114 protein-coding genes, 4 tRNA genes and 24 pseudogenes (1 of these 142 running past the window's edge) are annotated in these 113,437 nt (G+C 49.8%); 85 read left to right on the top strand and 57 right to left on the bottom strand.

The features are described from left to right. Window positions 1-16: 16 nt before the first annotated feature. The 5 genes and pseudogenes from rnhA to hpt all read left to right on the top strand — a co-directional run bounded on the left by rnhA (window position 17) and on the right by hpt (window position 3,105). On the top strand, window positions 17-481 hold the full coding sequence (rnhA, locus tag ACQGXV_RS03055; protein ID WP_440864842.1) for a ribonuclease HI: 465 nt from the start codon (window positions 17-19) through the stop codon (window positions 479-481). A 283-nt stretch (window positions 482-764) separates the two neighbouring features. Further along, a pseudogene (locus tag ACQGXV_RS03050) lies at window positions 765-1,223 on the top strand (hypothetical protein); the annotation flags it as partial. 82 nt (window positions 1,224-1,305) lie between these two features. Further along, window positions 1,306-1,644: a helix-turn-helix domain-containing protein gene (locus ACQGXV_RS03045; protein WP_440864841.1), complete on the top strand. Its 339-nt coding sequence runs from the start codon at window positions 1,306-1,308 to the stop codon at window positions 1,642-1,644. A gap of 180 nt (window positions 1,645-1,824) precedes the next feature. After that, window positions 1,825-2,403 (top strand): transposase family protein, encoded by a 579-nt coding sequence (locus ACQGXV_RS03040; protein WP_440863592.1) that lies wholly within the window; start codon window positions 1,825-1,827, stop codon window positions 2,401-2,403. 165 nt (window positions 2,404-2,568) lie between these two features. After that, window positions 2,569-3,105 (top strand): hypoxanthine phosphoribosyltransferase, encoded by a 537-nt coding sequence (gene hpt / locus ACQGXV_RS03035; protein ID WP_440864840.1) that lies wholly within the window; start codon window positions 2,569-2,571, stop codon window positions 3,103-3,105. Between the two features lie 44 nt (window positions 3,106-3,149). Here hpt and can read toward each other — a convergent pair whose 3' ends face one another. Next, window positions 3,150-3,791 (bottom strand): carbonate dehydratase, encoded by a 642-nt coding sequence (gene can, locus ACQGXV_RS03030; protein WP_440864839.1) that lies wholly within the window; start codon window positions 3,789-3,791, stop codon window positions 3,150-3,152. A gap of 114 nt (window positions 3,792-3,905) precedes the next feature. On the opposite strand from can, the gene ACQGXV_RS03025 reads away from it, so the two are divergent. Then, complete coding sequence (locus ACQGXV_RS03025) at window positions 3,906-4,859, top strand: ABC transporter ATP-binding protein (protein WP_440864838.1); 954 nt, start codon at window positions 3,906-3,908, stop codon at window positions 4,857-4,859. Next, window positions 4,856-5,626: an ABC transporter permease gene (locus tag ACQGXV_RS03020; RefSeq protein ID WP_440864837.1), complete on the top strand. Its 771-nt coding sequence runs from the start codon at window positions 4,856-4,858 to the stop codon at window positions 5,624-5,626. The genes ACQGXV_RS03025 and ACQGXV_RS03020 overlap by 4 nt, the downstream gene beginning before the upstream one ends. A 33-nt stretch (window positions 5,627-5,659) precedes the next feature. On the opposite strand, the gene panD is transcribed toward ACQGXV_RS03020, so the two are convergent. The 9 genes from panD to thpR form a co-directional block, all read right to left on the bottom strand. Beyond that, complete coding sequence (gene panD / locus ACQGXV_RS03015) at window positions 5,660-6,040, bottom strand: aspartate 1-decarboxylase (RefSeq protein ID WP_222157838.1); 381 nt, start codon at window positions 6,038-6,040, stop codon at window positions 5,660-5,662. Window positions 6,041-6,074: 34 nt separating this feature from the next. Continuing rightward, complete coding sequence (gene panC / locus ACQGXV_RS03010; RefSeq protein WP_440864836.1) at window positions 6,075-6,929, bottom strand: pantoate--beta-alanine ligase; 855 nt, start codon at window positions 6,927-6,929, stop codon at window positions 6,075-6,077. 291 nt (window positions 6,930-7,220) lie between these two features. Further along, window positions 7,221-8,015 (bottom strand): 3-methyl-2-oxobutanoate hydroxymethyltransferase, encoded by a 795-nt coding sequence (gene panB, locus ACQGXV_RS03005; RefSeq protein ID WP_440864835.1) that lies wholly within the window; start codon window positions 8,013-8,015, stop codon window positions 7,221-7,223. Window positions 8,016-8,128: 113 nt separating this feature from the next. Beyond that, a complete protein-coding gene (gene folK, locus ACQGXV_RS03000) occupies window positions 8,129-8,620 on the bottom strand; it encodes a 2-amino-4-hydroxy-6-hydroxymethyldihydropteridine diphosphokinase (protein WP_440864834.1) in 492 nt (163 codons plus the stop codon). Next, on the bottom strand, window positions 8,617-10,020 hold the full coding sequence (gene pcnB / locus ACQGXV_RS02995; protein ID WP_222161130.1) for a polynucleotide adenylyltransferase PcnB: 1,404 nt from the start codon (window positions 10,018-10,020) through the stop codon (window positions 8,617-8,619). Before pcnB ends, folK begins: the two co-directional genes overlap by 4 nt. Window positions 10,021-10,302: 282 nt before the next feature. Continuing rightward, window positions 10,303-11,181 carry a tRNA glutamyl-Q(34) synthetase GluQRS gene (gluQRS, locus tag ACQGXV_RS02990; RefSeq protein ID WP_440864833.1) on the bottom strand — a complete coding sequence of 293 codons (879 nt, stop codon included), beginning with the start codon at window positions 11,179-11,181 and terminating at the stop codon, window positions 10,303-10,305. A gap of 80 nt (window positions 11,182-11,261) precedes the next feature. Beyond that, entirely contained in the window at window positions 11,262-11,717 is a 456-nt protein-coding gene (gene dksA / locus ACQGXV_RS02985) for an RNA polymerase-binding protein DksA (protein WP_196905643.1), read from the bottom strand. Between the two features lie 180 nt (window positions 11,718-11,897). Further along, complete coding sequence (gene sfsA / locus ACQGXV_RS02980; protein ID WP_440864832.1) at window positions 11,898-12,629, bottom strand: DNA/RNA nuclease SfsA; 732 nt, start codon at window positions 12,627-12,629, stop codon at window positions 11,898-11,900. 4 nt (window positions 12,630-12,633) lie between these two features. Further along, complete coding sequence (thpR, locus tag ACQGXV_RS02975) at window positions 12,634-13,176, bottom strand: RNA 2',3'-cyclic phosphodiesterase (protein ID WP_440864831.1); 543 nt, start codon at window positions 13,174-13,176, stop codon at window positions 12,634-12,636. Between the two features lie 69 nt (window positions 13,177-13,245). Here thpR and ACQGXV_RS02970 point away from each other — a divergent pair, with 69 nt between their 5' ends. The 10 genes and pseudogenes from ACQGXV_RS02970 to ACQGXV_RS02925 all read left to right on the top strand — a co-directional run bounded on the left by ACQGXV_RS02970 (window position 13,246) and on the right by ACQGXV_RS02925 (window position 23,327). Continuing rightward, window positions 13,246-13,404: a helix-turn-helix domain-containing protein gene (locus ACQGXV_RS02970; RefSeq protein ID WP_440864830.1), complete on the top strand. Its 159-nt coding sequence runs from the start codon at window positions 13,246-13,248 to the stop codon at window positions 13,402-13,404. 132 nt (window positions 13,405-13,536) lie between these two features. After that, complete coding sequence (locus ACQGXV_RS02965) at window positions 13,537-13,809, top strand: IS630 transposase-related protein (protein ID WP_440867192.1); 273 nt, start codon at window positions 13,537-13,539, stop codon at window positions 13,807-13,809. Further along, window positions 13,733-14,266 (top strand): IS630 family transposase, encoded by a 534-nt coding sequence (locus tag ACQGXV_RS02960; protein ID WP_440867179.1) that lies wholly within the window; start codon window positions 13,733-13,735, stop codon window positions 14,264-14,266. Before ACQGXV_RS02965 ends, ACQGXV_RS02960 begins: the two co-directional genes overlap by 77 nt. 168 nt (window positions 14,267-14,434) lie before the next feature. Continuing rightward, complete coding sequence (hrpB, locus tag ACQGXV_RS02955; protein WP_440864829.1) at window positions 14,435-16,897, top strand: ATP-dependent helicase HrpB; 2,463 nt, start codon at window positions 14,435-14,437, stop codon at window positions 16,895-16,897. Between the two features lie 135 nt (window positions 16,898-17,032). Further along, window positions 17,033-19,519, top strand: coding sequence for a bifunctional glycosyl transferase/transpeptidase (gene mrcB / locus ACQGXV_RS02950; RefSeq protein WP_440864828.1), 2,487 nt, complete (start codon window positions 17,033-17,035; stop codon window positions 19,517-19,519). A 17-nt stretch (window positions 19,520-19,536) separates the two neighbouring features. Beyond that, window positions 19,537-20,070, top strand: coding sequence for a Fe(3+)-hydroxamate ABC transporter substrate-binding protein FhuD (fhuD, locus tag ACQGXV_RS02945; RefSeq protein WP_440864827.1), 534 nt, complete (start codon window positions 19,537-19,539; stop codon window positions 20,068-20,070). Further along, window positions 20,054-21,972 (top strand): annotated as a pseudogene (gene fhuB, locus ACQGXV_RS02940) (Fe(3+)-hydroxamate ABC transporter permease FhuB). The gene fhuD and the pseudogene fhuB overlap by 17 nt, the downstream one beginning before the upstream one ends. 211 nt (window positions 21,973-22,183) lie before the next feature. Next, on the top strand, window positions 22,184-22,618 hold the full coding sequence (locus ACQGXV_RS02935) for a hypothetical protein (RefSeq protein ID WP_440864826.1): 435 nt from the start codon (window positions 22,184-22,186) through the stop codon (window positions 22,616-22,618). Then, window positions 22,619-22,984 carry an IS630 transposase-related protein gene (locus tag ACQGXV_RS02930; RefSeq protein WP_440862584.1) on the top strand — a complete coding sequence of 122 codons (366 nt, stop codon included), beginning with the start codon at window positions 22,619-22,621 and terminating at the stop codon, window positions 22,982-22,984. Next, window positions 22,908-23,327: a transposase gene (locus tag ACQGXV_RS02925; protein ID WP_440867190.1), complete on the top strand. Its 420-nt coding sequence runs from the start codon at window positions 22,908-22,910 to the stop codon at window positions 23,325-23,327. Before ACQGXV_RS02930 ends, ACQGXV_RS02925 begins: the two co-directional genes overlap by 77 nt. Before the next feature lie 150 nt (window positions 23,328-23,477). Here ACQGXV_RS02925 and ACQGXV_RS02920 read toward each other — a convergent pair whose 3' ends face one another. Together ACQGXV_RS02920 and ACQGXV_RS02915 are read right to left on the bottom strand one after the other, a co-directional pair. Continuing rightward, complete coding sequence (locus ACQGXV_RS02920) at window positions 23,478-24,089, bottom strand: IS630 family transposase (protein WP_440867188.1); 612 nt, start codon at window positions 24,087-24,089, stop codon at window positions 23,478-23,480. After that, window positions 24,013-24,378, bottom strand: coding sequence for an IS630 transposase-related protein (locus tag ACQGXV_RS02915; protein WP_440862584.1), 366 nt, complete (start codon window positions 24,376-24,378; stop codon window positions 24,013-24,015). Before ACQGXV_RS02915 ends, ACQGXV_RS02920 begins: the two co-directional genes overlap by 77 nt. A gap of 268 nt (window positions 24,379-24,646) precedes the next feature. Between ACQGXV_RS02915 and ACQGXV_RS02910 the strand changes: the two genes are divergently transcribed. The 5 genes from ACQGXV_RS02910 to ACQGXV_RS02890 all read left to right on the top strand — a co-directional run bounded on the left by ACQGXV_RS02910 (window position 24,647) and on the right by ACQGXV_RS02890 (window position 28,871). Continuing rightward, window positions 24,647-25,186 (top strand): IS630 family transposase, encoded by a 540-nt coding sequence (locus ACQGXV_RS02910; protein WP_440864825.1) that lies wholly within the window; start codon window positions 24,647-24,649, stop codon window positions 25,184-25,186. A gap of 247 nt (window positions 25,187-25,433) precedes the next feature. Then, the gene (locus ACQGXV_RS02905; RefSeq protein ID WP_440864824.1) at window positions 25,434-25,721 is read left to right on the top strand and encodes a hypothetical protein; all 288 of its coding nucleotides are present in this window, start codon (window positions 25,434-25,436) and stop codon (window positions 25,719-25,721) included. Window positions 25,722-26,645: 924 nt separating this feature from the next. Then, window positions 26,646-27,581, top strand: coding sequence for a Tar ligand binding domain-containing protein (locus ACQGXV_RS02900; protein ID WP_440864823.1), 936 nt, complete (start codon window positions 26,646-26,648; stop codon window positions 27,579-27,581). A gap of 467 nt (window positions 27,582-28,048) precedes the next feature. After that, window positions 28,049-28,414, top strand: a complete 366-nt coding sequence (locus ACQGXV_RS02895) for an IS630 transposase-related protein (protein ID WP_440862584.1) — start codon at window positions 28,049-28,051, stop codon at window positions 28,412-28,414. After that, window positions 28,338-28,871 (top strand): IS630 family transposase, encoded by a 534-nt coding sequence (locus ACQGXV_RS02890; RefSeq protein ID WP_440867179.1) that lies wholly within the window; start codon window positions 28,338-28,340, stop codon window positions 28,869-28,871. The genes ACQGXV_RS02895 and ACQGXV_RS02890 overlap by 77 nt, the downstream gene beginning before the upstream one ends. 21 nt (window positions 28,872-28,892) lie before the next feature. Here the strand turns inward: ACQGXV_RS02890 and ACQGXV_RS02885 are convergent. The 3 genes and pseudogenes from ACQGXV_RS02885 to ACQGXV_RS02875 all read right to left on the bottom strand — a co-directional run. Beyond that, window positions 28,893-29,360: pseudogene (locus tag ACQGXV_RS02885) on the bottom strand (ATP-binding protein); the annotation flags it as partial. Beyond that, window positions 29,357-30,404, bottom strand: a pseudogene (istA, locus tag ACQGXV_RS02880) (IS21 family transposase); the annotation flags it as partial. The pseudogenes ACQGXV_RS02885 and istA, both read right to left, overlap by 4 nt. Window positions 30,405-30,578: 174 nt before the next feature. Beyond that, entirely contained in the window at window positions 30,579-30,677 is a 99-nt protein-coding gene (locus ACQGXV_RS02875) for a helix-turn-helix domain-containing protein (RefSeq protein ID WP_440864822.1), read from the bottom strand. 87 nt (window positions 30,678-30,764) lie between these two features. On the opposite strand from ACQGXV_RS02875, the pseudogene ACQGXV_RS02870 reads away from it, so the two are divergent. Beyond that, a pseudogene (locus ACQGXV_RS02870) lies at window positions 30,765-31,179 on the top strand (helix-turn-helix domain-containing protein); the annotation flags it as partial. Between the two features lie 37 nt (window positions 31,180-31,216). On the opposite strand, the gene ACQGXV_RS02865 reads toward ACQGXV_RS02870, so the two are convergent. The 3 genes from ACQGXV_RS02865 to ACQGXV_RS02855 all read right to left on the bottom strand — a co-directional run bounded on the left by ACQGXV_RS02865 (window position 31,217) and on the right by ACQGXV_RS02855 (window position 32,678). After that, a complete protein-coding gene (locus tag ACQGXV_RS02865) occupies window positions 31,217-31,405 on the bottom strand; it encodes a hypothetical protein (RefSeq protein ID WP_440864821.1) in 189 nt (62 codons plus the stop codon). Further along, on the bottom strand, window positions 31,368-31,670 hold the full coding sequence (locus ACQGXV_RS02860) for a transposase family protein (RefSeq protein WP_440867186.1): 303 nt from the start codon (window positions 31,668-31,670) through the stop codon (window positions 31,368-31,370). Before ACQGXV_RS02860 ends, ACQGXV_RS02865 begins: the two co-directional genes overlap by 38 nt. Window positions 31,671-31,754: 84 nt before the next feature. After that, the gene (locus tag ACQGXV_RS02855) at window positions 31,755-32,678 is read right to left on the bottom strand and encodes an IS5 family transposase (protein ID WP_440864820.1); all 924 of its coding nucleotides are present in this window, start codon (window positions 32,676-32,678) and stop codon (window positions 31,755-31,757) included. Here ACQGXV_RS02855 and ACQGXV_RS02850 point away from each other — a divergent pair. Next, the gene (locus ACQGXV_RS02850) at window positions 32,672-32,797 is read left to right on the top strand and encodes a hypothetical protein (protein ID WP_440863967.1); all 126 of its coding nucleotides are present in this window, start codon (window positions 32,672-32,674) and stop codon (window positions 32,795-32,797) included. The genes ACQGXV_RS02855 and ACQGXV_RS02850 overlap by 7 nt on opposite strands. On the opposite strand, the gene ACQGXV_RS02845 is transcribed toward ACQGXV_RS02850, so the two are convergent. Continuing rightward, a complete protein-coding gene (locus tag ACQGXV_RS02845; RefSeq protein WP_440864819.1) occupies window positions 32,761-33,369 on the bottom strand; it encodes a transposase family protein in 609 nt (202 codons plus the stop codon). The two genes, ACQGXV_RS02850 and ACQGXV_RS02845, sit on opposite strands and share 37 nt — an antisense overlap. Before the next feature lie 210 nt (window positions 33,370-33,579). Between ACQGXV_RS02845 and ACQGXV_RS02840 the strand changes: the two genes are divergently transcribed. The 5 genes from ACQGXV_RS02840 to ACQGXV_RS02820 all read left to right on the top strand — a co-directional run bounded on the left by ACQGXV_RS02840 (window position 33,580) and on the right by ACQGXV_RS02820 (window position 38,680). Beyond that, window positions 33,580-34,503, top strand: a complete 924-nt coding sequence (locus tag ACQGXV_RS02840) for an IS5 family transposase (RefSeq protein WP_440864818.1) — start codon at window positions 33,580-33,582, stop codon at window positions 34,501-34,503. A gap of 379 nt (window positions 34,504-34,882) precedes the next feature. Then, window positions 34,883-35,893, top strand: coding sequence for a sulfate ABC transporter substrate-binding protein (locus ACQGXV_RS02835; protein WP_440867184.1), 1,011 nt, complete (start codon window positions 34,883-34,885; stop codon window positions 35,891-35,893). Window positions 35,894-35,990: 97 nt separating this feature from the next. Further along, complete coding sequence (gene cysT, locus ACQGXV_RS02830) at window positions 35,991-36,803, top strand: sulfate ABC transporter permease subunit CysT (protein WP_440864817.1); 813 nt, start codon at window positions 35,991-35,993, stop codon at window positions 36,801-36,803. Window positions 36,804-36,813: 10 nt separating this feature from the next. After that, complete coding sequence (cysW, locus tag ACQGXV_RS02825) at window positions 36,814-37,707, top strand: sulfate ABC transporter permease subunit CysW (RefSeq protein ID WP_440864816.1); 894 nt, start codon at window positions 36,814-36,816, stop codon at window positions 37,705-37,707. Beyond that, window positions 37,688-38,680 carry a sulfate/molybdate ABC transporter ATP-binding protein gene (locus ACQGXV_RS02820; RefSeq protein ID WP_440864815.1) on the top strand — a complete coding sequence of 331 codons (993 nt, stop codon included), beginning with the start codon at window positions 37,688-37,690 and terminating at the stop codon, window positions 38,678-38,680. The genes cysW and ACQGXV_RS02820 overlap by 20 nt, the downstream gene beginning before the upstream one ends. 93 nt (window positions 38,681-38,773) lie before the next feature. Here the strand turns inward: ACQGXV_RS02820 and ACQGXV_RS02815 are convergent, their stop codons facing one another. From ACQGXV_RS02815 to ACQGXV_RS02800, 4 genes are all read right to left on the bottom strand, one after another. Then, entirely contained in the window at window positions 38,774-39,208 is a 435-nt protein-coding gene (locus ACQGXV_RS02815; protein WP_440864814.1) for a DoxX family protein, read from the bottom strand. Between the two features lie 323 nt (window positions 39,209-39,531). Continuing rightward, a tRNA-Lys gene (locus ACQGXV_RS02810) sits at window positions 39,532-39,607 on the bottom strand. 7 nt (window positions 39,608-39,614) lie between these two features. Further along, window positions 39,615-39,690, bottom strand: a tRNA-Val gene (locus tag ACQGXV_RS02805). A 103-nt stretch (window positions 39,691-39,793) separates the two neighbouring features. After that, a tRNA-Val gene (locus ACQGXV_RS02800) sits at window positions 39,794-39,869 on the bottom strand. Window positions 39,870-40,137: 268 nt separating this feature from the next. Between ACQGXV_RS02800 and gltX the strand changes: the two genes are divergently transcribed. Beyond that, complete coding sequence (gene gltX, locus ACQGXV_RS02795) at window positions 40,138-41,553, top strand: glutamate--tRNA ligase (RefSeq protein WP_440864813.1); 1,416 nt, start codon at window positions 40,138-40,140, stop codon at window positions 41,551-41,553. A gap of 101 nt (window positions 41,554-41,654) precedes the next feature. Here the strand turns inward: gltX and ACQGXV_RS02790 are convergent. The 4 genes and pseudogenes from ACQGXV_RS02790 to ACQGXV_RS02775 all read right to left on the bottom strand — a co-directional run. Further along, window positions 41,655-42,095 (bottom strand): annotated as a pseudogene (locus tag ACQGXV_RS02790) (transposase); the annotation flags it as partial. 15 nt (window positions 42,096-42,110) lie between these two features. Beyond that, the gene (locus tag ACQGXV_RS02785; RefSeq protein ID WP_440864812.1) at window positions 42,111-42,590 is read right to left on the bottom strand and encodes an IS630 transposase-related protein; all 480 of its coding nucleotides are present in this window, start codon (window positions 42,588-42,590) and stop codon (window positions 42,111-42,113) included. 53 nt (window positions 42,591-42,643) lie between these two features. Next, the gene (locus ACQGXV_RS02780; protein ID WP_440862939.1) at window positions 42,644-43,543 is read right to left on the bottom strand and encodes a transposase family protein; all 900 of its coding nucleotides are present in this window, start codon (window positions 43,541-43,543) and stop codon (window positions 42,644-42,646) included. 87 nt (window positions 43,544-43,630) lie between these two features. Next, window positions 43,631-43,816, bottom strand: a complete 186-nt coding sequence (locus ACQGXV_RS02775; RefSeq protein ID WP_440864811.1) for a hypothetical protein — start codon at window positions 43,814-43,816, stop codon at window positions 43,631-43,633. A gap of 309 nt (window positions 43,817-44,125) precedes the next feature. Here ACQGXV_RS02775 and ACQGXV_RS02770 point away from each other — a divergent pair, with 309 nt between their 5' ends. Then, window positions 44,126-44,305: a hypothetical protein gene (locus ACQGXV_RS02770; protein ID WP_440862896.1), complete on the top strand. Its 180-nt coding sequence runs from the start codon at window positions 44,126-44,128 to the stop codon at window positions 44,303-44,305. Between the two features lie 27 nt (window positions 44,306-44,332). Here ACQGXV_RS02770 and ACQGXV_RS02765 read toward each other — a convergent pair whose 3' ends face one another. Both ACQGXV_RS02765 and ACQGXV_RS02760 read right to left on the bottom strand, forming a co-directional pair. Continuing rightward, entirely contained in the window at window positions 44,333-44,773 is a 441-nt protein-coding gene (locus ACQGXV_RS02765; RefSeq protein ID WP_440867182.1) for a transposase, read from the bottom strand. A gap of 126 nt (window positions 44,774-44,899) precedes the next feature. Next, a pseudogene (locus ACQGXV_RS02760) lies at window positions 44,900-45,730 on the bottom strand (IS256 family transposase); the annotation flags it as partial. A 72-nt stretch (window positions 45,731-45,802) separates the two neighbouring features. On the opposite strand from ACQGXV_RS02760, the gene ACQGXV_RS02755 reads away from it, so the two are divergent. Further along, a complete protein-coding gene (locus tag ACQGXV_RS02755; protein ID WP_440867180.1) occupies window positions 45,803-46,528 on the top strand; it encodes a transposase family protein in 726 nt (241 codons plus the stop codon). A 37-nt stretch (window positions 46,529-46,565) separates the two neighbouring features. On the opposite strand, the gene ACQGXV_RS02750 is transcribed toward ACQGXV_RS02755, so the two are convergent. Next, window positions 46,566-46,976 (bottom strand): hypothetical protein, encoded by a 411-nt coding sequence (locus ACQGXV_RS02750; RefSeq protein WP_440864810.1) that lies wholly within the window; start codon window positions 46,974-46,976, stop codon window positions 46,566-46,568. A gap of 390 nt (window positions 46,977-47,366) precedes the next feature. Here ACQGXV_RS02750 and ACQGXV_RS02745 point away from each other — a divergent pair. Then, window positions 47,367-47,442, top strand: a tRNA-Ala gene (locus ACQGXV_RS02745). Window positions 47,443-47,571: 129 nt separating this feature from the next. Here ACQGXV_RS02745 and ung read toward each other — a convergent pair. From ung to ACQGXV_RS02725, 4 genes are all read right to left on the bottom strand, one after another. Beyond that, window positions 47,572-48,267, bottom strand: coding sequence for a uracil-DNA glycosylase (gene ung / locus ACQGXV_RS02740; RefSeq protein ID WP_440864809.1), 696 nt, complete (start codon window positions 48,265-48,267; stop codon window positions 47,572-47,574). Window positions 48,268-48,680: 413 nt separating this feature from the next. Next, window positions 48,681-49,214: an IS630 family transposase gene (locus ACQGXV_RS02735; protein WP_440862665.1), complete on the bottom strand. Its 534-nt coding sequence runs from the start codon at window positions 49,212-49,214 to the stop codon at window positions 48,681-48,683. Continuing rightward, window positions 49,138-49,449, bottom strand: coding sequence for an IS630 transposase-related protein (locus tag ACQGXV_RS02730; protein ID WP_440864808.1), 312 nt, complete (start codon window positions 49,447-49,449; stop codon window positions 49,138-49,140). Before ACQGXV_RS02730 ends, ACQGXV_RS02735 begins: the two co-directional genes overlap by 77 nt. A 120-nt stretch (window positions 49,450-49,569) precedes the next feature. Continuing rightward, window positions 49,570-49,701, bottom strand: coding sequence for an IS630 transposase-related protein (locus ACQGXV_RS02725; RefSeq protein WP_440864257.1), 132 nt, complete (start codon window positions 49,699-49,701; stop codon window positions 49,570-49,572). Window positions 49,702-49,737: 36 nt separating this feature from the next. On the opposite strand from ACQGXV_RS02725, the pseudogene ACQGXV_RS02720 reads away from it, so the two are divergent. Together ACQGXV_RS02720 and ACQGXV_RS02715 are read left to right on the top strand one after the other, a co-directional pair. Continuing rightward, a pseudogene (locus ACQGXV_RS02720) lies at window positions 49,738-50,565 on the top strand (IS256 family transposase); the annotation flags it as partial. 177 nt (window positions 50,566-50,742) lie between these two features. Further along, on the top strand, window positions 50,743-50,865 hold the full coding sequence (locus ACQGXV_RS02715; protein ID WP_440864807.1) for a hypothetical protein: 123 nt from the start codon (window positions 50,743-50,745) through the stop codon (window positions 50,863-50,865). Between the two features lie 27 nt (window positions 50,866-50,892). On the opposite strand, the gene srmB is transcribed toward ACQGXV_RS02715, so the two are convergent. Continuing rightward, on the bottom strand, window positions 50,893-52,233 hold the full coding sequence (gene srmB, locus ACQGXV_RS02710) for an ATP-dependent RNA helicase SrmB (RefSeq protein ID WP_440864806.1): 1,341 nt from the start codon (window positions 52,231-52,233) through the stop codon (window positions 50,893-50,895). A 300-nt stretch (window positions 52,234-52,533) separates the two neighbouring features. Between srmB and ACQGXV_RS02705 the strand changes: the two are divergent. The 11 genes and pseudogenes from ACQGXV_RS02705 to ACQGXV_RS02655 form a co-directional block, all read left to right on the top strand. Next, window positions 52,534-53,049 (top strand): annotated as a pseudogene (locus tag ACQGXV_RS02705) (tRNA1(Val) (adenine(37)-N6)-methyltransferase); the annotation flags it as partial. A 35-nt stretch (window positions 53,050-53,084) separates the two neighbouring features. Next, window positions 53,085-53,450, top strand: coding sequence for an IS630 transposase-related protein (locus ACQGXV_RS02700; protein ID WP_440862584.1), 366 nt, complete (start codon window positions 53,085-53,087; stop codon window positions 53,448-53,450). Then, window positions 53,374-53,907: an IS630 family transposase gene (locus tag ACQGXV_RS02695; protein WP_440867179.1), complete on the top strand. Its 534-nt coding sequence runs from the start codon at window positions 53,374-53,376 to the stop codon at window positions 53,905-53,907. The genes ACQGXV_RS02700 and ACQGXV_RS02695 overlap by 77 nt, the downstream gene beginning before the upstream one ends. Window positions 53,908-54,020: 113 nt before the next feature. Next, window positions 54,021-54,920 carry a transposase family protein gene (locus ACQGXV_RS02690; RefSeq protein ID WP_440864721.1) on the top strand — a complete coding sequence of 300 codons (900 nt, stop codon included), beginning with the start codon at window positions 54,021-54,023 and terminating at the stop codon, window positions 54,918-54,920. A 601-nt stretch (window positions 54,921-55,521) separates the two neighbouring features. Then, window positions 55,522-56,097, top strand: a complete 576-nt coding sequence (gene rpoE, locus ACQGXV_RS02685) for an RNA polymerase sigma factor RpoE (protein ID WP_440864805.1) — start codon at window positions 55,522-55,524, stop codon at window positions 56,095-56,097. A 50-nt stretch (window positions 56,098-56,147) separates the two neighbouring features. Further along, window positions 56,148-56,768 (top strand): anti-sigma-E factor RseA, encoded by a 621-nt coding sequence (gene rseA, locus ACQGXV_RS02680; RefSeq protein WP_440864804.1) that lies wholly within the window; start codon window positions 56,148-56,150, stop codon window positions 56,766-56,768. Further along, window positions 56,768-57,745, top strand: coding sequence for a sigma-E factor regulatory protein RseB (gene rseB / locus ACQGXV_RS02675; protein ID WP_440864803.1), 978 nt, complete (start codon window positions 56,768-56,770; stop codon window positions 57,743-57,745). Before rseA ends, rseB begins: the two co-directional genes overlap by 1 nt. A gap of 24 nt (window positions 57,746-57,769) precedes the next feature. Beyond that, window positions 57,770-58,228 (top strand): SoxR-reducing system protein RseC, encoded by a 459-nt coding sequence (gene rseC / locus ACQGXV_RS02670; RefSeq protein WP_440864802.1) that lies wholly within the window; start codon window positions 57,770-57,772, stop codon window positions 58,226-58,228. Window positions 58,229-58,766: 538 nt separating this feature from the next. After that, window positions 58,767-59,309, top strand: a pseudogene (locus ACQGXV_RS02665) (tyrosine-type recombinase/integrase); the annotation flags it as partial. 42 nt (window positions 59,310-59,351) lie between these two features. Next, a pseudogene (locus tag ACQGXV_RS02660) lies at window positions 59,352-59,651 on the top strand (IS630 transposase-related protein); the annotation flags it as partial. 89 nt (window positions 59,652-59,740) lie between these two features. Further along, window positions 59,741-60,268, top strand: coding sequence for an IS630 family transposase (locus tag ACQGXV_RS02655; protein WP_440863070.1), 528 nt, complete (start codon window positions 59,741-59,743; stop codon window positions 60,266-60,268). Window positions 60,269-60,274: 6 nt separating this feature from the next. Here ACQGXV_RS02655 and ACQGXV_RS02650 read toward each other — a convergent pair whose 3' ends face one another. Next, a complete protein-coding gene (locus ACQGXV_RS02650; RefSeq protein ID WP_440864801.1) occupies window positions 60,275-60,571 on the bottom strand; it encodes a hypothetical protein in 297 nt (98 codons plus the stop codon). Between the two features lie 207 nt (window positions 60,572-60,778). Here ACQGXV_RS02650 and ACQGXV_RS02645 point away from each other — a divergent pair, with 207 nt between their 5' ends. The 4 genes and pseudogenes from ACQGXV_RS02645 to ACQGXV_RS02630 all read left to right on the top strand — a co-directional run bounded on the left by ACQGXV_RS02645 (window position 60,779) and on the right by ACQGXV_RS02630 (window position 63,193). Next, on the top strand, window positions 60,779-61,570 hold the full coding sequence (locus tag ACQGXV_RS02645; RefSeq protein WP_440864800.1) for a transposase family protein: 792 nt from the start codon (window positions 60,779-60,781) through the stop codon (window positions 61,568-61,570). 50 nt (window positions 61,571-61,620) lie between these two features. Then, a pseudogene (locus ACQGXV_RS02640) lies at window positions 61,621-62,625 on the top strand (IS256 family transposase); the annotation flags it as partial. A 186-nt stretch (window positions 62,626-62,811) separates the two neighbouring features. After that, a pseudogene (locus tag ACQGXV_RS02635) lies at window positions 62,812-63,030 on the top strand (transposase); the annotation flags it as partial. Then, window positions 63,008-63,193, top strand: a complete 186-nt coding sequence (locus ACQGXV_RS02630) for a hypothetical protein (protein WP_440864799.1) — start codon at window positions 63,008-63,010, stop codon at window positions 63,191-63,193. The pseudogene ACQGXV_RS02635 and the gene ACQGXV_RS02630, both read left to right, overlap by 23 nt. An 80-nt stretch (window positions 63,194-63,273) precedes the next feature. On the opposite strand, the pseudogene ACQGXV_RS02625 reads toward ACQGXV_RS02630, so the two are convergent. Together ACQGXV_RS02625 and ACQGXV_RS02620 are read right to left on the bottom strand one after the other, a co-directional pair. Beyond that, window positions 63,274-64,069 (bottom strand): annotated as a pseudogene (locus ACQGXV_RS02625) (IS3 family transposase); the annotation flags it as partial. 197 nt (window positions 64,070-64,266) lie between these two features. Beyond that, window positions 64,267-64,566 carry a transposase gene (locus tag ACQGXV_RS02620; protein ID WP_440864798.1) on the bottom strand — a complete coding sequence of 100 codons (300 nt, stop codon included), beginning with the start codon at window positions 64,564-64,566 and terminating at the stop codon, window positions 64,267-64,269. A gap of 83 nt (window positions 64,567-64,649) precedes the next feature. On the opposite strand from ACQGXV_RS02620, the gene ACQGXV_RS02615 reads away from it, so the two are divergent. The 8 genes from ACQGXV_RS02615 to acpS all read left to right on the top strand — a co-directional run bounded on the left by ACQGXV_RS02615 (window position 64,650) and on the right by acpS (window position 72,425). Next, a protein-coding gene (locus ACQGXV_RS02615; RefSeq protein WP_440867178.1) for an IS5 family transposase occupies window positions 64,650-65,494 on the top strand; the annotation gives its coding sequence in 2 pieces (ribosomal slippage) (window positions 64,650-64,995 and window positions 64,995-65,494; 846 coding nt in all). Window positions 65,495-65,758: 264 nt separating this feature from the next. Continuing rightward, a complete protein-coding gene (gene lepA / locus ACQGXV_RS02610) occupies window positions 65,759-67,558 on the top strand; it encodes a translation elongation factor 4 (RefSeq protein WP_440864797.1) in 1,800 nt (599 codons plus the stop codon). A gap of 16 nt (window positions 67,559-67,574) precedes the next feature. Continuing rightward, complete coding sequence (lepB, locus tag ACQGXV_RS02605) at window positions 67,575-68,582, top strand: signal peptidase I (RefSeq protein WP_440864796.1); 1,008 nt, start codon at window positions 67,575-67,577, stop codon at window positions 68,580-68,582. Window positions 68,583-68,828: 246 nt separating this feature from the next. Beyond that, complete coding sequence (rnc, locus tag ACQGXV_RS02600; protein ID WP_440867177.1) at window positions 68,829-69,509, top strand: ribonuclease III; 681 nt, start codon at window positions 68,829-68,831, stop codon at window positions 69,507-69,509. Continuing rightward, window positions 69,506-70,411 (top strand): GTPase Era, encoded by a 906-nt coding sequence (gene era / locus ACQGXV_RS02595; RefSeq protein WP_440864795.1) that lies wholly within the window; start codon window positions 69,506-69,508, stop codon window positions 70,409-70,411. The genes rnc and era overlap by 4 nt, the downstream gene beginning before the upstream one ends. An 11-nt stretch (window positions 70,412-70,422) precedes the next feature. Next, on the top strand, window positions 70,423-71,160 hold the full coding sequence (recO, locus tag ACQGXV_RS02590; RefSeq protein WP_440864794.1) for a DNA repair protein RecO: 738 nt from the start codon (window positions 70,423-70,425) through the stop codon (window positions 71,158-71,160). Window positions 71,161-71,274: 114 nt separating this feature from the next. Further along, complete coding sequence (gene pdxJ / locus ACQGXV_RS02585; RefSeq protein ID WP_440864793.1) at window positions 71,275-72,006, top strand: pyridoxine 5'-phosphate synthase; 732 nt, start codon at window positions 71,275-71,277, stop codon at window positions 72,004-72,006. Next, complete coding sequence (gene acpS, locus ACQGXV_RS02580) at window positions 72,006-72,425, top strand: holo-ACP synthase (RefSeq protein ID WP_440864792.1); 420 nt, start codon at window positions 72,006-72,008, stop codon at window positions 72,423-72,425. Before pdxJ ends, acpS begins: the two co-directional genes overlap by 1 nt. On the opposite strand, the pseudogene ACQGXV_RS02575 reads toward acpS, so the two are convergent. Continuing rightward, a pseudogene (locus ACQGXV_RS02575) lies at window positions 72,400-72,660 on the bottom strand (YfhL family 4Fe-4S dicluster ferredoxin). The gene acpS and the pseudogene ACQGXV_RS02575 overlap by 26 nt on opposite strands. 186 nt (window positions 72,661-72,846) lie before the next feature. On the opposite strand from ACQGXV_RS02575, the pseudogene pdeH reads away from it, so the two are divergent. Both pdeH and ACQGXV_RS02565 read left to right on the top strand, forming a co-directional pair. Beyond that, a pseudogene (pdeH, locus tag ACQGXV_RS02570) lies at window positions 72,847-73,522 on the top strand (cyclic-guanylate-specific phosphodiesterase); the annotation flags it as partial. Between the two features lie 1,121 nt (window positions 73,523-74,643). Then, window positions 74,644-75,018 (top strand): transposase, encoded by a 375-nt coding sequence (locus tag ACQGXV_RS02565; protein WP_440864791.1) that lies wholly within the window; start codon window positions 74,644-74,646, stop codon window positions 75,016-75,018. A 6-nt stretch (window positions 75,019-75,024) separates the two neighbouring features. Here ACQGXV_RS02565 and ACQGXV_RS02560 read toward each other — a convergent pair whose 3' ends face one another. Both ACQGXV_RS02560 and ACQGXV_RS02555 read right to left on the bottom strand, forming a co-directional pair. Continuing rightward, complete coding sequence (locus ACQGXV_RS02560; RefSeq protein ID WP_440862665.1) at window positions 75,025-75,558, bottom strand: IS630 family transposase; 534 nt, start codon at window positions 75,556-75,558, stop codon at window positions 75,025-75,027. Next, the gene (locus tag ACQGXV_RS02555; RefSeq protein WP_440862584.1) at window positions 75,482-75,847 is read right to left on the bottom strand and encodes an IS630 transposase-related protein; all 366 of its coding nucleotides are present in this window, start codon (window positions 75,845-75,847) and stop codon (window positions 75,482-75,484) included. Before ACQGXV_RS02555 ends, ACQGXV_RS02560 begins: the two co-directional genes overlap by 77 nt. A gap of 41 nt (window positions 75,848-75,888) precedes the next feature. On the opposite strand from ACQGXV_RS02555, the gene ACQGXV_RS02550 reads away from it, so the two are divergent. After that, window positions 75,889-76,752, top strand: coding sequence for an IS3 family transposase (locus tag ACQGXV_RS02550; RefSeq protein ID WP_440864790.1), 864 nt, complete (start codon window positions 75,889-75,891; stop codon window positions 76,750-76,752). A 1-nt stretch (window position 76,753) separates the two neighbouring features. On the opposite strand, the gene ACQGXV_RS02545 is transcribed toward ACQGXV_RS02550, so the two are convergent. Next, a complete protein-coding gene (locus ACQGXV_RS02545) occupies window positions 76,754-77,350 on the bottom strand; it encodes an EAL domain-containing protein (protein ID WP_440864789.1) in 597 nt (198 codons plus the stop codon). A 471-nt stretch (window positions 77,351-77,821) separates the two neighbouring features. On the opposite strand from ACQGXV_RS02545, the gene ACQGXV_RS02540 reads away from it, so the two are divergent. The 4 genes from ACQGXV_RS02540 (at window position 77,822) to ACQGXV_RS02525 (ending at window position 81,006) form a co-directional block, all read left to right on the top strand. Next, a complete protein-coding gene (locus ACQGXV_RS02540) occupies window positions 77,822-78,184 on the top strand; it encodes a helix-turn-helix domain-containing protein (protein ID WP_440864788.1) in 363 nt (120 codons plus the stop codon). 9 nt (window positions 78,185-78,193) lie between these two features. Then, window positions 78,194-79,117, top strand: coding sequence for an IS5 family transposase (locus ACQGXV_RS02535; protein ID WP_440864787.1), 924 nt, complete (start codon window positions 78,194-78,196; stop codon window positions 79,115-79,117). 69 nt (window positions 79,118-79,186) lie between these two features. Continuing rightward, a complete protein-coding gene (locus tag ACQGXV_RS02530) occupies window positions 79,187-79,759 on the top strand; it encodes a transposase family protein (RefSeq protein ID WP_440864786.1) in 573 nt (190 codons plus the stop codon). A gap of 35 nt (window positions 79,760-79,794) precedes the next feature. After that, window positions 79,795-81,006, top strand: coding sequence for an IS256 family transposase (locus ACQGXV_RS02525; RefSeq protein ID WP_440864785.1), 1,212 nt, complete (start codon window positions 79,795-79,797; stop codon window positions 81,004-81,006). Between the two features lie 153 nt (window positions 81,007-81,159). On the opposite strand, the pseudogene ACQGXV_RS02520 reads toward ACQGXV_RS02525, so the two are convergent. From ACQGXV_RS02520 to ACQGXV_RS02510, 3 genes and pseudogenes are all read right to left on the bottom strand, one after another. Next, a pseudogene (locus ACQGXV_RS02520) lies at window positions 81,160-82,071 on the bottom strand (LapD/MoxY N-terminal periplasmic domain-containing protein); the annotation flags it as partial. 310 nt (window positions 82,072-82,381) lie between these two features. Beyond that, window positions 82,382-83,305, bottom strand: coding sequence for an IS5 family transposase (locus ACQGXV_RS02515; RefSeq protein WP_440862815.1), 924 nt, complete (start codon window positions 83,303-83,305; stop codon window positions 82,382-82,384). Window positions 83,306-83,382: 77 nt separating this feature from the next. Next, window positions 83,383-83,920 (bottom strand): annotated as a pseudogene (locus ACQGXV_RS02510) (transglutaminase-like cysteine peptidase); the annotation flags it as partial. A 334-nt stretch (window positions 83,921-84,254) separates the two neighbouring features. Between ACQGXV_RS02510 and ACQGXV_RS02505 the strand changes: the two are divergent. The 3 genes from ACQGXV_RS02505 to ACQGXV_RS02495 are packed head-to-tail and all read left to right on the top strand — an operon-like array spanning window position 84,255 to window position 85,060. Continuing rightward, complete coding sequence (locus tag ACQGXV_RS02505; RefSeq protein ID WP_440862584.1) at window positions 84,255-84,620, top strand: IS630 transposase-related protein; 366 nt, start codon at window positions 84,255-84,257, stop codon at window positions 84,618-84,620. After that, window positions 84,544-84,987, top strand: a complete 444-nt coding sequence (locus ACQGXV_RS02500; protein ID WP_440867176.1) for a transposase — start codon at window positions 84,544-84,546, stop codon at window positions 84,985-84,987. Before ACQGXV_RS02505 ends, ACQGXV_RS02500 begins: the two co-directional genes overlap by 77 nt. After that, window positions 84,938-85,060 (top strand): hypothetical protein, encoded by a 123-nt coding sequence (locus ACQGXV_RS02495; protein WP_440864784.1) that lies wholly within the window; start codon window positions 84,938-84,940, stop codon window positions 85,058-85,060. Before ACQGXV_RS02500 ends, ACQGXV_RS02495 begins: the two co-directional genes overlap by 50 nt. On the opposite strand, the gene ACQGXV_RS02490 is transcribed toward ACQGXV_RS02495, so the two are convergent. Then, window positions 85,057-85,236, bottom strand: coding sequence for a hypothetical protein (locus ACQGXV_RS02490; protein WP_440864783.1), 180 nt, complete (start codon window positions 85,234-85,236; stop codon window positions 85,057-85,059). The two genes, ACQGXV_RS02495 and ACQGXV_RS02490, sit on opposite strands and share 4 nt — an antisense overlap. Window positions 85,237-85,275: 39 nt before the next feature. Here ACQGXV_RS02490 and murQ point away from each other — a divergent pair, with 39 nt between their 5' ends. The 3 genes from murQ (at window position 85,276) to tadA (ending at window position 87,495) form a co-directional block, all read left to right on the top strand. Beyond that, window positions 85,276-86,169: an N-acetylmuramic acid 6-phosphate etherase gene (murQ, locus tag ACQGXV_RS02485; protein WP_440864782.1), complete on the top strand. Its 894-nt coding sequence runs from the start codon at window positions 85,276-85,278 to the stop codon at window positions 86,167-86,169. Between the two features lie 75 nt (window positions 86,170-86,244). Then, window positions 86,245-86,883 carry a phosphatidylglycerophosphatase C gene (gene yfhb, locus ACQGXV_RS02480; protein WP_440864781.1) on the top strand — a complete coding sequence of 213 codons (639 nt, stop codon included), beginning with the start codon at window positions 86,245-86,247 and terminating at the stop codon, window positions 86,881-86,883. Between the two features lie 93 nt (window positions 86,884-86,976). Next, window positions 86,977-87,495, top strand: coding sequence for a tRNA adenosine(34) deaminase TadA (tadA, locus tag ACQGXV_RS02475; RefSeq protein ID WP_440864780.1), 519 nt, complete (start codon window positions 86,977-86,979; stop codon window positions 87,493-87,495). 4 nt (window positions 87,496-87,499) lie between these two features. Here tadA and ACQGXV_RS02470 read toward each other — a convergent pair. Further along, a pseudogene (locus ACQGXV_RS02470) lies at window positions 87,500-88,015 on the bottom strand (transglycosylase SLT domain-containing protein); the annotation flags it as partial. 209 nt (window positions 88,016-88,224) lie between these two features. Here ACQGXV_RS02470 and ACQGXV_RS02465 point away from each other — a divergent pair. Beyond that, window positions 88,225-89,124, top strand: a complete 900-nt coding sequence (locus ACQGXV_RS02465) for a transposase family protein (protein ID WP_440862689.1) — start codon at window positions 88,225-88,227, stop codon at window positions 89,122-89,124. Between the two features lie 168 nt (window positions 89,125-89,292). Here the strand turns inward: ACQGXV_RS02465 and ACQGXV_RS02460 are convergent. From ACQGXV_RS02460 to ACQGXV_RS02440, 5 genes and pseudogenes are all read right to left on the bottom strand, one after another. Beyond that, window positions 89,293-89,481: pseudogene (locus ACQGXV_RS02460) on the bottom strand (IS5/IS1182 family transposase); the annotation flags it as partial. 188 nt (window positions 89,482-89,669) lie between these two features. Beyond that, window positions 89,670-90,203, bottom strand: coding sequence for an IS630 family transposase (locus tag ACQGXV_RS02455; protein WP_440862665.1), 534 nt, complete (start codon window positions 90,201-90,203; stop codon window positions 89,670-89,672). Next, entirely contained in the window at window positions 90,127-90,492 is a 366-nt protein-coding gene (locus ACQGXV_RS02450) for an IS630 transposase-related protein (protein WP_440864667.1), read from the bottom strand. Before ACQGXV_RS02450 ends, ACQGXV_RS02455 begins: the two co-directional genes overlap by 77 nt. A gap of 34 nt (window positions 90,493-90,526) precedes the next feature. Continuing rightward, window positions 90,527-91,192 (bottom strand): annotated as a pseudogene (locus ACQGXV_RS02445) (IS5 family transposase); the annotation flags it as partial. A 355-nt stretch (window positions 91,193-91,547) separates the two neighbouring features. Further along, window positions 91,548-92,319, bottom strand: a pseudogene (locus ACQGXV_RS02440) (transporter substrate-binding domain-containing protein); the annotation flags it as partial. Between the two features lie 298 nt (window positions 92,320-92,617). Here ACQGXV_RS02440 and purL point away from each other — a divergent pair. After that, window positions 92,618-96,502 carry a phosphoribosylformylglycinamidine synthase gene (gene purL, locus ACQGXV_RS02435; RefSeq protein WP_440867175.1) on the top strand — a complete coding sequence of 1,295 codons (3,885 nt, stop codon included), beginning with the start codon at window positions 92,618-92,620 and terminating at the stop codon, window positions 96,500-96,502. Window positions 96,503-96,687: 185 nt separating this feature from the next. Here the strand turns inward: purL and ACQGXV_RS02430 are convergent, their stop codons facing one another. Together ACQGXV_RS02430 and ACQGXV_RS02425 are read right to left on the bottom strand one after the other, a co-directional pair. Further along, window positions 96,688-96,951 (bottom strand): hypothetical protein, encoded by a 264-nt coding sequence (locus ACQGXV_RS02430; RefSeq protein WP_440867850.1) that lies wholly within the window; start codon window positions 96,949-96,951, stop codon window positions 96,688-96,690. Between the two features lie 43 nt (window positions 96,952-96,994). Then, window positions 96,995-98,160, bottom strand: a protein-coding gene (locus ACQGXV_RS02425; protein WP_440864779.1) for an IS3 family transposase whose coding sequence is annotated in 2 segments (ribosomal slippage) — window positions 96,995-97,917 and window positions 97,917-98,160 — 1,167 coding nt in all. Because the reading frame shifts where the segments join, the coding sequence is not laid out codon by codon here. Window positions 98,161-98,404: 244 nt separating this feature from the next. Between ACQGXV_RS02425 and ACQGXV_RS02420 the strand changes: the two genes are divergently transcribed. From ACQGXV_RS02420 to glnB, 10 genes are all read left to right on the top strand, one after another. Further along, on the top strand, window positions 98,405-98,770 hold the full coding sequence (locus tag ACQGXV_RS02420) for an IS630 transposase-related protein (RefSeq protein WP_440862584.1): 366 nt from the start codon (window positions 98,405-98,407) through the stop codon (window positions 98,768-98,770). Next, the gene (locus ACQGXV_RS02415) at window positions 98,694-99,227 is read left to right on the top strand and encodes an IS630 family transposase (protein WP_440867174.1); all 534 of its coding nucleotides are present in this window, start codon (window positions 98,694-98,696) and stop codon (window positions 99,225-99,227) included. The genes ACQGXV_RS02420 and ACQGXV_RS02415 overlap by 77 nt, the downstream gene beginning before the upstream one ends. After that, window positions 99,227-100,692, top strand: a protein-coding gene (locus tag ACQGXV_RS02410) for an IS3 family transposase (protein WP_440867173.1) whose coding sequence is annotated in 2 segments (ribosomal slippage) — window positions 99,227-99,617 and window positions 99,617-100,692 — 1,467 coding nt in all. Because the reading frame shifts where the segments join, the coding sequence is not laid out codon by codon here. Before ACQGXV_RS02415 ends, ACQGXV_RS02410 begins: the two co-directional genes overlap by 1 nt. Before the next feature lie 281 nt (window positions 100,693-100,973). Continuing rightward, window positions 100,974-101,339, top strand: a complete 366-nt coding sequence (locus ACQGXV_RS02405) for an IS630 transposase-related protein (RefSeq protein ID WP_440862584.1) — start codon at window positions 100,974-100,976, stop codon at window positions 101,337-101,339. Further along, on the top strand, window positions 101,263-101,796 hold the full coding sequence (locus tag ACQGXV_RS02400; RefSeq protein ID WP_440862665.1) for an IS630 family transposase: 534 nt from the start codon (window positions 101,263-101,265) through the stop codon (window positions 101,794-101,796). The genes ACQGXV_RS02405 and ACQGXV_RS02400 overlap by 77 nt, the downstream gene beginning before the upstream one ends. Before the next feature lie 15 nt (window positions 101,797-101,811). Beyond that, window positions 101,812-102,015, top strand: coding sequence for a hypothetical protein (locus ACQGXV_RS02395; RefSeq protein WP_440864778.1), 204 nt, complete (start codon window positions 101,812-101,814; stop codon window positions 102,013-102,015). Between the two features lie 400 nt (window positions 102,016-102,415). Further along, window positions 102,416-103,846 (top strand): sensor histidine kinase, encoded by a 1,431-nt coding sequence (locus ACQGXV_RS02390; RefSeq protein ID WP_440864777.1) that lies wholly within the window; start codon window positions 102,416-102,418, stop codon window positions 103,844-103,846. A gap of 42 nt (window positions 103,847-103,888) precedes the next feature. Beyond that, complete coding sequence (gene qseG, locus ACQGXV_RS02385) at window positions 103,889-104,557, top strand: two-component system QseEF-associated lipoprotein QseG (protein WP_440864776.1); 669 nt, start codon at window positions 103,889-103,891, stop codon at window positions 104,555-104,557. A gap of 14 nt (window positions 104,558-104,571) precedes the next feature. Further along, on the top strand, window positions 104,572-105,909 hold the full coding sequence (gene glrR / locus ACQGXV_RS02380) for a two-component system response regulator GlrR (protein WP_440864775.1): 1,338 nt from the start codon (window positions 104,572-104,574) through the stop codon (window positions 105,907-105,909). Between the two features lie 103 nt (window positions 105,910-106,012). Beyond that, a complete protein-coding gene (glnB, locus tag ACQGXV_RS02375; protein WP_195315181.1) occupies window positions 106,013-106,351 on the top strand; it encodes a nitrogen regulatory protein P-II in 339 nt (112 codons plus the stop codon). Between the two features lie 46 nt (window positions 106,352-106,397). On the opposite strand, the pseudogene ACQGXV_RS02370 reads toward glnB, so the two are convergent. From ACQGXV_RS02370 to hmpA, 3 genes and pseudogenes are all read right to left on the bottom strand, one after another. Next, window positions 106,398-107,557, bottom strand: a pseudogene (locus ACQGXV_RS02370) (pectinesterase family protein). Between the two features lie 137 nt (window positions 107,558-107,694). Further along, window positions 107,695-109,332 (bottom strand): pectin acetylesterase PaeY, encoded by a 1,638-nt coding sequence (paeY, locus tag ACQGXV_RS02365; protein ID WP_440867172.1) that lies wholly within the window; start codon window positions 109,330-109,332, stop codon window positions 107,695-107,697. Between the two features lie 332 nt (window positions 109,333-109,664). Continuing rightward, window positions 109,665-110,949 (bottom strand): annotated as a pseudogene (gene hmpA, locus ACQGXV_RS02360) (NO-inducible flavohemoprotein). Window positions 110,950-111,274: 325 nt separating this feature from the next. Here hmpA and glyA point away from each other — a divergent pair. Continuing rightward, complete coding sequence (gene glyA, locus ACQGXV_RS02355; RefSeq protein WP_440864774.1) at window positions 111,275-112,528, top strand: serine hydroxymethyltransferase; 1,254 nt, start codon at window positions 111,275-111,277, stop codon at window positions 112,526-112,528. 268 nt (window positions 112,529-112,796) lie between these two features. Beyond that, window positions 112,797-113,437 carry the 5' portion of an IS30 family transposase gene (locus ACQGXV_RS02350; RefSeq protein WP_440864745.1) on the top strand. The gene runs 334 nt beyond the window's last position, so 641 of the gene's 975 nt are visible here — the first part of the coding sequence; the start codon lies at window positions 112,797-112,799; its stop codon lies beyond the right edge, outside the window.

Below are 113,437 nucleotides of genomic sequence, written 5' to 3'. Positions count from 1 at the left end.
GCAGAGTCTACCAGAGATGACAAAGCAGGTAGAAATTTTCACCGATGGTTCTTGTCTGGGAAATCCCGGCCCAGGTGGTTATGGCGTTGTGCTGCGCTACAAGCAGCACGAAAAAACCATGAGCGCAGGGTATCACCTGACGACCAATAATCGCATGGAGTTAATGGCGGCGATCGCTGCGTTGGAAGCATTGACCACGCCGTGTACGGTGGTACTGAGTACCGATAGCCAATATGTGCGGCAGGGTATCACGCGCTGGATCCACAATTGGAAACTTAAAGGCTGGAAAACCGCCGATAAAAAACCAGTTAAGAATATCGATCTCTGGCAGCGCCTGGATACCGCCATTCAGCGACACACGATGCGTTGGGAGTGGGTCAAGGGCCACGCGGGTCATCCAGAGAACGAGAAATGTGATGAACTGGCACGCCAGGCGGCTTCGCACCCGACGCAGGACGATAACGGGTATCAGCCGGAATAACCTGCTTAGAATGGCCGGTATCCTTTACGATAACTCTTGGTTGCCCCCACGGTGTCAGCGCCAGTGATATAAGTCCCTAATTCACCATTTGATTTGTCCGCTCCACCCAACATGTTGTTTCCTTATGGTTCCTACACCGAAAAGGATATCAACATGCTGAGCAGAGAGGACTTTTTCATGATATAGCCAAGCGACATTATTTTGATAACAGCCAGCTATGCTTCTTTGCCGCATATCAGGGCATAGGATGTAATCATTTTTAAGTCGGTTGGCTATAAAGCAAATGCGCCATCAGGGGGCTTACATTGTCGATATTGCCACCCAAATCGGTTGTTCCGAGCGCACCTTCAGCCGGTATCTGCGTTATCCATCTCCGCCGGCCCGTAAGGCCCGGCTGCGAATGGAAAAACTCCGCCCTTTCATGGAGTACATCGATATGCGTCTGACCGAAAACGTCTGGAACGCCGAAGTGATATTCCATGAAATCAGAAAGATGGGCTATCCCGGCGGACGCTCCACGCTTCGGGCTTACATCCAGCCCAAACGTAAAATGCGGCCGGGTAAAAAGACCGTGCGCTTCGAAACCCAGCCAGGTTACCAGTTACAGCATGACTGGGGAGAAATCGAGGCGGAGGTGTCTGGTGAACGCTGCAAAATCAACTTCGCCGTGAACACGCTGGGTTACTCGCGTCGCCTCCACGTCTTTGCGGCACCGAGCCAGGATGCGGAGCATACCTATAAACTAGTTGCTGAATAGAGACTTGCATTTTTTGTCAGGCTATTGAGAATAAAAAGAGGTTTAACTTAGAGAATAAAGGTTTGAAATGATCAACAAAGAGCGGTTGTTACGAGATAATCGTTTATGTAAAGCAATCATTGGATTATCAGTCGAAGAATTGAAAAATTTAGCCGCTGAATTTTCAGCTTGTTATTTGATTTATCGGAAAAAGAATCGAAAAGATCACGAGCGGCAGATGGGTGCAGGGCAGAAAGGATTTATCCCAACCCCATTAGATAAACTGCTTTTTATTTTATTGTATTTAAAATGTTATCCGACCTATGATTTGCAAGGACTTCTTTTTGGTTTAGATAGAACACGGGTATGTCGCTGGGTAAAAATATTATTGCCGGTTTTAGAGATGACCTTGGGGCGGCTTTGTTGAATAATTTAAGATACTGATTTATATAAGCATTATAAAATTTCAACGACTAATTTTTCCTCTCGGAATGCTTTTTATTGTGCTAACTATTTGATTTGTCGTTCTAACAAAATACATTCTCTGTAAATGCATTCTAACTAAAGAAGATGTAAATCAAACGGTTAAATTATTCAACAAAGCCCCTTGGGGCGAGAATGTGTTTTGCCCGCTCGTCAAATTCGCTCTGCTGAGGAATTTTTTCGCGCCTTTCCTGGAGTTAAAGACGTCTTTATTGATGGGACAGAGCGACCTGTCCAAAAGCCTAAGAATCTGCGTCGGCGAAAAAAAATGTATTCGGGAAAGAAAAGACAGACCACTCGAAAAGGGCTTATTATGACTGACGAAACAAGGCAAATTGGATTTATCCCCATGAGCAAAAATGGGCGCCGTCACGATAAACGCTTACTCGATAAAGTCGATATAATTCGCCATATTCCTCCTGAGGTAACCATCTGGGCAGATACCGGTTTTCAAGGTATAGATAAACAGCATCCTAATACACAAATCCCAAAAAAAGGAACTCGAAAAAGACCTTTATCGCCTGAACAAAAACAAGAAAATAAAATAATCTCGGGCATCCGTATTACAGTTGAACACGCCATCGCGGGTATCAAGCGCCTCGGTTGCATGACCCAAATTTTACGGAATCGTAGACCCTTTATTGATGATACCTTCTTACTCCTTAGCGCCGGTCTTTGGAATTTCCATCTCAGAACAGCGTAAAATTTACTTCAATCACCGAAACACCCTTATTTCACTATTAAGCAACACGCTTATTGAGAACCCTGCCCTGTGGCGTTATACTGCGCGCCTCAAAGAGACCGTGAACAGGCTGCGAAAAAGCTGCGTAGCTCTTGGTGTCGCCCTTTTTTAAAACGAGTGATGTGTATGATGAAACATGCTGTGGACGTCATGATTGCCGAAGCGGACGTTCGCGCGCGCGTGAGAGCATTGGGTCAGGAAATCAGCCAGCACTATCGTGGCAGCGACAGCGATCTGGTGTTAGTCGGGCTGCTGCGCGGTTCGTTTATTTTCATGGCCGATTTATGCCGTGCCATCGATGTTTCCCACGAAGTGGACTTTATGACGGCGTCCAGCTACGGCAGCGGGACCAGCTCTACGCGAGACGTCAAGATCCTCAAAGATCTGGATGGAGACATCCGTGGTAAACATGTGTTGATCGTGGAAGACATTATCGATTCCGGTAACACCCTGAGCAAAGTACGCGAAATTCTGCGTCTGCGTGAGCCTGCGTCGCTGGCCATCTGTACGCTGTTGGATAAGCCGGAGCGTCGGGAAGTGGACGTGGAAGTTGAGTGGGTCGGTTTTTCTATTCCTGACGAATTTGTGTTGGGATACGGCATCGACTACGCGCAGCATTATCGTCATTTGCCCTATATCGGCAAGGTGATTCCGCAGGAATAAGTTGTCGCGGCAAATCGAGGGGCACATAAGGTGCCCCTGTAATATCAGATCAGGGAAGAGATGGCGCGGCGATAGCGCTGTTCCAGCGTTTCGCGGCTGGTTGCGGTCACTTCCAGATCGCTTAACAAACCGTCCTTGATGCCATAAACCCAACCGTGGATCGTGACCTTTTGGCCGCGTTTCCAGGCGGATTGCATGATGGTGGAGTGGCCCAAGTTGTAGACTTGTTCTACTACATTGATTTCACACAGTTTGTTAAAGCGTTCTTCGGGCGGCAATTCTCCCAGCAGCGAGCTATGCTTGTACCACAAATCACGGATGTGCAGCAGCCAGTTGTTGATAAGCCCCAATTCAGGGTTTTCTACCGCCGCCTGCACGCCGCCGCAACCGTAATGCCCGCATATGATGATGTGTTCGACTTCGAGCACTTCAACGGCATATTGCACTACGGAAAGGCAGTTTAAATCGGTGTGGATAACCAGGTTTGCCACATTGCGGTGAACGAACAGTTCGCCGGGTGCAAGGCTGGTCAGGCTTTCCGCGGGTACGCGACTGTCAGAGCAGCCAATCCAAAAAAAACGGGGTTTTTGTGCCAACGCCAGACGTTCAAAGTAACCCGGATCTTCTTCAACCATGGTGTTGGACCAACGCTGGTTGTTGGCGATGAGCGTTTCAATATCTTTCATGAAAGTAAATGGCCTGTGACAAAAAAAGGGCAGTGAAAGGTAATATAAGGCAAGCGTGAATGTTTTAAAATCGAAACTGAGTCACTCATTGATAATAGGGCTAGTTAACTTGTTATGACATATGCACTGGAACTGGAGAAACTGACCAAAACGTACCCTGGGGGCGTCAAGGCAGTGCGCGGTATCGATCTGCGCGTGGAGGCTGGGGATTTTTATGCGCTGCTGGGATCGAACGGCGCAGGGAAATCGACCACGATTGGTATCATCAGCTCACTGGTAAACAAATCTTCCGGTAAGGTGCGCGTTTTCGGCTACGATTTGGAGCGCGACATCGTTAACGCCAAGCGCCAACTCGGGCTGGTGCCTCAAGAGTTTAACTTCAACCCGTTTGAAACGGTGCTGCAAATCGTTACCCATCAGGCGGGGTACTATGGCGTGTCGCGTCAGGACGCCCTGCAACGGGCGGAGAAATACCTCAAGCAGCTCGATCTGTGGGAAAAGCGTCAGGAAAAGGCACGCATGCTCTCCGGCGGGATGAAGCGCCGTTTGATGATTGCACGTGCCCTGATGCATGAACCCAAACTGCTGATTCTCGATGAGCCGACCGCCGGGGTGGATATCGAACTGCGTCGTTCCATGTGGGGTTTCCTCAAGGCGCTGAACGCGCAGGGCACCACCATCATTCTCACCACGCACTACCTGGAAGAAGCGGAAATGCTGTGCCGCAATATCGGCATTATTCAGCATGGCGAATTGGTGGAAAACACCTCGATGAAGGCATTACTTGCGAATGTGCAATCGGAAACCTTTATTCTCGATCTCGCGCCGAAAAGCCCGCTGCCCAAGCTGGAGGGGTATGCCCACCGCCTGACCGATACCTCAACGCTGGAAGTGGACGTAATGCGTGAACAGGGACTCAATGGTGTTTTCAGCCAATTAAGCACGCAAGGGATCCAAATTTTGAGTATGAGTAACAAGGCGAACCGTCTGGAAGAGCTGTTCGTCTCCATGGTGAACGGTGAAAAGATGAAGCATGTGAAGACCAGCGGGGAGGCGAAAAAAGCATGACGCAGTTATATTGGGTCGCCTTGAAAAGTATCTGGACCAAAGAGATCAACCGCTTCAGTCGTATCTGGATACAAACGCTGGTGCCGCCAGTGATCACCATGACGCTCTATTTCATTATCTTCGGTAGCCTGATTGGCTCCCGTATTGGCGAAATGCACGGTTTCGATTACATGCAGTTTATCGTGCCTGGGCTCATCATGATGTCGGTGATCACCAATGCCTATGCCAACGTCGCAGCATCTTTCTTCAGTGCCAAATTCCAGCGCAATATTGAAGAACTGCTGGTGGCGCCCGTTCCGACACACATCATTATTGCCGGTTACGTGGGGGGCGGGGTAGCCCGTGGCGTATGTGTCGGCGTGCTGGTCACGGCGGTGTCGCTGTTTTTTGTTCCGCTGCATGTGCATGCCTGGTGGGTGGTGGTGGTGACGCTGTTGCTGACCGCGGTACTGTTCTCGCTGGCCGGATTGCTCAATGCGGTATTTGCCAAAACCTTTGATGACATCAGCCTTATTCCGACGTTTGTGCTAACGCCGTTAACCTACCTTGGCGGCGTGTTTTATTCGTTGACGCTGCTGCCGCCATTTTGGCAAGCGGTGTCCAAGCTCAACCCCGTGGTGTACATGATAAGCGGCTTACGCTTTGGTTTTCTCGGTATTCAGGATGTACCGCTAGCCTTCACCATGACGGTGTTGTCGGTGTTTATTCTGGTATTTTATGTGCTGGCGTGGTGGCTGATTGAAAGCGGACGTGGTCTGCGGAGTTGATAAAAAAAACGGGGCCTACTGGCCCCGTAGCTTTTAGGCGACCTGAACCGGAATCGCCTTCGCCTGGCGCGACATCAGATTATCGCCGGAGAAATAGGCGACTTTCGGGTGGTGCGTGCGTGCTTCTTCGTCTGACATCTGTACATAGGAGCAGATAATCAGTTTGTCACCAACGCAGGCGCAGCGTGCCGCCGCCCCGTTGACAGAAATAATGCGTGATCCTCTTTCTGCCGCAATGGCATAGGTAGAGAAACGCGCTCCGTTATCCACGTTGTAGATATCGATGGCTTCGTATTCCAGAATGCCCGCTGCATCCATGAAATCCTGATCGATGGCGCAGGAGCCTTCATAGTGGAGATCTGCCTGGGTGACTTTTACCCGGTGCAGCTTACCTTGTAGCATGGTGCGTATCACTGTCGGTTACCTCAGTTAATGTCTGTCATGCCAGTCAATCGACCAGAACGACCTGCTGATTATCAATCAAGCGGGCCTTACCCAGCCAGGCTGCCATCAATAACACCGCCCGCGTGCTGGCTACGGTCAGTTCTTGCAGCGTATCCGCATCACGAATGTAGAGCTCATCGGGCGTGAACCCGGCTTCGCGTAACTCTTCTGCGGCACGGGTGACTATCTCCTCAAGCTGACGATCGCCGTTGCTGAGTTGATCAACCATCTGATCCATGATGCGTTTTAGCGCGGGCGCCGACTGGCGCTCTTCCGGACTAAGATAACCGTTGCGCGAACTCAGTGCCAGCCCGTCCGGTGCGCGAACAATCGGCACACCGACGATATCAATGTCGTAGCCCATGTCGCGTACCATTTGGCGAATCAGCGCTAGCTGCTGGTAATCCTTTTCACCAAAGCAGGCGATATCGGGTTGTACCATGTTAAACAGCTTGCTGACAATGGTTGCCACACCGCGAAAATGGCCCGGACGGCTGGCGCCTTCCAGCATGGCAGACAGCCCCGGTACCTCGACAAACGTTTGCTGGCCCAGCCCATGCGGATAGACCGCCTCTGGCGAAGGTGCAAACACCAGATCCACGTTACGGCGGGTTAACTTTTCGCAATCCTCTTGCAAGGTGCGTGGATAACGTTTCAGATCGTCGGGTTTATCGAACTGCATCGGGTTGACGAAAATGGAGACAATAACGATATCGGCGCGTGCCCGCGCCTCGTCTACCAGCGTCATGTGTCCGTCATGCAGATTGCCCATGGTGGGCACCAATGCAATGCGTTTCCCCTCTTGACGCCAGCGGCGAATCTCACGGCGTAATAGCAAAGGGGTTTCAAGAATCAACACGGTCTTGCTCCTTTGTACCCGTCATCCTTCACGTTGCAGATGCGTTGGCTGCGCTCACTCATCCGAATCACTTACCTGAGTAAGCGCATCGGGATAAATGAATCTCATCCCTGAGATTTACCCTGCGGGCGAGCGCAGGCGCTGTTCAAATCTGTTCCAGACAGATTTGTCCTTCACTTGCCGCCTTCCTGCAACTCGAATTATTTAGGGCAATGTTCATTATGTTTGCAATATCTGCTGTGGTAGTGACTACCTGTGGCCAACCGCTCGGCAGGTAGCGAAAACGTTAATTTAACGGAACGAATGTTCCTCGGCAGGGTAAAGTCCCTGCTCAACTTCCTGCACATAAAGACGCGCGGCGGCGGGGATGTCGGCGCTTTGTGCCAAAAAGTTTTTGGCAAATTTGGGCGTGTTCTCGCCGGTGATGCCGAACGCATCGTGCATCACCAGAATTTGACCATCGGTGACGTTACCTGCGCCAATGCCGATAACCGGGATCGACAATGCCTCGGTGACACGCTGGGCCAGCGGCACGGGCACGCATTCCAACACCAAAAGTTGGGCTCCCGCCGCCTCCAGCGCTAACGCGTCATCCAGCAATTGCGCCGCCGCAGCCTCATCGCGTCCCTGAACTTTGTAGCCGCCGAAAATATTCACCGATTGCGGTGTTAATCCCAGATGGCCACATACCGGCACCGCGCGCTCGGTCAGCATCTTCACCGTGGGAGAAATCCATTGGCCGCCTTCCAGTTTTACCATGTTGGCACCGGCGCGCATCACTTCCGCCGCGTTAGTAAATGTTTGCTCTGGCGTGGTATAAGCCATAAACGGCAGGTCGGCAAGCAGTAGACATAGAGGGGCACCGCGCCGTACGCAGCGGGTGTGATAGGCAATGTCACTGACAGTGACTGGCAGCGTGGAATCATGGCCTTGTAACGTCATGCCCAGCGCATCCCCTACCAGCATCACTCGAATGCCATTGTCGTAGAATAAGCGGGCAAAACTGGCGTCATAAGCGGTAATGGTCGCGAATTTAAGCTTCTCCTGCTTACACTTGCGTAGGTAGGTCAGGGTTGTCGGTTTCATTGGCAGCCTCCCAGAATCGAAAAAGTCAGGAGAGCATCTTAAAGGAAGCCTGCCTTAAGGCATAGTCCCTTAAGGCATAGTCGTTGAAGGGGGGAAATGCGACGTAAGGGATATCAGTCTTGCGCATCCCACAGCGTCATACCATTGCGTGGCACGGCAGACAGGCGCAATGCCAGTGCTTCACCGTCAGGAAAGTGCAAATCCGGGGCGATATCGGCCAGCGGGTACAACATGAATTCCCGGTTTTTCATGTCGTAGTGAGGCACGGTTAAACGCGGGGTGTGCAGGGTTTCATTGCCATACAGCAGAATATCCAGATCTAGCGTGCGCTGCCCCCAGCGGTGCGCTTTGCGTTCGCGGCCATGCTGCTGCTCAATGGCTTGGGTGTGATCGAGCAGAATTTCCGGCGCGAGCGTGGTGTCCAATGTCACCACGGCATTGAGATAGTCGGGCTGATCTTGCGGACCCAACGGACGGCTGCGATAAAACGGTGAGCAGCACAGCACGCGGGTGTGTGGCACCGTATCCAGCGCCGCCAGCGCGGAGTTAACCTGCTGTAGCGGATGCGCCATGTTGCTACCCAGCGCCAGATAAACGCGTGTCACGAGGTTCTTTCTCGGCGCGGCGCACTCGGCTTACGGCGTCGGGAATGGCGATGAGGCGTAGGGCCATCGTCCAGCGTGCTGAGCATGGCTTGCTGGCGCGGCAGCGTGGCGACCTGAAATTCTCCCCACCATTGAGAGAGACGTTGCAACTCTGGCTGACGCTCTATTTCGGCGCGCAGGCTCAACAAATCGTAGGCAGCACGGAATTTCGGGTGCTCCATCAGCTTGTAGGCGCGTTTGCCCTGACGGCGCGACAGGCGCAACTGCAACTGCCAGATATCACGCACTAACGAGGTGATGCGTTTAGGAATGGCAAGGGAGCGGCACTGTTCGTCCAGAATATCGTTCATGGCCAGTGCGAAGGAGTCGAAGTAGGTTAATCCACTTTCTTGCGCCAGTTTCTGTGCATGCTCGATCAACGGATACCACAGCATGGCGGCAAACAAAAATGCCGGGTTAACGCGCATGTCATTTTGCAGCCGCTGGTCGGTGTTCTTTAACACCAGCGCCACCATTTTTTCCAGATGGCTATCGCTGTTAGGCGTAAAATGGCGGCTGATCAGTGGGAACAGCGGCTGAAACAGTTGGTATTCGCACAGCAAACGGTACGTCGGGTAACCGTAACCCGCTTGCAACAGCTTCAACGATTCCTCAAACAAGCGTGCGGCGGGGATATCGTGCAGCAATGTCGCCAGACGCGGAATCGGCTCGGCAGTTTCCGGGCTGATGGTCATGTTCAGTTTGGCGGCGAAACGCACGGCGCGCAGCATGCGTACCGGATCTTCCCGATAGCGGGTTTCCGGATCGCCAATCAACCGGATCACCCCTTGGCGCAGATCGTTCAACCCGCCGGTGTAATCACGCACGCTGAAGTCGGCGACGCTGTAATAGAGGCTATTAATGGAGAAATCGCGACGTTGCGCATCTTCTTCAATGCTGCCGAAAATATTATCACGTAACAGCATGCCGCTCTGGGCTTGCTGAGAGGTGGTTTTTAGCTGCTGCTCCTGATGCTGCTCGTGATGACCGCGAAAGGTCGCGACTTCAATCACTTCAGGACCAAACATCACGTGAGCGAGACGGAAGCGGCGGCCAACCAAGCGGCAATTGCGAAATAATTTACGCACCTGCTCCGGCGTCGCATTGGTGGTGATATCGAAATCTTTTGGCTTTTTCCCCAGCAGCAGATCTCTGACGCCGCCGCCAACCAGATAGGCTTCATAGCCTGATTTGTTCAGGCGATAGAGTACCTTCAGCGCATTTTCGCTGATATCACTGCGCGAAAGGGTATGCTGGTCGCGCGGAATCACGGTCATGGCCTGACGCACGGGCTCCGCGGTGGCCACGTCATTGTCGCGGCTGAGTACCTTGCGACAGAAATTAGCGACTCGGGTAAAGATGGTACACCTCGATAGTGATGAAAAAATAACGGTACAACAAAAAATAGCGGCTAATCATAGCTCACCGCGCCACCTTTGAGAATGCCGATGTTGCCTCAGCCACATCGGATGCTCCGATTAACGGGATATCTCCGCCATACTTCATGCCGCAGGTGCGTTGGCGACGCTCATTATTCGGCCCATCCCAGGACATCACCTCTTATGAGGCCGCCGCACGCGGCATTCAAATCTGCTTCCGGCCGATTTGTCACGGGTTTGCCGCCTTCCTGCCACTCGACGAATTTAGGCTATAGACGCAAGTGACAAATGGTTAACGGCCCACTGTAAAAGGAGCGGTAACGCCATATCCTGCCAATGCGCCGGCACCGGTTGATTCAGAAAGCGCAGCGCGCTTAACAGTACCGGACGCGGATCGCCATCCGGTAGTGCAGGCGCGTGGTTCTGCTTGGAAAGCTTATTTCCCTGCGCGTTGAGCGCCAGCGGTAAATGGATGTAATCCGGCACCGGATAGCCTAGCTGTTGATAGAGTGCGATCTGCCGGACTGTGGGGGCGATCAGATCTGCGCCGCGCACAATTTCCGTTACCCCTTGATCGTGGTCATCCACCACAACGGCAAGATTATAGGCGAATAATCCATCGCGGCGGTGAATGATAAAATCTTCCTGCGCCAGCGCCGGGTCGGCATACAGCTCTCCGCGCAGCCTGTCGTGAAAGTGCAATACCGGGTTGTCTTGGCGCAAACGCAGCGCAGCGCGGGCGGAGCCCAATTGGCGCGTACGGCAATGGCCATCATACTGTCCGCCCAGTGAATGAATGCGTTGGCGTGTGCAATCGCAGTAGTAGCACTGATGGCGGGCTTTCAGTGCGGCCAGCACTTCCAGATAACGCGCATGCCGTTGGGACTGATAAAGCACTGAGCCATCCCATTGCAAACCGTAGTGTTCCAACTGTGAAAGAATGCGGCTTGCCGCACCAGCAACTTCGCGTGGCGGATCGATGTCTTCAATGCGCACCAGCCAACGGCCGCCATGGGCGCGTGCCTGTAGATAGCTGCCTAATGCAGCGATCAGAGAACCAAAATGAAGATCGCCGGAAGGCGATGGGGCAAAACGGCCGGTATAACGATGGGTATCAGGCATAGGGGTGAACAAGGCCTGCATGTCACTCCCGCATTCGGTGCCGGGAGATGACGCTATGGCAAAAACGTAAAGCGGAACAGCTTTTCCGCCCTACTGTGAGATTATCCCGCCATCTGTTTTTCGCGGATTTCCGCCAGTGTTTTGCAGTCAATGCATAAATCGGCGGTAGGACGCGCTTCCAGGCGACGGATACCAATTTCAACACCACAAGAATCACAGTAGCCGAAGTCCTCGTCTTCGATTTTCTGTAGTGTTTTGGAAATCTTTTTGATCAGCTTGCGTTCTCGATCACGGTTACGCAGTTCTAGACTGAACTCTTCTTCCTGTGCGGCGCGATCGACCGGATCAGGGAAGTTGGCTGCTTCATCGCGCATATGGGAAACGGTGCGATCCACTTCATCCCTGAGTTGATTGCGCCATGCTTCAAGAATACGCTTGAAATGAGCCAATTGGGCGTCGTTCATGTACTCTTCGCCCGGCTTTTCCTGGTACGGCTCCACTCCGGCAATTGCGAGAATGCTCAGAGAAGATGTCTTACGGTTTTGCTCTTCTTGCATGTTGCTTCTCCTACATAACACGACACGCACTATCGATCCCTAAGGGGGGAGAAAAACAGGCCGCTGTAAATAGCAGATGGAAATGGGGTTGGCAATAATTCCTGTCACAGGCCTGATAAGGTGCCAGGAACCTCGTCGTCACATCCGATAATAAACAACAGGTAAAGACACCTACCGTCTTTATCGCGTTACGGTTAACGGCAACGGGTACGTGAGCGTAATACCGTCAGGGCATAATGTGGTGCCATAGCAAAAAATTTCAACCCCCTTTTGCCGCGCTTCGCAAAATAATTCTGCATAGCGGGCATCGATGTGGTGTGCAGGCGCAACCTCGGCGATACCAGAGTGCAGAACTGCGAAAAACAGCACTGCACGTTCGCCATTTTCGGCTACCTGCATCAATTCGCGCAGGTGCTTTTGTCCACGCAGCGTCACGGCGTCGGGAAAAAATCCCTGGTGAGGCGGCATATGCAACGGTGTTTGTTGCAATAATGTAACTGACTTCACCTCAATATAGCAGTTAATCTGCCCCGGTGCCTGTAACAGCAGGTCAATACGGCTGTTCTCCGTGCCGTATTTCACTTCAGGGGTGATCTGGCGGTAGCCAGCCAACTCAGGAATGCGTTGTGCCAGCAGCGCTTCATGCACCAGATGATTGGCGCGTAGCGTATTGACACAAATCCAATGCCCCTGTGCTGTTTCTGTCAGTTCCCAACTGTGCGCGTATTTACGCTTGGGATTATCCGAGGTGGAGTACCACACCGTATCACCCGGCGTGGCGCACCCCGTCATTGCACCGGTATTGGCACAGTGCAGCGTAAAGGTTTCTCCTTCGGGCGTAACCACATCGGCAAAGAAGCGTTTGTAACGCTTAATCAACCGTGCCGGTTTGAGCGGTGGTGTAAAGTTCATCCGGTTATCCTGCGTTATGGTGGGTTAACGGCCATTCTGCGACCTGTTGATAGCGGGTTTTTCCCTGTTCCCAGCGAGATTCATACAGGGCAAAGCGCTCGGCAGATAACGTCCAGTCAAAATGGGCAGTGGGAAGCGCCACGGGGCGCGTGGCACCGCGCAACAGTGTGATATGCGGGTGATAGGGTTGCGGGCTTTGGTAGCAACCGCTGCGTGCCGCTTGAGATCGCAGCAGCGCAGCCAATTGCAGCAAACCGCGCGGTGCCTGACGACAGCCCAGCCACACCACACCGGGGCGCGGCCACTGGCCTGCGTCGTTAAGCTGTAACTGAAAGGCGGGCTGGCGGATCCTGTTGGCCAGCAGCCGAAGGGCACGCTCTTTTTGCTCGCTCACGTCACCCAAAAAGGCCAGGGTCATATGCATATTGGCGGCAGCGACCGGTCGTCCCGCCTCCGGGGCAAAATGCTGGGCACGCCATTGAACCAGCGTTTGCGCCAGTGAATCGGGTAAGGACAAGGCAAAAAACAGGCGGCGTGTGCTCAACATGGCTCTCTCTCTACGCGGATAACCGAGGATGCTATAGCTAAACGACTTAATTTTGATTACATTATTTAAATGAGCTATTCAATTGATTTTAGACGTAAAGTGATATCTACACGGAAAAACGAAGGGTTGAGTATCCGAGAAACAGCGAAGCAATTTCGGATTGGCCCTGCCTCTGTATCGCGTTGGATTAATCAAATAGAGGCTTTGTTGAATAATTTAACATGCTGATTTACATAATTATTATAACACTTCAACAACTAAGTTTTCCAGCCGTAATGCTTTTTATTGTGCTAACTACTTGATTTGTCGTTCTAACAAAATACAGTCTCTGTACATGCATTCTACCTAAAGAAGATGTAAATCAAACGGTTAAATTATTCAACAAAGCCTCAAATAGAGTCAAAAGCATCGACCACGCGTCAGCGAAAGATCGATAAATCCGAGTTGATAAAAGATGTTGAACAATATCCAGATGCTTACCAAAAAGAACGTGCAGAGCGTTTTGGCGTTTGTCAGAAGGCCATTTGGCAAGCGCTTAAAAAGCTGGGATTGACCTATAAAAAAAACTCTACGTCATCCGAAAGCCGACGAAAACGCCCGGCAGGGATTTCAACAAAAAAAACAACAGTATGAAAAAGAAGGTAAACCTATTGTTTTTATTGATGAAAGTGGTTTTTCACACGATACCCCACGGACTCACGGCTATTCCCCAAAAGGTCAACGGTGTTTTGGCCTGAAGAACTGGGGAGCTAGGGGAAGAACAAATGTTATCGGCGCTTTATTAGGCACAACGCTGTTTGCTATCGGATTATTTGATATCAATATTAACAGCGATGTTTTCTATGCCTGGGTCACACAAGTCCTTATCCCAGTACTCCCTAAAAACAGTGTAATCATGATGGACAATGCCACTTTTCACAAAAAACATAATATTCAACAAGTCATCATCGATGCAGGGTATATGGTGGAGTATTTGCCTACATATTCGCCAGATCTTAACCCAATTGAGCATAAATGGGCACAAGCAAAAAGCAAAAAAAGAGAGATGGGTTGCGATACAGAGAGTTTGTTCTCAGTCCATATGGTGTAATCAAAATTAAGTCGCTTGGCTATACAATGCCGGTTCGAAGGCGACAACCACCGCTTTCGCGCAAAACGCTATTTTGTGCGAACATGGCGGTGTGACAGGATCTCATTATAAATAGATCGTTTTGTCAGAGAGATAAGCGGCCATCACTGTGCTGTAGAGGAGAATACTGTGAGTTTACCGCCGGTCAGCGCCGTGCTGAATGAGGTGATTGACGCGTTAGGCCGTGCGCCTCAGGTGTTATTGCACGCACCTACTGGGGCGGGGAAATCCACCTGGCTACCGCTAAAATTGCTGGAAATGGGCGGGTTCTCTGGCCGGATCATTTTGCTTGAGCCGCGGCGGTTAGCGGCCAAAAACGTGGCATGGCGCCTGGCGGAACAGCTGGGTGAAACGCCGGGCGGCACCATCGGGTACCGCATGCGCGCTGAAACGCGCGTCGGCCCTCAGACGCGCATCGAAGTTGTCACCGAAGGGGTGCTGACACGCATGCTGCAACGGGATGCCGAACTGACGGGCGTGTCGCTGGTTATTTTGGATGAATTTCATGAGCGCAGCTTACAGGCAGATTTGGCATTGGCGCTGCTGATCGATGTTCAGCAGGGTCTGCGCGAGGATCTGGCGTTGCTCATTATGTCCGCCACGCTGGATAACGCGCGTCTGGCGGCGTTATTACCGACGGCGGAGACGGTCGTGTCACAGGGGCGGGCATTTCCGGTGGATCGCCACTATCAGCCGTTGGGCAACCAGGAACGGCTGGAAGAGGGCATCGCCCGGCAGATTCGCCGTTTACTGACGGAACAGCCCGGATCGGTGTTGGTGTTTTTATCTAGCGTTGCTGAGATCAAACGGGTTGACGCTATGCTGCAAGAGACGCTTACCAACGATGTGGACGTCTGCCCACTGTACGGTGCGCTGACGCTTGCCGACCAGCAGAAAGCGATTCTCCCTGCCGCGCCGGGGCGGCGTAAAGTGGTGTTGTCCACCAATATTGCCGAAACCAGCCTGACCATTGAAAGTATTCGGCTGGTGGTCGATAGTGGACTGGAGCGTGTTGCCCGATTTGATGTGAAAAGCGGGCTGACGCGCTTGGTGACGCAGCGCATCAGTCAGGCATCAATGACGCAACGGGCGGGGCGCGCCGGACGACTGGAAGCGGGCCTCTGTTTTCATCTGTGCGCTAAAGATCAGGCGGAGCGTACCGCCGCACAAAGCAGCCCGGAAATGTTAAACAGCGATTTGAGCAGCGTCTGGCTTGAACTGCTGCAATGGGGTTGCACCTCCGTTGATTCACTCATCTGGCTGGATACCCCGCCGATGCCTGCTCTTGAGGCTGCGCGTCGTTTGCTGACGCAATTGCAGGTAACCGACAATGCTGGGAAACTGACCACCCGCGGACGCAATATCGCCCGACTGGGCATCGAGCCTCGTTTGGCGGCGATGCTGCACAGCACCGTACAGCAGGATGCGCCGACGCAGGCTACCGCCTGTCTGCTGGCGGCGCTGTTGGAAGAACCGCCGCGTATGGGGCCGCTGGATATTGAACGTTTGCTTGCACGACCGTCGCCCTCTTGGCGGCAGCGTGCCGCACAGTTGATGACGCGTCTGGCGGGAAAATCGGCGAGCTGGCGCGAGCCACAGCACGTTGCCGCATTGCCTGCGCTGTTGGCGTTTGCCTATCCCGATCGCATTGCCCAACGGCGCAGCGCCGATGGTCGTTATCAGTTGGCGAGCGGGTTGGGCGCACGCTTGCCATTGGATGAGCCGCTGGCGGCGCAGGAGTGGCTGATTGCACCGATACTGATGTTATCGGAAGGAACCCAGAGCGCTGATGCGCGTATTACGCTGGCATTGCCCATTGATATTGATGCGCTCATCACGCAGCGCCCTGACCTGGTATCAGAACAGAACATCGTGCACTGGGATGAAGAAAAAGGTACCCTGCGCGCCAGTCGACGTGAGTGCATTGGCTGCCTGACGCTGCGTCACCAACCGCTGAATAAGCCCTCTGATGAGGCGATGCAGCAGGCGCTGCTCAACTGGGTACGCGAGCAGGGGCTGGCCGCACTCAACTGGCAAAACGACGCGGAACAGCTGCGGATACGCGTGGCTTGCGCGCAGCGTTGGCTCGCCGAGGGCGGCTGGCCCGCCATGGACGATGACGCTTTGCTGGCAACGCTGGATACCTGGTTACTGCCCTCGCTGCACGGTGTGCGAGATGTGCGTACACTGCGACAGATTGACCTTTACGAGGCGTTGCTGCGCCTGCTGGATTGGCCGCTGCGACAGCGGCTGGAAAGCGCGCTGCCGCGCTATTATACCGCACCGGGCGGCAGCCATCTGCCGTTGCGCTATCATCACGATCAGCCGCCAGCGCTGGCGGTGCGTATGCAGGAGATGTTTGGTGAGCGGCAGAACCCCACGGTGGCAGAAGGGCGCGTTGCCGTGGTGTTGGAACTGCTCTCTCCGGCGCACCGACCTTTGCAGATCACGCGCGATCTGGCCGCGTTCTGGCAAGGCGCGTACCGCGAGGTGCAAAAAGAGATGAAAGGGCGTTATCCCAAACACGTATGGCCGGACGATCCTGCCAATACTGCGCCGACGCGGCGCACGAAGAAATACCAAACGCTCTGATACGGTAGTGCAACGTATTTCAGACGGTTCTGCTTTTCTGAAACCGGGCGGAACAACAGAGTAAGCGACGACAGTCAGCGCCTACGTCTATCGTGGAGCTGTTATTGTCATTAACCTGACGGAGAAGTAACCGCAATGTCACAGGACGATCGTGAACCTATCGGACGCAAAGGAAGAGCGTCAGGACGAAAACCGCCGCGCCCTCAGGCGACCCGGCGTCGTAGTCGAAGGGATGACTATGAAGAAGAGGATGACGTCTATCAGGATGACATTGATGAAGAAGACGACGAGTACGATGAGTACGACGATGAGGACGAGATTAGCAAAAAACCGCTTAAAAAAAGACGCTGGCTTGGGTTGTTCATCAAGCTGTCGCTGGTCTTCGCCGTGGTGCTTGCGCTGTATGGCGTCTATCTTGACAGCCAGATTCGCAGCCGAATCGAAGGCAAAGTGTGGCAACTGCCTGCGGCCGTTTATGGTCGAATGGTGAACCTTGAGCCTGGCATGTCCTACAGCCAGAAAGAGATGATCAGCCTGCTGGAAGGGATGCAATACCGTCAGGTATCGCGTATCACCCGGCCGGGTGAATTCAGCGTGCGTGGCAATACCATTGATATACTTCGCCGCCCGTTCGATTTCCCCGATGGCAAGGAAGGGCAGATCAACGCCCGACTGATCTTCACCAACGATCGTCTGGCGCAGATCCAAAACCTGGAGAACCAACGTAATTTTGGTTTCTTCCGCCTCGATCCGCGTCTGATCACCATGATGCAATCCCCCAACGGGGAGCAGCGGCTGTTCGTGCAGCGTTCCGGTTTCCCTGATTTACTGGTTGATACGCTGGTTGCGACCGAAGACCGCCATTTTTATCAGCATGACGGCATCAGATTCCTGTCTATTGGCCGTGCTTTTCTGGCGAACATCACGGCAGGCCGTGCGGTGCAAGGCGGGAGTACCCTGACGCAGCAGTTGGTGAAAAACCTGTTTCTCACCAATGAACGATCCTTGTGGCGTAAAGCGAACGAAGCCTATATGGCGCTGATCATGGATTACCGCTACAGTAAGGATCGTATTCTTGAGCTGTACCTGAACGAAGTGTATCTCGGTCAGAGCGGCAACGATCAGATTCGTGGTTTCCCGCTTGCCAGCCTCTATTACTTCGGTCGTCCGGTTAATGAACTGAGTCTGGATCAGCAGGCGCTGTTGGTCGGCATGGTAAAAGGCGCTTCGCTTTATAACCCGTGGCGTAACCCGCAACTGACACTAGAACGGCGTAATCTGGTGCTGCGTTTGCTGCAAAATCAACAGATTATTGACGAAGATCTCTACAACATGCTGAGCGCTCGCCCGTTAGGGGTGCAGCCGAAAGGGGGCGTGATCACTCCGCAACCTGCCTTTATGCAGTTGGTGCGCCAGGAGTTGCAGCAACGCCTGGGGGATAAGGTAAAAGATCTTTCCGGCGTGAAAATTTTCACCACGCTGGATCCGGTGTCGCAGGATGCGGCTGAAAAAGCAGTGGAAGAGGGGGTTCCGGCGCTGCGCGCGGCGCGCAACGTTAGCGATCTGGAATCGGCCATGGTGGTTGTCGATCGCTTTAGCGGTGAAATTCGCGCCATGGTAGGTGGTGCTCAAACCCAATACGCCGGTTTTAACCGTGCGCTGCAGGCGCGTCGTCCTGTGGGGTCACTGGCAAAACCGCCGACTTACCTGACCGCGTTGAGCCAGCCGGATACTTTCCGTCTCAATACCTGGTTGGCGGATGAGCCGCTCTCGCTCAAGCAGCCGAACGGGCAGGTGTGGCAACCGAACAACTACGATCGCCAGTTCCGTGGACGCGTGATGTTGGTGGATGCATTAGCCAACTCGCTGAACGTGCCGACGGTCAATCTGGGGATGACGGTTGGGCTGGAGCAGATTAGCAATACGCTGCAACGTTTGGGTATCCCAAAAGAGGTTATCCAAACGGTGCCCGCTATGCTACTGGGGGCCATCAGCCTGACACCGATGGAAGTGGCGCAGGAATATCAAACCATCGCCAGCGGCGGTAATCGCGCGCCGTTGTCGGCGCTGCGTTCGGTGATTGCGGAAGACGGCAGCGTGCTGTATCAAAGCTTCCCACAGGCTGAACGTGCGGTGCCGGCGCAGGCGGCGTACCTGACGATGTATGGCATGCAGCAGGTGGTTGAGCGCGGAACGTCACGCTCATTGGCGGTGAAGTTCCGCAATTACCATCTGGCAGCGAAAACCGGGACCACCAACGATCTGCGCGACAGTTGGTTTGCCGGTATTGATGGCAAAGAAGTGGCAATAACCTGGGTGGGGCGCGATAACAACGGTCCGGCGAAACTGAACGGTGCCAACGGTGCGTTAACGCTGTATCGTCGTTATTTGGAAAACCAGACGCCGCTGGCGCTGATGTTGACGCCGCCGGAAGGTATTGCGACCATGACCGTCGATGGCGGCGGCCAGTTTATCTGTAATGGCAGCGCAGGCCGGGCATTGCCGGTGTGGACGGAAAACCCACAGGCGCTGTGCCAGAGCGCGCAACAGCAGCAACAAACGCCTGCTCAGCAAAATGACAGCGGTGTCGCTGACTGGATCAAAGAGATGTTTGGTCAGTAACCTAGCCGTTTATGCTGATGAACGACGCCGGACGGCCGATGACCATGGCAAAGGCGTCGCTGCGCCAACTGGCCCAACGGTTAGCCATTCCCGACGCCGCGGAACAGCATCTGTACACCTTTTCAACCTTTATGCAGCAGGCCAAGGTGCAGTTTCAACCCTACACCCGTCGTCCGCTGTTGCTGTTCTCTTTTATCGACAGCACGCACGTCTTGATTATCGCGAAGAACAGCCTGTTTCAGGAAGTGATGGATGAACTCGGCATTGAAAACGCCTGGCGTGAGGAAACCAGTTTCTGGGGCAGCGTGGTGGTGGGCGTTGAGCGTCTGGCGGACATTCAGGATGCCAACGCCATCTGTTTTGGTCACGGTGACGAGGCCATGATGGCGCAGGTAGCACGCAGCCCGTTATGGCAGGCACTGCCGTTTGTGCGCCAGCGACGCTGGCAGCGCGTACCGGCGGTGTGGCTGTATGGCAGCAAGCTGTCGGCAATGCGTTTTTGTCAGGTATTGCAGGATGCGCTGGAGGCTCGCCATGACATCAATACCTAAGCGCTCCGGCGCGGTGCTGATAGTGGCTGGCATGCTGGCGGTGTTGCTGTTGATGATGGCCGTCAATCTGCGCCACGCGTTGCCAGTGGCAGCGTGGTGGCTGGCCGTCGCCAGCCCCGAAACGGATGACTTACGCCAACTGTTGTTCCATTACAGCCTGTTACCTCGCATGACGCTCTCGCTGCTGGTCGGGGCGGGACTGGGGTTGGCGGGACTGCTGTTTCAGCAGGTGCTGCGCAATCCGCTCGCGGAACCGGCTACGCTGGGCATTGCCACCGGCGCTCAGCTCGGGGTGACGGTGGCAACCTTATGGATGCTGCCAGGCGGCGAGGTCGCGCAGCAGTGGATGGCGGGGGCGCTCGGTATCGGCGTACTGGTGTTTGGCCTCTCATGGGGCAAGCAGATGTCGCCGATTACGTTGCTGCTTGCTGGATTGGTGCTGAGTTTTTACTGTGCTGCCGTCAATCAACTGCTGGTGCTGTTTAACCATGAGCAGCTACAAAACCTGTTTTTGTGGAGCAGCGGCATGCTTAACCAGCAGGATTGGAGCCGCGTGGCGTTTCTGTTTCCCCGGTTGCTGGTGTGTTTTGCGCTGGCGTTGCTGCTGTTGCGTCCACTGACGCTGTTGGGACTGGATGATGGCGTGGCGAGTAATCTGGGATTGGGCCTGGTGCTGGCGCGCTTAACCACGCTCGGTGTCGCGATTTTCCTCAGCGCTCAACTGGTCAACGTGGCGGGAATTATCGGCTTTGTTGGCCTGTTTACCCCGTTGCTGGCCAGCATGCTGGGAGTTCGTCGCTTGTGGCAACGGCTCTGGCTGGCGCCATTATTAGGGGCGCTGCTGCTGGGATTGACCGATCAAACCGTGCTGTGGCTGACCCGCGTCTGGCGTGAAGTTCCGACGGGAGCGTTGACGGCGCTGATTGTCGCCCCCTTGCTGCTGTGGCTGTTGCCGCGCTTACGCACTATGCACCAGCCTGCGTTGGTGCCATCTGGAGAGCGTAACGCCGTGGAACCCCGCTGGGGCCGCTGGCTGCTGGCAGGGATAATGCTGTTGCTGGGTGCTTTGGCAATAGCGCTGATGCTGGGTAAAGGCGCACAAGGCTGGCAATGGAGCCGCGGTGAGGAACTGGCACAGCTGTTACCCTGGCGCTGGCCGCGCGCGGTGGCGGCACTTACGGCGGGTATGATGCTGGCAATGGCGGGTACACTGATCCAGAAACTGACGGCTAACCCGATGGGCAGCCCGGAAGTATTGGGTATCAGCGCGGGCGCAGCGACCGGGGTTATTCTGTTGCTGTTCCTGATACCGGGAGACACCAGCGCATGGCAGTTGCCTGCGGGCAGCGCGGGTGCGGCGTTGACTCTGCTGGTGATGATCAGCATCGCCAGTCGCGGCGGGTTTTCCACACAGCGCATGCTATTGGCCGGGATTGCTCTTATTACCGCATTTTCCACCGTGCTTACGCTGCTGCTGGCGAGCGGCGATCCGCGCATGAGCGGCGTAATCACGTGGATTTCTGGTTCGACTTACGGCGTTGAATCTGAGCAGGCGATCAACACCGCGGGTGTGGCACTGGTGTTGGCGCTAATGGTGCCCTTGTGCCAACGTTGGTTGCGCATTTTGCCGTTGGGCAGCGTAACGGCTCAGGCGTTGGGCGTTGCCGTCACTCCAGTGCGCTTGCTGATTTTGCTGTTGGCATCGGTGCTGACCGCGATGGCAACCTTGACGGTGGGGCCACTCAACTTTGCTGTTCCGCACTGATTGGCGGCATATTGATGCTGTTGGCCGATTGGGCAGGACGCATGATCCTGTTTCCTAATCAGGTGCCTGCTGGCCTGCTGGCGACCTTTATCGGTGCACCTCACTTTATTTATCTGCTGCGTAAACAAGCCCATTAACGACCTGTTGGCAGGGAAAACCTTGCCAACAGGTAAACCCTATTTACATATTAAATGCAAATCCTTATCACTATAATTCTCATTATCTAATATTATATGGACTCAATAAGTCGATTTGTGCTTCAGGGGCACGACCATTGTCGGGCGTTAAACCGATGATAGCCAGGTAAAACGGTGTCGTGTCAGCATGAGGCACGCTTAAGGGATCGTTATGAAAGGAAAGATGTTTGGCTGCGCGAAGCCGGTTCAGACAATGGAATTGGTAAGTGGTTTTTCTGTTTTGGCGCTGTGTGTGGGCACTGCACTGTGGCCCGCTTTAGCGGGGGCGGCACAGACCAGCACTGCGGTGGGTGATAACACCCACCAGAGCGCTGCGCAATCTGTCTCATCACCGGGTAAAAAGAGTGGTGACACGCTGGTGGTTACCGCCACAGGGGGGGCTGCGGGGCAGGATGTAACCGGCGATTACAGCACCAAATTGACCTCAGCGGGGACACGCTTGCTGTTAAGTCCGCGTGATATTCCGCAATCCATTACCATCGTGAATAAACAACGCATGCAGGATCAGAACCTGCAAACGGTGGGCGACGTGTTGGATAACGTGGTTGGTATAGCTAAACGACTTAATTTTGATTACATTATTTAAATGAGCTATTCAATTGATTTTAGACGTAAAGTGATATCTACACGGAAAAACGAAGGGTTGAGTATCCGAGAAACAGCGAAGCAATTTCGGATTGGCCCTGCCTCTGTATCGCGTTGGATTAATCAAATAGAGTCAAAAGCATCGACCACGCGTCAGCGAAAGATCGATAAATCCGAGTTGATAAAAGATGTTGAACAATATCCAGATGCTTACCAAAAAGAACGTGCAGAGCGTTTTGGCGTTTGTCAGAAGGCCATTTGGCAAGCGCTTAAAAAGCTGGGATTGACCTATAAAAAAAACTCTACGTCATCCGAAAGCCGACGAAAACGCCCGGCAGGGATTTCAACAAAAAAAACAACAGTATGAAAAAGAAGGTAAACCTATTGTTTTTATTGATGAAAGTGGTTTTTCACACGATGCACCACGGACTCACGGCTATTCCCCAAAAGGTCAACGGTGTTTTGGCCTGAAGAACTGGGGAGCTAGGGGAAGAACAAATGTTATCGGCGCTTTATTAGGCACAACGCTGTTTGCTATCGGATTATTTGATATCAATATTAACAGCGATGTTTTCTATGCCTGGGTCACACAAGTCCTTATCCCAGTACTCCCTAAAAACAGTGTAATCATGATGGACAATGCCACTTTTCACAAAAAACATAATATTCAACAAGTCATCATCGATGCAGGGTATATGGGGCTTTGTTGAATAATTTAACCGTTTGATTTACATCTTCTTTAGTTAGAATGCATTTACAGAGAATGTATTTTGTTAGAACGACAAATCAAATAGTTAGCACAATAAAAAGCATTCCGAGAGGAAAAATTAGTCGTTGAAATTTTATAATGCTTATATAAATCAGTATCTTAAATTATTCAACAAAGCCGGTATATGGTGGAGTATTTGCCTACATATAGCCAAGCGACTTAATTTTGATTGCACCATATGGACTGAGAACAAACTCTCTGTATCGCAACCCATCTCTCTTTTTTTGCTTTTTGCTTGTGCCCATTTATGCTCAATTGGGTTAAGATCTGGCGAATATGTAGGCAAATACTCCACCATATACCCTGCATCGATGATGACTTGTTGAATATTATGTTTTTTGTGAAAAGTGGCATTGTCCATCATGATTACACTGTTTTTAGGGAGTACTGGGATAAGGACTTGTGTGACCCAGGCATAGAAAACATCGCTGTTAATATTGATATCAAATAATCCGATAGCAAACAGCGTTGTGCCTAATAAAGCGCCGATAACATTTGTTCTTCCCCTAGCTCCCCAGTTCTTCAGGCCAAAACACCGTTGACCTTTTGGGGAATAGCCGTGAGTCCGTGGGGCATCGTGTGAAAAACCACTTTCATCAATAAAAACAATAGGTTTACCTTCTTTTTCATACTGTTGTTTTTTTTGTTGAAATCCCTGCCGGGCGTTTTCGTCGGCTTTCGGATGACGTAGAGTTTTTTTTATAGGTCAATCCCAGCTTTTTAAGCGCTTGCCAAATGGCCTTCTGACAAACGCCAAAACGCTCTGCACGTTCTTTTTGGTAAGCATCTGGATATTGTTCAACATCTTTTATCAACTCGGATTTATCGATCTTTCGCTGACGCGTGGTCGATGCTTTTGACTCTATTTGATTAATCCAACGCGATACAGAGGCAGGGCCAATCCGAAATTGCTTCGCTGTTTCTCGGATACTCAACCCTTCGTTTTTCCGTGTAGATATCACTTTACGTCTAAAATCAATTGAATAGCTCATTTAAATAATGTAATCAAAATTAAGTCGTTTAGCTATATCAGCAACTTCCTCATCAGGGAAAACGTTACAGGTACAATGCCGAAAACCTCAAATCAGGCCCTATTCCCAACCGTGTTGGTATTGAGTATCGCCCAGCTCAAGCCGAGCTTAAACAAGAGCCTGGCCACTTCGAAATTGACACTATAGCCAACCGACTTAAAAATGATTACATCCTATGCCCTGATATGCGGCAAAGAAGCATAGCTGGCTGTTATCAAAATAATGTCGCTTGGCTATAAAAAAAACTCTACGTCATCCGAAAGCCGACGAAAACGCCCGGCAGGGATTTCAACAAAAAAAACAACAGTATGAAAAAGAAGGTAAACCTATTGTTTTTATTGATGAAAGTGGTTTTTCACACGATACCCCACGGACTCACGGCTATTCCCCAAAAGGTCAACGGTGTTTTGGCCTGAAGAACTGGGGAGCTAGGGGAAGAACAAATGTTATCGGCGCTTTATTAGGCACAACGCTGTTTGCTATCGGATTATTTGATATCAATATTAACAGCGATGTTTTCTATGCCTGGGTCACACAAGTCCTTATCCCAGTACTCCCTAAAAACAGTGTAATCATGATGGACAATGCCACTTTTCACAAAAAACATAATATTCAACAAGTCATCATCGATGCAGGGTATATGGTGGAGTATTTGCCTACATATTCGCCAGATCTTAACCCAATTGAGCATAAATGGGCACAAGCAAAAAGCAAAAAAAGAGAGATGGGTTGCGATACAGAGAGTTTGTTCTCAGTCCATATGGTGTAATCAAAATTAAGTCGCTTGGCTATACCTGCGGCATCATTGTCTGGAATAAAATCCTATTGGGATAGGTTCTTACTATGCGGTAGCCAATCTGGGCTTGATGGATTATGAAAGTGTCCGACATGAAATGATGATCATTGTCGGCAAGATATTAGCGATTGAGCCTAATAACGTCATTGCCCTTTCTTTATAAGGGTTATTGCTTTGCGCTGAAAATAACAAGTAAGCAGCAAGTAAATTTCATTTAGCCATGTTATTATCACCCACTGTTGCCGAGGTGTATTATTACTATGCTTGTCATCTGGTGCAACAAGGGGATTTAGATAAAGCAATGCAGATGAATAATATGTGCATGGATCTCAATGATGCCTTTTATTCTCCTAAAATATTGTGTGTTATCATCAATTATCTCCTCGGTAATATCCAAGAGGCCGTAAGGTATGGCGAAGATACACTCAATACTGATTCACTCGGAAATACGATCATGCGGGGGTTGCTGGCGTTGTGCACACCGGCACAACAAAACATTCAGCAATAACCGCTGATAAAATGGGATTCTCGAGAGCACATGTTGGGAATTCATTTTCCTTAGCATCTTGAATGATGTAAGACCTGTGCTGATAATGAAGAGAGGGTTTTATTATTGATTTTAGTCTGTGAATTGAGATTAAATACCATTTAAAAATATTGATGTCATCATTCGGTATTGTCTCCTTTCTTTGGGATTGCATTTATGGGGATGGTAGGGCGTGTTGATAGGGGATGGCCTGAATTTGTTAACTTACCGCCGAGTTTTCTAGGAAAGAAATCTCATCTCTCAACGCAAACTAAATGTGTATCACAATAAAATGATTAAGATACACGCTTTATGGCTATTTGTGCTATATAGCAATGTGAAGTTATACAAATATAGGTGGATATTATATGGATATACATTACATCTGCTCTGCGTTTAAAACTGCCTACCAGATAGAAGATCTTGATTTCCTCGAGTTTGAAAGTAGTTTAGTGTTGTTTTCAAAAGAAAAAAGGATGATCTTCGAATTCCACTGCCAATCGGATAAAGCTGATGTGAAAAAGTGCATAGATGCATGGCTCTACCAGCGGGTTTTTGTACAAAGGATGCAGAAAAATTCTGAGCATGGGCTGGAAGTGAAGGAAATAATTAGGAAAATGACACATTAATTTTATTTAAGTTTCTAGGCCGGTGCGTGTTTTTTTTACTTAAATTTCAGTCTGTTATTTTAATCTTTGATGTTTGTTAATGAGAATGTTAATTTTTAATAACGTATTCTTTGACCAAAATGAACTCAGTGCAGTGTAATTGCTATGTTTATCATGATGATGAGCGTGTTTCATTATTTTTGATACCCATGACTGTGTTGCGTAAATGTAATCAAGAAACGCGGTTTATTGACGATATTGCCTCTAGGCATCTATTCCTAGACCAAAGAGGCGAACCATGTTCAAAAACGTTAAAGTCATCACAGGGATTTCGATTGCCTTTGCTGTCTTTATTTTATTACAGATAATCACCAGCATACTGTTTTACTCCTCAGTAAATAACGATAAGCAAAACTTTCAAAAATCTGAAATCTTGAACTTTCAGCAAGAACAGCTTACTGATAGTTTTCAATCACTTGTTAAGACTCGCGTTGTCATCACTCGCGTGGCCATCCGTTTTTTGAAAAACCAGAAAGATGAGAAATCCATTGCGGCAATCAATGCGCTCCTGGCAACCGCCAGCACGACGCTTGATACGGCCGAAAAACAGTTTAATCGCTATCAGTCTTCCCCCCGACTCGAAGGGCAAAGCGATGCCATTGCTAAAAAAGTAGAGAATGATTTTCGCCAACTGCATGATATTTTTAAAATGTCGATCCAGTATCTGCAACGTGGCGACTATGACGCTTATGGCAATCTTGATGCTCAACTGGCGCAAGACAATTTAGAGCAGAGCTATAACACCTGGAGGGAGCAGAATAATATGTTGGTCAGTGCCGGGCAGCGTGAAAATCTCTCCAGCTTTGTGTCGATGCAATGGACGATTGGGAGCATAGCGCTGGTATTGATTTTGGTTGTTGTAAGCGCGTGGGGTCTGCTACAACGCATTCTCTTCCAGCTGCTGAGCCGCGTTATCCATCATATTCGTGCGATATCCGGAGGCGATCTTACGCAGGCCATTGAGGCAGAAAGTAAGAATGAAATTGGCCAGCTCGCTTCACGTTTAAAAGAGATGCAAAGTTCCTTAATCACTACCGTGGGAGACGTTCGACCAGTTCTGACAGTATCTATACCGGGGCCAGCGAAATCTCAGTGGGCAGTAATGATCTGTCGTCAAGAACCGAGCAGCAGGCTTCCGCATTGGAAGAAACGGCTGCAAGCATGGAACAGTTGACGGCAACAGTGAAACAGAACACCGACAATGCGCGACAAGCGGCTGCTTTGGCTAAAAATGCATCAGAAACAGGGCGTTGTTGAATAATTTAACGTTTTGATTTACAACTTCTTTAGGTGGGATGCATGTACAGAAAATGTATTTTGTTAGAGCGATAAATCAAATAGTTAGCACAATAAAAAGCATTACGGTAGTAAAATTTAGTCGTTAAAATTTTATAATACCCATTTAAATCAGTATTTTAAATTATTCAACAAAGCCCAGAAACAGCGCAAAAAGGTAGGAACGTCGTAAATACCGTTATTTGTATTAGTCGCGACTTGATCTGACACATGACCTTGAAAGGTTGAGAGTTACCGGTTTTGATATGGGTGTCTAAGCCCCATTCCCACTCGAAACGCAACAAAACGGTAGAGGCTTATGCCACCAGTATAGCTAAACGACTTAATTTTGATTACATTATTTAAATGAGCTATTCAATTGATTTTAGACGTAAAGTGATATCTACACGGAAAAACGAAGGGTTGAGTATCCGAGAAACAGCGAAGCAATTTCGGATTGGCCCTGCCTCTGTATCGCGTTGGATTAATCAAATAGAGTCAAAAGCATCGACCACGCGTCAGCGAAAGATCGATAAATCCGAGTTGATAAAAGATGTTGAACAATATCCAGATGCTTACCAAAAAGAACGTGCAGAGCGTTTTGGCGTTTGTCAGAAGGCCATTTGGCAAGCGCTTAAAAAGCTGGGATTGACCTATAAAAAAAACTCTACGTCATCCGAAAGCCGACGAAAACGCCCGGCAGGGATTTCAACAAAAAAAACAACAGTATGAAAAAGAAGGTAAACCTATTGTTTTTATTGATGAAAGTGGTTTTTCACACGATACCCCACGGACTCACGGCTATTCCCCAAAAGGTCAACGGTGTTTTGGCCTGAAGAACTGGGGAGCTAGGGGAAGAACAAATGTTATCGGCGCTTTATTAGGCACAACGCTGTTTGCTATCGGATTATTTGATATCAATATTAACAGCGATGTTTTCTATGCCTGGGTCACACAAGTCCTTATCCCAGTACTCCCTAAAAACAGTGTAATCATGATGGACAATGCCACTTTTCACAAAAAACATAATATTCAACAAGTCATCATCGATGCAGGGTATATGGTGGAGTATTTGCCTACATATTCGCCAGATCTTAACCCAATTGAGCATAAATGGGCACAAGCAAAAAGCAAAAAAAGAGAGATGGGTTGCGATACAGAGAGTTTGTTCTCAGTCCATATGGTGTAATCAAAATTAAGTCGCTTGGCTATAGCTTTTTAACTCCCCCTGACGATGTGATGCGAGCAGCTGTAGCATCAGATCTGCGGCTGTGACGAACCGAATACTCATTCCGGCCATCGCGGCTCTGTAGCCGAGTGCTGTCGCCAGGTGCGTTTTACCTACCCCGGACGGACCCAGCAAGACCAGGTTCTCCTGACGCTCGATAAACGCCAGCCCGGCCAACTCCTGGATCTGACTGCGAGGTACGCCACTCGCAAAGGCGAAATCAAACTGCTCCAGCGTCTTGATCACCGGTAGGCCTGATAAACGCAAAATAGTCTGCCGGCGCCGTTCGTTCAGCCCATCATGCTGAAGCTGTAAAGCAGCTTCAAGGAAGTCGGCATGAGTGCCGTTGCTGTCGATCGTCGTCTGAGCAACGGCGGGCCACTCAGCCGGTAATCTATCGAGCTTAAGCTGCTCGCAGAGCGCTGCGATACGATCATGCTGGAGGTTCATGCTTCTACCTCCAGTAGCGCCTGATACGTAGCCAACGGGTGCTGGAGACTCTCTGTGGGTATGGGGCGCGAGCAACTCGCCGGTACCGGTGGAGGCAATGCCAGTGTTATCTTCGGCAATGGCAACAACGCAGCCCGCTCACGCGGCATGCGTTGTTCAGGCGGAATACCGGTGGTGCCATGTTTACGGGTGTTGGCAACGGTGATCAACCACTCACCAATGCGTGCATTAGCCGCGGGGGCGTCCAGTATCAGCCCAGCCTGGCGAAACGTGGCGGCAAGCGGCACAACAAAGCTGTTCTTGAGGTAATGGTTGAAGCGTTCGACCTTGCCCTTAGTCTTGGCGCGGTAGGGACGGCAAACTTTAGGCGTAAAGGCATACTTCTCAGCCAGTTGCATCAACTGTGGGTTCCAGCGATGCTTGCCGGGCCCGTAGACATCACGCTCAATAATGATGGCCTTGGCGTTGTCGAACAGCAACTAATGCGGAGTTCCGCCAAAGAACTTAAGTGCAGACTCAATGCCGTCACACCAGGCTGCGGACTCCTGGTTGCTGTAGAACTTGACGAAAGTCGCCCGGCTCCAGCCCAGCGTAGCGACGAAGGCCAGCAACGGGTTATGGCCCTGCCTGACGATGGTGAAATCAACCTGCATCTGTACGCCGGGTTCGGTCTCAAAGCGCGTGACCGCCTCAGTAACGGGCTGCTTCATGGGGTGTAGAAATGCGGTAAGCATGCTATAGCCAAGCGACATTATTTTGATAACAGCCAGCTATGCTTCTTTGCCGCATATCAGGGCATAGGATGTAATCATTTTTAAGTCGGTTGGCTATATAGCCGCCATCATATCCCCGTTGGCCTATCTCGCGCAGCAGCACACTGGCCGGTATCCACTGTGGTCTGGCAGCAGCAACGCGCTCGAGAACATACGGCTTGAACGGGTCAAGCTTGCATGTTGTAGGCATACGCGGCTTGTAACGCATGTCAGCCACCGGTAGTGGACTACGGATATATCGTCGAACGGTCTCGCGGGAGCATGAAAGCTGGGCTTTGTTGAATAATTTAAGATACTGATTTATATAAGCATTATAAAATTTCAACGACTAATTTTTCCTCTCGGAATGCTTTTTATTGTGCTAACTATTTGATTTGTCGTTCTAACAAAATACATTCTCTGTAAATGCATTCTAACTAAAGAAGATGTAAATCAAACGGTTAAATTATTCAACAAAGCCTGAAAGCTGCCGCGCGATGGCGCGGATGGACATGCCTTGACGGTGTAAAACGTGAATCTCCACTCTGGTCTCCAATGTCATCATTGGCAGTGCCTTAAAACTGCCATTTTTACCCTAGGTGGGTCAGATTTACATCGGCAGGTGGGCCAGTTTTACATCGGTAGCGACAGGAAACAGCGAATGCCCAGCCAGCGCTGCTACTATTATCAGGATTTAATGCTGCCGGTGTTGCTCGATAGTCTGCGCGGTGGTTGGCAGGCCAATGAACTGGTTCGTCCGCTGGCAAAACTGAAAGCGATGGATGGCAACGGGTTGCTGCGACGCACGCTTAACGCCTGGTTTCGCAATATAGCCAACCGACTTAAAAATGATTACATCCTATGCCCTGATATGCGGCAAAGAAGCATAGCTGGCTGTTATCAAAATAATGTCGCTTGGCTATAACGTTCAGCCGGGTGCTACGGCTAAGGCGCTGTTCATCCATCGTAATACGCTTGAATATCGCCTGAACCGGATTTCCGAACTGACTGGGCTGGATTTGGGAAACTTTGACGATCGTTTGCTGCTCTATAAGCGTGTTGCTTAATAGTGAAATAAGGGTGTTTCGGTGATTGAAGTAAATTTTACGCTGTTCTGAGATGGAAATTCCAAAGACCGGCGCTAAGGAGTAAGAAGGTATCATCAATAAAGGGTTTACGATTCCGTAAAATTTGGGTCATGCAACCGAGGCGCTTGATACCCGCGATGGCGTGTTCAACTGTATAGCCAACCGACTTAAAAATGATTACAGCCGATGCCCTGATATGTGGCAAAGAAGCATAGCTGGCTGTTATCAAAATAATGTCGCTTAGCTATAATACGGATGCCCGAGATTATTTTATTTTCTTGTTTTTGTTCAGGCGATAAAGGTCTTTTTCGAGTTCCTTTTTTTGGGATTTGTGTATTAGTATGCTGTTTATCTATACCTTGAAAACCGGTATCTGCCCAGATGGTTACCTCAGGAGGAATATGGCGAATTATATCGACTTTATCGAGTAAGCGTTTATCGTGACGGCGCCCATTTTTGCTCATGGGGATAAATCCAATTTGCCTTGTTTCGTCAGTCGGCTTTGTTGAATAAATCAGAATTAGCCGACAGGATGACTCCCTCTGCTACACCTGTTATCCTATCCTGACGCTGTGTGGCATACCCAACAACGTCATACGGTTCAGCGCTTTGACCATCGCTATGGCTTCACCTACTTGAGCCTCATAGTCACGCAGGCTCAGATGGCCACCCAGCAAAGTTTTTATGCGGAACATCGCTGTTTCTGCCACTGAACGCCGGTGATAACCCACTTTCTTTTTCCACATATCATTACTCCCGCTCAGACGCTGATTCGCCACCGCATGGTTACGTTTATGGTACTTGTCCGGCCAGTATTTGGCTCCGCTTCGCGGCGGGATAAGGGGCCTGATTTTCTTTCTTAGCAACGCATCGTGGCAGTAACGGGCGTCATAAGCACCGTCTGCTGACACTTCCCTGATTTTTCGGTGGGTTTGGTTAATCAGGCCCGGCAGTGCCTGCGCATCTGTCGTTCCGCTGAGCGATAAGTCGGCACAGATAATCTCATGCGTCGCACTGTCTGCTGCCAGATGAAGCTTGCGCCACACTCTTCGTCTGTCAGCCCCATGCTGCCTGACTTTCCATTCACCTTCGCCAAAGACCTTCAGACCGGTACTGTCGATGACCAGATGCGAGATTTCACCACGCGTTGGCGTTTTTATGCTGATACTGACGGTTTTTGCCCGCCGACTGACCAGAGAGTAGTCCGGGCAGCGCAGTGGCAGGCTCATCAGTGTAAAAACCGAGTCGACAAAGCCCTGTAATGCCCGGAGCGACAGGTTAAACACGCGCTTTATCATCAAAACCGTGGTAACAGCCATATCGGTGTAGTAAAGCGGCCGACCACGACCTTCAGGCGAAGAACTGTCAGTCCATGCAGCGATGGCCGACTCATCAAGCCAGACCGTCAGGGAGCCGCGTTGTCTGAGTGCTTTGTTGTAGGTGGGCCAGTTGGTGATTTTAAACTTTTGCTTTGCCATGGGGAGCTGCTATAGCCAACCGACTTAAAAATGATTACATCCTATGCCCTGATATGCGGCAAAGAAGCATAGCTGGCTGTTATCAAAATAATGTCGCTTGGCTATATCGGGAGCGATGATAGTGCTTTGATCCGGCGATCCCCTGAAAGTTCGATTTATTCAACAAAGCCTCGTCAGTCATAATAAGCCCTTTTCGAGTGGTCTGTCTTTTCTTTCCCGAATACATTTTTTTTCGCCGACGCAGATTCTTAGGCTTTTGGACAGGTCGCTCTGTCCCATCAATAAAGACGTCTTTAACTCCAGGAAAGGCGCGAAAAAATTCCTCAGCAGAGCGAATTTGACGAGCGGGCAAAACACATTCTCGCCCCAAGGTCATCTCTAAAACCGGCAATAATATTTTTACCCAGCGACATACCCGTGTTCTATCTAAACCAAAAAGAAGTCCTTGCAAATCATAGGTCGGATAACATTTTAAATACAATAAAATAAAAAGCAGTTTATCTAATGGGGTTGGTATAAATCCTTTCTGCCCTGCACCCATCTGCCGCTCGTGATCTTTTCGATTCTTTTTCCGATAAATCAAATAACAAGCTGAAAATTCAGCGGCTAAATTTTTCAATTCTTCGACTGATAATCCAATGATTGCTTTACATAAACGATTATCTCGTAACAACCGCTCTTTGTTGATCATTTCAAACCTTTATTCTCTAAGTTAAACCTCTTTTTATTCTCAATAGCCTGACAAAAAATGCAAGTCTCTATTCAGCAACTAGTTTGATGACATTGGAGACCAGAGTGGAGATTCACGTTTTACACCGTCAAGGCGGCTTTGTTGAATAAATCGAACTTTCAGGGGATCGCCGGATCAGAGCACTATCATCGCTCCCGATAGCAGCTCCCCATGGCAAAGCAAAAGTTTAAAATCACCAACTGGCCCACCTACAACAAAGCACTCAGACAACGCGGCTCCCTGACGGTCTGGCTTGATGAGCCCGCCATCGCTGCATGGAATGACAGTGCTTCGCCTGAAGGTCGTGGTCGGCCGCTTTACTACACCGATATGGCTGTTACCACGGTTTTGATGATAAAGCGCGTGTTTAACCTGTCGCTCCGGGCATTACAGGGCTTTGTCGACTCGGTTTTTACACTGATGAGCCTGCCACTGCGCTGCCCGGACTACTCTCTGGTCAGTCGGCGGGCAAAAACCGTCAGTATCAGCATAAAAACGCCAACGCGTGGTGAAATCTCGCATCTGGTCATCGACAGTACCGGTCTGAAGGTCTTTGGCGAAGGTGAATGGAAAGTCAGGCAGCATGGGGCTGACAGACGAAGAGTGTGGCGCAAGCTTCATCTGGCAGCAGACAGTGCGACGCATGAGATTATCTGTGCCGACTTATCGCTCAGCGGAACGACAGATGCGCAGGCACTGCCGGGCCTGATTAACCAAACCCACCGAAAAATCAGGGAAGTGTCAGCAGACGGTGCTTATGACGCCCGTTACTGCCACGATGCGTTGCTGAGAAAGAAAATCAGGCCCCTTATCCCGCCGCGAAGCGGAGCGAAATACTGGCCGGACAAGTACTATGAACGTAACCATGCGGTGGCGAATCAGCGTCTGAGCGGGAGTAATGATATGTGGAAAAAGAAAGTGGGTTATCACCGGCGTTCAGTGGCAGAAACAGCGATGTTCCGCATAAAAACTTTGCTGGGTGGCTACCTGAGCCTGCGTGACTACGATGCTCAGGTGGGTGAAGCCATGGCGATGGTCAAAGCGCTGAATCGTATGACGTTGTTGGGTATGCCACACAGCGTCAGGATCGGATAACAGGTGTAGCAGAGGGAGTCATCCTGTCGGCTAATTCTGATTTATTCAACAAAGCCCTCAATAGCCTGACAAAAAATGCAAGTCTCTATTCAGCAACTAGTTTTATGTTGCCCTGCAACTCGATGAAGAAGAATAATCTGCTATCTGATTGATCCAAGGGGCCTATGGCCCCTTTTTGCTGCCTACTAACCGCTAATCTGCTTAGATTTAAAAAACGCAATAGGCTCAAAGAATATAACGCGAGAGCATAAATTATCGCGAAACAATATTTTTGCCCCCACCCCCTATCCTCTATTGTCACTCCATGTTGTGAGCCCATTGCCCGCACTATGCCAAACACACTACACAAATTACGAAAAATGTTGAGGGAGTGATAATGATGTCAATAAGTCGTCTGGGAGTATCTCTTGCAGCAGCAACGGTATTATTTGCGGGCGCTGCGTCTGCGGCAACGGAATTGTTGAACGTGTCTTATGACCCAACGCGTGAGCTGTATCAGGAATATAACGCTGCCTTTATTAAACATTGGAAAGAAACCACCGGCGAAACGCTTTCCATTAAAAACTCCCACGGTGGCTCCGGCAAACAGGCTCGCTCGGTGATTGATGGTTTGCAGGCGGACGTGGTGACGCTGGCGCTGGCGGGCGATATTGATGCCCTGAATCTGAACCAGCCGCTGATCGATCCCAAATGGCAGGCACGCCTGCCGGATAACAGCACGCCTTACACCTCCACCATTGTGTTCCTGGTACGTAAAGGCAACCCGAAGAATATTAAGGACTGGGGCGATCTGGTGAAGCCGGGCGTCGAAGTGATCACGCCGAATCCGAAAACGTCCGGCGGTGCGCGTTGGAACTTCCTGGCGGCCTGTGCCTACGCCAAACACCTGCCGGGTGGAAGTGACGAGAGCGCGCTGAAATTCGTGACTGAACTTTATCGTCATGCGCCGGTATTAGACACCGGTGCGCGCGGTGCCACCATCAGTTTCGTACAGCGCCAACTGGGCGATGTGCTGCTGGCGTGGGAAAACGAAGCCTATCTGTCACTGAAAGAGCAGGGCGGCGATCAGTTAGAAATCGTCACGCCATCTCTGTCTATTCTGGCTGAGCCGCCGGTTGCCGTTGTGGACAAAGTGGTTGAGCGCAAAGGTACAAAAAAGCAGGCTGAAGCCTACCTGAAATACCTCTACAGCGACGATGCGCAGCGCATTATCGGTAAGAATTCCTACCGTCCGCGCAATGCCAAGATTGCTGAAGAATTCAAAGGCCAATTCGCACCAGTGAAACTGGTGACCATCGATGAAGAGTTTGGTGGCTGGACAAAAGTGCAGGACCAATACTTTAATGATGGTGGCGTTTTTGATAAGATTTTCAATGAAATCAATAAATAACTTTTTAAAATGCCTACTGGCTGGCCGCTACTTCGATAGCGGATTTGCCATGTGGATGAGCTGGTTCACTGAACGATTGCATTAAGAAAGGCTTGGTATGTCACGACGCATTTCTCCCGTCATTCCTGGTTTTGACCTTACCTTAGGGTTTAGCCTCAGCTACTTGAGTTTGATTGTGCTGATCCCGCTGGCGGGCATGTTTGTCTACGCCAGTCAGCTTACACTCGCGCAATTCTGGACGTTGATCACCAGCCGTCAGGTGCTGTTTTCACTGCAACTCTCTTTTGGTATGGCGCTGGCGGCAGCTTTTGTCAATGGCATCCTGGGAACCTTGCTAGCCTGGGTGCTGGTGCGCTATCAGTTTCCGGGGCGCAAAGTGATCGATGCCATGATCGACATGCCTTTTGCGCTGCCCACGGCGGTGGCGGGTATTGCACTTACGGCACTGTATGCGCCGAATGGGCTGATTGGCGGACTGTTTCCTTTCAAGATTGCCTATACCAGCTTGGGTATCACGCTGGCATTGATTTTTGTCACTTTGCCCTTTGTGGTGAGAACGCTGCAACCGGTGCTGGCTGATATTCCTCGCGAAGTGGAGGAGGCGGCCGCCTGTCTGGGGGCAAAACCGGCTCAGGTATTTTGGCATGTGCTGCTGCCCGCTCTGCTGCCTGCCTGGTTGACGGGCTTCGCACTGGCGTTTGCGCGCGGGGTAGGGGAATACGGCTCGGTGGTGTTTATTGCCGGCAATATTCCGTTTAAAACCGAAATACTGCCGCTGCTGATTGTCTCCAAGCTCGATCAGTATGACTACAAAGGTGCTACCGGTATCAGCGTATTTATGCTGTTGGTCTCTTTCATTATGCTGCTGCTGATTAACCTATTGCAGCGTCGTATTCAGCCCAAACTGTAAGGCGGTGACAATGGAACAGGTAATTGCTACCGCGGCTCGGACTCCCAAGGGAAAAAAACGCGCAACGACCTATTACGTGCTGGTGACGCTGGCTTGGCTGGTGTTTTTTCTGGTTCTGGTATTGCCGTTATTGATGGTGCTGACGCAGGGATTGGCGAAAGGCGTGGGGGCGTTCTGGCAGGCGATTTCGGAACCGGATGCGATTTCTGCGCTGAAACTGACGTTATTGGCGACGGCAATATCCGTACCGCTTAATGTGGTGTTCGGATTGGCGACCGCCTGGAGCGTGACCAAATTTGAATTTCGCGGCAAAAGCTTGCTGCTAGCACTGATTGATTTGCCCTTCTCGGTATCGCCGGTAGTGGTGGGGTTGGTGTATGTGCTGCTGTTTGGTGCGCAAAGCTATTTTTACCCTTTCCTGACCGCGCATCATCTTGAAATTGTCTATGCCGTGCCGGGAATTGTGCTGGCAACCATTTTTGTCACCTTGCCCTATGTGGCGCGCGAGCTGATTCCATTGATGGAGCAGCAGGGCTCTCAGGAGGAGGAGGCTGCCCGTTTGCTGGGTGCCAACGGCTGGCAGATGTTTTGGTATATCACGTTGCCCAATGTGAAATGGGCGCTGATTTACGGCGTGGTGCTCTGTACGGCGCGTGCCATGGGTGAGTTTGGCGCGGTGTCCGTGGTTTCTGGCCATATTCGTGGTCTGACCAACACCTTACCGTTGCACATTGAGATCCTTTACAACGAATACAACATTGTAGCCGCTTTTAGCGTGGCGATTTTATTGTTGCTGATGTCGTTAGTGGTATTGCTGCTGCGCCAATGGAGTGAAGGGCGTCTGGCAAAACAGGTTGAGAAACACCAACAGGAGCTGGCTCCAAATGAGCATTGCTATTCGTAATATAAACAAACAGTTTGGCCAGTTCCGGGCCTTGAATGAAATTAATCTGGCCATCAACAGCGGCGAGCTAGTGGCACTGCTGGGGCCATCGGGCTGCGGAAAAACGACCTTGTTGCGTATCATTGCCGGCCTTGAAAAGCCGGACAGCGGACAGATCGTTTTTCACGGCGAAGATGTGTCGGTACACGATGTGCGCGATCGCAATGTCGGCTTTGTGTTCCAGCACTATGCGCTGTTTCGCCATATGACCGTGTTTGACAACGTGGCGTTTGGGCTACGCATGAAGCCGCGCAGCATACGCCCTTCCAAGCGCGATATTGAAGTGAAAGTGCATGAATTACTGAATATGGTGCAGCTAGACTGGTTGGCGGATCGTTATCCGGAACAGCTCTCTGGCGGTCAGCGTCAACGTATTGCACTGGCCCGTGCACTGATTGTTGAGCCGCGTATTTTGCTGTTGGATGAGCCTTTTGGCGCGCTGGATGCCAAAGTGCGTAAAGAACTGCGCCGCTGGCTGTCGCGTTTACATGAGAACATCAATCTGACATCGGTGTTTGTGACGCACGATCAGGAGGAAGCTATGGAAGTCTCTGACCGCATCGTGCTAATGAACAAGGGGGTTATCGAGCAGATTGGCTCACCTGCTGAGGTGTATAATCACCCGGCCAGCGAGTTTGTCTATCACTTCCTTGGTGACAGCAACCGCCTGAAAGTGGCGCACAGTGAGAAACCAATCCTGTTCCGCCCTCATGAAGTGGCGATCTCTTCCGAGACGCGAGAAGGGTTTCAGCCAGTGGTGGTGCGAGATATTCGTCCCTTGGGCGCATTGACCCGTTTGTCACTGAAAGTTGAGGGGGAACCCGAACTGATTGAAGCCGAAGTGGCACAGGATGATATCAATCTCAACGGGTTGAAACGTGGCGATGTTATCCAGTTCAAACCCAAAGTGTATAACCACGATTGGGAAATTTAAACGACAGCGACAGTTTCGAAAAAAGACCAAACGGTTCATAACAAAACGCCCGCAATCGCGGGCGTTTTTTATTCAATTTCTTTGACGGTAAAATCAGCGGTAATCTAGGTTGGACACCACAGAGTAACGTCCACTCCCTACCAGCGTGATAATCAGGCCACCGAAGAAGTAGAGTGCTTCCACTTCCAGCGCCCAGGCACCGACTTTGGTCAGGGTAAAGAAATTACCGATACCGACCATCAGGGTGGCAACCACCAAGGTTAAGGCCGCAATCAGGCCGGAAACGCGGGTAAACACACCCAAAATAATCAGGATCGGAGCGACCACTTCACCAATGTACACGCCGTAAGCGATAAAGCCTGGCAGGCCCGCCGCTTGCAGCATTTGCACGATCCAACCCACGCCGTGCTCTATTTTGGCTACACCGTGAAACAGCAACAAAATACCAATGGTCAGACGCAGTAACAGAATGCCCGCATCCTGATGGTCTGCGAGGCGATTGAATGACCGATTGAGCTGAGCAATCATAATAATTAACCCTATGTATGTTCACAAAATTGTGGGAAGGACAACAGGGCGTAGTGTCGCCATTTTAGTGACGCAGAGAAAACAAATTTATTTGACATAGCTAATCAAAAAAATTGCTGTGGTTTGCGCGAGTGGCTTGCGGAGAAAGCGGAGGGTGTAAAAATTGCGTTGGGAAGATAGACAGGCAGTAACGTGGGGAAAGTAAGTCAGACTGAGCACAAGGACTGAGGGATTAAAAGAGTGCGATTATGTAGTTGTATGAGACCATACCGGAGAGGATGAAAAAAGGATACTTGGAGTATACGAAAGAATATCTGCGGAAATGGTGGGTCGTGCAGGATTCGAACCTGCGACCAATTGATTAAAAGTCAACTGCTCTACCGACTGAGCTAACGACCCGCAGAAGTGGTGGGTGATGACGGGATCGAACCGCCGACCCCCTCCTTGTAAGGGAGGTGCTCTCCCAGCTGAGCTAATCACCCAATTTCACTTTTTCTTACATCGTACTTCCGTGCTAACACAGTCGTACTTCATGCTGTGATACTTTACAACATGATACTTCACACAACGGGCACTCGAATTGAGTGGTGGGTGATGACGGGATCGAACCGCCGACCCCCTCCTTGTAAGGGAGGTGCTCTCCCAGCTGAGCTAATCACCCTCGCTGTGTGGAGTCGCATTATAGGGATAGTTGAAAGTGAGTCAACGCTTTTTAAATGCAAAATGCGTGTTCGTTGTAAAATTAGGCAACACGTCGTTTTTCTGGGCATTCATGGTCAATAATTCGGCGTAATACTCACCCTATTCAACGCGCAATGCGGTTACAGCGTTGAGGAATCAGGGCAGAGTGATAGAATATCGCCAACGTTTGACTGGAACCGTCGCTGGTGTCTGCCTGTCGCCCTTAAGTAACAAGGCTTATTATCCCAATGAAAATCAAAACTCGTTTCGCGCCAAGTCCCACTGGCTATTTGCATGTTGGCGGCGCTCGTACTGCGCTTTACTCCTGGCTGTTTGCCCGTCACCATCAGGGTGAGTTTGTTTTACGCATTGAAGACACGGACCTGGAGCGTTCAACGCAGGATGCCATTGATGCCATTATGGATGGCATGAACTGGCTGAACCTGGATTGGGATGAGGGCCCGTACTACCAGACCAAGCGTTTTGACCGCTACAATGCGGTGATTGATGACATGCTGGTGCAGGGCACCGCCTACAAATGCTATTGCAGCCGTGAGCGTCTGGAAGCGCTGCGTGAAGATCAAATGGCGAAGGGTGAGAAACCGCGCTATGACGGCTGCTGCCGCGATTCTCATGCGCATCATGCCGATGATGAGCCTCACGTGGTACGTTTTCGTAACCCGCAAGATGGTTCTGTGATTTTCAACGACCGTATTCGTGGTCCGATCGAATTTAGCAATCAGGAACTGGACGATCTGATCATTCGCCGTACTGATGGTTCGCCGACCTACAACTTCTGTGTAGTGATCGACGACTGGGATATGGAAATCACGCACGTTATTCGCGGTGAAGACCATATCAACAACACCCCGCGTCAAATCAATATCCTGAAAGCGTTGGGTGCGCCAGTGCCGGAATATGCCCATGTATCGATGATTCTGGGCGATGATGGCAAGAAACTGTCCAAACGCCACGGTGCCGTGGGCGTGATGCAGTATCGTGATGATGGTTATCTGCCGGAGGCGCTGCTCAACTATCTGGTCCGTTTGGGCTGGTCACATGGCGATCAGGAAATTTTCACCATCGACGAAATGACGCAGTTGTTTACGCTGGACGCTGTAAGCAAATCAGCCAGTGCCTTCAATACCGAGAAGTTGCAGTGGCTCAACCACCACTATATCAATCATCTGCCGGCTGAATATGTGGCAACGCACCTGTCATGGCACATTGAGCAGGAAGGGATTGACACCCGTACCGGGCCGCAACTGTGCGAACTGGTGACGCTGCTGGGTGAGCGCTGCAAGACGCTGAAAGAAATCGCGGCGTCCTGCCGTTATTTCTATGAAGACTTTACCGAGTTCGATGCCGATGCTGCCAAGAAACACTTGCGCCCGGTCGCTCGCCAGCCGTTGGAACTGGTGTGTGATAAACTGGCTGCCATCAGTGACTGGAATGCGGAAAACATTCACCACGCGATTCAGGGCACGGCAGACGAACTGCAACAGGGTATGGGCAAAGTCGGCATGCCGCTGCGTGTGGCGGTAACCGGCGCGGATCAATCACCGGGCGTCGATGTCACGGTGCATGCGGTGGGTCAGCAACGTGCATTGGCACGCATCGATAAAGCGCTGGCCTTTATCGTCGAGCGTGAAGCACAGCAATAATCGCGTAATCCTGCTATTGATTAACGCCCCGTGTGGCCCTCCTTCTTAGGAGCACGCTGCACGGTGCGTTTTTTATTCACAGCTTCGGGTCAATCATGATCTCACTGTGGCTGAATGGTCACTTCTAGCTCCTTTGCCATCGCATCGGGGATCACACTGCCATGGTGTTTACCTTCGAACAAGATATAGCCAAGCGACTTAATTTTGATTACACCATATGGACTGAGAACAAACTCTCTGTATCGCAACCCATCTCTCTTTTTTTGCTTTTTGCTTTTTGCTTGTGCCCATTTATGCTCAATTGGGTTAAGATCTGGCGAATATGTAGGCAAATACTCCACCATATACCCTGCATCGATGATGACTTGTTGAATATTATGTTTTTTGTGAAAAGTGGCATTGTCCATCATGATTACACTGTTTTTAGGGAGTACTGGGATAAGGACTTGTGTGACCCAGGCATAGAAAACATCGCTGTTAATATTGATATCAAATAATCCGATAGCAAACAGCGTTGTGCCTAATAAAGCGCCGATAACATTTGTTCTTCCCCTAGCTCACCAGTTCTTCAGGCCAAAACACCGTTGACCTTTTGGGGAATAGCCGTGAGTCCGTGGGGCATCGTGTGAAAAACCACTTTCATCAATAAAAACAATAGGTTTACCTTCTTTTTCATACTGTTGTTTTTTTGTTGAAATCCCTGCCGGGCGTTTTCGTCGGCTTTCGGATGACGTAGAGTTTTTTTTATAGGTCAATCCCAGCTTTTTAAGCGCTTGCCAAATGGCCTTCTGACAAACGCCAAAACGCTCTGCACGTTCTTTTTGGTAAGCATCTGGATATTGTTCAACATCTTTTATCAACTCGGATTTATCGATCTTTCGCTGACGCGTGGTCGATGCTTTTGACTCTATTTGATTAATCCAACGCGATACAGAGGCAGGGCCAATCCGAAATTGCTTCGCTGTTTCTCGGATACTCAACCCTTCGTTTTTCCGTGTAGATATCACTTTACGTCTAAAATCAATTGAATAGCTCATTAAGCGTGTTGCTTAATAGTGAAATAAGGGTGTTTCGGTGATTGAAGTAAATTTTACGCTGTTCTGAGATGGAAATTCCAAAGACCGGCGCTAAGGAGTAAGAAGGTATCATCAATAAAGGGTCTACGATTCCGTAAAATTTGGGTCATGCAACCGAGGCGCTTGATACCCGCGATGGCGTGTTCAACTGTAATACGGATGCCCGAGATTATTTTATTTTCTTGTTTTTGTTCAGGCGATAAAGGTCTTTTTCGAGTTCCTTTTTTTGGGATTTGTGTATTAGGATGCTGTTTATCTATACCTTGAAAACCGGTATCTGCCCAGATGGTTACCTCAGGAGGAATATGGCGAATTATATCGACTTTATCGAGTAAGCGTTTATCGTGACGGCGCCCATTTTTGCTCATGGGGATAAATCCAATTTGCCTTGTTTCGTCAGTCATAATAAGCCCTTTTCGAGTGGTCTGTCTTTTCTTTCCCGAATACATTTTTTTTCGCCGACGCAGATTCTTAGGCTTTTGGACAGGTCGCTCTGTCCCATCAATAAAGACGTCTTTAACTCCAGGAAAGGCGCGAAAAAATTCCTCAGCAGAGCGAATTTGACGAGCGGGCAAAACACATTCTCGCCCCAAGGTCATCTCTAAAACCGGCAATAATATTTTTACCCAGCGACATACCCGTGTTCTATCTAAACCAAAAAGAAGCCCTTGCAAATCATAGGTCGGATAACATTTTAAATACAATAAAATAAAAAGCAGTTTATCTAATGGGGTTGGGATAAATCCTTTCTGCCCTGCACCCATCTGCCGCTCGTGATCTTTTCGATTCTTTTTCCGATAAATCAAATAACAAGCTGAAAATTCAGCGGCTAAATTTTTCAATTCTTCGACTGATAATCCAATGATTGCTTTACATAAACGATTATCTCGTAACAACCGCTCTTTGTTGATCATTTCAAACCTTTATTCTCTAAGTTAAACCTCTTTTTATTCTCAATAGCCTGACAAAAAATGCAAGTCTCTATTCAGCAACTAGTTTATTTAAATAATGTAATCAAAATTAAGTCGTTTAGCTATAAAGCTGGCCGCAGGATTTTCGGTGTGCAATTGCGCCGCCAGATCGCGCGCTTTGGTTACCATGGTACGCTGCGCCTGACGCTTGGCACGTTTCGGATCGACCGGTTGGTTGGGATCGGCTTTGGGGGGCTTCTCTTCATACTCTCCCACGCTTATCGTGATTGACGTAGGGTGTGCCGTAAGCAGCGGTGAACGTTTGGGGATGACCACACCGTCTGCCCACCAGATTGACGGGCTGGCAGCCAGATAGCGCTGGAAGGATTCCCCATGATTAAACAGGGTAACAGCACGAATAACCCGCCAAAGGAGTGACCGGCGAGTGTTTGCTGCTGTGGATTAAAGGGGGCGTGTGTTTCTACCCACGGTTTTACACTAAACTAGTTGCTGAATAGAGACTTGCATTTTTTGTCAGGCTATTGAGAATAAAAAGAGGTTTAACTTAGAGAATAAAGGTTTGAAATGATCAACAAAGAGCGGTTGTTACGAGATAATCGTTTATGTAAAGCAATCATTGGATTATCAGTCGAAGAATTGAAAAATTTAGCCGCTGAATTTTCAGCTTGTTATTTGATTTATCGGAAAAAGAATCGAAAAGATCACGAGCGGCAGATGGGTGCAGGGCAGAAAGGGAGTCTGTAAAGAATTTTGTGTAAATGGCTCCATTGCTTAACCGGAGATTCGTTCTCCATACATCAACATGAATTGGCTCATAGCAGGTTTCCAGTCTCTGATTGGCAAGGTCCATTTAGCAGAGATATTATGCAAGGCTAGATAGAGTAATTTTATCACCGAGTCATCCGTTGGAAATATTCGTCGCGTTTTCGTTATCTTGCGCAATGAAGCATTTAACGACTCTATCGCGTTGGTGGTGTAGATAACCTTGCGGATCTCCGGCGGAAAGTCAAAAATGACGATGAGACGTTCCCAATTATTTCTCCACGACGGGCTGATCGTCGGGAACTGCTCATCCCATTTGGCCGCGAAGGCATCCAGGGCCTCTTCAGCGCCCTCTAGCGTTGCGGAACTATAGATAGTGCGCAGGGCTTTGTTGAATAATTTAACCGTTTGATTTACATCTTCTTTAGTTAGAATGCATTTACAGAGAATGTATTTTGTTAGAACGACAAATCAAATAGTTAGCACAATAAAAAGCATTCCGAGAGGAAAAATTAGTCGTTGAAATTTTATAATGCTTATATAAATCAGTATCTTAAATTATTCAACAAAGCCAGTGCGCAGGTCAGCAGCAACGGCCTTACGCTCTTTCCAGCCGACGTAGCGCAGCGAGTTCCGCACCTGATGCACAATGCAGAGCTGTACCCGCGTATGCGGGTAAACAGCTTCAATGGCATCAGGAAAGCCTTTCAGGCCATCGCAGCAGGCGACGAAGATGTCCTTTAGCCCACGATTTTTCAGTTCTGTAATCACAGATAACCAGAACTTGGCCCCCTCAGTTTTGGCTATCCATAGCCCCAGCAGCTCTTTTTCGCCCTGGCCGTTGACGCCGAGGGACTTGTTGGCCACGGCTCCGCCGTCCTGGCTTTTGACAACAATACAGTCAAGGTAAACAATGGGATAAAGCGCATCCAGCGGCCGTTGCTGCCAGCGCTTAACGTCATCCATCACAGCATTGGTCACTTGAGAAATGAAGCCAGCGGAAACATCGACCCCGTAGACTTCTTTAAAGTGAGCCTGAATATCACGGGTTGATAACCCTCTGGAATAGAGAGAAATAATGCGGTCATCGAAGCCGTTAAGCTGTTTTTCGTTCTTACCGATCAGTGTCGGCTCGAAGGTACTATTGCGGTCGCGCGGAATATCGAGCTCGATCTCCCCATTTTGGCTACGTACGCTCTTGGATGTCTTGGCATTGCGGGAGTTGCCTGAATGATTACCTGCCGGGTCATGCTTAGCATACCCAAGGTGCATCTCCATCTCAGCTTCAAGAACCCGTTCCGCCAGTCTTTTAGTCAGCACCTTGAGTAGGCCTGATTCACCCAGCAGATCCTGAGGGGAGTGACAATCTTGAAGCAGTTGGTCAATAAGTTCGTTGCTGATAGGCATTTTGTTATCCTTTGAAGGTTTTCCTCAAAATGCCATTTACACAGATTATTTTACAGTCTCCAGAAAGGATTTATCCCAACCCCATTAGATAAACTGCTTTTTATTTTATTGTATTTAAAATGTTATCCGACCTATGATTTGCAAGGACTTCTTTTTGGTTTAGATAGAACACGGGTATGTCGCTGGGTAAAAATATTATTGCCGGTTTTAGAGATGACCTTGGGGCGAGAATGTGTTTTGCCCGCTCGTCAAATTCGCTCTGCTGAGGAATTTTTTCGCGCCTTTCCTGGAGTTAAAGACGTCTTTATTGATGGGACAGAGCGACCTGTCCAAAAGCCTAAGAATCTGCGTCGGCGAAAAAAAATGTATTCGGGAAAGAAAAGACAGACCACTCGAAAAGGGCTTATTATGACTGACGAAACAAGGCAAATTGGATTTATCCCCATGAGCAAAAATGGGCGCCGTCACGATAAACGCTTACTCGATAAAGTCGATATAATTCGCCATATTCCTCCTGAGGTAACCATCTGGGCAGATACCGGTTTTCAAGGTATAGATAAACAGCATCCTAATACACAAATCCCAAAAAAAGGAACTCGAAAAAGACCTTTATCGCCTGAACAAAAACAAGAAAATAAAATAATCTCGGGCATCCGTATTACAGTTGAACACGCCATCGCGGGTATCAAGCGCCTCGGTTGCATGACCCAAATTTTACGGAATCGTAGACCCTTTATTGATGATACCTTCTTACTCCTTAGCGCCGGTCTTTGGAATTTCCATCTCAGAACAGCGTAAAATTTACTTCAATCACCGAAACACCCTTATTTCACTATTAAGCAACACGCTTACTGTGTTGGATAAACTGATAAAACTGCTCGGCTTCCCCGACCGCACCAAAATCCGGATCGATTGTTGGGGCCGGAGGCGTGTAGTCGCGGGTGCGGGCAGGAATGTCATAACCTTGATCAATACGATAGCCGATGCCGACAATCACAGGCGCAGGTCCCTGCGTGGGGGTGTAACTGTTGACCGCCAGCGTGAACTGGGCATTGGCATCCAGTACATAGAGCACCGGACGTTTCTCCTGTGCGGCAATATCGCGTGGCGTAGCGATAAATACACGGTATAGCCAAGCGACATTATTTTGATAACAGCCAGCTATGCTTCTTTGCCGCATATCAGGGCATAGGATGTAATCATTTTTAAGTCGGTTGGCTATACTGAAGTTGACGGGGGCTTCCATATAGTGTTGCTCAATGCTGAAGTAGCGTTTTGCATTTTCAGAGAGCGTAGCGACAGGGGGCTCTTCCCGTGCGGGTAACAGGGGGCTCTTCCCGTGCGGGTAACAGGCTGGAGGCGATCAGAGTAATAAGCACAACGGGCAAATAGCGCATAACGACCTGTTAAGGTTATGATGGATGAGTAAAAGATGATAATAAAACCCGTTATCATTACCAGCATTTTTTTCTGTTCTTATGCGCGCTATTGCGCCACAAGTGTTGATAAAAGCGGCGCGCTGGCGGCTTTTTCAGCGGTTGACAGCAGAAAGAGATTTAGCCGTTGACACACCTGAGCGGGTTGCATATTATTCGTGCCGTTCACACAGACAATCAGTGTCACCGTCTGGTGTAATGGGGCTATAGCTCAGCTGGGAGAGCGCTTGCATGGCATGCAAGAGGTCAGCGGTTCGATCCCGCTTAGCTCCACCACTTCTTCTTATTTTCGTTTTTTTCCCTGTATTGTCCTCCAAACGTTCGCTATTGCGTAGTAACGTCTCGCCGTGGGATCAGTTCGCAAACAATTTGCATTGCTGTAGCACTGCTTGCGAACTGACGGCATTACTGATCTGTTGCTGAATCCGGTGGCTGCGGCATCCAATCAATTGGCGATTGCCCCTGCTGTTGCAGTAACTGATTCGTCTTGGAAAAGTGGTGACAGCCCAGAAAACCACGGTGTGCTGACAGCGGTGACGGGTGTGGGGATTTCAGCACATGGTGGCGCTGTGTATCGATAATGCTGCCTTTTTTCTGCGCGTGTGCTCCCCATAACAGGAACACGATGCCTTCACGTTTTTCATTTAACGCGCTAATCACGCGATCGGTAAAGGTTTCCCAGCCGAGGTTGGCGTGGGAATGCGCCTGACCGGCCTCTACCGTTAACACGGTGTTTAACAGCAACACACCTTGCTCCGCCCAGCTTTGCAGGCAACCATGCTGCGGGATCGTAAAACCGGGAATATCGTTCGCCAGCTCTTTGTACATGTTCATTAATGACGGCGGTGCGGGAATGCCTGGACGGACGGAGAATGACAGGCCGTGCGCTTGATTAGGCCCGTGATAGGGGTCTTGTCCCAGGATCACTACCTTGACCTGATTGAACTCCGTATAGCGAAAGGCGTTAAACACATCTTTCTGCGGGGGATAAATGATCTTTCCTTCGGCGCGGGCATTGCCGACAAACGTCAACGTTTGCACAAAATAAGGCTGCTCTTTTTCCTGTGCCAAAACGTCATGCCACGTTAGTTCGGTTGTCATCCTGTCCTCGATGCGGGTGTTGTGAAAGAGGGCTGTAGCTTACCGATCTCTGCTCCCAAGGTAAAACACTGTGGCCGGAAAGTTGATGGTAATGAAGGGGGGGTTATAAAAAATTTGAAAATTTACAAAAAAAATTGCATTACACCTTTTGGTTAAAATTGATGTAAAACAATTAATTGCTATCAGCCATGATTTCCACATCTTGAATTAATTGATTTAAATCAAAGATTGGCGGCTAAGGTACTGGTATATAACTACACAAGGTAAATGAATTTCATTTTGTGGTTAAAACCTCGTGTCGGTGAGTATGACAACCCTTCCCAGGTTCAGACACGATTCTGCTGTTTTACGGAGGCAATTATGGTTACTGGCATTCAAATTACTAAAGCTATAGCCAAGCGACTTAATTTTGATTACACCATATGGACTGAGAACAAACTCTCTGTATCGCAACCCATCTCTCTTTTTTTGCTTTTTGCTTGTGCCCATTTATGCTCAATTGGGTTAAGATCTGGCGAATATGTAGGCAAATACTCCACCATATACCCTGCATCGATGATGACTTGTTGAATATTATGTTTTTTGTGAAAAGTGGCATTGTCCATCATGATTACACTGTTTTTAGGGAGTACTGGGATAAGGACTTGTGTGACCCAGGCATAGAAAACATCGCTGTTAATATTGATATCAAATAATCCGATAGCAAACAGCGTTGTGCCTAATAAAGCGCCGATAACATTTGTTCTTCCCCTAGCTCCCCAGTTCTTCAGGCCAAAACACCGTTGACCTTTTGGGGAATAGCCGTGAGTCCGTGGGGCATCGTGTGAAAAACCACTTTCATCAATAAAAACAATAGGTTTACCTTCTTTTTCATACTGTTGTTTTTTTTGTTGAAATCCCTGCCGGGCGTTTTCGTCGGCTTTCGGATGACGTAGAGTTTTTTTTATAGGTCAATCCCAGCTTTTTAAGCGCTTGCCAAATGGCCTTCTGACAAACGCCAAAACGCTCTGCACGTTCTTTTTGGTAAGCATCTGGATATTGTTCAACATCTTTTATCAACTCGGATTTATCGATCTTTCGCTGACGCGTGGTCGATGCTTTTGACTCTATTTGATTAATCCAACGCGAGGCTTTGTTGAATAATTTAAGATACTGATTTATATAAGCATTATAAAATTTCAACGACTAATTTTTCCTCTCGGAATGCTTTTTATTGTGCTAACTATTTGATTTGTCGTTCTAACAAAATACATTCTCTGTAAATGCATTCTAACTAAAGAAGATGTAAATCAAACGGTTAAATTATTCAACAAAGCCCCAACGCGATACAGAGGCAGGGCCAATCCGAAATTGCTTCGCTGTTTCTCGGATACTCAACCCTTCGTTTTTCCGTGTAGATATCACTTTACGTCTAAAATCAATTGAATAGCTCATTTAAATAATGTAATCAAAATTAAGTCGTTTAGCTATACCTTCGAGCCGACACTGATCGGTAAGCACGAAAAGCAGCTTAACGGCTTCGATGACCGCATTATTTCTCTCTATTCCAGAGGGCTATCAACCCGTGATATTCAGGCTCACTTTAAAGAAGTCTACGGGGTCGATGTTTCCGCTGGCTTCATTTCTCAAGTGACCAATGCCGTGATGGATGACGCTAAGCGCTGGCAGCAACGGCCGCTGGATGCGTTTTATCCCATTGTTTACCTTGACTGTATTGTGGTCAAAAGCCAGGACGGCGGAGCCGTGACCAACAAGTCTGTTTACTTGGCTCTAGGCATCAACGGCCAGGGCGAAAAAGAGCTGCTGGGGCTATGGATAGCCAAAACCGAGGGCGCCAAGTTCTGGTTATCTGTAATGACAGAACTGAAAAATCGTGGGCTACAGGACATCTTCATCGCCTGCTGCGATGGCCTGAAGGGCTTTCCTGATGCCATTGAAGCTGTTTACCCGCATACGCGGGTACAGCTCTGCATCGTGCATCAGGTGCGGAACTCGCTGCGCTACGTCGGCTGGAAAGAGCGTAAAGCCGTTGCTGCTGACCTCCGCACTATCTATAGTTCCGCAACGCTAGAGGGCGCTGAAGAGGCCCTGGATGCCTTCGCGGCCAAATGGGATGAGCAGTTCCCGACGATCAGCCCATCGTGGAGAAATAATTGGGAACGTCTCATCGTCATTTTTGATTTTCCGCCGGAGATCCGCAAGGTTATCTACACCACCAACGCGATAGAGTCGTTAAATGCTTCATTGCGCAAGATAACGAAAACGCGACGAATATTTCCAACGGATGAGGCTTTGTTGAATAATTTAAGATACTGATTTATATAAGCATTATAAAATCTCAACGGGCTTTGTTGAATAATTTAACCGTTTGATTTACATCTTCTTTAGTTAGAATACATTCTCTGTAAATGCATTCTAACTAAAGAAGATGTAAATCAAACGGTTAAATTATTCAACAAAGCCACGGATGACTCGGTGCTAAAATTATTCTATCTAGCCTTGCATAATATCTCGGCTAAATGGACCCTACCAATCAGAGACTGGAAATCGGCTATGAGCCAATTCATGTTGATGTATGGAGATCGGATTTCCGGTTAAGCGATGGAGCCATTTACACGAAATTCTTTACAGACTCGCGCCTGAAGGCGTATCGTCCGTTTTCTGCGCAGGCTGGCGGCGCTTACCGACGTTCTTGCTGTCGCGGTGGCGCACTTTCACCTTGGTTTTTTCTTTCTCTTTCTTCTTTTTCTTCTCTTCAGCACGCTTGGCCAGCACTTTTTTCGACGGCTTGCCGTTGGTTTTTTTGCTTGGCGCTTTGGTTTTCGGACGCAGTTCATCGATGACGCGCGCGTTTAACGGCTCATTTAAGTAACGGCTGATTTTACCAAGCAGCAAATGATCGTGGGCTTCTACCAATGAGATGGCACACCCTTTTTTGCCCGCGCGTCCGGTACGTCCAATACGGTGCAAGTAGATATCGGCCGTGAGCGGTAAGTCAAAGTTGAAGACGTGACTGACATCGTTGATATCCAATCCGCGAGCGGCAATGTCTGTAGCAATCAAAACATTGACCAGGCCCTCGCTCAGACGTGTGATGGCCTGATTACGCTTGGCCTGCACCATTTCGCCTTCCAGATGGCAACTGCTGATCCCCGCTTCGCGTAGCCAGGCTGCGAGTTCATGCACGCGCTTGCGTTTACGTACAAACACAATGGCGCGGGTAGTTTCCGGCTGCTTCAGCAAATGTGCCAGCAGCGCGGTTTTGTGTTCAGTATCATCGGCGCGGTAAAGCCATTGCAGAATCTTTTTGCGTTCACGTCGTGAAGGGTCGGCTTCTATCTCTACCGGTTCTTTTAACAGTCGCTCTGCGAAATCCTTGACGGCATTGCCTTCCAGCGTGGCGGAAAACAGCAAGGTTTGTGTGCGCCAGCGAGTTTCGCCGGCAATATGTTCGATATCCTGAGCAAACCCCATGTCGAGCATACGATCTGCTTCGTCCAGAATCAGCGTTTCCACCGCACGGCAGTCAAAGTTTTCTTCTTTGATGTATTGCAGCAGACGCCCCGTTGTTGCCACCACAATATCCTGGTTCTCGCTGAAGACTTCAGCGTGGTTCATGTAGGCCACACCGCCAGTGATGGTTGCCACATCCAGGTGGGTATGCGCCGCCAATGCTTTGGCCTGTTCAGCCACCTGCATCGCCAGTTCACGCGTGGGCGTGACGATCAGAATACGCGGTGGTCCTGATTTTTTACGCGGGAAGTCAATCAGATGCTGCAACACCGGCAGCAGATAGGCTGCTGTTTTTCCTGTTCCTGTTGGCGCGGATCCCAGGACATCTCTCCCGTCCATAGCGGGGGGCATCGCCGCGAGTTGAATGGCAGTGGGGCGCTCGTAGCCCATATCGCGCAAGGCATCTAACAGGCTTTCATCAAGATCAAGATCGGAAAATGGGGTTGCAGTCATGGTCTACCTCTGTTTGGGGCGCTGATTATAGACGCATTACGCCTGTACTTCATCATCTGTTTATATACCCATCATACTTCACGTTGCCTGTGCGTTGGCTGCACTCGTTCACCCGAATCATTGACCTGAATAAACTCATCGGGATTCTTCCCCTTGCCGCCTGCATGCAACCCGAATTATTTTGGCTATATACCCCTATATTTCATGCTTTACCGATTAACACGCTTTGCTCGGCGGGGTGCTTTCCCTGTTGCAGGGATTCCCTTATGCTACGGCGGTTTTCAGGAGGAGCAGTTCATCATGCATCAGCACGCAGCGCGAGCACAAACATTGCGGCGCAACGGGTTCACGTTTAAACAATTTTTTGTCGCGCACGATCGGTGTGCGATGAAAGTGGGTACGGATGCCATTTTGCTCGGTGCCTGGGCTCCGGTGCCGCAAACGGGTTGTGTGCTGGATATTGGCTGTGGTTCCGGCATTATCACCCTGATGCTGGCACAGCGTAGCCCGGATACGGTGACGATTGATGCGGTTGAGGTAGAGCCTGACGCTAGCATGCAGGCACAAGAGAATCGGCAGGCCTCTCCGTGGGCATCACGTATCAGCGTGGTAAATCGTGATATTGAGACATTTACGGCACAAACGGCATCGCGTTACGCGTTGATTGTCAGTAATCCTCCTTATTTTGCACCCGGTAGTGCGTGCCGGACCGAGGCGCGCAGCACGGCCCGCTATACCGAGAGTTTGTCCCATGAAACTTTGCTCCATTGTGCCTACAGGCTGCTGGAGCCGGAAGGGCGTTTCTGTGTTGTACTATAGCTAAACGACTTAATTTTGATTACATTATTTAAATGAGCTATTCAATTGATTTTAGACGTAAAGTGATATCTACACGGAAAAACGAAGGGTTGAGTATCCGAGAAACAGCGAAGCAATTTCGGATTGGCCCTGCCTCTGTATCGCGTTGGATTAATCAAATAGAGTCAAAAGCATCGACCACGCGTCAGCGAAAGATCGATAAATCCGAGTTGATAAAAGATGTTGAACAATATCCAGATGCTTACCAAAAAGAACGTGCAGAGCGTTTTGGCGTTTGTCAGAAGGCCATTTGGCAAGCGCTTAAAAAGCTGGGATTGACCTATAAAAAAAACTCTACGTCATCCGAAAGCCGACGAAAACGCCCGGCAGGGATTTCAACAAAAAAAACAACAGTATGAAAAAGAAGGTAAACCTATTGTTTTTATTGATGAAAGTGGTTTTTCACACGATACCCCACGGACTCACGGCTATTCCCCAAAAGGTCAACGGTGTTTTGGCCTGAAGAACTGGGGAGCTAGGGGAAGAACAAATGTTATCGGCGCTTTATTAGGCACAACGCTGTTTGCTATCGGATTATTTGATATCAATATTAACAGCGATGTTTTCTATGCCTGGGTCACACAAGTCCTTATCCCAGTACTCCCTAAAAACAGTGTAATCATGATGGACAATGCCACTTTTCACAAAAAACATAATATTCAACAAGTCATCATCGATGCAGGGTATATGGTGGAGTATTTGCCTACATATTCGCCAGATCTTAACCCAATTGAGCATAAATGGGCACAAGCAAAAAGCAAAAAAAGAGAGATGGGTTGCGATACAGAGAGTTTGTTCTCAGTCCATATGGTGTAATCAAAATTAAGTCGCTTGGCTATACCAAAAACTAGTTGCTGAATAGAGACTTGCATTTTTTGTCAGGCTATTGAGAATAAAAAGAGGTTTAACTTAGAGAATAAAGGTTTGAAATGATCAACAAAGAGCGGTTGTTACGAGATAATCGTTTATGTAAAGCAATCATTGGATTATCAGTCGAAGAATTGAAAAATTTAGCCGCTGAATTTTCAGCTTGTTATTTGATTTATCGGAAAAAGAATCGAAAAGATCACGAGCGGCAGATGGGTGCAGGGCAGAAAGGATTTATCCCAACCCCATTAGATAAACTGCTTTTTATTTTATTGTATTTAAAATGTTATCCGACCTATGATTTGCAAGGACTTCTTTTTGGTTTAGATAGAACACGGGTATGTCGCTGGGTAAAAATATTATTGCCGGTTTTAGAGATGACCTTGGGGCGAGAATGTGTTTTGCCCGCTCGTCAAATTCGCTCTACTGAGGAATTTTTTCGCGCCTTTCCTGGAGTTAAAGACGTCTTTATTGATGGGACAGAGCGACCTGTCCAAAAGCCTAAGAATCTGCGTCGGCGAAAAAAAATGTATTCGGGAAAGAAAAGACAGACCACTCGAAAAGCGCTTATTATGACTGACGAAACAAGGCAAATTGGATTTATCCCCATGAGCAAAAATGGGCGCCGTCACGATAAACGCTTACTCGATAAAGTCGATATAATTCGCCATATTCCTCCTGAGGTAACCATCTGGGCAGATACCGGTTTTCAAGGTATAGATAAACAGCATCCTAATACACAAATCCCAAAAAAAGGAACTCGAAAAAGACCTTTATCGCCTGAACAAAAACAAGAAAATAAAATAATCTCGGGCATCCGTATTACAGTTGAACACGCCATCGCGGGTATCAAGCGCCTCGGTTGCATGACCCAAATTTTACGGAATCGTAGACCCTTTATTGATGATACCTTCTTACTCCTTAGCGCCGGTCTTTGGAATTTCCATCTCAGAACAGCGTAAAATTTACTTCAATCACCGAAACACCCTTATTTCACTATTAAGCAACACGCTTCAAGTCAGGTAGCCAGTGATTTTTGCATCACGGCATGCCAACAAGGGGGGTCGATACGTCAGCGGCTGGCGGTGCGAGAGAGGGCTGAAGGCCAACCGCATCGGGAACTGTTGACTCTGGCGAAGCAAGCGGGCGCCTGCGAGGGGCGAATGCTGATTGTTCGCGCAGAAGATGGCAGCTACTCTGATGATTTCCGTGCATTGACCAAGGATTTCTATTTATTTATGTAGGATATTCCTTGTCGTTAACGAGGGCGGAGCACTCTACAGAGTGCTAACGGTGCTATTGAACGCTTTTTCGCGTATGATCCCCTGACTTTCCCCGCTAAAGAACAGAAAGCTGCGCGACGTGTACGGATGTAAACGCCGACGCGCGAAGACACATGGGGCAGGCTGAGCAGCACAAATAAAGAAGAAGGAACCAACGTTATCGGGAACTTTTTTTCACCGGCGATGTCCGACTTACAGCTTGCTCAGATTATTCAATAACGACATGGCTGGCAGTACTATTTTTACGTGTGGAGAAAGGTTTGAGGAGACATTACCTCGGATGAGCGAGCAGCTAGCGGATCGCATTCTGGTCGAACGTGTCCAGAAAGGCGACCAGAAATCTTTTAATTTGCTGGTGGTGCGCTACCAGCACAAAGTGTCGAACCTGGTGTCACGGTATGTTCCTCCTGGGGATGTGCCGGATGTGGTGCAGGAGTCGTTTATTAAAGCCTATCGCGCGTTGGAGTCTTTTCGCGGCGATAGTGCGTTCTACACCTGGTTGTATCGCATTGCGGTCAATACGGCCAAAAATTATCTGATTGCTCAGGGGCGGCGACCACCGTTGAGCGACGTTGATGCCAATGACGCTGAAAATTATGAAACCGCCAGCGCATTAAAAGAAATATCGAACCCTGAGAACTTAATGTTGTCAGAGGAATTGAGAAGTATCGTGTTTCGAACCATTGAAGCGTTGCCAGAAGATTTACGGATGGCGATTACGCTACGCGAACTTGATGGCCTGAGTTATGAAGAAATAGCCGCCATTATGGATTGCCCGGTCGGCACTGTTCGTTCTCGCATATTCCGTGCGCGAGAAGCGATCGATAACAAAGTACAACCGCTAATTCAACGTTAACCCGGTTTTCGCGTTAACCATGATGGATTTGACAAGGTAAGGGTATGGGTATGCAGAAAGAGAAACTTTCCGCTTTAATGGACGGCGAGGCAGCGGATACCGAACTGCTTAACACATTGGGGCGGGATGCTGAACTGCAAAAAAGTTGGCAAAGTTACCATTTGATTCGCGATACGCTGCGTGGTGACGTGGCGCAGAGTGTCATTGAAATCGACATTGCCGCACGCGTTGCGCAGGCTATTCCCGAAGCACAGCCTCATCCCGATACCTGTTCGCGTTTGTCGTTCTGGGACAAAGTGCGTCCTTGGGCAAGCCAGTTGACTCAGGTCGGTGTAGCTGCCTGTGTCTCACTGGCCGTGATCGTTGGCGTGCAAATGCAACGCTCCCCGGATCAAGCACCGGAAGCGCAAAACGACATGCCTGCGTTCAGTACGCTTCCCGCCATGGGCACCGCCTCTCCGGTCAGCCTGGTCGTACCGTCTGAAAACGTGGTGTCGCACGGTGGTCAACGTCAGGTTGGAGCACAACGCAACCGCATCAATGTCATGTTGCAGGACTATGAGTTGCAGCGCCGCCTCCATTCGGAGCCGTTGCAAGGTCAGCAATATGAAGAACAGCAGGCCGCTATTCAGGTGCCTGGCACTCAATCTTTAGGAACGCAATCTCGTTAATGAAGCGTGTTGGATTTGCTTTTTGCATTCTGCTCGGTTTCTTACCCTATTCAACAACCGTCCTGGCGCAGCCTGCGTCAGGTAAGGTGTTGCAGCCTCAGCCCTCGTCCTCGCTGCAACAGATGGGCAATGCTATTCGGGCATTGAATTATGAAATACATTTCATCAATATCTCACGGCAGGGCATCGAATCTCTGCGCTATCGGCATGCCCGTATAGATAACCGTCCATTGGCACAGTTGCTGTTTATGGATGGGCCTCGCAGAGAAATCGTGCAGCGAGACCGTGACATCAGTTACTTTGATACCGATCTCGAGCCCTTCTCGCTTACCGGCGATCACATTATCGACTCGTTCCCCAGCCTGGTTTATGCCGATCATCAATCGCTGTCTGCGTTCTATGACTTCATTCCGGCGGCAGGCAGAGTGCGTATCGTCGATCGCCTGTGTGAAGGCATGCGTATTATTTCCCGGGACGGGACACGTTATAGCTACAGCGTATGGTTTGATGTTGCAACCAAACTGCCGTTGCGTATTGATTTGCAGGATCGCAACGGGGAACGGATGGAGCAATTTCTGGTGACATCGCTGGTGGTCAGTGATGATATCCGTGAGACGTTACGCCCATTATTGAGCGAAGGGTTACCGCCATTGCTGACTACACCGTCGGTTGAAACGGTTGACCTGACCTGGATCCCTGAATGGCTGCCGCAGGGCATGAAAGAGATCTCCCGTACCCGCAGAACTCTGCCTGGGATCAGCATCCCGGTTGAATCGCGCCTGTTCAGTGATGGTTTATTCAGCTTTTCTGTTAATATCACGCCATCGTCAGAATCCCGTGCCGAGCAGTATGTCACAACGGGGAGGCGAAGCGTACACACAGAAATTCGCAATGGGTATGAAATAACCGTCGTGGGCGAATTACCCCCTACCACGGCTAAACGCATTGCGGATAATGTTATTTTTCAATCGCAGTAAATTTGCAAGATGTAGGGCGCAGGTATGATCAAAGAGTGGGCGACCGTGGTTTCCTGGCACGATGGCATGGCGGTGTTGCACTGTGAGCAGCGTTCCGGGTGCAGCGGTTGTCAGTCACGTAAAACCTGTGGCACCGGCCTTCTGAGTGAATTAGGACGCTCCGCTGAACAGGCGCTGCACGTTCCGTGTGAGCAGCCCTTGCTGCCTGGCCAACGCGTTGAATTGGGTATTTCTGAAAGTAGCCTGCTGCGTTCTGCCATGTTGGTCTATCTGGTACCGCTGTTAGGCTTGTTCGCAGGGGCGGGATTGCTACAGGCACTGTTCGCCAACGATCTGGCGGCGGTGCTGGGCGCACTGCTGGGTGCCGCGTTGGCGTTTATTCTGGTACGCGGCTGGTCGCTTAAATTAGGCGAAAAACGTCACTACCGCCCGGTTATTTTGCAAATAGCCCTGCCGGGGCAGCCGTTACAAATCGAATCCTGAACCTCATTTAACCGGGCGAGGCGCTGCGCCACCCGGTCGTTTCTCACCGAGATATTCTCCGTCCAACGCGCGCGCGTTGGTCCTTAAACGTCATCTTTTTCCCGGTTGTCTGCCATGATGGAATAAAAGCGCCATAATCAAAGGGAATACGGGTTGATGACTAGGTTTTCCGGCGTCTGACATGTAGAATGCATCCGTTCTGGTGAAAGGGGAAGGCATTGCCGCCATTTTCATCGCATGCGCATGCCAGACGGCAAGAATTTCAGAAATACCAAGGTAGAAAAACTTTCATAATGAAGCATATACGAAATTTCTCCATTATTGCCCATATCGAAAATTGACTGCAAGTCAAGAAGCGGCAAGTTCCGCCAAATTCCCCAAAAAAACTCCGCCAATGCTGCGTTTATCAAAAAACCAGTTCGACAAGCTACGACAACTTTAGCCCTGTTAAGTCATCATTTTTGTGTCCATCTGTGTGTCCATATTTTATCATTGTCTCTATATCCGTGTCCGTGGTGGACACGGTGAGGAGTAAATCATTTCTATTTCAGATGGTTACCTGAAAGCTTGTTTGAACAAAGAACGGGCAAAGGTAGAAGAAAAGGCGGATCGAGATGGCTTGTGGGTGAGGATATCAAAAAAAGGGGCTGTGACTTTCTTTTACCGCTATCGATTCCTTGGGAAGCAAGACAAAATGACGCTTGGAGGCTACCCGGCTCTGACGCTCAAAGCCGCACGCGAAGAAGTGGAGCTATGGGCGTCAGTGCTGGTTGGCGGCGAAAATCCAAAGATAAGGCGAGATCTAGAGCGCAACAAGATATCGGCACGCTACACGTTCGAAGAGTTATTCCGAGAGTGGCACGGGGTCGTCTGTATTCAAAAAGGCAATGCAGCACAAGTGCTACGCTCGTTTGAAATACACGTTTTCCCCCGCATCGGGAAGTATCCAGCGGCAGAACTGACGATCCATAACTGGTTAACTCTACTTGATAAGATGGCAAAAGCCTACTCTGAGGTCACGCGCCGGATTATCAGTAACGGCAAACAGTGTTATTCATGGGCTGTAAAGCGTCAGCTGCTCAGTGTTATAGCTAAACGACTTAATTTTGATTACATTATTTAAATGAGCTATTCAATTGATTTTAGACGTAAAGTGATATCTACACGGAAAAACGAAGGGTTGAGTATCCGAGAAACAGCGAAGCAATTTCGGATTGGCCCTGCCTCTGTATCGCGTTGGATTAATCAAATAGAGTCAAAAGCATCGACCACGCGTCAGCGAAAGATCGATAAATCCGAGTTGATAAAAGATGTTGAACAATATCCAGATGCTTACCAAAAAGAACGTGCAGAGCGTTTTGGCGTTTGTCAGAAGGCCATTTGGCAAGCGCTTAAAAAGCTGGGATTGACCTATAAAAAAAACTCTATAGCCAACCGACTTAAAAATGATTACATCCTATGCCCTGATATGCGGCAAAGAAGCATAGCTGGCTGTTATCAAAATAATGTCGCTTGGCTATACGTCATCCGAAAGCCGACGAAAACGCCCGGCAGGGATTTCAACAAAAAAAACAACAGTATGAAAAAGAAGGTAAACCTATTGTTTTTATTGATGAAAGTGGTTTTTCACACGATGTCCCACGGACTCACGGCTATTCCCCAAAAGGTCAACGGTGTTTTGGCCTGAAGAACTGGGGAGCTAGGGGAAGAACAAATGTTATCGGCGCTTTATTAGGCACAACGCTGTTTGCTATCGGATTATTTGATATCAATATTAACAGCGATGTTTTCTATGCCTGGGTCACACAAGTCCTTATCCCAGTACTCCCTAAAAACAGTGTAATCATGATGGACAATGCCACTTTTCACAAAAAACATAATATTCAACAAGTCATCATCGATGCAGGGTATATGGTGGAGTATTTGCCTACATATTCGCCAGATCTTAACCCAATTGAGCATAAATGGGCACAAGCAAAAAGCAAAAAAAGAGAGATGGGTTGCGATACAGAGAGTTTGTTCTCAGTCCATATGGTGTAATCAAAATTAAGTCGCTTGGCTATAACGTTTTCCCCGATGAGGAAGTTGCTGATATAGCTCCCCGCCAGCCTGTCTCTCCTGCAGGATATAGCGATATAGCGTATTCTTGCTGACAGATATACCGAATTCCAGGTGCAAACGGCCACTGATAATTTCAGGTGAAGAGTGAGTGGAAAGCGCCTGCCTGATGAAGTTCTGAATGTGTGGCTCCAACTGGTAAAAAGCATTGTTTGGCAGAGGCTTATGACGGCGTTCCCGGGCCAGAGTGTCCGCCCTTCTACAGCAGTAGACTGTAGTGGTCAACTAAATTTGGCCACCCCACCTGACTGTTGATGGAACAGCCGTTCTGATTCATTTGGTGTTAACCCACCGTTATACCAGTGAGGTCTGACATCGCTATAATAATGGGTTATGTAGCGAATAATAAACTAGTTGCTGAATAGAGACTTGCATTTTTTGTCAGGCTATTGAGAATAAAAAGAGGTTTAACTTAGAGAATAAAGGTTTGAAATGATCAACAAAGAGCGGTTGTTACGAGATAATCGTTTATGTAAAGCAATCATTGGATTATCAGTCGAAGAATTGAAAAATTTAGCCGCTGAATTTTCAGCTTGTTATTTGATTTATCGGAAAAAGAATCGAAAAGATCACGAGCGGCAGATGGGTGCAGGGCAGAAAGGATTTATCCCAACCCCATTAGATAAACTGCTTTTTATTTTATTGTATTTAAAATGTTATCCGACCTATGATTTGCAAGGGCTTCTTTTTGGTTTAGATAGAACACGGGTATGTCGCTGGGTAAAAATATTATTGCCGGTTTTAGAAATGACCTTGGGGCGAGAATGTGTTTTGCCCGCTCGTCAAATTCGCTCTGCTGAGGAATTTTTTCGCGCCTTTCCTGGAGTTAAAGACGTCTTTATTGATGGGACAGAGCGACCTGTCCAAAAGCCTAAGAATCTGCGTCGGCGAAAAAAAATGTATTCGGGAAAGAAAAGACAGACCACTCGAAAAGGGCTTATTATGACTGACGAAACAAGGCAAATTGGATTTATCCCCATGAGCAAAAATGGGCGCCGTCACGATAAACGCTTACTCGATAAAGTCGATATAATTCGCCATATTCCTCCTGAGGTAACCATCTGGGCAGATACCGGTTTTCAAGGTATAGATAAACAGCATCCTAATACACAAATCCCAAAAAAAGGAACTCGAAAAAGACCTTTATCGCCTGAACAAAAACAAGAAAATAAAATAATCTCGGGCATCCGTATTACAGTTGAACACGCCATCGCGAGACTGTAAAATAATCTGTGTAAATGGCATTTTGAGGAAAACCTTCAAAGGATAACAAAATGCCTATCAGCAACGAACTTATTGACCAACTGCTTCAAGATTGTCACTCCCCTCAGGATCTGCTGGGTGAATCAGGCCTACTCAAGGTGCTGACTAAAAGACTGGCGGAACGGGTTCTTGAAGCTGAGATGGAGATGCACCTTGGGTATGCTAAGCATGACCCGGCAGGTAATCATTCAGGCAACTCCCGCAATGCCAAGACATCCAAGAGCGTACGTAGCCAAAATGGGGAGATCGAGCTCGATATTCCGCGCGACCGCAACAGTACCTTCGAGCCGACACTGATCGGTAAGAACGAAAAACAGCTTAACGGCTTCGATGACCGCATTATTTCTCTCTATTCCAGAGGGTTATCAACCCGTGATATTCAGGCACACTTTAAAGAAGTCTACGGGGTCGATGTTTCCGCTGGCTTCATTTCTCAAGTGACCAATGCTGTGATGGATGACGTTAAGCGCTGGCAGCAACGGCCGCTGGATGCGCTTTATCCCATTGTTTACCTTGACTGTATTGTTGTCAAAAGCCAGGACGGCGGAGCCGTGGCCAACAAGTCTGTTTATCTGGCCCTCGGCGTCAACGGCCAGGGCGAAAAAGAGCTGCTGGGGCTATGGATAGCCAAAACTGAGGGGGCCAAGTTCTGGTTATCTGTGATGACAGAACTGAAAAATCGTGGGCTAAAGGACATCTTCGTCGCCTGCTGCGATGGCCTGAAAGGCTTTCCTGATGCCATTGAAGCTGTTTACCCGCATACGCGGGTACAGCTCTGCATTGTGCATCAGGTACGGAACTCGCTGCGCTACGTCGGCTGGAAAGAGCGTAAGGCCGTTGCTGCTGACCTGCGCACCATCTATAGTTCCGCAACGCTAGAGGGCGCTGAAGAGGCCCTGGATGCCTTCGCGGCCAAATGGGATGAGCAGTTCCCGACGATCAGCCCGTCGTGGAGAAATAATTGGGAACGTCTCATCGTCATTTTTGACTTTCCGCCGGAGATCCGCAAGGTTATCTAGGCTTTGTTGAATAATTTAAGATACTGATTTATATAAGCATTATAAAATTTCAACGACTAATTTTTCCTCTCGGAATGCTTTTTATTGTGCTAACTATTTGATTTGTCGTTCTAACAAAATACATTCTCTGTAAATGCATTCTAACTAAAGAAGATGTAAATCAAACGGTTAAATTATTCAACAAAGCCGGTTATCTACACCACCAACGCGATAGAGTCGTTAAATGCTTCATTGCGCAAGATAACGAAAACGCGACGAATATTTCCAACGGATGACTCGGTGATAAAATTACTCTATCTAGCCTTGCATAATATCTCTGCTAAATGGACCTTGCCAATCAGAGACTGGAAACCTGCTATGAGCCAATTCATGTTGATGTATGGAGAACGAATCTCCGGTTAAGCAATGGAGCCATTTACACAAAATTCTTTACAGACTCGCCATCGCGGGTATCAAGCGCCTCGGTTGCATGACCCAAATTTTACGGAATCGTAGACCCTTTATTGATGATACCTTCTTACTCCTTAGCGCCGGTCTTTGGAATTTCCATCTCAGAACAGCGTAAAATTTACTTCAATCACCGAAACACCCTTATTTCACTATTAAGCAACACGCTTAATGGAGGATTGAGCAGTGCTAAAGCTTTGGCACCCATTCAGTCTTCAGACTACGGAAGAATCGCTCCATCGGACTATTATCCCAACAATTTCCTCTGCGACTCATACTTTGGGTCATCTGATAACGCCACAATGCCTGCCTATACTGACGACTGGTGTAATGGCTTCCTTGGTCACTATGAAACATGACTTGTTTGGGATGCCCACGCAGTTCCCAAGCCATTTGTAGTGCTTTGGCTGTTAATTCTGAATCTGGCGAAAACGACATTGCCCAACCCACGGGTTTTCGGGCAAATAAATCTAATACCACCGCCAGATACGCCCATCGGTCGCCTGTCCAAATATAGGTTACATCGCCGCACCAAACCTGGTCAGGCTTGGTATAGCCAACCGACTTAAAAATGATTACATCCTATGCCCTGATATGCGGCAAAGAAGCATAGCTGGCTGTTATCAAAATAATGTCGCTTGGCTATAACAGCGAACTGCCTATTGAGCAGATTTGGAATATCAATACGTTCATTTCCACCGCGGTTGTATTGATGTTTTCTTGTTTGGCAACTAACGAGGGTTAATTCTTTCATCAACTTACCCGCTAACCACCGCCCAAGTTTCACGTCGTGTGTATTGGTAACCATCGTGGCGATAGTCCTTGCGCCCGCAGACCCGCCACTAACGTTCCACGCTTCGCTGACCAGGCTACGTTTTATCGTCCGCTCAATATCTGGCTCCTTAGGTCGACACCAATAGCGATAACTGCTTCGGTGAACATTAAAAATACGACACAACGCTTTCACTGGATAAAGCGCTCTTAGCTTTTCAACGGCTTTGTTGAATAATTTAACCGTTTGATTTACATCTTCTTTAGTTAGAATGCATTTACAGAGAATGTATTTTGTTAGAACGACAAATCAAATAGTTAGCACAATAAAAAGCATTCCGAGAGGAAAAATTAGTCGTTGGAATTTTATAATGCTTATATAAATCAGTATCTTAAATTATTCAACAAAGCCCTTTTCAACTACCGAGAATTTTTCAGTGAGTCGGACATTAAGAGCGCAGTAGCCTTTTTTAAGATGGCATTCTCCATTTCCAGTCGGTGGATTTTTTTCTTCATTTCTCTGAACTCAATTTGTTCAGGTGTTAATGGCAGACCAGGCGATGTTTTCCCTTGACGTTCTAAACGAAGGGATCTTACCCACCGGCTAATCGCTGAAAGACTGACGTTCATGGCTTTCGCGGCTTCCTGGTAGGTATAATTTTGGTCAAGGACTAATTTGGCGGTTTCACATTTAAATTCAGCAGTAATTATTTTACTCATTTTGGCACCTATAAAAATTATGAGGTAAGCATATCACCTCTACTTAGGTGGCCAAATTCAGTATGCCACTACAACTTTGGATTATGGCTCGCTACGATCTTTCTGATGAAGCATGGGCAATCATTGAGCCCTTGTTACCAACCGTTTTGACATCTCCGCAGGCAGGCCGGCCATGGGCAGAACATCGCAAAATCGTCAACGGCATGTTCTGGATACTGTGTTCAGGTGCCCCATGGCGTGATTTACCTGAACGTTACGGCCCATGGAAAACCGGTTATAACCGTTTCAATAGATGGTCAAAGTCTGGAGTTATTAACATTATTTTTAATAAGTTACTTTCATTTCTTGATGCTCATGGACTTGTTGACTGGTCAGCCACTGCGCTGGATGGCAGCAATATCCGTGCGCTCAAATGTGCGGCTGGCGCTCAAAAAAACATCCCGATATTACCAACGATAACAGCCTGGGTCGCTCACGAGGTGGTTATGGCACCAAAATCCACATGGCGACTGACGGAAGCGGCATCCCGCTAAATATCGTACTGAGTGCTGGGCAGGCTCACGAAAGCCTGTTCGCGTTACGACTCCTGGACGGCATTGGCGTGCAACGGCAGAACGGTAGCATGAAGCGTCGTGGTCATGCGGTACTGGCTGACAAAGCCTACTCTGGCAATGCACTCCGTAACGAGTTGAAAAGAAAAGGGATAAGAGCGGTTATTCCCCGAAAATCAAATGAAAAACTGGCTTCAGATGGACGCTCACAACTTTATAGTGATGCTTATCGCCGTCGCAACGTTGTAGAAAGATGTTTTGGCCGTTTAAAGGAATATAGACGGATTGCCACACGTTATGAAAAAACGGCAAGAAACTATCTAGCAATGGTGAAACTGGGCTGCATCCGCTTGTTTTACGCCCGGTTACGTAATTAAGGGACACAGCCTAACATAATTGGGATTGGCCAGCCAGTTTTCCACGCTGGTCGCTTCCGGCACCGATTCGCCATCTTCCAAAAGCATTTCTTTGCGCTTGTCGAGGTGCTACGCTCAAAGACCTAGGCAATTAGTTTCTTCCGCGTAACGCGTATTCAATGTAAGATAGCGGCGCTATTCTATGCGGTAGCCTTGAATTTGTGTCCACAAATGTGTCCATTAAATAGAGAGTCTAAGTATTTATCTGGATAAAAAACTATAAAAATGAAGCATATACGAAATTTCTCCATTATTGCCCATATCGACCACGGTAAGTCGACGCTTTCTGACCGCATCATTCAACTTTGCGGCGGTTTATCTGACCGCGAAATGGCGGCGCAGGTGCTGGACTCCATGGATCTGGAACGTGAACGCGGCATCACCATCAAAGCGCAAAGTGTAACGCTGGATTACCATGCGAAAGATGGCGAAACCTACCAACTGAATTTTATCGATACACCGGGGCACGTTGACTTCTCTTATGAGGTTTCACGTTCTCTGGCGGCGTGCGAAGGTGCGCTGCTGGTGGTGGATGCAGGCCAAGGCGTAGAAGCGCAAACGCTCGCCAACTGCTATACCGCGATGGAAATGGACCTGGAAGTGGTCCCGGTGCTCAACAAGATTGACCTGCCCGCCGCCGATCCCGAGCGTGTGGCAGAAGAAATTGAAGATATCGTCGGCATTGATGCCACCGATGCTGTACGCTGCTCGGCGAAAACCGGCGTTGGCGTGCCTGATGTGCTTGAACGTCTGGTAAAAGAGATTCCACCGCCAGAAGGCGATCCTACTTCGCCGCTTCAGGCGCTGATCATCGACTCCTGGTTTGACAACTACCTCGGTGTGGTCTCTCTGATTCGCATCAAAAATGGTTCGTTGCGCAGGGGCGATAAAGTGAAGGTCATCAGTACCGGTCAGGTGTATAACGCCGATCGTCTGGGGATTTTCACGCCGAAGCAGGTCGATCGCGATGTGCTTAATTGTGGTGAAGTGGGTTGGCTGGTGTGCGCCATCAAAGACATTCTTGGTGCCCCGGTGGGGGATACCCTGACACTGGCTCGTCAACCGGCTGATAAAGCGCTACCGGGCTTCAAAAAGGTTAAACCGCAGGTATATGCGGGTTTATTCCCAGTCAGTTCTGATGATTATGAGAACTTCCGCGACGCGTTGGGCAAACTGAGCCTCAATGACGCCTCTCTGTTCTACGAACCGGAAACCTCAACCGCGTTGGGCTTCGGTTTTCGCTGCGGCTTCCTGGGCCTCCTGCACATGGAGATTATTCAGGAACGTCTGGAGCGTGAATACGACCTGGATTTGATCACCACGGCACCGACCGTCATTTATGAAGTCAAGACCACGCGTCAGGAAATTGTCTACGTTGACAGCCCTTCCAAGCTGCCGCCGCTCAACAACATTGAAGAGCTGCGTGAGCCCATCGCGGAATGCCATATGCTGTTGCCGCAGGAATACCTGGGCAACGTGATCACCTTGTGTATCGAGAAACGTGGTGTGCAGACCAACATGGTTTACCACGGCAATCAGGTATCGTTGACCTATGAAATTCCGATGGCGGAAGTGGTGCTCGATTTCTTCGATCGACTGAAATCGACCTCGCGTGGTTACGCATCGCTGGATTACAGTTTCAAACGTTTCCAGGTCTCTGACATGGTGCGCGTTGACGTGATGATTAACGCCGAGCGTGTCGATGCGTTAGCGCTGATTACCCACCGCGACAACTCACAGTATCGTGGTCGTGAGCTGGTGGAAAAAATGAAAGAGCTGATCCCGCGCCAGCAATTTGATATTGCCATTCAGGCGGCCATCGGTAACCACATTATCGCGCGTTCGACCGTGAAACAGCTGCGTAAAAACGTATTGGCGAAATGTTACGGCGGCGACGTGAGCCGTAAGAAAAAGCTGTTGCAGAAACAGAAAGACGGTAAGAAGCGCATGAAACAGGTCGGCAACGTTGAATTGCCGCAAGAAGCCTTCTTGGCCATTCTGCACGTCGGCAAAGAGAGCAAATAAACCCTAAGGAGTTGGCATGGCCAATATGTTTGCCTTGGTTTTAGCGCTGGCGACGCTTGTCACCGGCATTGTCTGGTGTTTTGAACGCTTTAAATGGGCACCGGCACGCAAGGCGAGAGCGGAGGCGGCGCTGAGCGCGCAGCAGGATGGGGCGCTGAGCGCGCAGCAGGATGGGGCGCTGAGCGCGCAGCAGGATGGCGGTACGGGCGTTGTGACCATCAAACAGCCCGGTTGGATTGAAACCTGCGCGTCGGTGTTTCCGGTATTGGCGCTGGTATTTTTTGTGCGCTCCTTTGTTTACGAACCGTTCCAGATACCGTCGGGCTCAATGATGCCGACGTTGCTGATTGGCGATTTTATTCTGGTGGAGAAATTTGCCTACGGCATCAAGGCCCCCATTACGCAGACGACGTTAATCCCGACCGGGAGTCCGCGACGCGGGGATGTGGCGGTATTCAAATATCCTGAAAATCCGCGTCTGGATTATATCAAGCGTGTGATTGGTTTGCCGGGTGACAGGATTTCTTACGATCCGCTCAGCAAACAGGTTACGGTGCGTCCTGCGTGTGAAGGCTCGGCATGTGACAGCGCTGTCGCGGTGACCTACAGCAACCTCGACGCCAGTGATTTTGTCCAAACGTTCGGCCGTCCAGGTTCGGAATCGAGCAGCGGTTTCTACGCGCTGCCTCTCGGTGAGGAAAAACCGGGCGGCGTGCGGATGGGCGTTCGTCAGGAGACGCTGGGTGATGTCTCGCACCGCATTCTGGTGGTGCCGGGTAGCCAGGATCAACTGGGAATGTACTACCAGCAGTCGCGCCAGCCACTGGCCACGTGGGTGGTGCCAAACGGGCACTATTTCATGATGGGTGATAACCGTGATAACAGCGCCGATAGCCGTTTCTGGGGCTTTGTGCCGGAGAAGAATCTGGTCGGTCGCGCAACGGCAATTTGGATGAGTTTCGAGAAACAAGAAGGTGAATGGCCAACAGGCGTACGTCTGAGCCGAATTGGTCGAATTCATTAATCACCGTGATAAACCCGCAGCATTATTTTTGGGTACGTTGTAGAATTGTTGTAACTCCGACAACATTCACCGTGGCAGGTAGCCTCTTGTGACGGTGAATGTAGCGAGAATAAACGAAAAACGCAGGCTCCGTTCGGAGCCAATGCAAACGAAACAGCTTTGTTCCCCTATCCCCTGTAAGAGCGATGCGGACAGCGCTGTTTCGTATGCTGCGGTAAATAGGTATTGTTGATCTATTGGTTACACATGAACCCCATCTTAATAAATCGGTTACAAAGAAAGCTGCGCTATACTTTCCAGCAGTACGACCTGTTATTGCAGGCGTTAACGCACCGCAGTGCCAACAGCAAACACAATGAGCGCCTGGAGTTTCTTGGTGACTCCATCCTGAGCTTTGTGATTGCCAATGCACTTTATCATCGCTTTCCTCGCGTCGATGAAGGGGATATGAGCCGTATGCGCGCTACGCTGGTGCGCGGCAATACGCTGGCGGAAATTGCGCGTGAATTCGAATTAGGTGAATGCCTGCGCCTTGGCCCCGGCGAATTGAAAAGCGGTGGTTTCCGCCGTGAGTCTATTTTGGCTGACACGGTCGAAGCGTTGATTGGCGGTATTTTTCTGGACAGCGATATCCAGAATATCGAAAGGCTGATTCTGAATTGGTATCAGACCCGATTGGATGAAATCAGTCCTGGGGATAAACAAAAAGATCCCAAAACCCGGTTGCAGGAGTTTCTGCAAGGGCGTCATCTGCCATTGCCTACCTATCTGGTGGTGCAGGTGCGCGGTGAGGCACACGATCAGGAATTTACCATCCATTGTATGATCAGCGGTTTTAATGAACCGGTGATTGGTACGGGCTCCAGCCGGCGCAAGGCGGAGCAGGCGGCAGCGGAACAAGCGTTGAAAATACTGGAGATTGAATGAGCGAAGAACAAACCTACTGCGGTTTCGTCGCAATAGTTGGGCGACCCAACGTGGGCAAATCCACGTTGCTGAACGAACTGCTGGGGCAAAAAGTCTCCATTACTTCGCGCAAGCCGCAAACCACGCGCCACCGTATTATGGGGATCCACACGGAAGGCCCTTATCAGGCCATTTATGTGGATACGCCGGGGCTGCACATTGAAGAAAAACGGGCGATAAACCGTCTGATGAACCGTGCAGCCAGCAGCTCTATTGGTGATGTTGAGCTGATCATCTTTGTGGTGGAAGGTACGCACTGGACTGACGACGACGAAATGGCCGTGGGTAAATTGCGCGATCAAAAACGCCCGGTATTGCTGGCAATCAACAAGATTGACAATGTGACGGACAAAACCAAGTTGCTGCCGCATATCCAGTTTTTAAGTGAAAAAATGAACTTCCTCGACGTGGTTCCTCTTTCTGCGGAAAAGGGCATCAACGTTGACACCATTGCCAGCATTGTGCGCAAACACTTGCCTGTGGCAGAGCATCACTTCCCGGAAGATTACATTACCGATCGTTCGCAGCGCTTTATGGCAGCTGAGATTATTCGTGAAAAACTGATGCGTTTTCTCGGTGAAGAGTTGCCCTATTCGGTGACCGTTGAGATCGAGCGTTTCGTGACCAACGATCGCGGCGGCTATGACATCAATGGGTTGATTCTGGTTGAGCGCGATGGTCAGAAGAAAATGGTGATCGGTAATAAAGGCGCAAAGATCAAGACGATCGGCATTGAAGCGCGTCAGGATATGGAAGCCATGTTCGACGCCAAGGTGCATCTGGAGCTGTGGGTGAAAGTGAAATCCGGCTGGGCGGATGACGAACGCGCATTGCGCAGCCTGGGTTACATCGACGACTTATAAGGTTAACGCCGATGGAAGGCTGGCAGCGCGCGTTTGTCTTGCATGGGCGACCTTACAGTGAAACCAGCCTGTTGCTGGATCTTTTCACGGAAGACGAAGGGCGAGTACGCGTGTTAGCCAAAGGCGCGCGTGCGCGTCGCTCTCCGCTAAAAGGGTGTTTGCAACCGTTCACGCCACTGTTGGTTCGCTGGGGTGGACGCGGTGAAGTCAAAACCTTGCGTAATGCTGAACCGGTATCACTGGCATTACCGCTCACCGGCGTGATGTTGTACAGCGGCCTCTACGTCAATGAATTGCTTGCTCGCGTACTGGAGCATGAAACCAATTTTTCCGCACTCTTCTTCGATTACCTGCATTGCTTGCAGCAACTGGCGGCGTTGAGTTCCTCGCCGGAACCGGCACTGCGCCGTTTTGAACTGGCGCTGTTGGGCTATCTCGGTTATGGCGTTGATTTTCTCCACTGTGCAGGCAGCGGGGAACCCGTTGCAGACACCATGACCTACCGCTACCGCGAAGAAAAAGGGTTTATCGGCAGTATGATCGTGGATCAGCGCAGCTTTACCGGCTATGAGCTGCGCGCGCTGGCGGCGCGGGAATTTCCTGACGTGCAAACCCTGCGGGCGGCGAAACGCTTTACGCGTATGGCGCTCAAACCCTATCTGGGCGGCAAGCCGTTGAAGAGCCGTGAACTGTTTCAAAAATCTGCCGTTTTACGTTTCCGCACGCCGCCTGTGGCAAAAGAAGAATGACCTGAGCGGTAAACCTTTCAGTCGCGCACTATCCAAAGATTACCGCAGTGGTAACGAACCGAAAGGCCAGTGTACACTGATCGTCTAACGGTGATTCTTTTGAGGACTGGTTTCATGGCAGAGCTTTTGCTGGGTGTAAATATCGATCATGTGGCGACCCTGCGCAATGCGCGCGGTACAGCGTACCCCGATCCGGTGCAGGCGGCGTTTGTTGCTGAGCAAGCTGGGGCGGATGGTATAACGGTTCATCTGCGTGAAGATCGCCGCCATATCACCGATCGCGATGTGCGTTTGTTACGCCAAACGTTGCAGACGCGCATGAACATTGAGATGGCAGTGACGGAAGAAATGCTGGCGATTGCCTGCGAGCTTCGTCCTCATTTTTGTTGTCTGGTGCCTGAGAAACGCCAGGAAGTGACAACGGAAGGCGGGTTGGACGTCGCGGGTCAACTGCCGCGCATGACATCAGCCGTGGCCCGTTTGCACGAGGCGGGGATTCTGGTATCCCTGTTTATCGACCCCGAACGCGTGCAAATTGATGCCGCTGTAGCCGTTGGCGCTCCTTATATCGAAATCCATACCGGTGCTTATGCTGATGCACAGGACGATACGCTGCGCCAGCAAGAGTGGGCACGTATTCGCGATGCGGCGGTTTATGCTGCCAGCAAAGGGATCAAGGTAAATGCCGGGCATGGCCTGACCTACCACAACGTGCAGGCTATTGCCGCGCTGCCTGAAATTCATGAGCTGAATATCGGTCATGCGATTATTGGTCGTGCTGTCATGAGTGGCTTGGCAGAGGCAGTCGCGGAGATGAAAGCATTGCTGCGGGAAGCCCGTCGTTAATGGCTATTCTGGGACTTGGCTCGGACATTGTTGAGATCGCCCGTATCGAGGCGATCATCGCCCGATCCGGCGATCGCCTGGCGCGCAGAGTATTGTCCGCGCAAGAGTGGGCGCACTATGAAAAACACCCGCAGTCTGCCCGCTATCTTGCCAAGCGCTTTGCGGTTAAGGAAGCGGCGGCGAAGGCCTTAGGCACCGGTATTAGCCAGGGCTTGGCTTTCGATCTATTCGACGTCTTCAACGATGCGCTGGGTAAACCTTGCTTGCGACTTTGGGGGCACGCGCAATTGATGGCGGAAAACTTAGGGGTGCAGGAGATACATGTGACTATCGCCGATGAGCGGCACTATGCCTGTGCCACAGTGATCCTTGAGGGAGAGAGAAAACGTCCTCTCACAGACGATCGGCGTGATGCATAACAACAAACTTTTCCCATAATTGCTCCTGCGTTTCCACTTGTTGCGGGTCACGAATGATTGTATTGTCAATCGGGCATACCTTTTGACAGGTAGGCACATCGTAGTGGCCCACACATTCTGTGCAACGCAGCGGGTCTATTTCATAGGTGTCCAATCCCATGGAATTTGCCTGATTGGGACATTAAGGTTCGCACATGTCGCAGTTAATGCATTTAGGGGTGATCAGTAATGCCATTTCTTTATACCTTGCAAAACCAGCTGCGGATTATACTCGTAACCTAGTAGCGGAGCACTCTCTTTCCCCGATATCTCTCGCATAAAATAGCGTAATAAGCCAAATAACGAATAAAGTTTTCTGTGGCTTTGCCGATATCCACTTTTCTAAGTATAAGCAGGCTAATAAAGTATCACATCAGGTCTTATGACAAAATGTATCGGGCAGCAGGGGAATTTAGGGGTTATACAAGCACTGCCTTCTGAACTAGGGGACGCGGCAGCTTTTGAACGCCAGTATTGGCATCACTGTCAAAGACGCTACAACTTTCAGCCTATTTATCGCACCAGTGGCAAACTGTTGGCGATAGAGCTGCTTACTGCTGTGTTTTCGCCAGCGTTTCCACAGCGTTTTGTGTCACCTGAAACCTATTTTGCCAGTATCAATGTGGCTGAGCGGTTACAGGTGGTGATTGAGCAAATGCAACTTCTGTCGCGTTGGCATCCTCGCTTTATTAAGGATGGTATTCTGGCGTCCGTCAATGTGGATGGGCAAACGCTGCATGCCTTACAACAGAGCCATGAAGCGAAGCAGTTGATCGCCTCGATGCCCTGGCTTCGATTTGAAATCGTGGAAAATCAGGGGGGTACTCTCGCAAGAAGTCTTGACGATGTTTCCTGAAATGCGCCACCTATGGCTGGATGATTTCGGCGCGGGCGTAGCCAATTTTTCGTCGCTGATGCAGGCGCAATATGACTGTCTCAAAGTGGCGCGCGAGCTGTTTATTTTGCTGCAAAAAAGTGAGGAAGGCCGTCAATTGTTCCCGTCGTTGGTCGCGCTGCTGTCCCGCTTTTGTAATCACGTGGTGGTTGAAGGGGTAGAAAGGCTTTGTTGAATAATTTAAGATACTGATTTATATAAGCATTATAAAATTTCAACGACTAATTTTTCCTCTCGGAATGCTTTTTATTGTGCTAACTATTTGATTTGTCGTTCTAACAAAATACATTCTCTGTAAATGCATTCTAACTAAAGAAGATGTAAATCAAACGGTTAAATTATTCAACAAAGCCGGGTCGAAACGCAGGAAGAGTAGGGCATGGTAACGCAAACGCGGGCTGATGCGGTGCAAGGGTATTTCCTTTCTCGCCCGCAGCCTTTTGAGAATTTTAGTGAGCTGAAATCTTCGTTGTAACCCGTGCAGAGCCAGTTAAATCGGGTAGCGCTGTATCACTGTTAGCGCGTTGGTTACGTGACACGATAATTTACATTTTATTTATCCCTTTCCTCGCGTGGTGCTTTTTCGCCGTTTGTTGTCCTGTCTGACACTCAAACGTTAAAAATAGTGATTCATTTTGTTAGATTAGCTCTTTTTATTGTTTGATTCTTGTGATTTTTTCAGCAATGGTGTTTTACATTGTTAATGATTGGTGGAATGAACCTTGCCGCTCCTCATCTTCATGGGGCTTCAAGGGGTGAAGGTGATAAGTGAAACGATTTTGCATTGATGGTAACTTTATGAATATAATGAGAAAATAGGTTTTTTATTTAATGAGAGCGATCAATTACCGTGTGGTAATGGATTTTATTGATTAAAACAGTGATGTCTATTGGTGTGATTGATTTCCTTACAGAATTTTGATGTTCAAAATACGTAACATTGAAATTCGTAAGTTTTTTATTTCATTAGATAAACTTATAACACGAGTTGTTATTCATCACCTTACGCTAATTAAAGATACTCTGTTTGGACTTGTTATATTTATTTACACACAGTGATAGATGGGGGCTTTATGCTGATGTTCCTATGTTTTTGAATTCATCTGAACACAGGAGCGTTTTTTCATCCCTCCCTCCCGCTCTCCGCAAAACTGCCGATCCCGAATCTGTATGGGAGAGCGGCGCTTTGTCTGTGGCCCCATTCCCACTCGAAACGCAACAAAGTGACCCACTTGCCAGAGTCGGATAAAATCACCGTTCTGGCCATACTGGAGAGCCTGTTGCATGCAGGGAAAACATCTGACTCAGAAAGAACGGTTCTACATCGAAAAGCGGCGTGGTGAAGGTGTCAACCAAGCTACCATCGCCAGAGAGCTTGCTCTGCCTCGCTCGACCATCAGCAGGGAACTCAGACGCAATACCGACCCTACTTTCAATGGTGTCTACTGCTGTAGAAGGGCGGACACTCTGGCCCGGGAATGCCGTCATAAGCCTCTGCCAAACAATGCTTTTTACCCGTTGGAGCCACACATTCAGAACTTCATCAGGCAGGCGCTTTCCACTCACTCTTCACCTGAAATCATCAGTGGCCGTTTGCACCTGGAATTCGGTATATCTGTCAGCAAGAATACGCTATATCGCTATAGCCAAGCGACTTAATTTTGATTACACCATATGGACTGAGAACAAACTCTCTGTATCGCAACCCATCTCTCTTTTTTTGCTTTTTGCTTGTGCCCATTTATGCTCAATTGGGTTAAGATCTGGCGAATATGTAGGCAAATACTCCACCATATACCCTGCATCGATGATGACTTGTTGAATATTATGTTTTTTGTGAAAAGTGGCATTGTCCATCATGATTACACTGTTTTTAGGGAGTACTGGGATAAGGACTTGTGTGACCCAGGCATAGAAAACATCGCTGTTAATATTGATATCAAATAATCCGATAGCAAACAGCGTTGTGCCTAATAAAGCGCCGATAACATTTGTTCTTCCCCTAGCTCCCCAGTTCTTCAGGCCAAAACACCGTTGACCTTTTGGGGAATAGCCGTGAGTCCGTGGGGCATCGTGTGAAAAACCACTTTCATCAATAAAAACAATAGGTTTACCTTCTTTTTCATACTGTTGTTTTTTTTGTTGAAATCCCTGCCGGGCGTTTTCGTCGGCTTTCGGATGACGTAGAGTTTTTTTTATAGGTCAATCCCAGCTTTTTAAGCGCTTGCCAAATGGCCTTCTGACAAACGCCAAAACGCTCTGCACGTTCTTTTTGGTAAGCATCTGGATATTGTTCAACATCTTTTATCAACTCGGATTTATCGATCTTTCGCTGACGCGTGGTCGATGCTTTTGACTCTATTTGATTAATCCAACGCGATACAGAGGCAGGGCCAATCCGAAATTGCTTCGCTGTTTCTCGGATACTCAACCCTTCGTTTTTCCGTGTAGATATCACTTTACGTCTAAAATCAATTGAATAGCTCATTTAAATAATGTAATCAAAATTAAGTCGCTTGGCTATATGTCGTGAGATACCGGTTCATTCTCGACAATGCCACTGACTTTAGCGTTCGTACACTCTGTCGGGTCATGCGTGTGACGGCCTCTGCCTGGTATGCATGGCGAAAAAAGCCCGCCGAACCGCTGCAAAAAGACGTGGAGGTCCGGGTCAGGTTAAAGGCGCTGTTCGCCGCCAGCAGGCAGGGAGCAGGAAGCCGGACGCTGGTCAAAAGGCTTCGTGGAGAAGGCATCATAATCAGCCGCTGGCGGGTGAGGAAACTCATGCAGGAAGAGGGGCTGGTCTGCCGACAGCGCCGGACTTATAAGGTCACGACAAAACCCCGCCCGGGTGCAGAGGTGGCCCCAAACCTGCTGAACCAGAATTTTAACCCGCCGGGGCCAAATCAGGTGTGGGCGAGTGACATCACGTATCTGAAGACCGGTGAAGGCTGGCTGTATCTGGCGGCTATTATGGATTTGTACTCCCGGCAGATAGTGGGCTGGCAGGTGGACAGACGGATGACCTCATCGCTGGTCTGCGGGGCCCTGATGAAGGCATATAACCTGCGAACTCGCCCGCCGGGCCTGGTGGTGCATACGGATAGGGGGGCGCAGTACACGGGACAACGCTTTCAGGCGCTGCTGAGCAGCTACAGGCTGAGGAGCAGTATGGGAGACGTGGGTGCCTGCTGGGATAATGCGGTGATGGAGCGCTTCTGGGGCAGTCTGAAACATGAATGGTTGCTGCTGGTACCCCAGCCAACACGGGCTTACATGGAGCAGTATGTGGCGACGTATATCCGCTACTACAACCTAGACAGGCATCATGCCGCTAACGGGGATCTGTCTCCGGTGCGTTATGAACAAATGGCTGAGAAAAAAGTGTCCTGATTTACTTGACCAGTGCAATCAGCGGTAAATCAATGCTGTTGGCGGTGCGGTAAAGGGCTTCAATAAAAACCTTTTTATCGTTTTCCCGATCGATATTGCGAATGTAGCTGCCATCAATTTTCAGGTAGGCAAGCCCCCATTGCGCCAGATTACCTATCAGGTTAAAACGTCCGCCGAAGTGCTGTAGCCCCAGTTGGCAACCGTATTCGCTGAGCAGTGCGATCAGCGCTTCAAGATGATGGGTTTCCGGTAACTGGTTTTCATCCAGCTCAAGGAGCACGCGACGTGCTCGCTCGGGATGGCCCTTAAGCGGTGCCAGCATTTGCGTCAGCAGGTTTAAATCCAGCACGGTGCTGCCCGACAGACTCAGCGCCAGCGTGCCAGAGCTACGTGACAGATAATCCAATGTTTGCTTTACCATCACCTGATCTAACAGGGCATTCCAGCCAAAACGCTGGATCCAGGGGAGGAAAAATCCCGCAGCGATGCTGTTGCCCTGCTCATCGTTGATACGCGCCAGTACCTTATGATGGAGCACCTCACCGGGGGGGAGCGCAGCGGCAAACCGGCTGGAAGAACAGTTGCAGGCGTTCCTCATTTAGCAGGGTATCCAGGCGATTAAACCACAGGTGGCGATCGGCTTCCGCCGGCGAATGGGCCTCATTTTCCGCCAGCGGCGCGTGATGCAACGGGGAGCTTTCTGCCCGCGTGAGTGCGTGGTCACCGGCTTTGTTGAATAATTTAACCGTTTGATTTACATCTTCTTTAGTTAGAATGCATTTACAGAGAATGTATTTTGTTAGAACGACAAATCAAATAGTTAGCACAATAAAAAGCATTCCGAGAGGAAAAATTAGTCGTTGAAATTTTATAATGCTTATATAAATCAGTATCTTAAATTATTCAACAAAGCCCCATGCAGGGGCACAGCAGGGCAAATTCGCCGCCGCGCAAACGGGCTAGTACGCTCTCCTGCTCGGCATAAAACTAGTTGCTGAATAGAGACTTGCATTTTTTGTCAGGCTATTGAGAATAAAAAGAGGTTTAACTTAGAGAATAAAGGTTTGAAATGATCAACAAAGAGCGGTTGTTACGAGATAATCGTTTATGTAAAGCAATCATTGGATTATCAGTCGAAGAATTGAAAAATTTAGCCGCTGAATTTTCAGCTTGTTATTTGATTTATCGGAAAAAGAATCGAAAAGATCACGAGTGGCAGATGGGTGCAGGGCAGAAAGGATTTATCCCAACCCCATTAGATAAACTGCTTTTTATTTTATTGTATTTAAAATGTTATCCGACCTATGATTTGCAAGGACTTCTTTTTGGTTTAGATAGAACACGGGTATGTCGCTGGGTAAAAATGGCTTTGTTGAATAAATCGAACTTTCAGGGGATCGCCGGATCAAAGCACTATCATCGCTCCCGATAGCAGCTCCCCATGGCAAAGCAAAAGTTTAAAATCACCAACTGGCCCACCTACAACAAAGCACTCAGACAACGCGGCTCCCTGACGGTCTGGCTTGATGAGTCGGCCATCGCTGCATGGACTGACAGTGCTTCGCCTGAAGGTCGTGGTCGGCCGCTTTACTACACCGATATGGCTGTTACCACGGTTTTGATGATAAAGCGCGTGTTTAACCTGTCGCTCCGGGCATTACAGGGCTTTGTCGACTCGGTTTTTACACTGATGAGCCTGCCACTGCGCTGCCCGGACTACTCTCTGGTCAGTCGGCGGGCAAAAACCGTCAGTATCAGCATAAAAACGCCAACGCGTGGTGAAATCTCGCATCTGGTCATCGACAGTACCGGTCTGAAGGTCTTTGGCGAAGGTGAATGGAAAGTCAGGCAGCATGGGGCTGACAGACGAAGAGTGTGGCGCAAGCTTCATCTGGCAGCAGACAGTGCGACGCATGAGATTATCTGTGCCGACTTATCGCTCAGCGGAACGACAGATGCGCAGGCACTGCCGGGCCTGATTAACCAAACCCACCGAAAAATCAGGGAAGTGTCAGCAGACGGTGCTTATGACGCCCGTTACTGCCACGATGCGTTGCTAAGAAAGAAAATCAGGCCCCTTATCCCGCCGCGAAGCGGAGCCAAATACTGGCCGGACAAGTACCATAAACGTAACCATGCGGTGGCGAATCAGCGTCTGAGCGGGAGTAATGATATGTGGAAAAAGAAAGTGGGTTATCACCGGCGTTCAGTGGCAGAAACAGCGATGTTCCGCATAAAAACTTTGCTGGGTGGCCATCTGAGCCTGCGTGACTATGAGGCTCAAGTAGGTGAAGCCATAGCGATGGTCAAAGCGCTGAACCGTATGACGTTGTTGGGTATGCCACACAGCGTCAGGATAGGATAACAGGTGTAGCAGAGGGAGTCATCCTGTCGGCTAATTCTGATTTATTCAACAAAGCCGGTAAAAATATTATTGCCGGTTTTAGAGATGACCTTGGGGCGAGAATGTGTTTTGCCCGCTCGTCAAATTCGCTCTGCTGAGGAATTTTTTCGCGCCTTCCCTGGAGTTAAAGACGTCTTTATTGATGGGACAGAGCGACCTGTCCAAAAGCCTAAGAATCTGCGTCGGCGAAAAAAAATGTATTCGGGAAAGAAAAGACAGACCACTCGAAAAGGGCTTATTATGACTGACGAAACAAGGCAAATTGGATTTATCCCCATGAGCAAAAATGGGCGCCGTCACGATAAACGCTTACTCGATAAAGTCGATATAATTCGCCATATTCCTCCTGAGGTAACCATCTGGGCAGATACCGGTTTTCAAGGTATAGATAAACAGCATCCTAATACACAAATCCCAAAAAAAGGAACTCGAAACAGACCTTTATCGCCTGAACAAAAACAAGAAAATAAAATAATCTCGGGCATCCGTATTACAGTTGAACACGCCATCGCGGGTATCAAGCGTCTCGGTTGCATGACCCAAATTTTACGGAATCGTAGACCCTTTATTGATGATACCGAGAGTGTAAAAAGATCTGTGTAAATGGCATTTTGAGGAAAACCTTCAGAGGACAAAAAATGCCTATCAGCAACGAACTTATTGACCAACTGCTTCAGGATTGCCACTCCCCTCAGGAGCTTCTGGGTGAATCAGGCCTACTCAAGGAACTGACTAAAAGACTGGCGGAACGGGTTCTTGAAGCTGAGATGGAGATACACCTTGGGTATGCTAAGCATGACCCGGCTGGTAATAATTCAGGCAACTCCCGCAATGGCAAGACATCCAAGAGCGTACGTAGCCAAAATGGGGCGCTCGAGCTCGATATTCCGCGCGACCGCAACAGTACCTTCGAGCCGACACTGATCGGTAAGCACGAAAAGCAGCTTAACGGCTTCGATGACCGCATTATTTTTCTCTATTCCAGAGGGCTATCAACCCGTGATATTCAGGCTCACTTTAAAGAAGTCTACGGGGTCGATGTTTCCGCTGGCTTCATTTCTCAAGTGACCAATGCCGTGATGGATGACGTTAAGCGCTGGCAGCAACGGCCGCTGGATGCGTTTTATCTCATTGTTTACCTTGACTGTATTGTGGTCAAAAGCCAGGACGGCGGAGCCGTGACCAACAAGTCTGTTTACTTGGCTCTAGGCATCAACGGCCAGGGCGAAAAAGAGCTGCTGGGGCTATGGATAGCCAAAACTGAGGAGGCCAAGTTCTGGTTATCTGTAATGACAGAACTGAAAAATCGTGGGCTACAGGACATCTTCATCGCCTGCTGCGATGGCCTGAAGGGCTTTCCTGATGCCATTGAAGTTGTTTACCCGCATACGCGGGTACAGCTCTGCATCGTGCATCAGGTGCGGAACTCGCTGCGCTACGTCGGCTGGAAAGAGCGTAAAGCCGTTGCTGCTGACCTCCGCACTATCTATAGTTCCGCAACGCTAGAGGGCGCTGAAGAGGCCCTGGATGCCTTCGCGGACAAATGGGATGAGCAGTTCCCGACGATCAGCCCATCGTGGAGAAATAATTGGGAACGTCTCATCGTCATTTTTGATTTTCCGCCGGAGATTCGCAAGGTTATCTACACCACCAACGCGATAGAGTCGTTAAATGCTTCATTGCGCAAGATAACGAAAACGCGACGAATATTTCCAACGGATGACTCGGTGCTAAAATTATTCTATCTAGCCTTGCATAATATCTCGGCTAAATGGACCCTACCAATCAGAGACTGGAAACCGGCTATGAGCCAATTCATGTTGATGTATGGAGATCGGATTTCCGGTTAAGCGATGGAGCCATTTACACGAAATTCTTTACAGACTCATGATACTTCTTACTCCTTAGCGCCGGTCTTTGGAATTTCCATCTCAGAACAGCGTAAAATTTACTTCAATCACCGAAACACCCTTATTTCACTATTAAGCAACACGCTTATAGAGCTTTTGCGCGGTACGCATCATTTTCGCCATGGTCTCCAGCAGTGAATCGGTGCGTTGACCGCCGAGCCGTTGGTTGAGGCCCGCAAGATCCTGTATGCGAATCATGATGAGGTAGCCCGGCGGTGTCTCTTCATTGCTGCTTTTGTCATTAAACTGCATCTCAAAGGCACGACGGCTAGGCAGCCCGGTTTGCGGATCCTGATAGGCTTCTTGACGTAAGCGTTCACTTCGCTAGGCTTCTTCTTCAAACAGCGTCTTCAGCTTACTGACCATCAGGTTCATGGCCTGCGCCAGGCGGCGGAATTCGGGGGTACTGGGCAAATCCGGCTGAGTGAGGTATTCGCGGCGGGTGATCGCCAGCGACTGTTTCACCATGTAATTCAAGGGGCGCAACTGGCTGCGCAGTAGCAGCGCGCCAATCAGTAAGCCGAATGCGGCACAGCCCAACAGCCATAGGGCGCCCGCGGAGGTGCTTTGCCACAGACGGGTAATGGCGAACATCGGGTGGCTGACCACTTCCACTTTTGCTGCCTGCTCCCACCCGCGCATTACGATGGCCTCGCCATTGCCCGGCGTCAGATTGACCAGCCGTACAAACCAGGCTGGAACATTGGGAATTTCTGGCGAGGCGATGCGTTCCAGTGTGATGTCACCGGTTTTAATATCGCGCACGCGAATGCTGGAAAAATAGCCGCTATCAAAAATCGAACTGACCATTAATTCCACCATGGCCGGATCGTCGATATTGGGCGTTAGCGACAATCCCAATGCGGTGGCAGCATCCTGCGCGTGGGATTGCAATTGATTATTCGACTGCTCGCGTGAATTTTCCAGGCTGACAAAAAAACTGCCGCTAAAAATCACCAGCACGAATAAGCCGATGGCTATCAAAAGTTGTTTGTATATAGCCAAGCGACATTATTTTGATAACAGCCAGCTATGCTTCTTTGCCGCATATCAGGGCATAGGATGTAATCATTTTTAAGTCGGTTGGCTATAGAGACATAGCCTAATCCTACTCTTCAAGAGAAAAACCTTCGGCCCGCATTTTGGTCAATACATCTTGCCAACGCGAAAGCCGTTTACTGTCGCCGACCCGTTTATTGCTGCCACCACTGCCGGGCAGCCACAATCCTCTGCATTGAAGGAATAAACGGGAATGAGATGGCTTTGTTGAATAAATCAGAATTAGCCGACAGGATGACTCCCTCTGCTACACCTGTTATCCTATCCTGACGCTGTGTGGCATACCCAACAACGTCATACGGTTCAGCGCTTTGACCATCGCTATGGCTTCACCTACTTGAGCCTCATAGTCACGCAGGCTCAGATGGCCACCCAGCAAAGTTTTTATGCGGAACATCGCTGTTTCTGCCACTGAACGCCGGTGATAACCCACTTTCTTTTTCCACATATCATTACTCCCGCTCAGACGCTGATTCGCCACCGCATGGTTACGTTCATGGTACTTGTCCGGCCAGTATTTGGCTCCGCTTCGCGGCGGGATAAGGGGCCTGATTTTCTTTCTTAGCAACGCATCGTGGCAGTAACGGGCGTCATAAGCACCGTCTGCTGACACTTCCCTGATTTTTCGGTGGGTTTGGTTAATCAGGCCCGGCAGTGCCTGCGCATCTGTCGTTCCGCTGAGCGATAAGTCGGCACAGATAATCTCATGCGTCGCACTGTCTGCTGCCAGATGAAGCTTGCGCCACACTCTTCGTCTGTCAGCCCCATGCTGCCTGACTTTCCATTCACCTTCGCCAAAGACCTTCAGACCGGTACTGTCGATGACCAGATGCGAGATTTCACCACGCGTTGGCGTTTTTATGCTGATACTGACGGTTTTTGCCCGCCGACTGACCAGAGAGTAGTCCGGGCAGCGCAGTGGCAGGCTCATCAGTGTAAAAACCGAGTCGACAAAGCCCTGTAATGCCCGGAGCGACAGGTTAAACACGCGCTTTATCATCAAAACCGTGGTAACAGCCATATCGGTGTAGTAAAGCGGCCGACCACGACCTTCAGGCGAAGAACTGTCAGTCCATGCAGCGATGGCCGACTCATCAAGCCAGACCGTCAGGGAGCCGCGTTGTCTGAGTGCTTTGTTGTAGGTGGGCCAGTTGGTGATTTTAAACTTTTGCTTTGCCATGGGGAGCTGCTATCGGGAGCGATGATAGTGCTTTGATCCGGCGATCCCCTGAAAGTTCGATTTATTCAACAAAGCCGAATGAGATCGGTACGCTGCTTCGCGGGTAATATTTTATCCGTTAGATTATCCAACACCAGCGGAATAGAGGTTGGGGTGGGATAATAAGCCACGATCATATGTGCCTGATTAAGGCGTAATGCTTTAAAGTAAGTAATTCGCAACTTTTCATTCGGAATACCGAGCCGACGGAGCGTAAAATATTTTGCAATAGAATAATCTTCGCAGTCAGCCATTCCTTTGCGCAGCGCTTCGGATGGGCGTTGCCCAATAATCTTCTTGCTGCCAGATGACACGATCGTCGCGAAATAGCAGTCGTTCATTAAAAAAAAGGTTTACCGATTCCAATAATTTTTTTTCATCGCTGCCGGGCAATGAGCCTAATAATGCCTGCCATTCATTAATACGCTTACGCGCTTCCGGTGTTGCCGGGCCGTAAAGTTGTTCCGGGCGCTGATTAATGGTGACGAAATCCCAATCCGCGCGCAGCGTTGCCGTCAGCAGTAACAGACTGCTGAACAGCAGAAGCAGAACCCCATTATTACGCCATGTCGTTATCCAGTGGTCATTCACCGGTGTTTCTCTTCACTATTGATTGAACCAGAGTAAGCCTCTCATCCTCATTGCGGTGTGCAGCCTTATTGCGTGAAAATACGCCATGCGGCCCTGTTGGACACAAGGCAGACATGTACACCTTCCTGGTGTAAAGAGAGAATAGGCTCTGAGGGCGGAAACGCTGTCGCTACAGACGAATTGTCGTTCACTATTATGGCAGAATAACCTACTTCATGGCAGCCAAAAGTAATTATACCCGTCACGCTGCATGTCGCAGCATTGTCACGTGAATCACACCTTTATAGCTAAACGACTTAATTTTGATTACATTATTTAAATGAGCTATTCAATTGATTTTAGACGTAAAGTGATATCTACACGGAAAAACGAAGGGTTGAGTATCCGAGAAACAGCGAAGCAATTTCGGATTGGCCCTGCCTCTGTATCGCGTTGGATTAATCAAATAGAGTCAAAAGCATCGACCACGCGTCAGCGAAAGATCGATAAATCCGAGTTGATAAAAGATGTTGAACAATATCCAGATGCTTACCAAAAAGAACGTGCAGAGCGTTTTGGCGTTTGTCAGAAGGCCATTTGGCAAGCGCTTAAAAAGCTGGGATTGACCTATAAAAAAAACTCTACGTCATCCGAAAGCCGACGAAAACGCCCGGCAGGGATTTCAACAAAAAAAACAACAGTATGAAAAAGAAGGTAAACCTATTGTTTTTATTGATGAAAGTGGTTTTTCACACGATGCCCCACGGACTCACGGCTATTCCCCAAAAGGTCAACGGTGTTTTGGCCTGAAGAACTGGGGAGCTAGGGGAAGAACAAATGTTATCGGCGCTTTATTAGGCACAACGCTGTTTGCTATCGGATTATTTGATATCAATATTAACAGCGATGTTTTCTATGCTTGGGTCACACAAGTCCTTATCCCAGTACTCCCTAAAAACAGTGTAATCATGATGGACAATGCCACTTTTCACAAAAAACATAATATTCAACAAGTCATCATCGATGCAGGGTATATGGTGGAGTATTTGCCTACATATAGCCAACCGACTTAAAAATGATTACAGCCGATGCCCTGATATGTGGCAAAGAAGCATAGCTGGCTGTTATCAAAATAATGTCGCTTAGCTATATTCGCCAGATCTTAACCCAATTGAGCATAAATGGGCACAAGCAAAAAGCAAAAAAAGAGAGATGGGTTGCGATACAGAGAGTTTGTTCTCAGTCCATATGGTGTAATCAAAATTAAGTCGCTTGGCTATACCGCCTTCCGGTAACGCGAATTTTTTAGGGTATAGTAGCAAGCTGGGTCAGCAGCGCACACCGTGTGTCAGGGAGAAAAAATGAATTTAGCCACCTTGGTATCAGAAACCCGTAATCCGGCAACGATGGAACTGGACAGTCAAACAACGCTTGCGATGGTGACGCTGTTCAATCAGGAAGATCGTAAAGTGCCCGAGGCGATAAGTCTGGTGCTGCCGGAGATTGCGCGTGCGGTGGATATGGCGGCTGCCAGAATGAAAACGGGTGGGCGATTGATCTATCTCGGGGCGGGCACCAGTGGGCGCTTAGGGGTACTTGATGCGTCTGAATGCCCACCGACCTTTGGTGTGCCTCACGGGCTGGTTATCGGATTGATAGCCGGTGGGCCTGGCGCGTTGTTGAAGGCCGTCGAAGGTGCAGAGGACGATCCTTCCCTCGGTGAGGCCGATCTGGTTGCGCTGTCGCTCACGCCACAGGACACCGTCGTGGGGCTGGCGGCGTCGGGCCGCACGCCTTATGTGATTGGCGCGTTGAAATATGCTCGTCGTCAAGGCTGTGGCACGGTCGCTATCTCTTGCAACCCCGCCTCCCCGATTGCGGCGCTGGCAGAGGTGGCGATTTCACCCGTGGTGGGGCCGGAGGCGTTGACCGGTTCGACGCGTCTGAAATCAGGTACGGCACAAAAGCTGGTGCTTAACATGCTCTCCACGGGCGTGATGGTTAAGCTTGGGAAAGTGTACCAAAACCTAATGGTTGATGTAAAAGCCACCAATGAAAAACTGGTAGACCGGGCCTGTCGCATCGTGATGGAAGCCACCGGGGCCGCGCGTGACGAGGCGCAGAGAGCGTTACAAGAAACCAGCTATGCGGCCAAACCCGCTATACTGATGATCCTCAGCGCTATTAGCGTAGCAGAGGCCGAGCAGCGGTTGGAAACGCACCACGGTTATCTACGCGATGCGCTGTTATCTTAGCAAGACGGAAATGGGCGCCGTGTGTGCCCATGCTTTCCCTTAACGTGGCGATTACCTTGGCAAGAGGAAAACAGTTTGGGTGAACAATCACCGACACGTATCGTGTTTTTTGATTTGGACGGCACGCTGCATCGCGAGGACCTGTTTGGCTGTTTTTTGCGTTACCTGTTAAAGCGCCTGCCGTTGAATTTACTGCTGGTGATTCCGGTGTTGCCGGTGGCAGGGCTGGTATTGCTAGCACGCGGCAGGGCCGCGCGCTGGCCAATGAGTGCCCTGCTTTGGGCCATCACCTTTGGTCGCCGTGAGGCGCATTTACGGGCGCTGGAGCAGGCGTTTGTGGTCCGTTTTCGTCGTTGGGTGACGCCATTTCCTGTGGTGCAGCAGCGCTTGACTGAGTATCTCGCCGCTTCCGATGCGCAGGTGTGGCTGGTAACCGGCTCGCCACAGCGTTTGGTTGAGCAGGTTTACCATGACGCCGCGTTTTTCCCCGGCGTCAAACTGATGGGCAGCCAGATGGTTCGCGTTTACGGCGGCTGGGTGTTGCCGCTGCGCTGTCTGGGCCGAGAGAAGGTGGTGCAGATGGAAAAACAGCTAGGTGCGCCACTGCAATTGCACAGCGGCTACAGCGACAGCAAGCAAGATAATCCTCTGCTGTTTTTTTGCGAACACCGCTGGCGCGTAACGCGTGCAGGCACGCTGCAACAGTTAGAGTAACGGTGTCGGGGAGGCAATAAGCACTCTGCTTTTTCTTCACACCCTGAATAATGCGCGCGACCAAAAAAGCGCGATGCATACCCGGGAGGCACCATGAATGACACCCTTGATGGCCATCGGCCTGATGAATATTGGATGCGTCATGCTATGACACTGGCCCAACGGGCGCAGGAGGAGGGGGAGGTGCCCGTCGGTGCGGTGCTGGTTCTGGATAATCAGGTGATTGGTGAGGGCTGGAATCGTCCCATCGGCCATCACGATCCGACGGCACACGCCGAAATCATGGCGTTGCGCCAGGGTGGAAAAGTCTTGCAGAACTACCGCTTAATCAATGCGACGCTGTATGTGACGCTTGAGCCTTGTGTCATGTGCGCTGGCGCAATGGTGCACAGCCGTATTGGTCGACTGGTGTATGGCGCCAACGATGAAAAAACCGGGGCAGCAGGATCGTTGGTCGACATCCTGAGGCATCCCGGCATGAATCATCATATAGCGATCACGTCTGGCGTATTGGCTGCCGAATGTGCCCACACCCTCAGTGATTTTTTCCGTATACGCCGCGCGCAGCATAAAGCGCGACGTGCTCAGGAAAAGGCTAACGGCGCAGCCTGACAGCTTATTTGCCGAGTTTTTCTGGCGGTACGGCAGGGTAAGCGCTCGCTAATAGTTCCTGCTGCTGGGTTTTATTGGCTTTCTCGGTCAGATACCCTTCCAGGCTCAGCATATAGCGGCGGATATTTTCAACGTAGTTATAGGCTTCGTGGCCGCGTGCATAGCCTTACGTCGTCTGGGCATAATAGCGTTTCTGGCTGAGCATCGGCAGACGGACCTTCACATCTGCCCAGCTATCGGGATTACCCTTTTGTTTTTCAGTCAGTTTGCGCGCATCCAGCAGATGGGCATAGCCCATATTGTAAGAGGCCAGTGCAAACCAAATCTTCTCATCCTCGGGGATGCTTTCCGGCATTTTTTCCATCATATGCGCCAGATAGCGTGCGCCACCGCTAATGCTCTGTTCCGGATCGAGTCTGTCGGTCACATTCAGGCTCTCTGCGGTGTTACGCGTCAGCATCATCAAACCTCGCACGCCAGTCGGCGAGGCCGCCAACGGGTTCCAGTGCGATTCTTGATATAGCCAACCGACTTAAAAATGATTACAGCCGATGCCCTGATATGTGGCAAAGAAGCATAGCTGGCTGTTATCAAAATAATGTCGCTTAGCTATAAGAGATGGCTGCCAGAAATTTCCAGTCAATAAACTAGTTGCTGAATAGAGACTTGCATTTTTTGTCAGGCTATTGAGAATAAAAAGAGGTTTAACTTAGAGAATAAAGGTTTGAAATGATCAACAAAGAGCGGTTGTTACGAGATAATCGTTTATGTAAAGCAATCATTGGATTATCAGTCGAAGAATTGAAAAATTTAGCCGCTGAATTTTCAGCTTGTTATTTGATTTATCGGAAAAAGAATCGAAAAGATCACGAGCGGCAGATGGGTGCAGGGCAGAAAGGATTTATCCCAACCCCATTAGATAAACTGCTTTTTATTTTATTGTATTTAAAATGTTATCCGACCTATGATTTGCAAGGACTTCTTTTTGGTTTAGATAGAACACGGGTATGTCGCTGGGTAAAAATATTATTACCGGTTTTAGAGATGACCTTGGGGCGAGAATGTGTTTTGCCCGCTCGTCAAATTCGCTCTGCTGAGGAATTTTTTCGCGCCTTTCCTGGAGTTAAAGACGTCTTTATTGATGGGACAGAGCGACCTGTCCAAAAGCCTAAGAATCTGCGTCGGCGAAAAAAAATGTATTCGGGAAAGAAAAGACAGACCACTCGAAAAGGGCTTATTATGACTGACGAAACAAGGCAAATTGGATTTATCCCCATGAGCAAAAATGGGCGCCGTCACGATAAACGCTTACTCGATAAAGTCGATATAATTCGCCATATTCCTCCTGAGGTAACCATCTGGGCAGATACCGGTTTTCAAGGTATAGATAAACAGCATCCTAATACACAAATCCCAAAAAAAGGAACTCGAAAAAGACCTTTATCGCCTGAACAAAAACAAGAAAATAAAATAATCTCGGGCATCCGTATTACAGTTGAAGACGCCATCGCGGGTATCAAGCGCCTCGGTTGCATGACCCAAATTTTACGGAATCGTAGACCCTTTATTGATGATACCTTCTTACTCCTTAGCGCCGGTCTTTGGAATTTCCATCTCAGAACAGCGTAAAATTTACTTCAATCACCGAAACACCCTTATTTCACTATTAAGCAACACGCTTAATGTCGCTGGCATATTTGGCAAACAGGGGTTGTAAGTCGGGCAAGGTGTTGTCGATAGCGGCTTTGTTGAATAAATCAGAATTAGCCGACAGGATGACTCCCTCTGCTACACCTGTTATCCGATCCTGACGCTGTGTGGCATACCCAACAACGTCATACGATTCAGCGCTTTGACCATCGCCATGGATTCACCCACCTGAGCATCGTAGTCACGCAGGCTCAGGTGGCCACCCAGCAAAGTTTTTATGCGGAACATCGCTGTTTCTGCCACTGAACGCCGGTGATAACCCACTTTCTTTTTCCACATATAGCCAAGCGACATTATTTTGATAACAGCCAGCTATGCTTCTTTGCCGCATATCAGGGCATAGGATGTAATCATTTTTAAGTCGGTTGGCTATATCATTACTCCCGCCCAGACGCTGATTCGCCACCGCATGGTTACGTTCATAGTACTTGTCCGGCCAGTATAGCCAAGCGACTTAATTTTGATTACACCATATGGACTGAGAACAAACTCTCTGTATCGCAACCCATCTCTCTTTTTTTGCTTTTTGCTTGTGCCCATTTATGCTCAATTGGGTTAAGATCTGGCGAATATGTAGGCAAATACTCCACCATATACCCTGCATCGATGATGACTTGTTGAATATTATGTTTTTTGTGAAAAGTGGCATTGTCCATCATGATTACACTGTTTTTAGGGAGTACTGGGATAAGGACTTGTGTGACCCAGGCATAGAAAACATCGCTGTTAATATTGATATCAAATAATCCGATAGCAAACAGCGTTGTGCCTAATAAAGCGCCGATAACATTTGTTCTTCCCCTAGCTCCCCAGTTCTTCAGGCCAAAACACCGTTGACCTTTTGGGGAATAGCCGTGAGTCCGTGGTGCATCGTGTGAAAAACCACTTTCATCAATAAAAACAATAGGTTTACCTTCTTTTTCATACTGTTGTTTTTTTTGTTGAAATCCCTGCCGGGCGTTTTCGTCGGCTTTCGGATGACGTAGAGTTTTTTTTATAGGTCAATCCCAGCTTTTTAAGCGCTTGCCAAATGGCCTTCTGACAAACGCCAAAACGGTCTGCACGTTCTTTTTGGTAAGCATCTGGATATTGTTCAACATCTTTTATCAACTCGGATTTATCGATCTTTCGCTGACGCGTGGTCGATGCTTTTGACTCTATTTGATTAATCCAACGCGATACAGAGGCAGGGCCAATCCGAAATTGCTTCGCTGTTTCTCGGATACTCAACCCTTCGTTTTTCCGTGTAGATATCACTTTACGTCTAAAATCAATTGAATAGCTCATTTAAATAATGTAATCAAAATTAAGTCGTTTAGCTATATTTCGCTCCGCTTCGCGGCGGGATAAGGGGCCTGATTTTCTTTCTTAGCAACGCATCGTGGCAGTAACGGGCGTCATAAGCACCGTCTGCTGACACTTCCCTGATTTTCCGGTGGGTTTGGTTAATCAGGCCCGGCAGTGCCTGCGCATCTGTCGTTCCGCTGAGCGATAAGTCGGCACAGATAATCTCATGCGTCGCACTGTCTGCTGCCAGATGAAGCTTGCGCCACACTCTTCGTCTGTCAGCCCCATGCTGCCTGACTTTCCATTCACCTTCGCCAAAGACCTTCAGACCGGTACTGTCGATGACCAGATGCGAGATTTCACCACGCGTTGGCGTTTTTATGCTGATACTGACGGTTTTTGCCCGCCGACTGACCAGAGAGTAGTCCGGGCAGCGCAGTGGCAGGCTCATCAGTGTAAAAACCGAGTCGACAAAGCCCTGTAATGCCCGGAGCGACAGGTTAAACACGCGCTTTATCATCAAAACCGTGGTAACAGCCATATCGGTGTAGTAAAGCGGCCGACCACGACCTTCAGGCGAAGCACTGTCAGTCCATGCAGCGATGGCCGACTCATCAAGCCAGACCGTCAGGGAGCCGCGTTGTCTGAGTGCTTTGTTGTAGGTGGGCCAGTTGGTGATTTTAAACTTTTGCTTTGCCATGGGGAGCTGCTATCGGGAGCGATGATAGTGCTCTGATCCGGCGATCCCCTGAAAGTTCGATTTATTCAACAAAGCCGTCGATAGCGCTCAGGAAGGTGCGGGTATCGACATAATCAAATTCGCCCACATGACCGAGGTATTTCTCTTCCAGGCGCGCCAGCGTACCGTCTTCCACGGTTTGACTGAAAAAAGGCTTTGTTGAATAATTTAAGATACTGATTTATATAAGCATTATAAAATTTCAACGACTAATTTTTCCTCTCGGAATGCTTTTTATTGTGCTAACTATTTGATTTGTCGTTCTAACAAAATACATTCTCTGTAAATACATTCTAACTAAAGAAGATGTAAATCAAACGGTTAAATTATTCAACAAAGCCCTGAAAAAATCCAACAAAGCGGCGTACAGGCTGTCGTCCTGGGTGCGGCGCATATACCAGGTGACCGGCTCTTCATCGCTCAGATCGAACGCCACGGAAAGTTGCGGGTGAATGCGCTGCATCAAACCGATGGTGACGGAATCCGCCAGCGTGTAATCCAACGCCCCCTGTGCCACCTGTTTGAGCAAATCCTGTGTGCTGAGGTCCGAGGCGGCTTCCCAGCTTAACGCCGGATATTTATTGCTTTTCAAATCGCGCAACGTGGCGATATGGGCTGAGCCCGATGTGACCGCTAACCGACCGCTCAGTTTTTCCAGGTTTTTAGGGCGCGTGGCCCCCATGCGGTAAACCAGTTGCTGCGAAACGGAATAATACGTTGGTCCCGCGCGAAAGCGGTTCAATCGCTCATGGTTGTAAATCAGCCCGGCAGCAAGCAGATCGGCATTGTCGTTGTCTAAATCATCGAACAAGGCGTCAAGATTTGGACGTGCCTACACCACCAGCTTGACGCCAAGGTAATCGGCGAACCGTTTAGCCAGTTCATAATCAAGTCCTGAGGGGGTTCCGTTACTGACGGTATAGGTTAGCGGCGAATTGAGCGTGCTGATACGCAGCTCGCCCCGGGAAAGGATCTGATTGAGCTGGGTATCCTGGCCGCTGTGCCAGGGGATGTTGGGCCAGAGCGCCAACATCAGCAGTAACGTAATAACCCCGATGAAAAAAATAATTTAATGTTAAACGCTTCAAATAGTTATCTCTCGGTGGCCGTGTGGCCTTTCTGTCTGTAACGGCAGTTTTTTTGTCTACACTCTCCCAGATTGGGGGCATTTTGCTTAACAAACCGCCAGTGTGCAACAGTTATCCATCAGGTTAAAGCTTGACCATGACAAAAATAAGATGTGCAACAAACTCTGCGCAAACGGTTTCGTCGGGCGTCACAATTCTCTATAATGACGCGCGTTTCCCCCCCCTTGGCTGCGCGACAAAGTAGCGCCCACTGACGTACTGAAACTCAGTACATCGAAGACGAGAGATTTTTTAGATGATGGAAATACTGCGTGGTTCACCTGCCCTATCGGCCTTCCGTGTAAATAAGTTGCTGACGCGTTGCAAAGAGCACTTTTTGCCAATTAGTGACATCTATGCGGAGTACGTTCACTTTGCCGCCGTACGTGCACCACTGAACAGCGATGAGCAGGTCAAACTCACACGACTGTTAAAATATGGCCCCTCTCTCGCGGAGCATGAGCCTAGTGGGCGCTTACTGTTGGTCACACCGCGCCCTGGCACCATTTCTCCCTGGTCTTCCAAAGCTACCGATATTGCGCGCAACTGCGGCCTGGATAAAGTCATTCGCCTGGAGCGCGGATTGGCCTTCTATATTCATGCACCGACGCTGAGCGATGAACAGTGGCAGCAATTGGGCGCTCTGCTGCATGACCGCATGATGGAAACCGTCTTCACGGAAATGGGGCAGGCAGAACAGCTGTTTGCCCAGCATCAGCCTGCTCCGTTAAAACGGGTAGACACTCTGCTCGAGGGGCGTAAGGCGTTGGAACAGGCCAACGTGCGTCTGGGATTGGCGCTGGCGGAAGATGAAATCGACTACCTGTTGGATGCTTTTACCCGTTTGGGGCGCAACCCGACCGACATTGAACTCTATATGTTCGCCCAGGCTAACTCTGAGCACTGCCGTCACAAAATTTTTAACGCCGACTGGGTGATTGATGGTGAAGCGCAGCCCAAGTCGCTGTTTAAAATGATCAAGAACACCTTTGAGCACACGCCGGAACACGTGTTGTCTGCGTATAAAGATAACGCGGCAGTGATGGAAGGCTCCGAGGCAGGACGTTTCTTTGCCGATCCGCAAGGGCATTATGACTACCATCAGGAACCGACACATATTCTGATGAAAGTAGAAACCCACAACCACCCGACGGCCATTTCTCCCTGGCCGGGTGCGGCGACCGGTTCCGGCGGTGAAATTCGCGATGAAGGGGCAACGGGGCGCGGTGCCAAACCCAAAGCTGGTCTGGTCGGGTTCTCGGTCTCCAATTTGCGTATTCCTCACTTCGAACAGCCGTGGGAAGAAGATTTCGGTAAGCCGGATCGTATCGTCAGCGCGTTGGACATCATGCTTGATGGCCCGTTGGGCGGTGCGGCCTTTAACAACGAGTTCGGTCGCCCTGCGCTGAGCGGTTACTTCCGCACTTATGAAGAGCAGGTTGACAGCCATAACGGCAGCGAACTGCGCGGTTATCACAAGCCAGTGATGCTGGCGGGAGGTATTGGTAACATCCGTGCCGATCACGTGAAAAAAGGTGAGATCACGGTAGGCGCTAAGCTGATTGTGCTGGGTGGTCCCTCCATGAACATCGGCCTGGGCGGCGGTGCAGCCTCCTCGATGGCATCCGGCCAATCGGATGCCGATCTGGATTTCGCCTCTGTGCAGCGCGATAACCCGGAAATGGAACGCCGTTGTCAGGAAGTGATCGATCGCTGCTGGCAACTGCGTGAAGATAACCCGATTCTGTTTATCCACGACGTGGGCGCGGGCGGTTTGTCTAACGCCATGCCGGAACTGGTGAGCGATGGCGGACGCGGTGGACGCTTTGAGCTGCGCGATATTCTTAACGATGAACCGGGTATGAGCCCGCTGGAAGTGTGGTGTAACGAATCGCAAGAGCGCTATGTGCTGGCGGTTGCGCCGGAAAAACTGGCGCTGTTTGATGAGCTGTGCCACCGTGAGCGCGCACCTTACGCAGTCATTGGTGAAGCGACGGAAGAACAACATTTAACCCTGAACGATCGCCACTTCAATAATCAGCCGATCGATCTGCCGCTCGACGTGCTGCTGGGCAAAACGCCGAAAATGCTGCGCGATGTTAAACGTCTGGTGAGCGAAGGCACCTTGCTGAACCGCGAGGGTATCTTCCTGGCCGAAGCAGTAGAGCGCGTGATGCACCTGCCGGTCGTGGCAGAGAAAACCTTCCTGATCACTATTGGTGACCGTTCTGTGACCGGTATGGTGGCACGCGATCAGATGGTCGGACCGTGGCAAATTCCGGTAGCAAACTGTGCTGTCACCACCGCAAGCCTCGACAGCTATCACGGTGAAGCGATGTCGATTGGCGAACGTGCGCCTGTGGCGTTGCGTAACTTTGGTGCCTCCGCCCGTCTGGCGGTGGGGGAAGCGTTAACCAACATTGCCGCGACCCAGATTGGCGCGTTAACGCGCGTGAAACTCTCCGCAAACTGGATGTCAGCAGCAGGGCACCCCGGTGAAGACGCGGGACTTTATGAAGCGGTAAAAGCCATCGGCGAAGAACTCTGCCCTGCATTGGGGTTGACCATTCCGGTGGGTAAAGACTCCATGTCGATGAAAACCCGCTGGCAAGACGGCGATCAGGAGCGCAGCGTCACCTCTCCGCTGTCACTGGTGATCACCGCATTCGCTCGCGTGGAAGATGTGCGTAAAACTGTCACGCCGCAGTTGCGCGCCGATCGGGACAATGTGCTGCTGCTTATCGATCTGGGTGCCGGGCACCATACGCTGGGCGCGACAGCGCTGGCACAGGTCTACCGTCAGTTAGGCCGCCATACCGCCGATGTGCGCAACCCGCAACAGTTGGCTGGCTTCTTTAACGCTATCCAAACACTGGTGGCGGATGATGCGCTGCTGGCCTATCACGACCGTTCTGACGGTGGTCTGATTGTGACGCTGGCCGAAATGGCGTTTACCGGTCACTGTGGTATCGACGTTGATATCGCGGCATTGGGTAACGATCCGCTGGCCTCACTGTTTACCGAAGAGCTGGGGGCAGTGATTCAAGTGTCCGCCGATCGTCTGGCGCACGTTGAACAGGTACTGGCCGAGCACGGTTTGGCCGACATTGTTCACCGTTTGGGCCATGCCGCTCAGGGCAACCGCTTTGTGATCACGCATGGCAACGATGTGGTGTATCAGGAGAGCCGCACTACGCTGCGCACCTGGTGGGCGGAAACCACTTGGCAGATGCAGCGCCTGCGTGACAACCCGCACTGTGCCGATCAGGAACATGCCGCTAAACAGGATGAGACCGATCCGGGCCTGAATGTCTCACTGACGTTCGATCTTGCGCAGGATATTGCTGCACCTTTTATCGCCAAAGGGGTTCGTCCTAAAGTGGCGGTGCTGCGTGAGCAGGGCGTTAACTCGCACGTTGAAATGGCGGCTGCGTTCCATCGCGCCGGTTTTGACGCCATCGATGTGCACATGAGCGATCTACTGGCAGGCCGTCGCAATCTGCAAGACATCCAGGCGCTGGTCGCTTGCGGTGGCTTCTCTTACGGCGATGTATTGGGGGCGGGCGAGGGGTGGGCGAAATCCATTCTGTTCGATCCGCGGGTGCGCGATGAATTTGCTGCCTTCTTCCAACGTCCGCAAACGCTGGCGCTCGGCGTGTGCAACGGTTGCCAGATGATGTCCAATCTGCGCGAACTGATCCCAGGTGCAGATCACTGGCCGCGCTTTGTGCGCAACCTGTCTGACCGCTTTGAAGCGCGCTTCAGTCTGGTTGAAGTCACTAAAAGCCCATCATTGTTTATGAATGACATGGTGGGATCGCGTATGCCAATCGCAGTCTCTCACGGTGAAGGGCACGTTGAAGTGCGTGATGCCGCCCATTTATCGGCGCTTGAACATGAGCATCTGGTCGCACTGCGCTTCGTGAACAACTTTGGGCAGGTAACCGAGAACTATCCGGCAAACCCGAACGGTTCTCCGAACGGGATCACGGCAGTCACCAGTGCCAGTGGCCGCGCTACAGTGATGATTCCACACCCGGAGCGTGTTTTCCGTACCGTGAGCAACTCCTGGCACCCGGAAAACTGGGGTGAAGACAGCCCATGGATGCGCATGTTCCGCAACGCGCGTCGTCAACTTGGTTAAGGGGTAGTCGGGTATTGACTATAAAAGGGGCGATGCGCCCCTTTTTTTATTGGGTGTGGAGCCGTTTTTTTGCTGTAATATTGAGATTTGTCGCGATATAGCGACAATTGATTTAATGTTTCCATTTGGAGACATTAAATCAATTGATATTTACATCGCCGAATTCCAGGCAGATCTTCCCCGCATTATCCAACGTAACGCATTCGCGCTATCTCCCCGGCGTTCGCGATTCGCTTCTCCAGGGCCGTTGCCGGCAGCGCCCGGCTGAACGCCATTTTTGCCCCGCACAGCAGGCAGGCAAACGGGTCTGTATTCAGTAATCCCTGACTCAGCGTTGTGTATGCCACTGGCGCTGCTTTTTTCACATTATCCTGCCCTAGGGCTTTTCTCACCAGAGGCAACAGTTTTCCCACTACGCGGTTAGCCAGAAAACCAAAGTAACGCACCATCCGGAAATGCTTCTCCGGTATATGCTTTATCAGCCTGTAGTGGTCAACTAAATTTGGCCACCCTACCTGACTGTTGATGGAACAGCCGTTCTGATTCATTTGGTGTTAACCCACCGTTATACCAGTGAGGTCTGACATCGCTATAATAATGGGTTATGTAGCGAATAATGGATGATTGAGCAGTACTAAAGCTTTGGTAGCCAGTCGTTGGCACCCATTCAGTATTCAGACTACGGAAGAATCGCTCCATCGGACTATTATCCCAACAATTTCCTCTGCGACTCATACTTTGGGTCATCTGATAACGCCACAATGCCTGCCTATACTGACGACTGGTGTAATGGCTTCCTTGGTCACTATGAAACATGACTTGTTTGGGATGCCCACGCAGTTCCCAAGCCATTTGTAGTGCTTTGGCTGTTAATTCTGAATCTGGCGAAAACGACATTGCCCAACCCACGGGTTTTCGGGCAAATAAATCTAATACCACCGCCAGATACGCCCATCGGTCGCCTGTCCAAATATAGGTTACATCGCCGCACCAAACCTGGTCAGGCTTGGTAACAGCGAACTGCCTATTGAGCAGATTTGGAATATCAATACGTTCATTTCCACCGCGGTTGTATTGATGTTTTCTTGTTTGGCAACTAACGAGGGTTAATTCTTTCATCAACTTACCCGCTAACCACCGCCCAAGTTTCACGTCGTGTGTATTGGTAACCATCGTGGCGATAGTCCTTGCGCCCGCAGACCCGCCACTAACGTTCCACGCTTCGCTGACCAGGCTACGTTTTATCGTCCGCTCAATATCTGGCTCCTTAGGTCGACACCAATAGCGATAACTGCTTCGGTGAACATTAAAAATACGACACAACGCTTTCACTGGATAAAGCGCTCTTAGCTTTTCAACTACCGAGAATTTTTCAGTGAGTCGGACATTAAGAGCGCAGTAGCCTTTTTTAAGATGGCATTCTCCATTTCCAGTCGGTGGATTTTTTTCTTCATTTCTCTGAACTCAATTTGTTCAGGTGTTAATGGCAGACCAGGCGATGTTTTCCCTTGACGTTCTAAACGAAGGGCTCTTACCCACCGGCTAATCGCTGAAAGACTGACGTTCATGGCTTTCGCGGCTTCCTGGTAGGTATAATTTTGGTCAAGGACTAATTTGGCGGTTTCACATTTAAATTCAGCAGTAATTATTTTACTCATTTTGGCACCTATAAAAATTATGAGGTAAGCATATCACCTCTACTTAGGTGGCCAAATTCAGTATGCCACTACAATCCCCCCATGTCAGGGTAGTTGTCGCCTCTGAGTGAAAAAATCTAGGGGGCTGGAGAAGCTGTTCATGGGAAGCTATTCGCCAGAACGTAAAGCGGGTGTGATCGCCAGAATGTTGCCGCCGCATAGTCAGTCTATAGCTAAACGACTTAATTTTGATTACATTATTTAAATGAGCTATTCAATTGATTTTAGACGTAAAGTGATATCTACACGGAAAAACGAAGGGTTGAGTATCCGAGAAACAGCGAAGCAATTTCGGATTGGCCCTGCCTCTGTATCGCGTTGGATTAATCAAATAGAGTCAAAAGCATCGACCACGCGTCAGCGAAAGATCGATAAATCCGAGTTGATAAAAGATGTTGAACAATATCCAGATGCTTACCAAAAAGAACGTGCAGAGCGTTTTGGCGTTTGTCAGAAGGCCATTTGGCAAGCGCTTAAAAAGCTGGGATTGACCTATAAAAAAAACTCTACGTCATCCGAAAGCCGACGAAAACGCCCGGCAGGGATTTCAACAAAAAAAACAACAGTATGAAAAAGAAGGTAAACCTATTGTTTTTATTTATGAAAGTGGTTTTTCACACGATGCCCCACGGACTCACGGCTATTCCCCAAAAGGTCAACGGTGTTTTGGCCTGAAGAACTGGGGAGCTAGGGGAAGAACAAATGTTATCGGCGCTTTATTAGGCACAACGCTGTTTGCTATCGGATTATTTGATATCAATATTAACAGCGATGTTTTCTATGCCTGGGTCACACAAGTCCTTATCCCAGTACTCCCTAAAAACAGTGTAATCATGATGGACAATGCCACTTTTCACAAAAAACATAATATTCAACAAGTCATCATCGATGCAGGGTATATGGTGGAGTATTTGCCTACATATTCGCCAGATCTTAACCCAATTGAGCATAAATGGGCACAAGCAAAAAGCAAAAAAAGAGAGATGGGTTGCGATACAGAGAGTTTGTTCTCAGTCCATATGGTGTAATCAAAATTAAGTCGCTTGGCTATATTTACCAGATATCCCGCCTGGAAGGCATTCCCGCCAATACGCTTTATGGCTGGCGGTCTCAGGCTGGAATTCCGACTCAGTCGGCAGCCAGTGAGAGTAAACTCCACCTGGAGTGGTCTCAGGATGCGCGCTTCGCCGTTATCGTTGAAACCGCGCCGCTTTCTGCTCATGCTGTGGCTGAATACTGTCGCCGTAAAGGCCTCTATCCTGAACAGATTCAGCAGTGGAAGGACGAGTTTATGCAGCCAGGTCAGCGTGCAGAAAGAGCCTTAATAAAGAAACAACAAAAAGAAATTCAGCAGCTTAATCGTGAAATAGCCCGCAAGGACAAAGCCCTCGCCGAAGCGGCGGCACTGCTCATCCTGGAAAAAAAGCTCAAGGCGTTCTTCGACGAAGAACGCGAGGTCGAATGACGCGCACAGCCGACAGGTTACGGCTGATGAAGATGCTGGAGGAGGCTGCCACTGCCGGCGTCCGGCAAAGCGATGCCTGCAGGTCTGTAGGTATTAGCGAGCGGACGTTCCAGCGCTGGCGGCTAAGTCCTGACGACCGGCGACCGACGGCATCACGGCCGATGCCGAAAAACAGGCTCAGTGCTGAAGAGGAACAGCAGGTGCTGGCCATCTGCCATGAGCCACGATTCGCCAGTCTGTCGCCGGCGCAAATCGTACCGGCACTAGCCGATGAGGGGCGTTACGTTGCCAGTGAATCGACGTTTTACCGGGTGTTGCGCCGTGCCGGAGAGGTCAGTCATCGCGGGCGTCAGCAGGCCCCGCAAAGTAAGCCGCTGTCGACATGGAAGGCGATCGCGCCGAACCAGGTGTGGTCGTGGGACATCACCTGGCTGAAGTCGCTGACGGCGGGTCACTGGTTCTACCTGTATCTCATAGAAGATGTGTTCAGTCGCAAAATAGTGGGTTATGAGGTGTACCCGGTCGAAAGCGGCGAGTATGCAGCAGAACTGCTGAAGCGAACGGTGCTGAGCGAGCGCTGCTGGCAGGAGCCGCTGGTACTGCATGCGGATAACGGTGCACCGATGAAGTCACAGGTGCTGCAGGTGAAGCTTGCGGAGCTGAAGATAACCCCGTCACACAGTCGGCCGCGGGTAAGCAACGACAACGCCCACGTGGAATCGCTGTTCAGGATGCTGAAATACGTGCCTGCATGGTCTGAAAAAGGCTTTGCAACGCTGGAAGATGCGCGAGCCTGGGTGGAAACCTTCGTCGGCTGGTACAACGAGGAACATCGCCATAGCGGTATCCGGTATGTCACGCCGGGCCAGCGGCACAGAGGCGAAGACAGCCAGTTGCTGGTAAAGCGAAAATCGGTGTATGAGGCAGCAAAAATGCAGAACCCGCATCGTTGGTCAGGGCCAACAAGAAACTGGGAGCGGCAGGACGAAGTGTGGCTAAATCCGGAACGGGAAAAACAGGCCGTATGAATCAACTGGGGCGACAACTACCTTGACACGCACCGCAATCGTTGTCAACGAAAAGGCGGAATTGCTGGTAAGGGAGGTTGCCCTGTCGGGCCACCGTTTTGAAAATCTGCTTAACCATTTTTGTATGAACGCGCTGATGCTCAGGGGAATGTGACACGGGATAACCTTCGGCTGGCGGGTTTCAGAATATCGCTATTCTGCCACACTTCGATTTGCAGCCGCCAGGCTGCTTCGTTCTATTAGTTATAGCTAAACGACTTAATTTTGATTACATTATTTAAATGAGCTATTCAATTGATTTTAGACGTAAAGTGATATCTACACGGAAAAACGAAGGGTTGAGTATCCGAGAAACAGCGAAGCAATTTCGGATTGGCCCTGCCTCTGTATCGCGTTGGATTAATCAAATAGAGTCAAAAGCATCGACCACGCGTCAGCGAAAGATCGATAAATCCGAGTTGATAAAAGATGTTGAACAATATCCAGATGCTTACCAAAAAGAACGTGCAGAGCGTTTTGGCGTTTGTCAGAAGGCCATTTGGCAAGCGCTTAAAAAGCTGGGATTGACCTATAAAAAAAACTCTACGTCATCCGAAAGCCGACGAAAACGCCCGGCAGGGATTTCAACAAAAAAAACAACAGTATGAAAAAGAAGGTAAACCTATTGTTTTTATTGATGAAAGTGGTTTTTCACACGATGCCCCACGGACTCACGGCTATTCCCCAAAAGGTCAACGGTGTTTTGGCCTGAAGAACTGGGGAGCTAGGGGAAGAACAAATGTTATCGGCGCTTTATTAGGCACAACGCTGTTTGCTATCGGATTATTTGATATCAATATTAACAGCGATGTTTTCTATGCCTGGGTCACACAAGTCCTTATCCCAGTACTCCCTAAAAACAGTGTAATCATGATGGACAATGCCACTTTTCACAAAAAACATAATATTCAACAAGTCATCATCGATGCAGGGTATATGGTGGAGTATTTGCCTACATATTCGCCAGATCTTAACCCAATTGAGCATAAATGGGCACAAGCAAAAAGCAAAAAAAGAGAGATGGGTTGCGATACAGAGAGTTTGTTCTCAGTCCATATGGTGTAATCAAAATTAAGTCGCTTGGCTATAAATGCTCCTGGTGATATAGCCAACCGACTTAAAAATGATTACATCCTATGCCCTGATATGCGGCAAAGAAGCATAGCTGGCTGTTATCAAAATAATGTCGCTTGGCTATATATGACGTCTTTTTTTGATGACAGGTTTCAGCGATCGGCGGCGTATTATGATGTTAATAAAGGGGCCTTTCCCTCTTTTACCTGATTGAAGTAAATTTAAGTTATTGTTTATCAGTTGGTTAAAATCCATATTGCGAATTGGCATGAATTGTGCATAATATGCCTCATTGCTCATTCACCTCGTTATGATTGCGCTGTTGATAATGTCGCTTTGCGCTCATAACACGCCGAATGACGCCACAAGAAAGGGTGTCTATCATCCACTACACCGATAACAGTCTGCTATGCAGCTTTATCAAACATCGGGCGACACGTTGAGTGAGGCACCGCCTATTCAGTTGCCCGGTTAGCAGAGATGTAACCGGGCAGCGACTGACTCTCTGCTCTTCACCTCTTGATTGATTTCATTACCCTGCTTGCCAAGGGAAAAACATTGCGCTTTTGTGCCACTTCGTTAGCATCATGACGGATGAATAAATAACGAGATGATTTCCTTGAAACGCTGGCGTCTGTTTCCGCGCTCTCTGCGCCAATTAGTTATTATGGCGTTCCTGCTGGTACTCCTGCCGCTGCTGGCCTATCAGGCGTATGACAGCCTGGACACGCTGAGCGAACAAGCGGCGGACATTAACAAATCCATGCTGGTAGACGCGCGCCGCAGTGAGGCCATGAGTGGCACCGCACTGGCGATGGAGCGTAGCTATCGCCAATACTGCGTGTTGGATGACAGCACGCTGGCTACCCTCTACCAAAGCCAACACAAGCAATATGCGCAGATGCTGGAAGCGCACAGAAATGTCCTGCACGACCCGCGTACTTACCAACAGCTAAGCCAACACCTTGCCTCGCTGGCGACTCTTGATTGTGCCAATAGCACGCCAACCAACGCGGCGCAGGAACAACTGACACAGTTTGCGCAGGTCAATGCGCAACTGTTGCAAATGACACGTGAAGTGGTGTTTTCTCGCGGTCAGCAATTGCAACAGGGCATCGCCGAGCGCGGCAAGTTTTTCGGTTGGCAGTCGCTGGTGCTGTTTATGGTCAGTTTGCTGTTAGTGGTGCTGTTTACCCGTATGATTATCGGACCGCTTAACGGCGTGGAGCGCATGATCAAACGCCTGGGAGAAGGGCGATCGCTCGGCAATACCAGCACCTTTAAGGGGCCAAGAGAGATTCGCACGCTGGCGCAGCGCATTATCTGGCTGAGTGAGCGACTCTCCTGGTTGGAATCGCAGCGGCACGAATTTCTGCGCCATATCTCCCATGAGCTGAAAACACCGTTGGCGAGCCTGCGTGAAGGCACCTCACTATTGGCCGACGAAGTTGTTGGGCCGTTGACGTCGGATCAAAAAGATGTGGTGGCGATTTTGGATAACAGCAGTCGCCACCTGCTGGAACTTATCGATCAGTTGCTGGATTACAACCGCAAGCTGGCGGATACCCCAACGGAGATGGAGCCTGTCGACATTGATGAAGTGGTGGATATCGTGATGTCTTCGCACAGCCTGCCGGCGCGCACCAAGGCGATCCACACCGAAACGCGGCTTGATGTTACCCAGTGCTGGGCCGAGACCACACTGCTGATGCGCGTTATTGATAATCTCTATTCCAATGCGGTGCACTATGGCAACGAATTCGGTAACATTTGGATTCGGAGTCGCCAGCACGGACACCGGGTTCAGATTGACGTTGCCAACGATGGCGCGCCGATCCCTGAAGCAGAACAAGGCATGATTTTTGAGCCCTTTTATCAGGGAAGCCACCAGCGCAAAGGCGCGGTGAAAGGCAGCGGTCTTGGGCTGAGCATAGCGCGCGATTGTATTCGTCGCATGCGGGGGGAACTGAGTCTGATTCCGGTGGATTATGCTGACGTCTGTTTTCGTATTGAATTGCCCTTAACCGCTGAGAATGAATAACAAATGAAAGCAAGGTGCTCTGACGGCAGGGTTCGCGGTTCGGTGTTGGCGCTCCTGGCGCTGCTCGCGGGCTGTGTTGACACCACCCATCACCGTATTGCGATACGTGATGTTGAAAATGTCACGCCGAGGGAACAAGTGAGCGACTACCGTCTGATGCCGTGCGATAGCCTGTGGCGCATTGACGATCGCGACGCGGCGAATAACGCCCTTTATTGGTTACGCGCGATGGATTATTCTGAACGATTAAACCCGCAACAGGCGCGTGAGGCAGCACAAACGCTGGGGAGCGCGACCTGGGATCAGGCATTCAAGCAGAGCATCTTACTCGATCAAGTCAAAATCACCCCGGCGGAACGGCGTCAGGCACTCGATCGGCTGAATGGGTTTCAAACTGACTTTCCCGCGGCACTGCGCCCGCTGTTGCAAACCTGGCAGGATAAACAGACGTTCTGGCTGGCGCTGACGGATGAACGCATGCGCACTCAGCGTTTGCAGGAGGCCAATGACAAACAGCTCGAAGCGATGCGGGTTCAACAGAGTAATTTGCAATATCAATTGGATGTAACGACGCGCAAGCTGGAAAACCTAACGGATATTGAGCGCCAGCTTTCCACGCGCAAGCCGATGAGCGGTGAACTTCCGGAGCCAGCGGCTTCGCATGAGTCTGGCGCGGCGGAGCGCCACGGTGCGCCTGCGGCGTCAAAATAGGAGCCTACACGCCCATGACAATTCGAAAAACGGCTGATTTGCTGCTGGTCGATGACGATCCCAGCTTGCTAAAACTGCTGGGTATGCGTTTGACCAGCGAAGGGTTTCATGTTGTGACGGCTGAAAGCGGTGCTGAAGCGCTGCGCGTGCTGGCTCGCGATAGTATTGATTTGGTCATCAGTGATTTGCGCATGGATGAAATGGATGGCTTGGCGCTATTTTCTGAAATACAGAAGCAGCAGCCAGGGCTGCCGGTGATCATTCTCACGGCTCACGGATCGATTCCCGACGCCGTGGCCGCGACGCAGCAAGGGGTATTTGGCTTTTTGACAAAACCGGTAGATCGCGACGCGCTCTATAAGGCGATCGATGATGCACTGGCGCTCAGCGCCCCTGCCGGAGAGTCCCACTGGCGAGAAACCATCGTGACGCGCAGCCCAGTGATGCTGCGTTTGCTGGAACAAGCTAAACTGGTGGCCCAATCTGACGTGAGCGTGCTGATTCACGGGCAGAGTGGAACCGGAAAAGAGGTGCTGGCGCGGGCAATCCACAGCGCCAGCCCACGTGCAAAAAACGCGTTTATCGCTATTAACTGCTGTGCACTGCCAGAACCGTTGCTGGAGTCTGAACTGTTTGGTCATGCCAAAGGTGCGTTTACCGGTGCGGTCAGCAGTCGCGAGGGGTTATTTCAGGCGGCGGAAGGGGGCACGCTGTTCCTTGACGAAATCGGCGATATGCCGCTATCGCTACAGGTCAAACTGCTGCGCGTATTGCAGGAACGTAAGGTGCGCCCATTGGGTAGCAACCGGGACATTGATATCAATGTGCGCATTCTCTCCGCTACGCACCGCGATTTGCCGGTTGCGATGGAAAAAGGCGAATTTCGTGAAGATCTCTACTACCGTTTAAATGTAGTGACCATGAAATTGCCTGCATTGCATGAACGGGCCGAGGATATTCCGCTGCTGGCCAATCATCTGCTGCGTGAAGCGGCCAATCGCCATAAGCCGTTCGTTCGTAGTTTTTCCAGCGATGCAATGAAACGCTTGATGACGGCGAGTTGGCCCGGTAATGTGCGTCAACTGGTCAATGTGATTGAGCGCTGTGTGGCGCTGACCAGCGCGCCAGTGATTAACGATGCGCTGGTAGAACAGGCGCTGGAAGGCGAGAATACGGCGTTGCCAACCTTTGTGGAGGCGCGTCACCAGTTTGAGCTGAACTATTTACGCAAGCTGCTGCAAATTGCCAAAGGCAACGTGACGCAGGCAGCCAGAATGGCGGGGCGTAACCGCACCGAATTCTATAAATTGCTTGGACGTCATGCGTTGGATGCCAACGATTTTAAAGAGTGACAACGCGTTTTACGTTGCTGCGCTTGGCGTTACCGTTTCACTGAATGTTTGTTACTGATGCCCGACGGCGGTCGAAGAGAAACAGGTTCACAAAGGTTATTTCATGAAAAAAATAGATGCGATTATCAAACCGTTCAAATTGGACGACGTGCGTGAAGCGTTAGCCGAAGTGGGTATCACCGGCATGACCGTCACGGAAGTAAAAGGCTTTGGGCGCCAGAAGGGCCATACCGAACTGTATCGTGGTGCAGAATACATGGTCGATTTCCTGCCCAAGGTAAAAATCGAGCTGGTGGTTGCCGATGACATCGTCGATACCTGTGTCGAAACCATCATTCAGACCGCTCAGACCGGTAAAATTGGTGACGGCAAGATTTTCGTGTTTGATGTGGCACGCGTGGTACGTATCCGTACTGGCGAAGAAGACGAAGCGGCTATCTGATGCTGTAGCCACGATCCCCGCTGAGCAGGGATCGTGCAACGTCCTGTCAAGGTGCGGTGGGTGTCCAGCCCGCCAGAACCTTTTCCTTACTGTATTCTGCGGCCTGCTCTGCGGTTAGCTGACGCCGTCCGTCATTTTTTTCTGCGCCTGCACCGGTTGAGTGGTATTCGAAGAAACGCGAATCCTGCGGCTGGAACCAGATTTTCTCGCCTTTGATATCCTTACCGGACATTTTGTCCCAGCCGTAGATCACATCGTCCATCTGGGTGTTGATAAACACCGTTTGTCCGATGGCGTTAGGATCGGCATAGCGGCCATCAGGGAAGGTAGTAGTCGGATGCCAGGGGCGACCGAGTGCATAGCTTTTCGCGGGGACAGTGCTGCCTTCTTTGAACACCCGGCTGTTAGTAATCACCAAACCGTACTTTTGGTTGATATCAGTGCTGGGAGCGGTCAGGTAACCATAGGATTCATCACCGGGGTTAACGCGCGGGCGGGCGACGATATCGCAATCATCAAACAGCGCTGTGCCGTTACCGAAAATAAAGTCCACGGTGCCACTGATACGGCATTTCTCAAAGAAACTGCGCCCCCCTTTGACCTTTGACATACAGCGTGTCTTGATAACCGACCAGGCTGACATCGTGAAAGTAGGCACGATCGCTCTTCTCTGCCACTATAGCCAAGCGACATTATTTTGATAACAGCCAGCTATGCTTCTTTGCCGCATATCAGGGCATAGGATGTAATCATTTTTAAGTCGGTTGGCTATAACAGTGCCACCGCCTGGGTGTCTTTTATCTTGGTTGGGTCATCACTCTTCTTGGCTTCATTGCCCAGATAGTCGAAATCGTTGCGGATGGTGAGCGTGCGGGCACTGAAATCAGGCGCATCGATCTTCACCGTATAGCTGCCGGAGGTGCCCCATTTGGAACCATCAGGCTTCAGGGCACCGGCGGCAGTATCCACGGCAATAATGGTGTGGTCTCGGTCTTCGCTTTTAAAATGCACGTTGGGACGGGTAATGACCAGACGCTCGTGGTAAGTGCCTTTTTTGATGTAAATAACAAACGGCGTGGTATCAGCGGGTGCGCTGGCGATAGCCTCACCAATGGTTTTAAAGGTGTTGGGGGCGGCAGGTGCCGTGGCAGAAACTACCGCGTTAACATCCGAGCTGGCGATGGCGTGCTGCCAGGGTGCGGCCATCAGAACGGCCAACGCAATCGCGCCTGAGAGAGGTTTAAACATACCGATCATTCCTTAACTGTAGTGTCCGAGAGGTAAACCCCATCCGTTCGCACGATGGGAAAGCGCCCCTGAGCAAACGCTCAGGGGAGTAAGTCTTAGGGTTTTTTCTTGATCAGATGATCGGCCAGCGGGCGCAGCGCATCGTCGGTGCGAATGTTGTCTGCGACGATCTCGGCCACCGCAATCGCGCCTTTTTGTTGGAAATGGGTGGTATCCGGTTTGCTGGTGCTGCCTGCCTGATCTTTATAGTACGGGTAACGCTTAGGATCGATCACCAGCCAGTACTGCTTCCAGTGATGCCCGTTACCACTGTTAGCCAGTGCAATGGTATCGGGTTCGACATCCAGCAACGGGACATTGTTGGCTTTCGCGGTATCTTTTATGGTTTGGCTGTAGTCACCGATAAAGGCAAAACCGTTTTCAGCATTTTGCCGGGTAAAGTGACTGTGAACGGCCGGGGTGCCATCTTTGCCTTGCGCATCTTTCACACGGGTTGTCGGCGTTAACAGCACTGGGATCATCTGATGCTGGCGGGCATAGGTGATATAGCGTTCCAGCGCGTTCTGGAATGACATGTCAGGTTTACCCTGCGGGAATTGGCGCTTGCCTGCCTCATCGTTGGCGTAGGTACACAGGTTGCCGACATCCGCCGCACCGCGTACCGCTCTGGCGCCGTTACAGTTCTGATCGTTATGGCCCATCTGAATGAAAATGTAGTCGCCGGGCTGCATCAGCGGCTGCATCTGACGGAACCAACCTTCGTAGAAGAAATCGCGCGAGCTGCGTCCGGCGCGGGCACCATTGATCACTTTGACGCTGCCGTCATGGCGGAATTGCTGTTCAAACACCTGTGCCCAGCCCATGCGTGGGAAACGCAGTTTCTCGTAGTTGGCGGCGGTGGAGTCGCCAACGATAAAGATGCGCGTTTTGGCCTTTTTGATCTCATCCAACTGACGACGGGCATAGCCGTAATCCAGCCCTTCGTAGCTGCCATCGGCGCTAAGCCCGACGATAGGCCGGAACACGCTGTCCGTCAGTACGGTGTGGCCCGCTTGCCCGCTGTCGTTATGGTAGTTGCGGTTGTGATTAATCACCTCAACCAGTTGGCGAACGACTTTTTGCTGCGTTGCCGGGTAGTGCAGGGGATCAAATTGTGCAGGTTTAGTGATGCCCGCCTGTTTTAACGCGGCACCGAAACTGGCATGAAACACTGCATTAGCCTGTTTCCAGGTTGCCGCCGAGAGCGCTGGTGTACCGGCGTCATCGGAGAGTTGCTGTGGGCCGATATAGCCTGCGGCAGCGGCCATGTCGGAGGCTATGCGATCGGTAAACGGGTTGATGTTGGCGGTGTTTCCTTTACCCGATTGGGCGGTTGGCAGTAAGGCGCTCAGGCAGATGGCGCGCGCCTGATTGTTCAGCAAACAGTTATTGCCACCGGACTCGACTGCAGACAGGCGCAGCGGTGCCGTTAATTCAGACACGTCTAACTGGTAGTGGCCCTGCTCATCCGTTTGCGTTTGGCGACGGTGACCTTGTTGGTCACGCACAATAATGGTGGCGGGCAGGCGCACATCGCGGTGTGCAACGATACCTTCGAGCGTGGTGTGTTCTCCCAACACCGTGGCAGGCAGCGTTTCGCTAGCCGGTGCTGCATGCTTTTGTGCATTGGCATAGCCCACGGAAGCGCTAATCAGCAGCGCGAGCGTAATGCGGTGAGAAAATCGTATAGACATGGTCAGATACATCCCTTGTAGCAAAAAGTAGTAAAAAAGACGACGTCGTTTTGGTGGTGTGCAACAGGCTTGCCGCAGTGCTAATGATTCTTACACAAATTCCTTGTGAGTTCGGCCAAAAAAGTGGGATGCAGACCGGCCGCGGAGCAAATCAAGAAGCTAAAACGGCGTTTTTTTAAATGAAGCGTTATTTTAATTATGGCGTGGCGGATTTTTGTGATCGATACCGTTTTTTATCATCAGCGTATTGGGTGGGAGCATAAATTTGTGATCGTGGATAAGATTACCGCACGGGCAAAAGCACGCGCGGTAGGGGCTTGCGAGTCGGTGCATCACACGACTTTATGTGGGCCAAAGCATCCGTAATGTAACTGTGAGGGCGCAATGCCCAATGCGAGGAGTTGATGAGCGACGAATTGCATAAAGGCCACCGGGCCACACAGATAAAAATGCATGCTGGCAGCGGTCAGGCGGTACGCCAACTTGTTCAGCGCCATTACGCCTTGATAATGAAAATCTTCACCGGGGCGATCGTCTTTACCGGGTTGGCGATACCAGACGTAACGCGTCAAGGTGGGCCATTGCTGGTTAATCTGCGCCAGCTCATCACCAAAGGCATGCACATCGCCGTTGTCAGCAGCGTGTAACCACAGGATATCCGCCTCATGTGCCTGATTCTTTAACTGATGCAACATGCTGAGTAACGGTGTTTGCCCTACACCCGCAGAGATAAGTGTGACTGGCGTGGTAGGTGAGGCCGATAAAAAGAAATCCCCGTTGGGGGCTGCCAGTGAAATGATATCGCCTTCCTGTGCTATGTCATGGAGATAGCTGGAAACCGTTCCCTGAGCCTCGCGTTTCACCGCAATGCGGTAAGTGCGGCCATTGGGGGCGTGCGTCAGGGAATATTGGCGAATCTCCTGATGAGTGAGACTGTCGTGGCGGATGTAGACTGCCAAATACTGGCCGGGTTTAAAATCCACCACCGGTTTGCCATCGACAGGTTCCAGCGTGAAACTGGCGATCAGCGCACTCTGCGCCTGCTTGTTCACGATGCGAAAAGGGCGAGTGCCTTCCCAGCCGCCGTGCTGGCTGGCCGCATCCTGATAAATGGCGCGTTCACGCTGAATAAAAACCTCAGCCAATACGCCATATGGCTTGCCCCAGGCATCCAATATCTCCTCGCCGGGGATAAACAATTCGTCCAACGTGGCCAGCAGATGCTTACCAACGATGTCATATTGCGCGGGCTGGATCGAGAAGCTGGCATGTTTCTGTGCGATACGTTCCACCGCAGGCAGTAGCGCAGAGAGGTTGTCGATATTATAGCCAACCGACTTAAAAATGATTACATCCTATGCCCTGATATGCGGCAAAGAAGCATAGCTGGCTGTTATCAAAATAATGTCGCTTGGCTATAGCGGCATAAGCGCAGATAGCGTTGAATAAGGCTTCTCGCTGATCGCCATTGCGTTGATTACTCATGTTGAAGATGTCTTTCAGTTCAGGATTGTGGCTGAACATGCGCTGATAAAAATGGGCGGTCAGTGCCGGGCAGGTTTTTGTCAGCAAGGGCAGGGTTGATTTTACGGTAGCGATGGTTTTTGCGTCTAGCATGGTGACTCCAGATGGTTTTATAAGATGCATTTTTAATGCATCTTATTCGAGCGTTGTCGCGTTGTAAATCCCTGCTTTGTGTTGGTGTTTATTGTGTCGATGGGAATACAAAATGAAGAAAATGCAGGATGCAGATGAAGAAAACTCCCTTGCCAGTGCACAAAGTCATTAGGCCGCTAAGCCTTGTGCTGCTTGGAGCTAATCGTTTGCGTAAAAACCTCTGTCAAGCCCTATCATGCAAGGGGATAAACGGTTTACACTATAGCCCAATACCCGTTGCGGGCATTTTTATTGTACATATAGTTAGCTGAGTCAGGAGATGCGGATGTTAAAGCGTGAAATGAACATTGCAGATTACGATGCCGAACTGTGGCACGCGATGCAGCAAGAAGTGGTGCGTCAGGAAGAGCATATTGAACTGATAGCGTCAGAAAACTACACCAGCCCACGTGTTATGCAGGCTCAAGGGTCTCAGTTAACCAACAAATATGCCGAAGGATATCCCGGCAAACGTTACTACGGCGGCTGCGAATACGTTGACATCGTAGAGCAACTGGCGATTGACCGCGCTAAAGCGCTGTTCGGTGCTGACTATGCTAACGTGCAACCGCACTCCGGTTCTCAGGCCAACTTTGCCGTGTATACCGCACTGCTGCAACCGGGTGATAACATCCTGGGAATGAACCTGGCTCACGGCGGCCACCTGACCCACGGCTCTCCGGTTAACCTGTCTGGCAAACTGTATAAAGTGATTCCTTACGGCATCGATGAAAGCGGTAAAATCGATTACGAAGAAATGGCTGAACTGGCACAAACCCACAAACCGAAAATGATCGTAGGCGGTTTCTCTGCATACTCAGGCGTGGTTGACTGGGCGAAAATGCGTGAAATTGCTGACAGCATTGGTGCTTATCTGTTTGTGGATATGGCGCACGTTGCGGGTCTGGTCGCGGCTGATGTTTATCCTAACCCGGTTCCCCATGCGCATATCGTCACCACCACTACCCATAAAACGCTGGCGGGTCCGCGCGGCGGCCTGATTCTGGCCAAGGGCGGTGATGAAGGTCTGTACAAAAAACTGAACTCTGCAGTCTTCCCTGGCGGTCAAGGTGGCCCGTTGATGCACGTTATCGCCGGTAAAGCGGTCGCACTGAAAGAAGCGATGGAACCTGAGTTCAAAGTTTACCAGCAGCAAGTCGCGAAGAATGCCAAGGCCATGGTTGAGGTGTTCCTGACGCGCGGTTTCAACGTGGTTTCCGGTGGCACCAGTAACCACCTGTTACTGCTCGATCTGGTAAGCAAAGACCTGACCGGTAAAGAAGCCGATGCAGCTCTGGGTCGCGCTAACATTACCGTTAACAAAAACAGTGTGCCGAACGATCCGAAGAGCCCGTTTGTTACCTCCGGTATCCGTATCGGTACGCCAGCGGCAACCCGTCGTGGCTTCAAGGAAGCAGAAGTGCGTGAGTTGGCAGGCTGGATCTGTGATGTATTGGATAACATCAATGACGAAGCGACCATTGAACGCGTGAAACAAAAAGTCCTCGCTATTTGCGAGCGTTTCCCGGTTTATGCCTGATCGCCAGTAACCTGTAAGTTAACGCCAGCCTTCGGGCTGGCGTTTTTTTTACCGCTTTTCCTCACTATCTTCGCGTAACTCTCTGATATACAAGCCTGTATGCGCTTAGCGCAAGAATCAGAATATGAAAGTTTTCTCCCACGCCCCGTCTACCCTTTGAGACAGTTCTTATCGCAAACGCCCCATTCCCACTCTAAATGCAACAAAGTGACCCACTGGCCAGACCCGGATAAAATCACCGTTCTGGCCCTACTGGAGATCCCGTTGCATGCAGGGAAAACATCTGACTCACAAAGAGCGGTTCTACATCGAAAAACGGCGTGGTGATGGGGTTAACCAGGCCACCATCGCCCGGGAACTGGAGCTTCCTCGTTCTACCATCAGCAGGGAGCTCAGACGCAATACCGACGCCGCTTTCAACGGGGTCTATTCCTGCAGAAGGGCCGAAACGTTGGCCAGAGGGCGGCGGCAGAAAACAGGGCCGGACAGCGTGATTAACCAGCTTGAACCGCACATTCAGGACTTTATCAGAACGGCGCTGTCTACCCACACCTCACCTGAGGTCATCAGTGGGCGCCTGGTCCTGGAATTTGGCCTGTCCGTCAGCAAGAACTCGCTCTATCGCTATATCCAGCAGGAGCGCCGGGCCGGCGGTGAGCTGTATCAGCAGCTCCCTCATCGGGGTAAACGGTATAACTATCAGACCGATGAGAACAAACGCGGTCCTATTCCCAACCGTGTTGGCATTGAGCAGCGGCCGGCCGTTGCTGACCTCAAGCAGGAACCCGGGCATTTCGAGATTGACACCATCTTTGGCAAAGATCAGAAATCATTCCTGCTGACGGTGGTCGATAAAGCCGTCAAGCTGGTCATCATTCGCAAACTGCCCAACAAGCGAGCAGAGACAGT

The sequence above is a fragment of the Symbiopectobacterium purcellii genome, assembly GCF_052050035.1.
In the GTDB taxonomy this organism is placed as follows: domain Bacteria; phylum Pseudomonadota; class Gammaproteobacteria; order Enterobacterales; family Enterobacteriaceae; genus Symbiopectobacterium; species Symbiopectobacterium purcellii_A.
This window is presented reverse-complemented; position numbering and strand designations above follow the sequence as displayed.

Coding starts and splice junctions, on each gene's coding strand:
- ACQGXV_RS02620 (WP_440864798.1), bottom strand. CDS start 64,566: ATGAGTAAAATAATTACTGCTGAATTTAAATGTGAAACCGCCAAATTA.
- ACQGXV_RS02895 (WP_440862584.1), top strand. CDS start 28,049: ATGAGCTATTCAATTGATTTTAGACGTAAAGTGATATCTACACGGAAA.
- ACQGXV_RS02465 (WP_440862689.1), top strand. CDS start 88,225: ATGATCAACAAAGAGCGGTTGTTACGAGATAATCGTTTATGTAAAGCA.
- ACQGXV_RS03025 (WP_440864838.1), top strand. CDS start 3,906: ATGACATATGCACTGGAACTGGAGAAACTGACCAAAACGTACCCTGGG.
- ACQGXV_RS02725 (WP_440864257.1), bottom strand. CDS start 49,701: ATGAGCTATTCAATTGATTTTAGACGTAAAGTGATATCTACACGGAAA.
- ACQGXV_RS02630 (WP_440864799.1), top strand. CDS start 63,008: ATGGAGAACGAATCTCCGGTTAAGCAATGGAGCCATTTACACAAAATT.
- era (WP_440864795.1), top strand. CDS start 69,506: ATGAGCGAAGAACAAACCTACTGCGGTTTCGTCGCAATAGTTGGGCGA.
- mrcB (WP_440864828.1), top strand. CDS start 17,033: ATGTCACAGGACGATCGTGAACCTATCGGACGCAAAGGAAGAGCGTCA.
- ACQGXV_RS02900 (WP_440864823.1), top strand. CDS start 26,646: ATGTTCAAAAACGTTAAAGTCATCACAGGGATTTCGATTGCCTTTGCT.
- ACQGXV_RS02780 (WP_440862939.1), bottom strand. CDS start 43,543: ATGATCAACAAAGAGCGGTTGTTACGAGATAATCGTTTATGTAAAGCA.
- can (WP_440864839.1), bottom strand. CDS start 3,791: ATGAAAGATATTGAAACGCTCATCGCCAACAACCAGCGTTGGTCCAAC.
- ACQGXV_RS02430 (WP_440867850.1), bottom strand. CDS start 96,951: ATGGTGCGTTACTTTGGTTTTCTGGCTAACCGCGTAGTGGGAAAACTG.
- ACQGXV_RS02450 (WP_440864667.1), bottom strand. CDS start 90,492: ATGAGCTATTCAATTGATTTTAGACGTAAAGTGATATCTACACGGAAA.
- ACQGXV_RS02875 (WP_440864822.1), bottom strand. CDS start 30,677: ATGATGACATTGGAGACCAGAGTGGAGATTCACGTTTTACACCGTCAA.
- rnhA (WP_440864842.1), top strand. CDS start 17: ATGACAAAGCAGGTAGAAATTTTCACCGATGGTTCTTGTCTGGGAAAT.
- ACQGXV_RS02405 (WP_440862584.1), top strand. CDS start 100,974: ATGAGCTATTCAATTGATTTTAGACGTAAAGTGATATCTACACGGAAA.
- ACQGXV_RS02785 (WP_440864812.1), bottom strand. CDS start 42,590: ATGAGCTATTCAATTGATTTTAGACGTAAAGTGATATCTACACGGAAA.
- ACQGXV_RS02770 (WP_440862896.1), top strand. CDS start 44,126: ATGATCAACAAAGAGCGGTTGTTACGAGATAATCGTTTATGTAAAGCA.
- ACQGXV_RS02495 (WP_440864784.1), top strand. CDS start 84,938: ATGCAGGGTATATGGTGGAGTATTTGCCTACATATAGCCAACCGACTT.
- ACQGXV_RS02845 (WP_440864819.1), bottom strand. CDS start 33,369: ATGATCAACAAAGAGCGGTTGTTACGAGATAATCGTTTATGTAAAGCA.
- ACQGXV_RS02915 (WP_440862584.1), bottom strand. CDS start 24,378: ATGAGCTATTCAATTGATTTTAGACGTAAAGTGATATCTACACGGAAA.
- rseA (WP_440864804.1), top strand. CDS start 56,148: ATGCAGAAAGAGAAACTTTCCGCTTTAATGGACGGCGAGGCAGCGGAT.
- ACQGXV_RS02820 (WP_440864815.1), top strand. CDS start 37,688: ATGAGCATTGCTATTCGTAATATAAACAAACAGTTTGGCCAGTTCCGG.
- cysT (WP_440864817.1), top strand. CDS start 35,991: ATGTCACGACGCATTTCTCCCGTCATTCCTGGTTTTGACCTTACCTTA.
- rnc (WP_440867177.1), top strand. CDS start 68,829: ATGAACCCCATCTTAATAAATCGGTTACAAAGAAAGCTGCGCTATACT.
- ACQGXV_RS02420 (WP_440862584.1), top strand. CDS start 98,405: ATGAGCTATTCAATTGATTTTAGACGTAAAGTGATATCTACACGGAAA.
- ACQGXV_RS02565 (WP_440864791.1), top strand. CDS start 74,644: ATGCAGGGAAAACATCTGACTCAGAAAGAACGGTTCTACATCGAAAAG.
- tadA (WP_440864780.1), top strand. CDS start 86,977: ATGAATGACACCCTTGATGGCCATCGGCCTGATGAATATTGGATGCGT.
- rseC (WP_440864802.1), top strand. CDS start 57,770: ATGATCAAAGAGTGGGCGACCGTGGTTTCCTGGCACGATGGCATGGCG.
- ACQGXV_RS02535 (WP_440864787.1), top strand. CDS start 78,194: ATGGCAAAGCAAAAGTTTAAAATCACCAACTGGCCCACCTACAACAAA.
- ACQGXV_RS02700 (WP_440862584.1), top strand. CDS start 53,085: ATGAGCTATTCAATTGATTTTAGACGTAAAGTGATATCTACACGGAAA.
- ACQGXV_RS02690 (WP_440864721.1), top strand. CDS start 54,021: ATGATCAACAAAGAGCGGTTGTTACGAGATAATCGTTTATGTAAAGCA.
- paeY (WP_440867172.1), bottom strand. CDS start 109,332: ATGTCTATACGATTTTCTCACCGCATTACGCTCGCGCTGCTGATTAGC.
- ACQGXV_RS02505 (WP_440862584.1), top strand. CDS start 84,255: ATGAGCTATTCAATTGATTTTAGACGTAAAGTGATATCTACACGGAAA.
- ACQGXV_RS02935 (WP_440864826.1), top strand. CDS start 22,184: ATGAAAGGAAAGATGTTTGGCTGCGCGAAGCCGGTTCAGACAATGGAA.
- ACQGXV_RS02855 (WP_440864820.1), bottom strand. CDS start 32,678: ATGGCAAAGCAAAAGTTTAAAATCACCAACTGGCCCACCTACAACAAA.
- ACQGXV_RS02815 (WP_440864814.1), bottom strand. CDS start 39,208: ATGATTGCTCAGCTCAATCGGTCATTCAATCGCCTCGCAGACCATCAG.
- ACQGXV_RS02930 (WP_440862584.1), top strand. CDS start 22,619: ATGAGCTATTCAATTGATTTTAGACGTAAAGTGATATCTACACGGAAA.
- acpS (WP_440864792.1), top strand. CDS start 72,006: ATGGCTATTCTGGGACTTGGCTCGGACATTGTTGAGATCGCCCGTATC.
- rpoE (WP_440864805.1), top strand. CDS start 55,522: ATGAGCGAGCAGCTAGCGGATCGCATTCTGGTCGAACGTGTCCAGAAA.
- recO (WP_440864794.1), top strand. CDS start 70,423: ATGGAAGGCTGGCAGCGCGCGTTTGTCTTGCATGGGCGACCTTACAGT.
- ACQGXV_RS02645 (WP_440864800.1), top strand. CDS start 60,779: ATGATCAACAAAGAGCGGTTGTTACGAGATAATCGTTTATGTAAAGCA.
- rseB (WP_440864803.1), top strand. CDS start 56,768: ATGAAGCGTGTTGGATTTGCTTTTTGCATTCTGCTCGGTTTCTTACCC.
- pdxJ (WP_440864793.1), top strand. CDS start 71,275: ATGGCAGAGCTTTTGCTGGGTGTAAATATCGATCATGTGGCGACCCTG.
- ACQGXV_RS02540 (WP_440864788.1), top strand. CDS start 77,822: ATGATCAACAAAGAGCGGTTGTTACGAGATAATCGTTTATGTAAAGCA.
- ACQGXV_RS02840 (WP_440864818.1), top strand. CDS start 33,580: ATGGCAAAGCAAAAGTTTAAAATCACCAACTGGCCCACCTACAACAAA.
- ACQGXV_RS03045 (WP_440864841.1), top strand. CDS start 1,306: ATGATCAACAAAGAGCGGTTGTTACGAGATAATCGTTTATGTAAAGCA.
- srmB (WP_440864806.1), bottom strand. CDS start 52,233: ATGACTGCAACCCCATTTTCCGATCTTGATCTTGATGAAAGCCTGTTA.
- glnB (WP_195315181.1), top strand. CDS start 106,013: ATGAAAAAAATAGATGCGATTATCAAACCGTTCAAATTGGACGACGTG.
- lepB (WP_440864796.1), top strand. CDS start 67,575: ATGGCCAATATGTTTGCCTTGGTTTTAGCGCTGGCGACGCTTGTCACC.
- ACQGXV_RS02525 (WP_440864785.1), top strand. CDS start 79,795: ATGCCTATCAGCAACGAACTTATTGACCAACTGCTTCAGGATTGCCAC.
- glyA (WP_440864774.1), top strand. CDS start 111,275: ATGTTAAAGCGTGAAATGAACATTGCAGATTACGATGCCGAACTGTGG.
- gltX (WP_440864813.1), top strand. CDS start 40,138: ATGAAAATCAAAACTCGTTTCGCGCCAAGTCCCACTGGCTATTTGCAT.
- ACQGXV_RS02970 (WP_440864830.1), top strand. CDS start 13,246: ATGAGCTATTCAATTGATTTTAGACGTAAAGTGATATCTACACGGAAA.
- purL (WP_440867175.1), top strand. CDS start 92,618: ATGGAAATACTGCGTGGTTCACCTGCCCTATCGGCCTTCCGTGTAAAT.
- ACQGXV_RS02835 (WP_440867184.1), top strand. CDS start 34,883: ATGTCAATAAGTCGTCTGGGAGTATCTCTTGCAGCAGCAACGGTATTA.
- cysW (WP_440864816.1), top strand. CDS start 36,814: ATGGAACAGGTAATTGCTACCGCGGCTCGGACTCCCAAGGGAAAAAAA.
- glrR (WP_440864775.1), top strand. CDS start 104,572: ATGACAATTCGAAAAACGGCTGATTTGCTGCTGGTCGATGACGATCCC.
- ACQGXV_RS02515 (WP_440862815.1), bottom strand. CDS start 83,305: ATGGCAAAGCAAAAGTTTAAAATCACCAACTGGCCCACCTACAACAAA.
- sfsA (WP_440864832.1), bottom strand. CDS start 12,629: ATGAACTTTACACCACCGCTCAAACCGGCACGGTTGATTAAGCGTTAC.
- ACQGXV_RS02555 (WP_440862584.1), bottom strand. CDS start 75,847: ATGAGCTATTCAATTGATTTTAGACGTAAAGTGATATCTACACGGAAA.
- hpt (WP_440864840.1), top strand. CDS start 2,569: ATGATGAAACATGCTGTGGACGTCATGATTGCCGAAGCGGACGTTCGC.
- ACQGXV_RS02905 (WP_440864824.1), top strand. CDS start 25,434: ATGTTATTATCACCCACTGTTGCCGAGGTGTATTATTACTATGCTTGT.
- ACQGXV_RS02390 (WP_440864777.1), top strand. CDS start 102,416: ATGATTTCCTTGAAACGCTGGCGTCTGTTTCCGCGCTCTCTGCGCCAA.
- thpR (WP_440864831.1), bottom strand. CDS start 13,176: ATGTTGAGCACACGCCGCCTGTTTTTTGCCTTGTCCTTACCCGATTCA.
- murQ (WP_440864782.1), top strand. CDS start 85,276: ATGAATTTAGCCACCTTGGTATCAGAAACCCGTAATCCGGCAACGATG.
- lepA (WP_440864797.1), top strand. CDS start 65,759: ATGAAGCATATACGAAATTTCTCCATTATTGCCCATATCGACCACGGT.
- ACQGXV_RS03020 (WP_440864837.1), top strand. CDS start 4,856: ATGACGCAGTTATATTGGGTCGCCTTGAAAAGTATCTGGACCAAAGAG.
- gluQRS (WP_440864833.1), bottom strand. CDS start 11,181: ATGCAGGCCTTGTTCACCCCTATGCCTGATACCCATCGTTATACCGGC.
- panB (WP_440864835.1), bottom strand. CDS start 8,015: ATGAAACCGACAACCCTGACCTACCTACGCAAGTGTAAGCAGGAGAAG.
- ung (WP_440864809.1), bottom strand. CDS start 48,267: ATGACAACCGAACTAACGTGGCATGACGTTTTGGCACAGGAAAAAGAG.
- ACQGXV_RS02545 (WP_440864789.1), bottom strand. CDS start 77,350: ATGAGGAACGCCTGCAACTGTTCTTCCAGCCGGTTTGCCGCTGCGCTC.
- fhuD (WP_440864827.1), top strand. CDS start 19,537: ATGAACGACGCCGGACGGCCGATGACCATGGCAAAGGCGTCGCTGCGC.
- ACQGXV_RS02750 (WP_440864810.1), bottom strand. CDS start 46,976: ATGGAAGCCCCCGTCAACTTCAGTATAGCCAACCGACTTAAAAATGAT.
- dksA (WP_196905643.1), bottom strand. CDS start 11,717: ATGCAAGAAGAGCAAAACCGTAAGACATCTTCTCTGAGCATTCTCGCA.